This is a genomic window from Photobacterium proteolyticum, from assembly GCF_001939735.1.
GTDB lineage: Bacteria > Pseudomonadota > Gammaproteobacteria > Enterobacterales > Vibrionaceae > Photobacterium > Photobacterium proteolyticum.
The window spans coordinates 1-115343 of the sequence record NZ_MJIL01000088.1; the positions used below are offsets into that span (position 1 = coordinate 1).

The 115343-nt window shown below is 48.2% G+C and carries 90 protein-coding genes, 2 tRNA genes and 2 pseudogenes (1 of these 94 running past the window's edge); 39 read left to right on the top strand and 55 right to left on the bottom strand.

The features are described 5' to 3' along the window. The 12 genes and pseudogenes from BIT28_RS19325 to BIT28_RS19380 all read right to left on the bottom strand — a co-directional run. Nucleotides 1-433, bottom strand: a pseudogene (locus BIT28_RS19325) (hypothetical protein); the annotation flags it as partial. A gap of 437 nt (nt 434-870) precedes the next feature. Next, nucleotides 871-2160, bottom strand: coding sequence for a tyrosine-type recombinase/integrase (locus BIT28_RS19330; RefSeq protein WP_075766589.1), 1290 nt, complete (start codon nt 2158-2160; stop codon nt 871-873). Between the two features lie 88 nt (nt 2161-2248). Beyond that, nucleotides 2249-2339, bottom strand: a tRNA-Ser gene (locus BIT28_RS19335). A gap of 180 nt (nt 2340-2519) precedes the next feature. Further along, a complete protein-coding gene (locus BIT28_RS19340; protein ID WP_075766590.1) occupies nt 2520-3992 on the bottom strand; it encodes a C69 family dipeptidase in 1473 nt (490 codons plus the stop codon). 367 nt (nt 3993-4359) lie between these two features. After that, nucleotides 4360-5712, bottom strand: coding sequence for a PhzF family phenazine biosynthesis isomerase (locus tag BIT28_RS30290; protein WP_075766591.1), 1353 nt, complete (start codon nt 5710-5712; stop codon nt 4360-4362). A gap of 468 nt (nt 5713-6180) precedes the next feature. Further along, on the bottom strand, nt 6181-7569 hold the full coding sequence (gene dbpA, locus BIT28_RS19350; RefSeq protein ID WP_075766592.1) for an ATP-dependent RNA helicase DbpA: 1389 nt from the start codon (nt 7567-7569) through the stop codon (nt 6181-6183). A gap of 211 nt (nt 7570-7780) precedes the next feature. Next, nucleotides 7781-9082 (bottom strand): glycoside hydrolase family 18 protein, encoded by a 1302-nt coding sequence (locus tag BIT28_RS19355; RefSeq protein ID WP_075766593.1) that lies wholly within the window; start codon nt 9080-9082, stop codon nt 7781-7783. 341 nt (nt 9083-9423) lie between these two features. Then, a complete protein-coding gene (locus BIT28_RS19360) occupies nt 9424-10359 on the bottom strand; it encodes an alpha/beta hydrolase (protein ID WP_075766594.1) in 936 nt (311 codons plus the stop codon). Nucleotides 10360-10369: 10 nt separating this feature from the next. Beyond that, nucleotides 10370-11572 (bottom strand): MFS transporter, encoded by a 1203-nt coding sequence (locus BIT28_RS19365; protein WP_075766595.1) that lies wholly within the window; start codon nt 11570-11572, stop codon nt 10370-10372. A 208-nt stretch (nt 11573-11780) separates the two neighbouring features. Beyond that, a complete protein-coding gene (gene fabV / locus BIT28_RS19370; RefSeq protein ID WP_075766596.1) occupies nt 11781-12983 on the bottom strand; it encodes an enoyl-ACP reductase FabV in 1203 nt (400 codons plus the stop codon). 97 nt (nt 12984-13080) lie between these two features. Beyond that, complete coding sequence (locus BIT28_RS19375) at nt 13081-14673, bottom strand: acyl CoA:acetate/3-ketoacid CoA transferase (RefSeq protein ID WP_075766597.1); 1593 nt, start codon at nt 14671-14673, stop codon at nt 13081-13083. A 223-nt stretch (nt 14674-14896) separates the two neighbouring features. After that, nucleotides 14897-15808 carry a LysR family transcriptional regulator gene (locus BIT28_RS19380; protein ID WP_075766598.1) on the bottom strand — a complete coding sequence of 304 codons (912 nt, stop codon included), beginning with the start codon at nt 15806-15808 and terminating at the stop codon, nt 14897-14899. A gap of 444 nt (nt 15809-16252) precedes the next feature. Between BIT28_RS19380 and BIT28_RS19385 the strand changes: the two genes are divergently transcribed. The 3 genes from BIT28_RS19385 (at nt 16253) to BIT28_RS19395 (ending at nt 18932) form a co-directional block, all read left to right on the top strand. Continuing rightward, complete coding sequence (locus BIT28_RS19385; RefSeq protein WP_075766599.1) at nt 16253-17635, top strand: GntP family permease; 1383 nt, start codon at nt 16253-16255, stop codon at nt 17633-17635. A 162-nt stretch (nt 17636-17797) separates the two neighbouring features. Beyond that, entirely contained in the window at nt 17798-18214 is a 417-nt protein-coding gene (locus BIT28_RS19390) for a universal stress protein (RefSeq protein WP_075766600.1), read from the top strand. Between the two features lie 73 nt (nt 18215-18287). Continuing rightward, complete coding sequence (locus BIT28_RS19395) at nt 18288-18932, top strand: hypothetical protein (protein WP_075766601.1); 645 nt, start codon at nt 18288-18290, stop codon at nt 18930-18932. Nucleotides 18933-19044: 112 nt separating this feature from the next. Here the strand turns inward: BIT28_RS19395 and BIT28_RS19400 are convergent, their stop codons facing one another. Both BIT28_RS19400 and BIT28_RS19405 read right to left on the bottom strand, forming a co-directional pair. Next, nucleotides 19045-19320, bottom strand: a complete 276-nt coding sequence (locus BIT28_RS19400; protein WP_075766602.1) for a nitrogenase-stabilizing/protective protein NifW — start codon at nt 19318-19320, stop codon at nt 19045-19047. Nucleotides 19321-19506: 186 nt separating this feature from the next. Further along, nucleotides 19507-20715: a dicarboxylate/amino acid:cation symporter gene (locus BIT28_RS19405; RefSeq protein WP_075766603.1), complete on the bottom strand. Its 1209-nt coding sequence runs from the start codon at nt 20713-20715 to the stop codon at nt 19507-19509. 305 nt (nt 20716-21020) lie between these two features. Between BIT28_RS19405 and BIT28_RS19410 the strand changes: the two genes are divergently transcribed. Then, nucleotides 21021-21431 (top strand): NUDIX hydrolase, encoded by a 411-nt coding sequence (locus BIT28_RS19410; RefSeq protein ID WP_075766604.1) that lies wholly within the window; start codon nt 21021-21023, stop codon nt 21429-21431. Here the strand turns inward: BIT28_RS19410 and BIT28_RS19415 are convergent. Then, a complete protein-coding gene (locus BIT28_RS19415) occupies nt 21417-22328 on the bottom strand; it encodes a LysR substrate-binding domain-containing protein (protein WP_075766605.1) in 912 nt (303 codons plus the stop codon). The two genes, BIT28_RS19410 and BIT28_RS19415, sit on opposite strands and share 15 nt — an antisense overlap. A gap of 213 nt (nt 22329-22541) precedes the next feature. Between BIT28_RS19415 and iadA the strand changes: the two genes are divergently transcribed. Next, a complete protein-coding gene (gene iadA, locus BIT28_RS19420) occupies nt 22542-23678 on the top strand; it encodes a beta-aspartyl-peptidase (RefSeq protein ID WP_075766606.1) in 1137 nt (378 codons plus the stop codon). A 10-nt stretch (nt 23679-23688) separates the two neighbouring features. Continuing rightward, entirely contained in the window at nt 23689-25158 is a 1470-nt protein-coding gene (gene dcuC / locus BIT28_RS19425) for a C4-dicarboxylate transporter DcuC (protein ID WP_075766607.1), read from the top strand. Nucleotides 25159-25222: 64 nt separating this feature from the next. On the opposite strand, the gene BIT28_RS19430 is transcribed toward dcuC, so the two are convergent. Both BIT28_RS19430 and BIT28_RS19435 read right to left on the bottom strand, forming a co-directional pair. After that, nucleotides 25223-26596, bottom strand: a complete 1374-nt coding sequence (locus BIT28_RS19430) for an SLC13 family permease (RefSeq protein WP_075766608.1) — start codon at nt 26594-26596, stop codon at nt 25223-25225. 22 nt (nt 26597-26618) lie between these two features. Then, entirely contained in the window at nt 26619-27263 is a 645-nt protein-coding gene (locus BIT28_RS19435; RefSeq protein WP_075766609.1) for a TetR/AcrR family transcriptional regulator, read from the bottom strand. Between the two features lie 419 nt (nt 27264-27682). Between BIT28_RS19435 and BIT28_RS19440 the strand changes: the two genes are divergently transcribed. Next, nucleotides 27683-29071, top strand: a complete 1389-nt coding sequence (locus tag BIT28_RS19440) for an NCS2 family permease (RefSeq protein WP_075766610.1) — start codon at nt 27683-27685, stop codon at nt 29069-29071. 14 nt (nt 29072-29085) lie between these two features. Further along, the gene (gene adeD / locus BIT28_RS19445; RefSeq protein ID WP_075766611.1) at nt 29086-30870 is read left to right on the top strand and encodes an adenine deaminase; all 1785 of its coding nucleotides are present in this window, start codon (nt 29086-29088) and stop codon (nt 30868-30870) included. 127 nt (nt 30871-30997) lie between these two features. Here adeD and BIT28_RS19450 read toward each other — a convergent pair whose 3' ends face one another. The 3 genes from BIT28_RS19450 to BIT28_RS19460 all read right to left on the bottom strand — a co-directional run bounded on the left by BIT28_RS19450 (nt 30998) and on the right by BIT28_RS19460 (nt 34772). Further along, nucleotides 30998-32557 (bottom strand): alanine/glycine:cation symporter family protein, encoded by a 1560-nt coding sequence (locus BIT28_RS19450; RefSeq protein WP_075766690.1) that lies wholly within the window; start codon nt 32555-32557, stop codon nt 30998-31000. Between the two features lie 386 nt (nt 32558-32943). Then, nucleotides 32944-33399 (bottom strand): methylated-DNA--[protein]-cysteine S-methyltransferase, encoded by a 456-nt coding sequence (locus BIT28_RS19455; RefSeq protein WP_075766612.1) that lies wholly within the window; start codon nt 33397-33399, stop codon nt 32944-32946. Further along, nucleotides 33396-34772: an AlkA N-terminal domain-containing protein gene (locus tag BIT28_RS19460; RefSeq protein WP_075766613.1), complete on the bottom strand. Its 1377-nt coding sequence runs from the start codon at nt 34770-34772 to the stop codon at nt 33396-33398. Before BIT28_RS19460 ends, BIT28_RS19455 begins: the two co-directional genes overlap by 4 nt. Before the next feature lie 147 nt (nt 34773-34919). On the opposite strand from BIT28_RS19460, the gene BIT28_RS29650 reads away from it, so the two are divergent. Next, a tRNA-Met gene (locus BIT28_RS29650) sits at nt 34920-35056 on the top strand. An 866-nt stretch (nt 35057-35922) separates the two neighbouring features. Here BIT28_RS29650 and BIT28_RS19465 read toward each other — a convergent pair. The 4 genes and pseudogenes from BIT28_RS19465 to BIT28_RS19480 form a co-directional block, all read right to left on the bottom strand. Continuing rightward, entirely contained in the window at nt 35923-36423 is a 501-nt protein-coding gene (locus tag BIT28_RS19465) for a hypothetical protein (RefSeq protein ID WP_075766614.1), read from the bottom strand. A gap of 82 nt (nt 36424-36505) precedes the next feature. Continuing rightward, nucleotides 36506-36823 carry a hypothetical protein gene (locus tag BIT28_RS19470; protein WP_075766615.1) on the bottom strand — a complete coding sequence of 106 codons (318 nt, stop codon included), beginning with the start codon at nt 36821-36823 and terminating at the stop codon, nt 36506-36508. A gap of 98 nt (nt 36824-36921) precedes the next feature. Next, a pseudogene (locus BIT28_RS19475) lies at nt 36922-38112 on the bottom strand (tyrosine-type recombinase/integrase). Nucleotides 38113-38122: 10 nt separating this feature from the next. Beyond that, entirely contained in the window at nt 38123-38482 is a 360-nt protein-coding gene (locus BIT28_RS19480) for a hypothetical protein (protein WP_075766616.1), read from the bottom strand. 178 nt (nt 38483-38660) lie between these two features. Here BIT28_RS19480 and BIT28_RS19485 point away from each other — a divergent pair, with 178 nt between their 5' ends. Further along, a complete protein-coding gene (locus tag BIT28_RS19485) occupies nt 38661-39293 on the top strand; it encodes a hypothetical protein (protein ID WP_075766617.1) in 633 nt (210 codons plus the stop codon). Nucleotides 39294-39432: 139 nt separating this feature from the next. On the opposite strand, the gene BIT28_RS19490 is transcribed toward BIT28_RS19485, so the two are convergent. The 5 genes from BIT28_RS19490 to BIT28_RS19510 form a co-directional block, all read right to left on the bottom strand. Next, complete coding sequence (locus tag BIT28_RS19490; RefSeq protein ID WP_075766618.1) at nt 39433-40608, bottom strand: DUF262 domain-containing protein; 1176 nt, start codon at nt 40606-40608, stop codon at nt 39433-39435. Beyond that, nucleotides 40608-41351, bottom strand: a complete 744-nt coding sequence (locus tag BIT28_RS19495; RefSeq protein WP_245823787.1) for an FRG domain-containing protein — start codon at nt 41349-41351, stop codon at nt 40608-40610. Before BIT28_RS19495 ends, BIT28_RS19490 begins: the two co-directional genes overlap by 1 nt. 1090 nt (nt 41352-42441) lie before the next feature. Beyond that, nucleotides 42442-42756, bottom strand: a complete 315-nt coding sequence (locus BIT28_RS19500; protein WP_075766619.1) for a heavy metal-binding domain-containing protein — start codon at nt 42754-42756, stop codon at nt 42442-42444. 69 nt (nt 42757-42825) lie between these two features. After that, on the bottom strand, nt 42826-43809 hold the full coding sequence (locus tag BIT28_RS19505) for a Gfo/Idh/MocA family protein (RefSeq protein WP_075766620.1): 984 nt from the start codon (nt 43807-43809) through the stop codon (nt 42826-42828). 48 nt (nt 43810-43857) lie between these two features. Next, nucleotides 43858-44598 (bottom strand): dienelactone hydrolase family protein, encoded by a 741-nt coding sequence (locus BIT28_RS19510; protein ID WP_075766621.1) that lies wholly within the window; start codon nt 44596-44598, stop codon nt 43858-43860. A gap of 598 nt (nt 44599-45196) precedes the next feature. Here BIT28_RS19510 and BIT28_RS19515 point away from each other — a divergent pair. The 4 genes from BIT28_RS19515 to BIT28_RS19530 all read left to right on the top strand — a co-directional run bounded on the left by BIT28_RS19515 (nt 45197) and on the right by BIT28_RS19530 (nt 49289). Further along, nucleotides 45197-46168, top strand: coding sequence for a glycosyl transferase family protein (locus BIT28_RS19515; protein ID WP_075766622.1), 972 nt, complete (start codon nt 45197-45199; stop codon nt 46166-46168). Between the two features lie 186 nt (nt 46169-46354). Continuing rightward, nucleotides 46355-47083 (top strand): beta-ketoacyl synthase chain length factor, encoded by a 729-nt coding sequence (locus BIT28_RS19520; RefSeq protein WP_075766623.1) that lies wholly within the window; start codon nt 46355-46357, stop codon nt 47081-47083. A 149-nt stretch (nt 47084-47232) separates the two neighbouring features. Then, nucleotides 47233-47493: a phosphopantetheine-binding protein gene (locus BIT28_RS19525; protein WP_075766624.1), complete on the top strand. Its 261-nt coding sequence runs from the start codon at nt 47233-47235 to the stop codon at nt 47491-47493. 248 nt (nt 47494-47741) lie between these two features. Continuing rightward, entirely contained in the window at nt 47742-49289 is a 1548-nt protein-coding gene (locus tag BIT28_RS19530; protein WP_075766625.1) for an HAL/PAL/TAL family ammonia-lyase, read from the top strand. A gap of 124 nt (nt 49290-49413) precedes the next feature. On the opposite strand, the gene BIT28_RS19535 is transcribed toward BIT28_RS19530, so the two are convergent. After that, on the bottom strand, nt 49414-51435 hold the full coding sequence (locus BIT28_RS19535; RefSeq protein ID WP_075766626.1) for a methyl-accepting chemotaxis protein: 2022 nt from the start codon (nt 51433-51435) through the stop codon (nt 49414-49416). 554 nt (nt 51436-51989) lie between these two features. Further along, nucleotides 51990-52748 (bottom strand): TIGR01458 family HAD-type hydrolase, encoded by a 759-nt coding sequence (locus BIT28_RS19540; RefSeq protein WP_075766627.1) that lies wholly within the window; start codon nt 52746-52748, stop codon nt 51990-51992. Between the two features lie 119 nt (nt 52749-52867). Between BIT28_RS19540 and BIT28_RS19545 the strand changes: the two genes are divergently transcribed. The 3 genes from BIT28_RS19545 (at nt 52868) to BIT28_RS19555 (ending at nt 58663) form a co-directional block, all read left to right on the top strand. Beyond that, a complete protein-coding gene (locus tag BIT28_RS19545) occupies nt 52868-54199 on the top strand; it encodes a tetratricopeptide repeat protein (protein ID WP_075766628.1) in 1332 nt (443 codons plus the stop codon). A 205-nt stretch (nt 54200-54404) separates the two neighbouring features. Beyond that, entirely contained in the window at nt 54405-55850 is a 1446-nt protein-coding gene (locus BIT28_RS19550) for a helix-turn-helix transcriptional regulator (RefSeq protein ID WP_175577567.1), read from the top strand. A gap of 134 nt (nt 55851-55984) precedes the next feature. Then, on the top strand, nt 55985-58663 hold the full coding sequence (locus BIT28_RS19555) for an alpha-amylase family glycosyl hydrolase (RefSeq protein WP_075766630.1): 2679 nt from the start codon (nt 55985-55987) through the stop codon (nt 58661-58663). Between the two features lie 90 nt (nt 58664-58753). Here BIT28_RS19555 and BIT28_RS19560 read toward each other — a convergent pair whose 3' ends face one another. The 3 genes from BIT28_RS19560 to BIT28_RS19570 all read right to left on the bottom strand — a co-directional run bounded on the left by BIT28_RS19560 (nt 58754) and on the right by BIT28_RS19570 (nt 63075). Further along, on the bottom strand, nt 58754-61081 hold the full coding sequence (locus tag BIT28_RS19560) for an immune inhibitor A domain-containing protein (RefSeq protein WP_083651965.1): 2328 nt from the start codon (nt 61079-61081) through the stop codon (nt 58754-58756). A gap of 494 nt (nt 61082-61575) precedes the next feature. After that, the gene (locus BIT28_RS19565) at nt 61576-62115 is read right to left on the bottom strand and encodes a P-loop NTPase family protein (protein ID WP_075766631.1); all 540 of its coding nucleotides are present in this window, start codon (nt 62113-62115) and stop codon (nt 61576-61578) included. 60 nt (nt 62116-62175) lie between these two features. Continuing rightward, entirely contained in the window at nt 62176-63075 is a 900-nt protein-coding gene (locus tag BIT28_RS19570; protein ID WP_075766693.1) for a LysR family transcriptional regulator, read from the bottom strand. A gap of 106 nt (nt 63076-63181) precedes the next feature. Here BIT28_RS19570 and BIT28_RS19575 point away from each other — a divergent pair, with 106 nt between their 5' ends. Then, on the top strand, nt 63182-63646 hold the full coding sequence (locus BIT28_RS19575) for a DMT family transporter (protein WP_075766632.1): 465 nt from the start codon (nt 63182-63184) through the stop codon (nt 63644-63646). Nucleotides 63647-63648: 2 nt separating this feature from the next. Next, complete coding sequence (locus tag BIT28_RS19580) at nt 63649-64092, top strand: DMT family transporter (protein WP_075766633.1); 444 nt, start codon at nt 63649-63651, stop codon at nt 64090-64092. A 196-nt stretch (nt 64093-64288) separates the two neighbouring features. On the opposite strand, the gene BIT28_RS29655 is transcribed toward BIT28_RS19580, so the two are convergent. After that, on the bottom strand, nt 64289-64465 hold the full coding sequence (locus BIT28_RS29655; protein ID WP_160652993.1) for a hypothetical protein: 177 nt from the start codon (nt 64463-64465) through the stop codon (nt 64289-64291). A gap of 152 nt (nt 64466-64617) precedes the next feature. Here BIT28_RS29655 and BIT28_RS19590 point away from each other — a divergent pair, with 152 nt between their 5' ends. Continuing rightward, on the top strand, nt 64618-65493 hold the full coding sequence (locus BIT28_RS19590; protein ID WP_075766635.1) for a LysR family transcriptional regulator: 876 nt from the start codon (nt 64618-64620) through the stop codon (nt 65491-65493). 195 nt (nt 65494-65688) lie between these two features. On the opposite strand, the gene BIT28_RS19595 is transcribed toward BIT28_RS19590, so the two are convergent. The 5 genes from BIT28_RS19595 to BIT28_RS19615 are packed head-to-tail and all read right to left on the bottom strand — an operon-like array spanning nt 65689 to nt 72803. Then, complete coding sequence (locus BIT28_RS19595) at nt 65689-66993, bottom strand: sensor histidine kinase (protein WP_075766636.1); 1305 nt, start codon at nt 66991-66993, stop codon at nt 65689-65691. Then, the gene (locus BIT28_RS19600) at nt 66994-68373 is read right to left on the bottom strand and encodes a sigma-54-dependent transcriptional regulator (RefSeq protein ID WP_075766637.1); all 1380 of its coding nucleotides are present in this window, start codon (nt 68371-68373) and stop codon (nt 66994-66996) included. A gap of 29 nt (nt 68374-68402) precedes the next feature. Beyond that, nucleotides 68403-70811, bottom strand: coding sequence for an ABC transporter permease (locus tag BIT28_RS19605; protein WP_075766638.1), 2409 nt, complete (start codon nt 70809-70811; stop codon nt 68403-68405). Between the two features lie 12 nt (nt 70812-70823). Further along, nucleotides 70824-71537 carry an ABC transporter ATP-binding protein gene (locus tag BIT28_RS19610; RefSeq protein ID WP_075766639.1) on the bottom strand — a complete coding sequence of 238 codons (714 nt, stop codon included), beginning with the start codon at nt 71535-71537 and terminating at the stop codon, nt 70824-70826. Between the two features lie 9 nt (nt 71538-71546). Continuing rightward, nucleotides 71547-72803, bottom strand: coding sequence for an efflux RND transporter periplasmic adaptor subunit (locus BIT28_RS19615; RefSeq protein WP_075766640.1), 1257 nt, complete (start codon nt 72801-72803; stop codon nt 71547-71549). Between the two features lie 715 nt (nt 72804-73518). Here BIT28_RS19615 and BIT28_RS19620 point away from each other — a divergent pair. Beyond that, entirely contained in the window at nt 73519-74481 is a 963-nt protein-coding gene (locus tag BIT28_RS19620; protein ID WP_075766641.1) for a TDT family transporter, read from the top strand. 35 nt (nt 74482-74516) lie between these two features. Here the strand turns inward: BIT28_RS19620 and BIT28_RS19625 are convergent, their stop codons facing one another. Further along, a complete protein-coding gene (locus BIT28_RS19625; RefSeq protein WP_075766642.1) occupies nt 74517-75674 on the bottom strand; it encodes an alpha/beta hydrolase in 1158 nt (385 codons plus the stop codon). 139 nt (nt 75675-75813) lie between these two features. Here BIT28_RS19625 and BIT28_RS19630 point away from each other — a divergent pair, with 139 nt between their 5' ends. The 4 genes from BIT28_RS19630 (at nt 75814) to BIT28_RS19645 (ending at nt 79579) form a co-directional block, all read left to right on the top strand. Then, nucleotides 75814-76413 carry a TetR/AcrR family transcriptional regulator gene (locus BIT28_RS19630; protein WP_075766643.1) on the top strand — a complete coding sequence of 200 codons (600 nt, stop codon included), beginning with the start codon at nt 75814-75816 and terminating at the stop codon, nt 76411-76413. A gap of 125 nt (nt 76414-76538) precedes the next feature. Next, nucleotides 76539-77576 (top strand): NADP-dependent oxidoreductase, encoded by a 1038-nt coding sequence (locus BIT28_RS19635; RefSeq protein WP_075766644.1) that lies wholly within the window; start codon nt 76539-76541, stop codon nt 77574-77576. Nucleotides 77577-77596: 20 nt separating this feature from the next. Continuing rightward, on the top strand, nt 77597-78211 hold the full coding sequence (locus tag BIT28_RS19640) for a glutathione S-transferase family protein (RefSeq protein ID WP_075766645.1): 615 nt from the start codon (nt 77597-77599) through the stop codon (nt 78209-78211). A gap of 246 nt (nt 78212-78457) precedes the next feature. Beyond that, nucleotides 78458-79579, top strand: coding sequence for an extracellular catalytic domain type 2 short-chain-length polyhydroxyalkanoate depolymerase (locus BIT28_RS19645; protein WP_083651970.1), 1122 nt, complete (start codon nt 78458-78460; stop codon nt 79577-79579). 137 nt (nt 79580-79716) lie between these two features. Here BIT28_RS19645 and pdxY read toward each other — a convergent pair whose 3' ends face one another. From pdxY to tnaC, 4 genes are all read right to left on the bottom strand, one after another. Further along, complete coding sequence (gene pdxY / locus BIT28_RS19650; protein WP_075766646.1) at nt 79717-80592, bottom strand: pyridoxal kinase PdxY; 876 nt, start codon at nt 80590-80592, stop codon at nt 79717-79719. 422 nt (nt 80593-81014) lie between these two features. Continuing rightward, nucleotides 81015-82268: an aromatic amino acid transporter gene (locus BIT28_RS19655; RefSeq protein ID WP_075766647.1), complete on the bottom strand. Its 1254-nt coding sequence runs from the start codon at nt 82266-82268 to the stop codon at nt 81015-81017. A 108-nt stretch (nt 82269-82376) separates the two neighbouring features. After that, on the bottom strand, nt 82377-83846 hold the full coding sequence (tnaA, locus tag BIT28_RS19660; RefSeq protein WP_075766695.1) for a tryptophanase: 1470 nt from the start codon (nt 83844-83846) through the stop codon (nt 82377-82379). Nucleotides 83847-84294: 448 nt separating this feature from the next. Then, on the bottom strand, nt 84295-84393 hold the full coding sequence (gene tnaC, locus BIT28_RS30405; RefSeq protein ID WP_075766648.1) for a tryptophanase leader peptide: 99 nt from the start codon (nt 84391-84393) through the stop codon (nt 84295-84297). A gap of 252 nt (nt 84394-84645) precedes the next feature. Between tnaC and BIT28_RS19670 the strand changes: the two genes are divergently transcribed. Both BIT28_RS19670 and BIT28_RS19675 read left to right on the top strand, forming a co-directional pair. Continuing rightward, a complete protein-coding gene (locus BIT28_RS19670; protein WP_075766649.1) occupies nt 84646-86223 on the top strand; it encodes an alkaline phosphatase in 1578 nt (525 codons plus the stop codon). Nucleotides 86224-86469: 246 nt separating this feature from the next. After that, the gene (locus tag BIT28_RS19675) at nt 86470-87831 is read left to right on the top strand and encodes an Lcl C-terminal domain-containing protein (RefSeq protein ID WP_217696645.1); all 1362 of its coding nucleotides are present in this window, start codon (nt 86470-86472) and stop codon (nt 87829-87831) included. 175 nt (nt 87832-88006) lie between these two features. On the opposite strand, the gene BIT28_RS19680 is transcribed toward BIT28_RS19675, so the two are convergent. Together BIT28_RS19680 and BIT28_RS19685 are read right to left on the bottom strand one after the other, a co-directional pair. Beyond that, nucleotides 88007-89200, bottom strand: coding sequence for an acetate/propionate family kinase (locus BIT28_RS19680; protein WP_075766650.1), 1194 nt, complete (start codon nt 89198-89200; stop codon nt 88007-88009). Nucleotides 89201-89544: 344 nt separating this feature from the next. Beyond that, nucleotides 89545-90483: a LysR family transcriptional regulator gene (locus BIT28_RS19685; RefSeq protein ID WP_075766651.1), complete on the bottom strand. Its 939-nt coding sequence runs from the start codon at nt 90481-90483 to the stop codon at nt 89545-89547. 102 nt (nt 90484-90585) lie between these two features. On the opposite strand from BIT28_RS19685, the gene BIT28_RS30040 reads away from it, so the two are divergent. Beyond that, nucleotides 90586-90987 (top strand): NAD-dependent epimerase/dehydratase family protein, encoded by a 402-nt coding sequence (locus tag BIT28_RS30040; RefSeq protein WP_245823789.1) that lies wholly within the window; start codon nt 90586-90588, stop codon nt 90985-90987. Between the two features lie 98 nt (nt 90988-91085). Then, a complete protein-coding gene (locus tag BIT28_RS30045; protein WP_245823791.1) occupies nt 91086-91520 on the top strand; it encodes a Rossmann-fold NAD(P)-binding domain-containing protein in 435 nt (144 codons plus the stop codon). 110 nt (nt 91521-91630) lie between these two features. Here the strand turns inward: BIT28_RS30045 and BIT28_RS19695 are convergent, their stop codons facing one another. Continuing rightward, on the bottom strand, nt 91631-92293 hold the full coding sequence (locus tag BIT28_RS19695) for a CatB-related O-acetyltransferase (protein WP_075766652.1): 663 nt from the start codon (nt 92291-92293) through the stop codon (nt 91631-91633). A gap of 98 nt (nt 92294-92391) precedes the next feature. On the opposite strand from BIT28_RS19695, the gene BIT28_RS19700 reads away from it, so the two are divergent. Both BIT28_RS19700 and yieH read left to right on the top strand, forming a co-directional pair. Next, on the top strand, nt 92392-92865 hold the full coding sequence (locus BIT28_RS19700) for a hypothetical protein (RefSeq protein WP_075766653.1): 474 nt from the start codon (nt 92392-92394) through the stop codon (nt 92863-92865). A gap of 193 nt (nt 92866-93058) precedes the next feature. Next, complete coding sequence (gene yieH, locus BIT28_RS19705) at nt 93059-93763, top strand: 6-phosphogluconate phosphatase (RefSeq protein ID WP_075766654.1); 705 nt, start codon at nt 93059-93061, stop codon at nt 93761-93763. Here the strand turns inward: yieH and BIT28_RS19710 are convergent. Continuing rightward, nucleotides 93758-95068: a tetratricopeptide repeat protein gene (locus BIT28_RS19710; RefSeq protein ID WP_075766655.1), complete on the bottom strand. Its 1311-nt coding sequence runs from the start codon at nt 95066-95068 to the stop codon at nt 93758-93760. The two genes, yieH and BIT28_RS19710, sit on opposite strands and share 6 nt — an antisense overlap. Before the next feature lie 201 nt (nt 95069-95269). On the opposite strand from BIT28_RS19710, the gene BIT28_RS30295 reads away from it, so the two are divergent. Together BIT28_RS30295 and BIT28_RS19720 are read left to right on the top strand one after the other, a co-directional pair. Then, a complete protein-coding gene (locus tag BIT28_RS30295; protein ID WP_083651971.1) occupies nt 95270-95665 on the top strand; it encodes a DUF3302 domain-containing protein in 396 nt (131 codons plus the stop codon). Between the two features lie 80 nt (nt 95666-95745). Next, on the top strand, nt 95746-97116 hold the full coding sequence (locus BIT28_RS19720) for an L-serine ammonia-lyase (protein ID WP_075766656.1): 1371 nt from the start codon (nt 95746-95748) through the stop codon (nt 97114-97116). Between the two features lie 83 nt (nt 97117-97199). Here the strand turns inward: BIT28_RS19720 and putP are convergent, their stop codons facing one another. The 4 genes from putP to BIT28_RS19740 all read right to left on the bottom strand — a co-directional run bounded on the left by putP (nt 97200) and on the right by BIT28_RS19740 (nt 103850). Next, nucleotides 97200-98696, bottom strand: a complete 1497-nt coding sequence (gene putP / locus BIT28_RS19725) for a sodium/proline symporter PutP (RefSeq protein WP_075766657.1) — start codon at nt 98694-98696, stop codon at nt 97200-97202. Between the two features lie 96 nt (nt 98697-98792). Then, nucleotides 98793-99491 carry an aldehyde dehydrogenase family protein gene (locus BIT28_RS19730; protein WP_075766658.1) on the bottom strand — a complete coding sequence of 233 codons (699 nt, stop codon included), beginning with the start codon at nt 99489-99491 and terminating at the stop codon, nt 98793-98795. Nucleotides 99492-99519: 28 nt separating this feature from the next. Next, on the bottom strand, nt 99520-102648 hold the full coding sequence (gene putA / locus BIT28_RS19735; RefSeq protein WP_075766659.1) for a bifunctional proline dehydrogenase/L-glutamate gamma-semialdehyde dehydrogenase PutA: 3129 nt from the start codon (nt 102646-102648) through the stop codon (nt 99520-99522). Nucleotides 102649-103064: 416 nt separating this feature from the next. Next, a complete protein-coding gene (locus tag BIT28_RS19740) occupies nt 103065-103850 on the bottom strand; it encodes an AraC family transcriptional regulator (RefSeq protein WP_075766660.1) in 786 nt (261 codons plus the stop codon). A gap of 838 nt (nt 103851-104688) precedes the next feature. Between BIT28_RS19740 and BIT28_RS19745 the strand changes: the two genes are divergently transcribed. The 3 genes from BIT28_RS19745 (at nt 104689) to BIT28_RS19760 (ending at nt 107443) form a co-directional block, all read left to right on the top strand. Then, a complete protein-coding gene (locus BIT28_RS19745) occupies nt 104689-105876 on the top strand; it encodes a putative manganese transporter (protein WP_075766661.1) in 1188 nt (395 codons plus the stop codon). A 504-nt stretch (nt 105877-106380) separates the two neighbouring features. Continuing rightward, a complete protein-coding gene (locus BIT28_RS19755; RefSeq protein WP_075766663.1) occupies nt 106381-107091 on the top strand; it encodes a helix-turn-helix transcriptional regulator in 711 nt (236 codons plus the stop codon). 187 nt (nt 107092-107278) lie between these two features. Continuing rightward, nucleotides 107279-107443, top strand: a complete 165-nt coding sequence (locus BIT28_RS19760) for an addiction module component (RefSeq protein WP_075766664.1) — start codon at nt 107279-107281, stop codon at nt 107441-107443. A 72-nt stretch (nt 107444-107515) separates the two neighbouring features. Here BIT28_RS19760 and pdxH read toward each other — a convergent pair whose 3' ends face one another. Continuing rightward, nucleotides 107516-108151: a pyridoxamine 5'-phosphate oxidase gene (gene pdxH / locus BIT28_RS19765; RefSeq protein ID WP_075766665.1), complete on the bottom strand. Its 636-nt coding sequence runs from the start codon at nt 108149-108151 to the stop codon at nt 107516-107518. 199 nt (nt 108152-108350) lie between these two features. Between pdxH and BIT28_RS19770 the strand changes: the two genes are divergently transcribed. The 3 genes from BIT28_RS19770 to BIT28_RS19780 all read left to right on the top strand — a co-directional run bounded on the left by BIT28_RS19770 (nt 108351) and on the right by BIT28_RS19780 (nt 113757). Further along, entirely contained in the window at nt 108351-110165 is a 1815-nt protein-coding gene (locus BIT28_RS19770; RefSeq protein ID WP_075766666.1) for a sensor histidine kinase, read from the top strand. Next, a complete protein-coding gene (locus BIT28_RS19775) occupies nt 110162-111514 on the top strand; it encodes a sigma-54-dependent transcriptional regulator (protein ID WP_075766667.1) in 1353 nt (450 codons plus the stop codon). Before BIT28_RS19770 ends, BIT28_RS19775 begins: the two co-directional genes overlap by 4 nt. A 287-nt stretch (nt 111515-111801) precedes the next feature. Beyond that, a complete protein-coding gene (locus BIT28_RS19780) occupies nt 111802-113757 on the top strand; it encodes a bifunctional diguanylate cyclase/phosphodiesterase (protein WP_075766668.1) in 1956 nt (651 codons plus the stop codon). A 139-nt stretch (nt 113758-113896) separates the two neighbouring features. On the opposite strand, the gene BIT28_RS19785 is transcribed toward BIT28_RS19780, so the two are convergent. Next, nucleotides 113897-115343, bottom strand: partial view of a flagellar assembly protein A gene (locus BIT28_RS19785; protein ID WP_075766669.1) — the 3' portion only. The gene runs 221 nt beyond the window's last position; the window shows 1447 of its 1668 coding nt (coding positions 222-1668); its start codon lies off the right edge, out of view; its stop codon occupies nt 113897-113899.

Sequence of the window (115343 nt, forward strand, 5' to 3'; positions counted from 1 at the left end):
CGGAATCGGTGATCGGTTTAAACCGGAATGAGCGATCGGATAATCCCGGAATCAGGGGTCGCAATACTCCGGAATATGCAACTACTTTCATGCTTTCAATGCCATCCATGGGATTAAGCGTTATTAAGCCGTCGCGTTGAGCTCGACTGAACACTGCTCGAAGAATGGTCAGGAACTCATTGATGGTTTTGTTCTTATAGCGTTTATGCAGCTTACCAATGGCATCATGGATGTCACTGTGGTTGATGTCTTGAATCGCGCGTCGACGAAAGAGTTTCTTCAGCTTAGACGCTTTGCTTTTCTCTGCAATGTGAGTAGAAGGAGCACAGATAGATTTACGTTGCTCTTCATATTTTTCAATGAATAGATTAAGGGTGTCCTGATTGTTTAATTTCAACTGTTTTCGCTTAGGCAGCTTACTGCTGCTCTTCATTTTGCATACAGCTTACAAGCAGAAAAAGCAGAAGTCACACCTGAAAGTACTAATAATATCAGCTAGTTATTATAATTTTTTCAGCATTTCCCTAGTTATCAACCAGTTATTAATTTTGAGCTTTCGATAGTAGCCTACGGGTAATGAAAAGCGATAACTTGCATAACTTGAAGTAATGTAACCACTTTTTTGTCAATTGAAAAACTACACTTTTTGCCATGAATAAGTGACAGCCTCACACACTTTTTCCTATGAAAAAGTGTGTATTTATAACTCAAATAAAGATTAAGTGACTGTTATTAAATAGATTTTCATCACTTCTTATTTATAGCAAACTTTTTCGATTAACCAACCAAAATCGACATTAGAAAAAGTAATTCATTTATCTCTGTGAAGGCGAGCAACGCCCCTTGGAGTTACTCGCTTTGTGCGAGCTACTATTTCCAGTGTAAGGGCATATAGTCTATTTGGTTTACTACCTCGGCTAACGTTTCAATTGGTAGCCGTTTACCATAACGACCATAAGTCATGCTGTGGTTGGCATGCCCAACGATTTGGGCTGTTACGTGCTCAGGAACATTTTGCTGTTTAAGCTCATCAATAAAGGTATGGCGAAAACCATACGCCGTCGGCCTTTGACCCGCTTTCATGCCTATAGCAGTTTGATACTTGCCAATTTTGCTACAGTAAGACTTTGACCAATCATCAAATTGATTTTGTGGCTTGTAACTGAATAACTGTTTGCGCCCCATAGCTCTAACTTTCTCGACATAATCAAGAAAGCCTTTGTCTATCAATACATGATGAATTGGAACCTCACGGATACTGTTGGCATTTTTCACATACTTGCCTTCTTCATCGACTGAAATCGAAAAGTAATCAATACCATTCTTTTGTCTGATATCTGTAATTTGAAGCTGACAAGCCTCCGCAGGACGCAGTCCCGATAAGGGTAAGATTTTCGAAATCCACTGAAACTCTTCATCTTTTTCCACGAAATGGGGTGATTGAAAAAAACGCTTCATGTCGGTTAGTGACCATCTGGCTCTTTGTTCATCAATACGTTTATTTGCTTTCTTTTGAATTTTTACGTCTTCGAAGGGATTGATTTGCGTGTAATTCATCAACTTTAAGTATTTAAAGAACTGCGAGCATGCCGCGAGGTACTCTTTATTTGTTTTTACGCTTCGCCCAGCTTTCAGAAGTTCATCACGATAAGTCAAAGCGTGTGCTGTAGTGACTTCAGCAGCACCATTAATGGGAGTACTTTCAATGAAACATTTAATACGAGCTTCTAGCTGTTGGATGGTTAACGGTCTTACTTCTTGCAACTGTTTAGACTCAACAAAAGATGCCAGAGCATCTTTTAATGGGACGATAGGGCATCGCTTAGACACTGTGGGCTCAGGTGAGCATTCTGAACTTGTAGGGCGGACTGGTGTCACGATAGTAGATGTAACATCAAGCCCTTCGATAAACGTGCTTCTGAGAGTATTGATAAGCTCATTGGCCGCTATTTTGAAGTCTGCGGGATGTGTTTGTGGGGTAATGCTCTCGATAAGCTGTTTGAGCTCAATGGCAACAGTAAGATTACGGAAAGAAGCAAGTTGGCGATTTTTGGTGAGTAAGGAAATTTTCAGATCAAATGGGAAACCAAGATCTCGAAATTTTTTTGGTAAGCAGATACGTGTGTAGTAGTTATGATTAGCGGTCTTGAATAGGTACATTGTCTCAGTCAACCCTGTGGTTTGACTTTGCACCCTTCAGATATGAAAAAAGCCGTTGATAATCAACGGCTTTTTTCATTTTTGAAAGTGGCGGAGAGATAGGGATTTGAACCCTAGATACGCTACAAACGTATGCCGGTTTTCAAGACCGGTGCTTTCAACCACTCAGCCATCTCTCCGTAAGTGCGGCGAATGATACGGTAGCTTTTGGGTTGTGTAAACCCTTCAATCAACCAACCGCACACCTTTTGATCAACCATTCCTTTGCGTGCACAAAACTCACTCTGCCACAGTAAAAAAGACAGAAAAAAGCCCTCAGTGAATACCTCACTGAGGGCCTTGTAATAGCCAGATCTTTATTACAAACTCATGATCTTTTTGAATTCTTCTTCTGAGTATTTCTTCTCGGTACTCTTGGTCAGATCTGTCATCATCTTGTAGCGAATTTCTGTCGCCATCGTCAAGGTACGCTGCAACTGGCCGTAAGAATAGTCAGACGCCATATTCAGTGCTGCTTGCTTATCTGATTGGTACAAAGATTTCAGCGTCATATCCAAACTGCTCACCTGCTGGTACAGCTTCGTTTCTTCCTTGTCCCAGGTAGCTTTGAGCATCGGTAGGTACTTATCTGGTGCCGCAGAGGCTAACGCTGTCAGGCTACGGAACTGCCAGTAAGCCGACTGATCCGAGTAGGTATCACTTCCTGTCTGATACGGTGTCGGGTAATCCTGCAGGCTGGAATACAACGGAACAAGTACCGACTCAGGTAATACCCCAAAACTCTGCCAAATCAAGCCTTGTAGCTCCTTCGGCATGTCTTGGCGTAGCTGGATAATATGCGATTCCAGCTGGCGCTCGACGCGCATCGGACGCTCGCCATTCGCTTCTAGTTGAGTGCCTTTGTAGGTAGCACCAAGCACATTCGCCACATCCTGAACAGAGATCTTCTGATCCGGCTTCATAAACAACGGATACTGATCCTGGCGGGTTGGCTGCTCATTTGATGCCGATAGCATATTTTGTCCCAGCCACTCACGGTCGATGTTATACACATCCCCGGTTACCCCAAAGGCCTTGGCAAAGTTAAAGGATGCCGTGTCAGCCTGTTCAAGCAGTTGATGCTCTTCGACGAACTCGACAAGACCGGCAGAATGCAGCACATCCTCGCTGGCAAGATCAACACCATGGATACGTAAGCCGTTGGCAATCATCGCGTAGCTGTCATCCGGTACTTTGACCGCAATCCAGTGGTGCCCTGAGCCAACCTCAACCAGCCATGCCTCGTCAACATCAGCGATATACAGGCTGTTGCCTTCACCGGCACCATACTGTTCGATGTATTTTCCTAACAGCTCAACCCCTTCCTTCGCCGTTTTCACCTGCGGCAGGATAAGCGTCGGTATAATGGCTTCGATGATACCTTTTTCAACTAAAGGATCGGCCGCTTGCGCCTTGTCGTTCACCTCGGCACTTGTCGTTGCTGAAATCGCAACGTTATATTCGTTTATCCCGCGCTCTTCATAAAACTTTCCGTCACCATCGACCGTGTTGGCGTCCCAATCAGGAATGGCAGAGTAGCCATAGAATTTCGCAGGCATTGGCACAGTCAGACCATTTCCTAACGTCCAGTCACCGGCTTCATTGTCCTGTGCCGGGCGATAAGCTAAATATTTATTCCAGTTGTTGATACCAAAATCTTCGTTACGGGCAATCATGATGCTGCCATCAACAGATGCCCCCTTGCCCACGATAAGGCCAGTACACGCGCTGGCACTAAAGCTGAGCGCAGATAAAACGGCAGCGGATAACAGAGTCACAGACATTTTTTTCATCGTACATCTCCATGTAGGAACGAGTCTCAAGATGAATATATATTCACTTATGGAATGATATTTATCCCTTTTATGCTAATTATGTCAATAAATACCACCAAAGCAGTGTATATCTCTGGCCTTTTGTTTATTGTTTAGCCGATCACGCTATTAAAAATATAAAGATCGGAATAATAAAAGTGAGAGCAGACGAAACCTCGACACGCAACTCTTATGCATTAAGGCCAGTATAAACACGATAGACATAGCGCCCAACCGGAAGAATAAAGGGCATTATCGAAAAAGAAGAGAGTTATAACGGAAGTTCATCTGGCGGTTTAAGAGAGTAATAAACCGCCAGTTTACAGTGTAAAGCTTACCTGGTTGCTCAGGCTGCCAGAGGAAGATACATGATATGCTGAGGCCCTGCCGGCCCGCCCAGATACAGTGATTCAGAATCCAGAAAACCGCAAGAAAGATAGAGTGCCCGAGCTGGCGTATTGCGTTGATTCACAGTCAGAACTAGATTTGAAACCGAAGGGTAATGAGCGGCCACATAATCCCCCATCAGCTGGCATGACTGACGCCCAAAGCCTTTCCCCTGATGACGGACATCAATGAAATATGCCCGCAAGCCCAACTCACCAAATTGGCTAAACTCAGGGTGGTTTGCAAAAGAGTGATCAAGAATAAAGAAGCCGAGGATAGTGCTATCAGCCTCGTTATCGCCAAGACATATAACATGAAAATCTTCATTTGGCGCCTTGTTCTTAAGCGTATCCGAAATCGGCAAAACAAAGTCAGACTGATGATCGGAAACCGCCAGTTCACACAAAAGACGGCGATCATTCTCTTCCATCTTTCTAAGTGTTAGTCCACTGGCAAGGCTTACACGTTGAGTCCCTTTATGCTTGGCATACCCACCCACTTTAACAGCCTGAATAGTGCCACCTTTTTGCTGGATCGATGCCGATATTAACGAGGTGCGCTTCATCTTGCGACCTTGCTCGAATTCATACTGATACCCCAGGAACGGACGGTGCTGGGCAAGATAACAGGCCAATGCGCCACTGGCGCTGCCTGTTGCAGATTCTTCGGGGATCCCGAACAGCGGAGCAAAGTTTCGACACCGGGCAGTAAAATCAGACCAGGAGCTTAATTCGAAAAGATGAACACCCACCAGCTGTTTATCACGGCAGTAATCTGCCAGCATGTCATTATCAGGGGCAATATCATTCAGCGTTCCCGGCATCACAGGAATAATCGCATCAGCCAGCCCGGTGGAAATCACTTCAACCGGCAGCCCGGTGTTGGTGATCACTTCAGCAGGAACGCCCAATGCTTCAGCAACCTCAAACACATCCAGTTCACCGCCAAATACAGGTAGTTGCTGTTCCATTTCGATATGGCCGTCTTGAGAAACAACAACATCCAATATGCCAGCTTTGGTCCGCTGACTATACTGCCCCGCCTCAATCTTGCCTTGGCCGAACAGTTCCGAAAACGTGGCCAGCGTTGCATGACCGCAATAGTCAACTTCCGAGGTCGGAGTAAAAAAGCGCACATGAAAGTCACACTCAGGATCTGGCAAGACAAACGCTGTTTCCGAATAGCCAACCTGCGCCGCTATTCGCTGCATCTGTAACTCGGTCAACCCTTCCGTGTCGAATACTACACCCGCCGGATTTCCGCCCTTTCCGTTGAAAGTAAACGAGTCAACAAGATATACATCTCTTTCCAAATCTTTACCCTCTACCTTACATGGCTGTAGTTTTTCTAGTTATACCCAAGCTACCTCTAAGCCCTGCATCGTAAGGGAGCTTGGGTATATCCACTTATCCTGCCTCAGCTGCAGCAAAAATAAAACCACTTTGGCGTGCTACTTCATCAGGGACTCAATAGCACCCATACCAATTCTTCCACTCAATGATCACACAAACTGTTATTGAACTGTCACAATCTCCCCTCAGCATACTGCGCAAACTGATTAATTAATCAGAAATTAATAACTTTCTCGACCAACATCATAATACGTTGCTGTTCAAACAACGCTACACTATCTGACTCTCGGATATCCACCAGGGATTTTGTGACAGCAAAACCAGAAAGCAACGTTAAACGCTCCAAAGTAATATCGTCCGTAAAAAAAAGCCCGCCCAGGATAGCCAAGGCGGGCTTTCTACGTGTTGTCTAGCGCTACTTCTTAGCGTTAGGCGCGGATCTGGCGTACCCGGAATGAACGGCCTTTCATTTTGCCGTTTTCCAGTTTTTTCAATGCGACGCGAGCCACTTCGCGATTCACGGCAACATAGGCACACATATCAAATACATTGATTTTGCCCACTTGGTTACCGGCAATGCCATTGTCACCGGTCAGCGCACCCAGAATATCACCCGGACGGACTTTCTGCTTCTTGCCGCCGCCAATTTGCAGGGTAACCATTGCCGGACGGTGAGTGGGTTGATCGAGCAGGTGCAGCGGAGGCAACTCCTCACCTTCAATCGTCTTGTCCAGATAATCTTCCAGCAAGGCAATCTTGTAATGCTCTTTGTCGCTAAAGAACGAGCAGGCAATTCCCTTGCTGCCAGCACGGCCCGTACGGCCAATACGGTGTACGTGCACTTCGGTATCACGGGCAACATGGTAGTTGATCACGGCATCCAGCGCGTCGATATCCAGTCCACGGGCTGCCACGTCTGTTGCCACCAGCACGGAGGCACTCTTGTTGGCAAAACGCACCAGAGTCTGATCGCGCTCGCGCTGCTCAAGATCCCCATGCAGGGCAATAGCACTAAAGCCATAATGTTCCAGGTCATCAGCCACTTCCTGCGCTTCACGCTTGGTATTACAGAACACTACCGCCGACTCCGGACGGTGCTGAGACAGCAGTAGACGAAGACCTGTCATTCTGTCTTCGTTGCTGTCTACCTTATAGAAGTGCTGCTGGATACTGCTGTTATCATGGGTTGATTCCACCTTTGCCATCACCGGCTTATACATAATGCGCTTGGCAATCGACTCGATCTGCTTTGGATACGTTGCACTGAACAACAATGTTTGACGACGCTCTGGTGCAGCATCGATAATCTCATCGAGGGCATCCTGGAAGCCCATTTCTAGCATGCGGTCGGCTTCATCAAGGATCAGCATGTTCAGATCATCAAGATTCAGGTTACCTTTACGAACATGCTCTTCCACTCGTCCAGGTGTGCCGACAATAATGTGCGCGCCGTGCTCCAGCGAACCAATTTGCGGGCCAAACGGCATACCGCCACACAGGGTCAGCACCTTGATATTATGAATCGCACGGGCCAATTTGCGGATCTCTTTGGCTACCTGATCTGCCAGCTCCCGTGTCGGGCACAGTACCAGTGACTGAACACGAAAGCGTTTTACATTCAAATGGTCAAGCAGTCCCAAGCCAAACGCTGCCGTTTTGCCCGAGCCAGTTTTTCCCTGCGCAATCACATCCTTACCCGCAAGAATATACGGCAGACTCTGCGCCTGAATTGGCGTCATCGCTTCATAGCCAAGCGAAGACAGGTTTGAAAGTAATTCTGGTTTCAGATTCAGGGTTGAAAAAGCAGTCTGGCTCAAGGGATATATCCTATGTGATGCTGGAACGTCTGGCAGCAGTAAACCGTTAGCGTACAAGACGCCGTTTTAAGGGCTGCGACACTACCAGCCTTTGGCGGCAAAAGAAACAATTTACTGGGATAAAGAAAACACCAAGGCAAGAAGACATTGTAATGTCATATCTGAACCTTGGTGTTTGGTCATGCTGCTAATACGCGACGTATTGTAGTTGTTAGTCGTTAAGAGTCTGGTACATCACTTCCGTCATTTCACCATCGACATCACCTGACAATTCCCAGGTAAACATACCGGCCAGCCCTTTTTCCTTGGCCCACTCGGTTTTGGCTTTCACCGAACGCTTATCCTCAAACGAGATATAAACCTGCTTCTTCGGATTCCACAGGAATGGCGCTTCAGAGGCTTCATCATAACCGTACTGATAGCCTTGCTCGGCGGTATAGTTACGTTTCAGATCCCAGTACATAAAGTAGCCCGGCTCCTCGATATCGGTACCGAAGGATGCTCCTTTCTCTGACACCAGGTTGCTGGTCGGCAGCTTACCGTCAAAGCCTTCCGTTCCTTCCCAACCTCGCCCGTAATACGCTGCGCCCAGCACCAGTTTCTCAGCCGGTACACCAAGCTCAATCATCTGCTCGATAAAAACATCCGCACCTTGTCCCCACCAGCTACGTTTGGTTGCATGAAGGTTGGTCAGGTGACCAGTTTGCGCCCCCCAGCCACCAAGGAAGTCGTAGGTCATCGCAAACATGTTATCCATGTAAGGAGCGGCTGATTTCCAGTCGATCTGGGCAGCCTTGTTACCAACACCAATGGCGGACGACAACTCATAATAACGATCAGTTTTGGCCGCCAGTTTGTTCAGCTCTATACGCAGCGTTTTGACCAGGTAAGAGAAGGCCTCGCGCTCAGCAGCCTGCTCCTCGGCACTCAGCTTGGTATCAGGATTCCATGGCGAGGTTGTCAGGCCACCGCCCCCCGGATACTCCCAATCAAGATCTATCCCATCAAAGAAATCATACTTGGCAATCAGCTCCACCGCTGTTTTGGCAAAGTGATCAATGTGGGCGGTATCTTTCGCCATCGCATGAAAGGCTTCTGACATTGTCCAGCCACCGAACGATGGCAGAATTTTCAAATCCGGGTACTGCTTTTTCAGTTCAGTGAGCTGAGCAAAATGTCCTTTGTAAGGGACACCGGTACTTACCTCGCCAAAATCAATCTCCAGTGCCGCTTTCTGATCGACCACAACCGCCGTAAAGGGAGCCTGCCCCTGGCAAGCTCCGGCAACCTGTTTCTGTACTTTTTCACTCGCCCCATCATGCGGACCGCACATACTCAAAAAAGCGTAAATCACATGGGTTAACTTATCCGCAGGGATATCATCCACCGTGTACGGATTAGCCTCGTTATCGTACTGCCAGTCAGCAAAATAACCCGCTACCACAGGTTGTTCGGCAGCGGCAGGAACAGCCCAGAGACTACAGGCCAGCAGCCCGCATAGTGTCCTTTTCATAAACACTCCTTATTCACGTCAATAAAGGGAAAAAACGTAAAAACATTACAAGGTGCGGGCATTGCTAAGACCACCCGGCCACTTGGTTTTTATCAAATTCACCCTCTATCATTTGCGAAAAATATTAACTAATCAGAAAGTTATTAAAACTGATTGGCTGATTTTCGAGTCACTTCATGAATACCTTGTTGTTCGCTGTATCACGCTGCGAAAAAGTCATACGGCCTCCACGAACACAAACTTGGCGATGCTGCTCTTTAAATGAAAAAGCCTCCATTCTTGTTAGCCGTAGCTAATCAAAAATAGAGGCTTGTAGATACCAACCGGTTTAGGAAATACCGTTACTCGTTCAAGAATCTGGCTATCTGCTGATACACCTGCTCACACTCTTCTTTGACCAGATCTTCCATATTCAAAAACGTATGAATCATGTCATCGAAGTGAACATGCTCTACCTTCCCCCCTTCGGCACTGACTTTCTCGCAGTAACTTATTCCTTCATCACGTAACGGACAAAACTCAGCCGTAAACAGTAAGGTCTCTGGCAGCTTCAACGTAAAGCGTCCGTATAGGGGGGAAGTCTCCCGTCGGTCTTCACCATGTTGAAAATAGCTGTCGAAGTACCAGGCGATTTTGCCTTTTTGCAGTAAATACCCCGTTGCATTTTGCTCCATCGAGCCTGAATCCATGGTGTAGTCCAGGCTGGGATAAATCATCACCTGTTTGCGGATCACGACATCATCATCATACTGTGCCTGCCCGCTAACCGTCGCGACCAGGGCACCACCTGCCGAGTCACCGGCAACCGACAAATCACGCCGGTAGTTAAGTGCACGCTCATCCAGCGTTGCCCAAAGATTTTTAACGACACCATAGGCATCGTTGACACCGGCCGGATAAGGGCACTCGGGAGCCAAACGGTAATCAACCGAAACAACAATATGCCCGGTAGCGTTGGCCAGCTTACGACAAATCGGATCATATACCGTGACACTCCCCCCCATATGGCCGCCACCATGATAATAAACCAGTACCGGCAACGCCTGCTCGGGAGCAGGATGATAGATTCGAACAGGAACTGAATAGTGCTCACTCAATACCAAATCATCTTGTATCCAGGAAACATTGGGGATGTCGGTAATCAGGGCGCGGGTTAAGTTCGCTAACCCCTCTCTGGCATTCGTTGCTGTCGGTTTGAATCCATTCTCAATTAATACAGCTACCTGCTGGTTAAAGTTATCAAGCCACGGTTGTAGTTTCGGGCTAACTTGGCGCATAGCGTGCTCCTTATGCTTTGCTGATTGCGTGATGAGTGAGCGAGGGTTTCTTGCCAGTTTCAGGCAAGAAGAAGCTGGCCAGGAAGAAGGTCGACGAACAGGCCACGGCAAACGTGGCTGAGAGGGCAATATTACCCGATACATCGGCAATCACGCCCGCAAGGTACATCAGCACAGTTTCAATCATGTAAGAAATTGACCAGAACATCCCGAAAATCACCGTGATCCGGGCAGGGTTCATATCCGGCAGCTCCTGAGGCAGGGTAATAAGCGCCGTCATCGGCATAAACATAAAGAACCCGGCCATAAAGGCTGCGCCATAGGCCACCGGTGCACTAACTGTGCTGATCATCAGGGCCGCGAACAGCGTCATGGCAAGACCACAATAACGGATCACGGGAACACGCAGCGGATAGCGTTTGGTGATCATGATTCCCGCCACTGTACCCACCATACCGGCACCGATCATGATCGACGACAGGTATTTGGCTTCGGCAGCAAAACTCGGCACCAGCGGGAACAGGGCAAACACCGCGATATAACAAAACAGCAGGCCAGAATAGGCAATCGGTAACCAGAAGTTAACGGGCTCCTTAAAACCATCTTTCAGGGTATAAGTTTGCTGCTCGTTCTTGTTGTCTGTGCCGCCAACCAGCGAGAAATCATCACTGATGAACCACCATACAACCAGAACAGCCAGGCTGGCCAGGGAAATCAACACAATCACATTTTGCCAACTCTGAAATGTCGACAGCAACGAGCCTGTCAGCAATAGCGCCAGCAGGTTGCCAGTATTAAATGCCGCAGCATTAATGCCATTAATCATTGGCCGCTCTTCGGCCGAGAAGTAATTAATCACAATAGGATTAAAATAAACGATAGCAAATGCGCCACCGAACCCCATCACCAGGCGAGAAAAAACGTACAGCGGATAGTTGGAGGCAAACGCACCAACCACGCCGGCAACTATCAGTACAGAGGCAAATGCAAACGCCTTTTTCGGCCCCATTTTTACCAACAGCCAGGCTGCCGACAGGTTACCTATAATTTTAGCGATGGTGATCGCGTTGGTCATCCAGGTCGCTGCCGCCATACCTTCAATGTTGTAGTAGGCCATGATGTCTTTTGTCATCATCGAACCCGCTACCCATGACATTGCAAACAGTGCATAGGTCATGAATATCACAAATTCAATCAATTGTTTTTTGTTCATATCCGGCGCCTTCCAAGGTCATTAAATATTATTCTTTTCAGGACTTATACTACCGAATTTATAAAGCTGGATTATCCCTATTCCGCAATAATGAATTGTGTGATCTTGTACGGCATGTAAACTATATAATTGTTTTTTATATTATATTTCGACCCAATACAAAAAGCCCTGCACAAAGGCAGGGCTGTCATAACATGCTTTTTTGAAATTATGGCGTCAACGCTTTTAGCGCCTCCAGATTAACTCTTTCCTGATAATCAACGCCATCAAGCCAGAAACCATTCAACTGCATAAAATCCGTTTTGTATCTTTGGTAGTCACCCACCGTCGTAAAGTTCTCCGGGGTGATCTGTGCCATTAACTGGCTTACCTGACGCTGTACATCGTCGTCCAGCTCCCAATCATCAATACGGATCAAACGCTTCTCATCAACAGGAACATGCTGATGTGGCCCATAGAGTCGTTGTGAATACAGACGCTGCATTTGTTCAATACATCCCTCATGCACCCCCTTATCCTGCATCACCTTAAACAGTGCCAGAATATAGGGTGAAAACGCCGGGATGAAGACGCTGGCCTTAGTCACCAATGCCTTACAAACCGAGACATACGCCTCTCCGCCAATCCGGGCCAGTTTGTCATTCAGTAAATCACCAGTGGCATGAAGGTGAGTTTTTGCTCTACCTAGCGTCCCTTTATGATATATCGGATAAGTTGCTTCAGGCCCAATATAAGAATAGGCAACGGTTTTACAGCCGTCGGCCAGTACGCCGGCTTCCGACAGGATATCTATCCAGCTTTCCCAGTCCTCACCGCCCATGACCTTTTTCGTAGCTTCAATCTCTTCTTCTGTGGCGGTATCTATGATCATCGGCTCCATGGTGTCGGTTTCGATATTAATCGTCGGGCCGGTAACCGATTCGCCGATCGTCTTGATCGACGAACGCCACATTTCGCCCGTCTCGGGATCAGGTCTCACTCCCGTTGCCAGGCTATAGACAACCAAATCAAGCTTGCCGCCAAACTCCACCTTGATATAATCAATCACCTGTTGCCTCATCGACGTCGAAAAGGCATCGCCGACAAAGTTCTTGCCAACAAGACCTTGTTTCTCAGCCTCTTCACGAAAAAAGATATTATTATACCAACCAGCCGTTCCGACCCCCTTCTCGCTTGGCCCACGTTCAAATGAAACCCCGATAGTGTCAGCATTCGAGCCGCCGAACGCCAGTGCGATACGCGAGGCCAACCCAAACCCGGACGAGGCACCGAGAACCAGCACTTTCTTGGGACCGCCAACAATCGGCTCTGCCGAGCTGACGTAATTAATCTGGTTTCTGATCGCCTGCTGACAGCCATACGGGTGCGCAGAGCGTGCAACGACCCCTTTCACAACAGGTTCAATAATCATGGGTTACTCCTAACTATACAAATTCGGTTTTCGGGGGCATTACTGTGGTTACACCTTGCCACAAGGTCACTCGTTATGTCACCTGCTCAAATTTTAACTAGGCCGCAAAGCCTGCTTTTATCGCATTAAAACGCAGTGTTTCTATACTGAGCCCCATCGGTGGCTCGCAAAAGATACGCTCATCCATTAACCTCAACTCAGGGCTGATAACCGGGCTAAACGCCATCTGGGCCAGAATATCCCGTTCCAAATCGATTCCGGGAGCAATCTCGACAAGCTCAAGGCCCTGCTCGACCAGTCTGAAAACGGCCCGCTCGGTAATATACACTACTTCTTTGCTATTCTTCCGGGCCACATCAGCGGCAAACGTAACCTGCTGCACCTGTCGAATAAATTTTTGAATATGCCCTTCTTGCACTATCTGCAACCGACCATTTCCTGTTTTGACATTCAACTTTCCGGCAGTAAAAGTCCCGCAAAAAAACACCTGCTTGGCGTTCTGGGTAATATTGATAAATCCACCGCAACCCGCAATTTTCGGCCCGAAGCGGGAAACATTGAGGTCCCCGTTTCGGTCGCACTCGGCCAGCCCCAGAAACGCCTGGTCGATCCCACCGCCATCATAAAAATCAAACATCTGATCCTGAGTGATCACAGCCTCCGGGAAAGCTGCCGCCCCGAAGCTTAATCCGCCAGCAGGTGTGCCACCGATCGCCCCGGGCTCTACCGTTGCAATCATTTGATCGGTGATCCCCTCCTCATCGGTCACGGCAGCAATCACTTCCGGCACACCGATACCGTAATTAAGGATGGCCCCCTGACTCAGCTCCATCGCAGCCCGGCGGGCAATGATTTTTTTTACGTCAAGCGGACGAGGCCGGGACACCCGACTTACAACTTCACCACGACCGCAATAGGCCGGGTTCATTGGCTCGGCAAATGTCTGCATGTGACTATCGTCATCGGCAACAACAACGGCATTCACAAAAATACCGGGGATACGTACCTGCTGCGGATCCAGCTCTCCAACTTTGACGAGTTTCTTAACCTGGACAATCACCGTGCCTCCCATGTTGGTAACCAACTGGGCCGCAGCCAGATTTTCCAGAAACAGACACTCATCTTCCATGGTGATATTGCCGTTCTCGTCTGCCGTGGTCCCTCTGAGCAGCGCGACATTGGCATCAATGCGCTTATAAAAAAGATAATCCTGTCCATCAATATCGATCAACGATACCCGATCATCGCCTGTCACTTCATTGATCTTGCCGCCGCCTCCGCGAGGATCAATATAGGTTCCCAACCCGACATGGGATAACGTTCCCGGCTTACCGGCAGCCGAGTCACGAAGCAGTTGGGCAATCACGCCCTGCGGGAAGTTATAGCCGGCAATTAGGTTCTCGTTGGCCAGTTTCTGCAAGCGGGGGATCAAGCCCCAATGCCCGCCACACGCCATGCTAACCATCCCGGGATATGACAAATGATTGACCGCCCGGTCAATGCCATCCCCTTGTCCGGCGGTAAAATACAGCTCCAGGCTACGGGGATGTCCACTAGACAGAAAGCGCTCCCCAACCGCCTTCTCAATGGCTTCCGGCACTACCGCGCCAATAAACCCACCTAAAATCACTTTATCTCCATCATTGATCAAAGATGCCGCTTGCTGGGCCGATAACACTTTTGCCTTCATCGCATTTTCCTTCAGAGACAGAATCTAGGGAGCAATATCGACTCTTAGCAAGGCGACATTGATATAATGGATAAAGTGTATGGTCTCAAAATTAATGAAAAAATAGGCAATACGCGGAAAGATAATTGCAATATCGGGCTAATTGATGCGTCGAATATGAACTAAATAACAAACTTTTCTGGCTGGCCGAAATAATAGTGATGCAATTTACAGAGCGGAGAGGTTACATCGGCTCTTCGCTAATTTCTCGCACGCGCTTAATCAGATAATCTTTAAAGTTTGCACAACGGACGGGCATCTGCTTGCGCGGACGAAAATACAAGCTGAACTCAAAATCACTATTAATATAATCATCAAGGACAGGCACCAACCTTCCATCCTCAAGCTCTTCCTTGATCAAGGTAACTGGAAGATAGGCAATACCGCCCCCCGTTAAGGCTACCGTTTTTAAAAACTGACTATCTTCAACTTCGACCGTCTGAGCAATATCAACAGTAGTAAATTCGCCGTCTCGCTCAAAGACCCATTTGTTGCCTCCCACCAACGTCGAGGCGTACAGGCAATTATGCCGCTTCAAGTCTTCAGGCACTTCAGGCTTAGAAAACATTTCTATATAACTGGGCGCACAACACGCAGTGAGCGGGTAGCGCAGCAAAGAACGCTTGACCAGCAGACTGTCTTTTTCCTGAAACCCCTGATAAACAGCAATGGCGCGAATGGCAAAATCAATTTCATCAATATGATCCATATCGAATGCGGTTTCAATTACCCGAAAAGTAACATGAGGATGATCGAGCAGATATTCACCGACAATTTGACTCAGAAAGTTCTTCGCAAACAGCGGTGTGCTCGCAATACGTATCACTCCGCGATCATCATTTCCCAGATTTTGGATTTCAGTAAAAATATCTTCAATTTCACTATTTACGTTATCAAAGCGCTCAAATAGACGCAGTCCGGCCTGAGTAGGCACAACCTTGCGGGTAGAGCGCTTAAGCAGACTGACACCCATATTATCTTCCAGCTCTATAATCCAGCGACTGCCAGCTGATGCCGAAATGCCATACTGGCGAGCAGCTACACTGAACGAGCCAGTACGAACAACATAGAGAAAATAGACAATCTTATCTAACATAGAGGCACCGTGATTATTGCGCAAACAGGATAGACTATTTTATATACGGATTAATTTTAAATTTCGACAAAGAGTTATCAAAACTCATACTTCTGATCGCATAAAATGAAAACTAAAGAAATATACACATCACTATAAAGAAACTAATCACTAATTATCTTTTGTTTGCTCAATAATATTCACCGAACGACTCATTTTAATTACCGCTTTCTAAGCAATATAGTTTTTCGAGATTTACGATAAACACTTCTATATATTCCCTAAATTTAAATACCCAGCAGAAAGGACACCGGTTTATCCCAAATCCTCATAATTGAAATGCGTAAATGAAGGTAAAACATCCCCTTCCTATCGCTTAGCATAACGTTTTGAACACATTTGATTAACAAGCAATCTATCAAGAAAAGGACTTCTTTTCTTGCCGTGAACATGTCGAGGGAAATAATGACATTAAGTATTTTGGGTATATTTGCATCATTAATTATATTGATGGTGCTGGCCTATCGCGGTGTGTCTGTGATAGTTCTCGCTCCGCTAACGGCAATGCTAGCCACCATTTTTTCCGGTGACTTTCCAGCCATTGTCGCCTATACAGAAATATTAATGAAAGCGATGGCTGGTTTTATCGCGCTATATTTTCCGGTCTTTCTAGTTGGTGCAATATTCGGTCATGTGATGGGCGTATCCGGCGCTTCAACCGCTATTGCCAACTTCATCTCAGCCACATTCGGTAATGACAGGGCAATACTGGCCGTTGTCTGCGCGACGGCTCTGTTGGTATACGGCGGAGTATCCCTATTTGTTGTCGTCTTCGCGATTTACCCCATTGGCGTTTCCATCTACAAAAAAGCAGACGTGCCCAAGCGCTTGCTGCCTGCCTCGATTGCTCTCGGTGCCTTTACTTTCACAATGACAGCCTTACCCGGCTCGCCGCAATATATCAATACAATGCCAATCCCCTACTTCGGGACAACAATTTATGCGGCCCCGCTCCTTGGCATTATCAGCTCTGTGATCATGATGACACTAGGCATAGTATGGCTAACCCGACGGGCCCGAAAACTTAATGCAGCCGGTGAAGGTTATGGGGTTCACGACGCCGATAAAGAGATCCAATATAACGACAATACCAAACTACCGGGCTTTGTATTAGCCATTGTCCCTATTTTGCTCATCTTTATCCTTAACTTCGCGCTCACCAATTGGTATTTCATCGAATTTGCCGCCAACTACCTTCCAGCCATGAAAGCATTAGGGAAAAGCCAGATCAACGGAATATGGCCGGTAGTGATTTCACTGGCTGTTGCTATCGTAGCCAGCTTTATTTTGTTTCGGGCCTATATCCCCAGCCCCAAAAAACAACTGGAAAAAGGTGCACTAGGTTCCTTACTGCCAATTATGAATACCGCTTCCGAAGTCGGTTATGGCGGCGTTATCAAGGCACTGGCTGCATTTTCTGTTTTGCAGGCTGGCATTGTATCAATGGACATCTCGCCGATTATCAAGGTAGCTATCTCCACCACCTTACTGGCCGGTGTAGTCGGCTCTTCTTCAGGCGGAACAGCTCTGGCACTGGAAGCACTCGGGGAGTCGTTTAAGACCATGGCACTAGAGCACGGGATCAGCCTCGAAGCCTTCCACCGCATCGCCATTATGGCCGCAGGTGGACTCGACACATTACCCCACAGCGGGGCGGTTATCACCTTGCTGGCAGTAACGGGCCTTTCACACCGACAGTCTTACAAAGATATCGCTATGTGCACAATCGCCATCCCCCTCTTTGCCGTTGCTATAGCCATAGCCCTTGCCATGTCCGGGATCACCTAACTGGCCCTTACGGCAACAACTGTTCAGGCTCAGATCACCAACAAAAAATGCCAGTCGAAACGACTGGCATCATTGCTCAGAAAATTCGCGCATTCCATCGTATACATTACACTTTGCAAGAGGCTTATCGATGTTGATCCAATATCAGCCAAAGAGGTGGTTATGTTTAGCAAGATTATGGTTCCTGTCGACTTAAGGCATGAAGAACAGCTTACTAAATCACTGGATGTGGTTGCCAAACTGGCAAAAGTTTATGGCTCCAAGGTTGTTTTTGTCGGTGTTTCACTGGCCGCTCCGACGGAGATATCTCGCAACCCCGAGGAATACAAAGCCAAGCTCGCACTTTTCACTCAGGAACAATCTGATCTCCACAACATTGATGCCGAGAGCCACCCGATCTTCAGCGTCGACCCTACTGCCGACCTCAACAAGAAGCTCCTTGACGCCATTGATGAAATTGGCGCAGACCTTATTCTCATGGCCACACATATCCCCAATGTCAGCGACTATATTTTTGCCAACCACGGAAACTACATCTCAGACCACGCGGATATCTCAGTGTTTCTGGTTCGTGGTTAATGCTAATAAGTTAAAAAAACAGACTAATATTAATATCGCCACAACAGGAAAGATCATTCACAAGGATTGTAATATGCAACTAACTGAGATTATGAAGTTTAAAATCGTGCTCGCACCAATGTGGGTTAATGGTTTTATTTTTATCCCTTCGACTTTGTTTGTCTGTTTTCTATATTACCTTGGAGAACCCTACATCTATGAGATCATGTCAGATCCAATCACATATTTCGACGGAGAAGTTTGGACTGGTTTTGGTAGTAATATCGGCATTTTCATATGGGCCAGCTCTTCTGCAATAGCGATTTTTTGTGGTATCGCTACACTTCACGCCCGCGAAGACAACACTAAACCTAAATTTTTGATATTATTAGGCTTACTAACATTACTACTAAGTTTGGATGATCTATTTCTCATTCACGATATCATACTGCCTCACTTTGGTATCAGTGAATACATTATATATACTTTTTACGCTTTTTCTGGATTGTATATTGTCTTTAAATACTTAAACATCATTTCTAAAACAGAAAATTTCCTATTTTTCATCGGCGGAATTATGTTCTGCATGAGTATATTCATCGATGTTATCCCAAGTTCACCGCTACTGGGTTTCCTTGAAGATGCAGTTAAACTTATTGGCATTTTTGCCTGGTCCGGATATTTAATACGAACATCACTTCTCTTTCTTAATGACTGTATTTCCCCTGCTTCAACGTAACTTTAACCGCCCCATCAAATCATATAGCAACCTGTTGCTATTCATACAAAAAGCTCAGAGCAGTCAATCACTGCTCCGAGCTATTCTATTTCTCAACACGATACCATAACTCTTAACGACGCTGACACGACGTACAGCCTCGGCAGGCTGATCGGGTATGAGGATCCAGGCGGCTTCGCTGTACCTTACAATAGGCATTTTTAAGTGCACGGCGGGCTGAAAACCAATCGTCAGGCTTTGAAATTAACAGGTACCCGTTAAAACGCTTCACCAGCTGCGTACGGTATTCATTGATAAAACGGCTATCAAAATCAATTTCAAAATACTCAAGTGCCTGTTCTATAGAGGTAAAACTGGCGATCTTTTGTAGGATATCGGTCTGGCTCATACTCTAAACGGGTGAAATAGTTTCCGCCAGTTTAGAAGAGCAGCCAGGTTCAATCATTGATGTAACACGTATTTTGCTCAAAAATCTATATTCTACCAAAGGCACTGTTAGTATTTACACTCTCAAAGACTACGCTCATAAACAGCGACCGTGTGTCGAACGGCCGCTTATTTATTATTGTATCGATTAAGTATTATGAACCGGTGCGGTATCTGCCAATTCACCATTTTTATTAAACAGGCCTTCGAGCATTAACGTGATAGCACCGTCACCTGTCACGTTACACGCCGTACCAAAGCTGTCCTGCAATGCAAATATCGCGATAAGCAATGCGACACCGGCGGGGTCAAAGCCGAGAACGCCAACAACAATTCCCATAGAGGCCATAACCGTTCCTCCCGGTACACCTGGTGCGCCAATAGCGAAGATCCCGAACAACAAAATAAAGACAACCATGGTGCCAACTGAAGGGAGTGCACCGTATAACATCAGCGATATTACCATCACGAACAGAGTTTCTGTCAGCACGGATCCACATAGGTGAATCGTCCCACCCAAGGGCACCATAAAATCCACCGTTTCTTTGCTAAGCACCTTAGATTTCCTTGCGCAGCTCAAAGAAACCGGAAGCGTTGCCGCACTAGACATAGTCCCCACCGCGGTAAGATACGCCGGGCCATAGTGTTTAATGACTTCCCATGGATTTTTACCAGAAATTATACCTGCTATCATGTACAGCACCGTCAGCCAAATGAGATGACCCACCAGCGCCAGAACAACAACCTTCAAAAAGACCGGCAACTGCTGGGTCAAAGTGCCCTCATAGGCCAATCCGGCAAAGGTAGCAGCAACGAAAAAAGGCAGAATCGGGATAACGACAGACTTAATAGCCATCATCATCATTCTCTCAAATTCATTCAGCGCCTTTTCCATAATCTCAGCTTTTGTGCCCAATGCCGTGATCCCCAAAAGGATTGCCAGCACCAATGCTGACATCACTGACATCACCGGCGGTATCGATAACTTAAAACCGGCATCCGGTAATTCATGCAAGCTATCAATAACATTAGGCACTGAGAGGTGAGGTATAATGACCAACCCGGCAAAATAAGCAAAACAAGCCGCTCCTACCGCAGACAAATAGGCAATCCCAATCCCGGCTCCTAACATCTTATTCGCGTTGTATTTAAGCTTGGTAATCGCTGGAGCAATAAATGCAATAATAACCAGTGGCACGGTAAAAAATATAAACTGTCCTAGTACATACTTTGCCGACACAATGATAGACATCATGTCTTCACTGGCAAATAACCCAATAAGTGAACCAACACTAATACCTAGGAGTAGTTTGATTATCAGAGACCACTCGCTTTTTTTACTTTGTTCAGACTTCATAACTTATTAATTCTCAAAGATAACAACTTAAAAAACTATCAAATGAGTAGATGCTCTACTTTTCTGACCTATTTTATATACTCCAATCATTAATAAATGGAGAGGTGTCACCATTTAAATAAATAATTACGAGAGATTCATCCTTTAATAACCCTCATTATCTTCCGACATGATTAGTACTATCACTATCAATAAGATAGTATTAACAAATCTGTTATTAAATTCTTCTCTCCTTTTATATTTTGATCCTTTAAACTAAGTTGAAAACACGTAAAGCTCAATACAAGGCACAAAGGAAAAAAATAGTGAAAGTAAGTGAATGCGTATCTTTCTTACTGGTTGACAGCAATAAAGTATTGCTGGAGAAGCGGGCAATGAGCAAGGCCACGGATCCGGGGCTGATCACCATTCCCGGAGGCCATGTTGAAGGCAACGAAACGAGAGAGCAAGCGCTTGTACGAGAGCTGCAGGAAGAACTGGGCTTATCTCCTATTAAGTATACATTTCTGTGCACTTTGTACCACCCGACTGCGGAGCTCCAGCTCATTCATTACTACATCGTTGATGAGTGGGAAGGTGACATTCAGACCCTGGAAGCTGAGCAAGTCATGTGGTGCAATCTAAATAGCAAACTTCCTCTCGGCATTGACGCTGACAAAATAGCACTGAACGAATATACACGGCTATTCAAGCAGATAAACTCACTCTCGACCTGACTGAGCGACAACCTCGTTGATCCCTTGCCAGAACTGCTCTACTGCAGGGCGATTCGCCCCTTTTGAGCGGTAGCAGACAATATCCAGCGAGATAGCCAGCTCAGGTCTTTCCGCGAAGGCTTGGACCAACAGGCCTTGCTCCAACTCTTCCTCAATCGCATGTAACGGCGCCCACGCGATCCCCATACCACTGACAGCCATTTTAATCAGCGACTCGCTCAAGGTCGTTTCAAATACTGGCTCAAGCGGCAGCCCTACCCTCTCGGTTAGGGGAGCGACGACGTTAAACAAGAAAGTATGCTCGGAATAAGCCAGATAAGGATAGCGGCTATCTTTGGGATGATTTTCCAGCAGCTCAGGAGAGATCACCGGAATGATCTTTTCCTTAAACACCAGGCACCGTTCAACTTTGTCTTCAAGCAAAAAGGAAGGACGCATGCCCTTGGTGTTATAGGCAAATAAAATATCGTTAGAATTATCTAGCAGCGCCTGAAAGTGGTTATCAATTCCCTGCACCGAGGGATTGAGCGCGAGATTGAGCCCTTCCAATAACGTACCGGCCTGGCGAAACAATCGCGGCATCAAGTTCACCGCGAAGGAATGCAGGCAAACTATGCGCACCGTATTGTCAGTTTTGAGGGATTCGCGGGAGAAATCTTCCTTGGTGACTTTAACCATTTCGAGCAGATTTTCAACGTAGGGAACAAACTTCTTACCTTGTTCGGTCAGCGTGATCGGGTAGGAAGTGCGGTCAAATAACGGTACTCCAACCCACAATTCCAATGCCTGGATCCGACGGCTAAACGCCGATTGGGTAACATGCCTTGCTTTTGCAGCAGCAGAGAAGTTACCCAATTCCATTAGGCTCATAAAGTCATCTAACCACTTGAATTCCATGGAAATACCCTCAAACGCCCCTATCTATGATCTGAGCGAATACTATCATTCAAAATCAGCAATGGAAATCAAAATACTTATAGAAAAAGTAGGGGTATGCTCATTTTTGTTGATTGACGCAATGTTAGGCAATGCTGTTTTACGACGTATTTCGACACCTTTTCAATGCGTATTACCAGTAACGATTATCCAATAAAATACCAAGAGGAAATCATGTTTACCCTACTGAAAAATACCGATCTCTATAACCCGCACCATATTGGCAAAGCTGATATGTTAATTGGACAAGGAAAAATCCTCGCCATTGAGCCTGAGCTGAATCTTAGCGGTTTAAATGATGTCACGATAATTGACTGCCAGGGAAAAATCGTAGCACCGGGACTGATAGACCAACACATCCACCTGACCGGCGGCGGTGGCGAAGCCGGGTTTGCCAGCCGGACACCACAAGTTACGCTGAAAAAGCTGATCCAGGCCGGAACAACCACAGTTGTCGGTGTATTAGGTACTGACGGGATCTCCCGCTCGCCCAAAGATCTCTATGCCAAAGCCGCGGCACTGACCGAAGAAGGCATCAGCGCATTTATGCACACGGGATCCTATGAGGTGCCGACCAAAACCATTACCGGGTCGATCCGCGATGATCTTGCTTTCATTCCTGCCGTGCTCGGAGTGAAAATCGCATTGGCCGATCACCGTTGTTCATTCCCGACCCTCGAAGAACTGGCACGGATCGTCTCTGATATTCGTATCGCCAGCATGCTATCAGGCAAACGGGGATTGCTGCATGTTCATATGGGCGGGCTTCCTCAGCCATTTAGTCTAGTGAACGAGTTACTCGATATGGGGCTGCCGATCCACCACTTCTCCCCGACCCATGTCGCCCGGACAGAAGCCCTGTTTGACGAAGCCATTGGTTTTGGCCTGCGTGGCGGGTGTATCGACATCACCTCCGGCGGCAGCCGATTTACGCCACCAGAGCAGGCAGCCAAGCTGGCGCTCGAATCAGGGGTTGCAGCCAATCTAATCACCATCAGCTCCGACGGTAACGGTAGTTTGCCTAAGTTCAACTCACACGGGGAACTTACAGGCCTAACGGCAGCTAATGTTGACAGCAACCTGTTGTTGCTACCCAAACTGATCGATCAAGGAATAGCCCCGGAGCTGGCAATCGCCATGATGACAGCCAATGTTGCCGATTCTCTCGGGATCAACAAAGGACGCATCCAGCCTGGGAAAGATGCCGATATCTGTATCTTCAACGACGATTTCAGCCTGCACGGCGTGATTGCCAAGGGGCAGACACTACAGCTAAACAACGAACTTCTGGTCACCGGTAACTTCGAATAAAGGATTAATTATGAGTTTACTAATCGCCTTGATCGGGCTGGTATTTGCCGGTCGCCTGATCCTCAAAAACTATAACCCCCAGGCAGTGCTGTTTCTGACCGGTATTGCCATGATGGCCATCGCCATCTTTACCAACAACGCGGTCTTTGTTGAAAAATCAACTGGCTGGGTCGGCTTTGATATCTTCGAATATATCCGCAATACCTTCAGCAACCGTGCCGGTGGGCTTGGTCTCAAAATCATGCTAATCGGTGGCTTTGCCATGTTCATGTCGGCCATCGGTGCCAGTCAGGTCATGGTTAAAGTCGCCGCCAAACCTTTAATGAAACTGAACTCACCCTACCTGATGCTGGCCATGGCTTTCATCCTTGGACAGGCACTGTCACTGTTTATCTCCAGTGCTACCGGACTGGGGCTACTGCTGATGGCTACGCTTTATCCGGTACTGATCCGTCTCGGTTGCAGCAAAGCTGCCGTTGCCGCCGTGCTCGCCAGCACATGTGCCATTGAATTCGGGCCGGGCTCCGGTAACTCGATTCTTGCTGCACAAACAGCCGGAATTGATATTACCGAGTTCTTCATCAATGAACAGCTGCCGGTGATCAGCATCCTGATTGTTGCAGTTGCCGCCATCCATGCGCTGGTACAGCGTTACTTCGACCGCAGACAAAATCATGCCGAGCAATCGGCTCCTCTTCAAAATGAAGAACAAGAGACCGAGACCAAAGATGAGGCACCGCTTTACTACCTGCTGCTACCTATGCTGCCGCTGTTCTTTATGCTGACATTCAGCAAAATGGGCGTGGGTACCATCAAGGTGGGCATGGCTACAGCCATTTTATTGAGTATCTTTATCGGCCTCGTTTGTGAGTACGCTCGCCATAAGCAAGCCAAACCGGTATTCGAAAAGCTGCAAGGGATCTTCAATGATATGGGCAAAGTGTTCGCTACTGTTGTTACCCTGATCATCGCCGGTCAAACCTTCGCTATGGGACTGAAATCCATCGGTGCTATCGACGCCCTGCTACACATGGCCAGCAGCGCCGGCTTTACCGCCAGTGTAATCGTGCTATTCATGGCAGTACTGACCTTTTCCATCTCGGCCCTAATGGGTTCGGGCAATGCTGCCTTCTTCTCCTTTGCGCCTATGGTGCCGCAGATAGCAGAGAAAATTGGCACCAATGTGGCTGACATGATCCTCCCTATCCAGCTATCAGCAGGCTTTGGCCGTACGATTTCCCCGATTGCCGGGGTGATCATCGCCGTGGCGGGTATCTCGGGCTTGTCACCTTTTGACATTGTTCGCCGAACCCTTATCCCAATGCTAAGTGGCTGGCTCATCATGCTGGTTATCACCTTTACTCGCAGCGGTCAGATCATGCAGCTGTTACCGTTCCTTGCCGGGATCATCGCGCTAATCGCCGTAATCACTGTTCTCATTAAAAAGAGAGCACAGCAGCAAATTGCTCGCGAGGCATAAACACAAGCAGTAACATTCAGTAAGCCAACTATCAATGAGTTGGCTTACTGTCTATTGACGCCAACTACTGCCAAAAAAGCCAGGCGAAAATGGCCAGGGCAATGATACAGGCGATATTGACGATCACCCCCACCCGCATCATCTCACGCTGCTTGATGTAACCCGAGCCGAATACGATCGCATTGGGAGGGGTAGCCACCGGCAACATGAAAGCACAGGAAGCGGCAACACCAATCAATGCCGCCAAAATCACCGGAGGTATTCCCAATACCTCAGCGATAGAGGCAAATATCGGTACCAGCAGGGCAGCACTGGCTGTATTGCTGGCAAATTCTGTCAGGAATACGACAAAAGCAACCACGATAAGAAAGACGAAAAACAACCCTGCCTGTTCAAGCAGCCCACTCAGGCTATGAGCCAGAAAGACACTGGTCCCGGTCTCTTTAAGAATATTACTCAAACAGATCCCGCCCCCGAACAGCAGCAATACGCCCCAATCAGTGGTTTTATCGATATCTTTCCATTCGACAACCCGGGCAACTCCCAGCATTACAATCGCCGACATCGCCACCAAACTATCAAACTTGCTGAAGCCACCCAAAAAAGCATTAAGCGGCTTGCTGAAAATCCACAAGGAAACGGTAATTGCGAAGATAACTAAAGTAGTCAGCTTGGCATTATCCCACTTGACCGGCTCATGGGTGATCTCAAACGTGTACTTCAGGTTTGGCTTTAGCATCAGATAGAGCAGCGCCACCACCATCGGCAACAGAACCAGTGTGATTGGCAACCCCAGCGCCATCCACTCGGTAAAGCTCAATCCGACCTCGGTCGCGGCAATCGCATTGGGCGGGCTGCCGACAATCGTCGCGATACCGCCGATACTCGCGCAGTAGGCGATCCCGAGCAGAATAAACACATAGGTATTATGCTCTCGCTTGGCATCCACCTTGTTCAGTATTCCCAGCACCAGAGGCAGCATCATGGCCGTCGTTGCCGTGTTGCTGATCCACATCGAGAGTACGGCCGTGACCCCGAATAACATCAGGGCGGCAATGGCCATATGTCCGTTGGCCAGCAACAAGACTTTATCGGCAATCGCTTTGTCCAGCTCTTGCCGATGCATGGCGGCCGCGAGCGCAAAGCCACCGAGGAAAAGAAAGATGATCGGATTGGCGAAATTGCTAAGAGCTTGCGGGGTCTCGAAAATCCCCAGCCCGACAGCCATCAGAGGGACCAATAGGGCTGTAATGCTGATATGAATGGCTTCTGTCAGCCACAAAATAGCAATGAAAATTAATAAGCTGAGCCCAAGTACGACATCAGGCTCAAACGGCAGGGTATTTAGCATCAGCACCAACAAAGCCACATCGGCAAGAAAAATGATGCTGTTACGGTCAAACAACCATTTTTTAATGGCGAGGCTTAAGGTTGTCATACGCCTTCCTTACTGGTAGTCCTTAATCCACGGCGCAACCATAAAGAAACAACCGGATATTTTGCCGGTACAGACTTTCCAAATACCCAATAGTCTCTTCTTCCGATTGGCCTTCCCTTTTTAGCGGATAGAAGAAAAAAGGCATCATCACCAGCGCATTGAAGCTGTCTTTTAACAAGGAGACATCCAGGCTGGGATCAATAAAGCCTTTTTCCTGCAAAGTCGTAAATATCTTGATATGAAAAGCATCGGTATAGGACAGGATAGATTCATCAATATAGCTCCGGCGCGGTCCTTCATTAAGCACCAGCGTTTTATAGATGATACCCAGCAGCTCCGGATACTCGATATCCAGATAAAAGATTGTCATAAACAGCTCTTCAATCGTATTCCGGTTTGAAGAGGCTTTCTTGAGCTGGTCCAGTTTTTCAAAAAACGGGGCGTAGATATCGTCAAACACCGCTTTGTACAGTCCGGCCTTATTCTCAAAATAATAGCTGATTAAGGCGACATCTACCCCAGCTTCCTCTGCGATTCTCCGCGTAGTGACCTTGTTATAGGAATGCTTCATAAACAAACGCCTGGCTACATCAAGAATAACCTGCTGGCTACTGGGCAGCTCGGTTTCTTGCTTCGGACGACCACGGGATTTGGTTAAGGCATTCATGTTGTTACGTTTCCACTCAAATTTCAGGCACTACTATAATTAGACCTTAACTAACAATCCTAAAACTAAGGGGCTGTTCAAACTTCCAGTATTAAGTACCCAATTCTTCTAGAGAATTTGACACACATCAATGTTGCTATTTTCGTATTCATCAAAAGCCAGCCTTTGCGGAATAATTTACCCGGCCTAATGAGACCTGCATCAACCTCATATCCCCTCTTGTTTCCTTAGAATGAAACTGAGCAAAAAACATACAACCCAAAAATCATAAGTCGTCAGCGCCTTGGAATCAGTCCCTTAGGGCTGTGAACTCCCTACAGAACAAAAGAAAGGCAGCACAATCGATTAGCAACACCTCGGGACAAGATGGTTACAACAGGCGCTCATCTACTGGATGGAAGACGGAAAAGGAATCATTTATGACTACACCGAGCAATGAAAACAGTGCCCCCATCAGCGATCTCCCCAAAGACTCGCTGACTCAATCTCAGCCCGAGCCCCAGCAGGGTTTCCTCGAGCGTTATTTTAAACTTGCCGCCCATAACACAACGGCGTCAACCGAGGTTATTGCAGGTATCACTACCTTTATGACCATGGTGTACATTGTGTTTGTTAACCCGCAGATACTGTCTGCCGCTGGAATGGATCCCAGCGGGGTCTTTGTCGTGACCTGCATGATCAGTGCCATTGGCTGTATTGCCATGGGCCTGATTGCCAACCTCCCCATTGCCCTGGCTCCCGCCATGGGGCTCAATGCCTTCTTCGCCTTCTCGGTCGTCGTCGGCATGGGCATCAGCTGGCAGGTCGGGATGGGAACCATCTTCTGGGGCGCGGTCTGCTTCACCCTGATGTCTGCACTTGGTATCCGCTCCTGGATCCTCAGCAACATTCCCACCTGCCTGCGCATAGGGATCCCGAGCGGTATCGGCCTGCTGATAGCACTCGTCGGCCTGAGCAATGCCGGTATTGTCGTTGCCAGCCCGGCTACCATGATCACTGTCGGCGATCTGAGCTCAATGCAGTGCGTGCTGGGCGCCCTCGGCTTCTTTATCATTGTGATCCTATCTTCACGTAACATTCATGCCGCAGTACTGATCTCTATTGTGGTCGTCACCTCCATTGCCGCCCTGATGGGAGATGTCGAATACACAGGTATCATCTCTATGCCGCCAAGCATTGAGAGCACCTTCGGCCAGCTCGATCTGGCAGGCTCGTTTGATATCGCCCTGGCCGGCGTGATTTTCTCCTTCGCTCTAGTCAGCCTGTTCGACAGCTCGGGCACCATGATTGGCGTTACCGAAAAGTGCGGTATTACCGACGAACGTGGCCGTTTCCCGCGCATGAAACAAGCCCTGATGACAGATTCCATCACCTCTGTCACCGGCGCTTATATGGGCACCTCCACCGTGACAGCCTATATCGAAAGCTCTGCCGGGGTTGCCGTTGGTGGCCGCACCGGACTGACGGCCATTGTGGCCGGACTGCTCTTCATTGTGGTGATCTTCTTCTCCCCGCTCGCGGCAATGGTGCCGGGATACGCCGTGGCCGGCGCACTCATCTATGTCGGGATCCTGATGTCCTCCGGACTGGCCAAAATTAACTGGACTGATATGACCGAAGCCGCCCCGGCCTTTATCACCACCGTCATGATGCCGTTTAGTTTTTCGATCACAGAAGGGATCGCGACCGGCTTTATCACCTACTGCGTTATGAAAGCAGGTACCAACCGCTGGCGTGAAATCCACCCCGGCGTCGCTATTGTCGCCCTGCTATTCATCATCAAATTTGTCTTTGTCGACGGTCATTAATCAGGAATAAAAGGATGTCAAACCTCCAACACAAACATACCCAGCAACTTGACCGGGAACAGCTTGTTCACCTGCTGGCCGTATTACGCAAAGAGCAAACCGCCGATCTCAAGCTGACCAATATCTCGGTACTTGATCTCGTCAACGGTGAAGTATCTCCCGGCCCCATTGTGATCGATCAAGGCTATATTGCCGCTATCGGTCCTGAGGCTGAGGAACTAACGGCCACACGGACCGTCGACTGCAAGGGTCAAATTGCCGTACCGGGATTTATCGACGGCCACATGCATGTCGAAACCTCTACCATGACGCCGTTCGAGTTCGAGCGCACCACCTTGCCACTCGGCACCACCAGCATCGTCTGTGATCCCCATGAACTTGTTAACGTAATGGGCAAACCGGGCATCGAGTGGTTCCTTCGCTGCAGCGAGATGATGCGACAGAACATGTTCGTTCAGGTGAGCTCCTGTGTACCGGCCGTTGCCGGATTGGATATCAACGGCAGCGACTTCACGCTGGATGAAATGCGCGCCTACCTCGACCATCCGCATGTATTGGGGCTGGCCGAAGTCATGGATTACCCGGCGGTTCTTAATGGTAGTCCTACCATGTTGGATAAGCTTGAAGCATTTAACTCGTTGAATATCGACGGGCATTGTCCTTTGCTCAGCGGCCGGGAACTGTCGGCCTATGTCGCCAGCGGGATCCAGAACTGCCATGAAACCACCAACTACCAGGAGGGAAAAGAAAAGCTGGCCAAAGGCATGGCAGTGATCATGCGCGAAGGATCGGTAGCCAAGAACCTTGATGCGCTGGCACCGCTGATCACCGAGTTCAGCTCGCCATTGTGCCTGCTCTGTACCGATGATCGTAACCCCCACGAAATTGCCAAGGAAGGTCATATCGACTACATGGTTAGGCGGCTGATCCAGCATCATAAGATCAAGCCTCACCTAGCCTACCGGGTCGCATCCTGGTCAGCTGCTCGGCACTTTGGTTTACAACGATTGGGACTGCTGGCTCCGGGTTATAAAGCTGATATCAATCTGGTCAAAAATCTCGATCAGGTTGATATCCAGCGGGTTGTGATTGGCGGGCAATTTGTCGACGAGCTGCACCTGGCCGATTCAGTAGCGGCCAAGCTAGATGCTTCTGTTCCCCCTTTGCAACCCACCCTGAAACATAAAGCGGTAACAGAAGACGAACTGGCAATTCCCCTGACAGCCGGTGACTACCATGTGATTGAAATCATCAAGGACGAGCTGCTGACCAATCACCTCGTCTGTCACTTTGACGGTAAGCAGTTTGATCGTGAAGGCATTAACAAGCTGGCTGTTGTCGAGCGCTATGGCCACCAACTGCCGCCCGCCAAGGGATTGGTATCAGGGTTCAGCCTCAATCAAGGAGCGATTGCAACCAGCGTCGGCCATGACTCACACAATATCGTCGCTATTGGTGCCGATGAGCACAGCATGGCGATTGCTATCAATCACTTGATCGCAATCGATGGAGGCTACTGTGTGGTGCAAGACGGGAAAATCTCTGCCGATCTCAAGCTTCCGCTGGGCGGGATCATGAGCCTCGACAGCTCAGAGGCAATAACCACGCAAATAGTTGCCCTCAAGCAAGCCGCACAAGCAATAGGCGTAGAGGTTGCCGAGCCGTTTGTTCAAATGAGTTTCCTCGCCCTTCCCGTGATCCCGTCGCTGAAGATGACGGTAAAAGGCCTGGTGGATGTCGATAAGTTCGAGCTCATTGAGCTTCGGCAGGAAACACCGCATAGCGCTGCCACTCACTAGAAACATCAATCAGTGACAGGCACTAGCGACATTCATAGGAAATAAACGTACAGGAAAGCGTAAAAGAAAACAGGCCAGCCAATATCTTTGGCTGGCCTGTTCTATACAGACGTATTACTAAGTGAGTTTAGTTTGTCTCAGTTTCCTTGGAGAATGCCAAGCCCTTCTCGCCTTCTTTGCTGAAATCCTTGATTTCACCCGACTGTACACGGGCGATGAATGACTGTAGCTCTTTCTTCACAACCGGCATCAGGAAGTACAGACCGATGATATTGAAGATAGACATAGCGAAGATAGCCGCATCCGAGAAGTCGATTACCGCACCGAAGCTAACGCTGGCACCGATAACCACAAAGCAACAGAACATGACTTTGTAGGCCAGCTCAGTACCTTTGCCTTCACCGAACAGGTAAGTCCAGGCTTTCAGACCATAGTAAGACCAGGAAATCATGGTTGAGAAGGCAAACATCACGACCGCCACAGCCAGAACATACTGGAAGATATCAGCCGTTTGGGTAAATGCCGCTGCCGTCAGGGTAACACCACTCAGCTCACCGTTATTCATACCCGAAATAGTGATAACCAGTGCAGTCATTGTACAAATCACAACCGTATCAATGAATGGTTCCAGTACCGATACCAGACCTTCAGTTACAGGCTCCTTGGTTTTAACCGCCGCGTGCGCAATTGCTGCCGAACCCACACCCGCTTCGTTAGAGAACGTTGCACGTTTCATACCCTGGATAAGCGCACCGATGAAACCACCTGCTACACCTGCTCCTGTAAACGCACCTTCAATAATTTGACCGAAAGCATCGCCAATCAGTGAAGCATTGGCCACAAGAACAATCAGCGACATACCAACATAAATCAGGGCCATCGCTGGAACCAGCTTACCGGTTACACGAGCAATCGACGGCATACCACCAATGATTACTGATGCCACCATACCCGCCATAATCAGACCTGTTACCCAGCCATAACCTTCCGGCACACCAAGCGTCTGGACAATCATGGCATTGGCCTGGTTACCCTGGAACATGTTACCGCCGCCCAGTGCGCCCAGAATGGTCATAATCGCAAAGCCAACGGCCAGGCCTTTACCCAAACCGCCGAAACCACGCTCTTTCAGACCTCGGCTCAGGTAGTACATTGGACCACCCGACACATCGCCATTTGGCAGTTCGTTACGGTATTTAACACCCAGGGTACACTCACAGAACTTCGAGGCCATACCCAACAGACCACACAAGATCATCCAGAAAGTCGCACCCGGACCACCAATCGCCAGCGCCGCACCTACACCGGCAATGTTACCCAGACCGACCGTACCAGACAGTGCTGTTGCCAGCGCCTGGAAATGCGAAACCTGACCCGGCTCCTTGTTGTTCGGATCAGTAAAGTCTCCTTTGACGATTTTCACCGCCAAGCCAAAACGCTTGAACTGCACAAAACCGAAATACAGCGTGAAGATAATCGCAGCTACGAATAACCAGCCAACGATGACCGGAAAGTTAGCCCCATTAACAGGCACCGATGTAAAAATAGTGTTCGCGAACCAACCGAGGTATTCGCTAAAAAAGTGATCGATTGCCTTATCAATTCCAACTTGCTCCCCCGCTGCGTACGCCGAAGAAGTAAACATGGTTAACGCTACAGCAAGATAACAACTAATTTTTGATATCATATTCCGTTCCACCTGTGTATTTATATTTTGTTGGCGGAACACAGCAGAATTTTTCACCATTCAGCACTGTGTTTACCTAATCACCAACATTTCCCTGTGGCGAAAAAAATTAGCAATAAGGAAACACGAACTCAACATACAACGCACTTAGGAAACAGTGTTTCCTGTTGCAATACCGGCGAGCGTTAAGATATATGACTGGTTTAAAGGCATCAGCCAGCCCACATTGTTATCTTTTTATCTACACGCAGTGATTACCGATCTAATTACAAGGCATTAACAATTCGTTAACCCAGTCACCTTTTGATACAATTATCACTACTTCAACGTCGATGTAGTCAGTCACAAACACCAAAATATCCCTACTTTTTGGCAGACTTTTGTCCTCAGTCACCGCACTTTTCATGCTCCAGTAACCAGACCTTCAAATCCAGCCCGCCGGCATAACCGGTCAGCTTACCGGAACTACCTATAACCCTGTGACAGGGAACAATAATCGGGATCGGATTTTTACCGTTGGCAGCTCCGACCGCCCTCACCGCCTTGGGATTACCGATACGGTTGGCGATATCGCCATATGAACACGTTTCGCCATATGGGATGTGGTTGAGCGCCTGCCAAACCTGGCGCTGAAAATCAGTGCCATTCATTTTCAGCGGCACGTCGAAATCTTGTATTTCACCGTTAAAATACGCCACCAACTGCTCGCAACATTGGCGGGAAACAGCATTGGGTGTTTCGCTGCTATCCGGATTGGCATCAAACTCAATGGCCACCACCGCCGACTCATCGGCAACGATATTCAGCCAGCCGATTGGCGTCTGCAACAGTTGGTTGTTCATGACAAAGTGCTCCATAAATACAAAGTTAAATAACTGCGCCACGGGGCGGCGAGTGAATCATCAATTGGGTTGGATAATGCGGCCAGTGCTTTCTTTATGCCCAAATCACTGACCAGATAGATATCAGGCTCGCTGAGTCCCCGCATCCTCATATAATCCACCGTCCACGGTCCGATACCCGGCAAGGCCAGCAAGCTTTTGGCGTCATCCAGCGGATTGTTTTCGGCAAAGGCCGAGAAATTCCTCAACGTATCCCGCCTGCGTTGTGGCATACCAAGCTGTTCCAAATCAAACTGGCTCACCTGGGCCGGTTCGGGAAAATAACGATAATCGCCATCATTGCGAGGATTAAAGTCCACGAACCGACTCACCAGATTACGTGCCGCCTTGACTGACACCTGCTGGCCGAGTATCGCCCGGATCCCTGCCTCAAACGGACTCCAGATCCCCGGCAGGCGAACCCCAGTCATCTCAAGCTGTTCGCAATCCAGAGCCTGTAGCAACTGCTGCTCTATCAACAACGAGTCCGCATCCAAATCGAGGCAGCGGCGAATCGTCTTGATCACCCGGGGAAGGTATTTCAAATCGCAGAGGTGTATCTCAACATGAAATACCGATTTCCCTTCATCATGCGTTGCGGTGAAGCGACCGGTACAGTCATCGTATTGAAAGGTCCGGCCGTAGCTTTTCTCATCCAGCCACTCCAGACCGGGGATCAGACGTGATGCGTAAAACTGCTGCAGATAGTCCCAGTTATACGGCGGGCGGTAGGCAAGCGACAGACAGATCCCTTTCCCCTCCTCAAGCGTCGGCTTTTGTTGCTTGCGGATCTGGGACGGAGTCAGGGAAAACTGCTGCTTGAAGCAATCATTGAATCGACGAATGCTGTTAAAACCGCACGCCATTGCCACATCCGTTACCGGCATACGGGTATCATGCAACAGTTTTTTTGCCAGCAGGCATTGCTGATACAAACTGTAGGACTTAGGCGACAGGCCAACTTGCTCCACAAACAACTGGCGGAGATAGCGTTCGGTGATCCCCAACCTGTCTGCAAGGTGAGTCAGCGGTTGCTCCGCCAGCGCCCCTTCATCTATCAGACGTAGTGCCCGGTTTAAGGTCGCATTCTTGCCCAGCCAGGCCGGCGAGCCCGGCGCACTGTCAGGACGACAGCGCAAACACGGCCGGTAACCTGCATTCGCTGCGGCAACCGCTGTCGGAAAATATTCGACATTCTTTTCTTTCGGTGCAGGAGCCGGGCAAATCGAACGGCAATAGATACCGGTGGTTTTCACGGCAGTAAAAAACAAACCATCATAACGGGTATCTCTTGCTAATCTGGCCTGCTGACATTGAAGTGGGGTCATATCCATGACTGAACTCTCGACGACTTATCTACTGCTAAGTCTAAAGACTTTCGAGAGCAAGACTAGCCAGAATCGGAACTGAACCATGATTTAGTGCGTGCAGTAAAACATCAGCAGAAACTAGCAAACACGTTTTTGGAAAAGTGAGTCAACGGCTTAGCTAATTTTGAGAGTTATTAGTTAACTGAAGCATGGGAAATAAAGTTGAAAGCTCGGTCTGTTCAGTAATCCAGTCCAGCTAGCGACTCATAATCACTTGGTCCCCAGTTCAAGTCTGGGAGGGGCCACCAGATTCTTGATAAGGCTTATGGAGAAATCCGTAAGCCTTTTCTGTTTATGGCCGTTCCATATCCTGTCTCCGGGTTAGTCTAACCAAGCTCATTTCCATCTAGTTCGCTGAAATACACTAGAAAATTACCATTACACTGTATTTCCCACTGCAAGCCGATAGCGCATATCACAAGCCATATTTGTCTGTGTTCCCGACTCTCTCACCAACTACATACCACACAAGATCAGAGCAAAACCGGCACAAAAATCCCGCACCGTAACCAACAAAAATATAACCAACATTCCGTTCCATTAGGTTCAGTTATTAATATGAATATGGTTTAGTAGCCTAAATGATAAAGGCTGAGACTAAGGCCAGGAGATACTCAGCCAGAAAAACAGAACAGTATGGATGTTTAATGATGATGACCAATAACCCCAGATGGTAATTGGTCTGTTATCTCTCAATGCAATCAACCTCTCCCCTAACCTCAGCCACTCACACGGCCAGATTCAGCAGGTAACTCGGAGACTGATATTCATGCTCAGATCAGCAAAACTCTAACGACAGACTGATACAGAGCGGATCACATAGGGTTCTGGTGGTAGTGTCAGGTGAGTTGAATTACTGGGCCAAATTAATCTCAGACAGACAACTAATCTACCGTCGTCGCCGTCGAGAAAATCTACATAATCAGCCTAAAATCGCAGCCAAAGACCGGCAGAGGACAGGCACGACGACAACGACGAAGAAATCACGAAAAGAAAAAATCAGGGAAGTCAGGTAGCACAAGGGCTAGAGAGGGATTACTGGGCCAGTCTGGTGTGACCGACCCAGCGACTTAGGATTTTAGAGTGTGGGGGGGGGATATGGTGCCTAATAATGTTAATTTTTGCGCCAAGTTTGTTTGATATGCGCTAATTCACCTAAAAAAGCTGACCAGTCAATGTTCCCTGAGTGATCAAACAAATCACCACCTTCCGCTAACCGAAATACTCTGGAGTGAATTTTGGTTTTTACACCAGAATATAGTTTGACCTCTATTGATGCATCACTACCGTACGTTTCTTTTATATAGGTATTCATGTAGTGAACTAACATAGATGCGTGAACTCGTCTAACGTCGCCTTGTTCATCAGCAGGAGGAAAATAAGGCTGCTGTTCAAGCTTCATATCATCAAGAATCGGGATTAACCCTTCCAGTTGGAAGCCAATTCGAATGCTTATTGTTTCTTTTTTGCCCGGAGCGATCAAAACAGGTTCATTATCTTGAGGCAGAAAAGACAATGCAGCTCCTCGCTGCCCTTCACGTTTTAGCTTTCCATTGGTATCAACCAATGATACCTCTGCTGATGTGATTAAAATAGATTCATTTGACAGGTTCATAACATCCACAGATAAGAATGCTAAAGGTTTGTTAGTAAAGAACAGTTGCCAAGGCTGCAAGTATGATTTTGTTATGATTAACTCATGATTTTTTTTTTTGCAAATGGGAGTTTACGCAAGTGTGGTACATTTTTATAAGTTCTAATTTTTCCTGACCAGTCATGTTAGATTGGTCAACAACTAGACCTTTGCTTGTACTGTTGGTACCAGCTGAGATTCTTGCTTTTTCCTCCAAGTATTGCCCTTCTAAAAAAACTTTTTGCTCATCAGAAAATTGGCTTGAACATATTGCTATCGCATTTTTTGTCTCAGGAGTTAGCTCTGAAACACTTTTCTCTATATTGGCGGCCTGATTAGTACACCCAAGCATGAACACAGCTAGCAATGCGAAATACTTCATTGTTATTCTTAGTTTTCCATAATTTTAAGTGGCTGAATAATAAAACAAATAGAGCATAAATGGTACCTATATAACATGTAGGTACCAAAACTGTTGAGTTAGTTGACGCTCAAGTCACCAACCAACTCTGCCACATTCGCACTGACCTCCCTTAACCTCGAACTGGAAAGGTGGGCGTAACGAGTCGAAGTTTGAGGACTTTGATGCCCCAATAAATGCTGAACATCATATAGAGTCGCATTTCCACTGTTGATCAGGATCGAGGCAAAGCTATGCCTGAAGTCATGAATTCTGAAGTTGTCAGTAATCCCCGCTGCTTTCTTGATTCGGGCAAATGCCTTCTTTGGATGAGCGATAGGTCTACCGGGAGCATCTCCGGCAAAGATATAGGGGTTCTTCGGTTGTTGAAATCGTCGTTGATCATAAATGACTTCCTTGGCTAGATGGTTGAGTAGGACAGTCCTCGATAGTCCGGACTTAGTGTGTGGCAGAAATAGGCTCCAATTGCCGTCGTCGTCGACGATAAGACAGTCCCATTTCGAGTTGGTAATTTCCCCGATACGCATTCCCGTTAGCAGAGCGAATTTCAATGCATTGGCTTAAGTGCGATTAGGCTCTTCGTTACAAGCTTTGATGAAGGATGATACCTCTGCGCGAGAGAGAAATCTTTGGCGTACATTGTTTTCCTTGAGCTTCCTTATGTACTGACCGGGATTCTTGTCCACGAATCCCCACTCCATTGCTAATCTGAACATACGGAGGACGAGGGAACGTAGACGGTTTATCGTGGCTGGCTTCCTACCTTCGAGTAATCCATCCAACAACTTCTGAATGTCCTGCTGACCGATATCAGTAATGCTTTTCTTGCCCCATTTCGGATAGAAATGCAGCTTGAGGTTACCCTCATCACTTTGGGCTGTAAGCTTATTGACCTTGGCATAAATTAAGTAATGCTGTTCTGCGAATTCCTGAAAGGTAAGAACATTACGTTTTTCATCTCTAATTGCCTTGGGATCATTACCGAGAGCTATTTCCCGTTTATGGTTATTGGCAATCTGTCTGGCCGTAGCAATATCAAGCCCAGGAAATTCACCTAGCTGGATCGATTTCTTTACCCCAAAATAGGTATATCGAAATAAGAAGCGTTTACGGTTTTGCCTATTAATAATTAGCTTGAGACCTGAGCATAGTTCGTCCGTGTACTCAGTCTCTCGACTTCGACTCGTCGACGGCGTCGGCGGTAATGAGTCAATTTGCCGCTTGTTGAATTTGAATTTTCGGGATTGCATAACGACCCCCTTACTCATTCGAGATTGAGAAATGTTGGCGTAATTCGGTTAGCAATGTCTTTAGCATCAGAAGGTAGATTCCCTTGCCACTGTCCTCGACGATGCTCAAGGAAAGTACTGCTCCGTAATCTAGGTCGTCTTCGAATTCGGTGTAAGTCAGTGCACGCTCAAGTAGCTCTACGTCGACGACGTCAGCAAATGCATCAGAAAGTGAGGTTAGGAACCAGAGTTCACATTGCAGCTCATCCCATACTTGTTGGGTTTCTGCTGCATCGTGAAATGGTGCTGTGAGTATGGATTTGACTTGTTCTTGTAACGTGGTGGTGATTGGCAGGGTTGAGATTTGTTGAAGATTGGTTAGCTTAATCATAATTTACTCCATGATAATCAATATCACAGATTTAGTATGTATTTGATTTTATTGGTGTTTCGTATTATTCGCAATTCCCTCCGCTTCCCGTGGCACAAAATACAATTTGAACCACGATGGCTTTATTGTTAGCATCGTGACACAAAATGAAAAACGTGGCCTTTGAAAGGAGAGGGAAATGGCTAAAGAAAATATTGTTAGAGTTAGAATTGATGATGTTCTTGATAATAAACTGAAGTCTCTTTGTACAATGGATGGTGAATCACCTAGCTCTGTTGTTAGAAAATTAATTAGGCTTTACGTTGATAATCATCCAATGACAGATAAATTATGGGACGTCAGTTTTGAGGTAACTAACCTCCCCGAAACTAATGAGCACGCTTGGTATAGTTATATTTTAAGAGTTGAGTTAAATGGCGATCTTAGCCTACTTGAAAGCGATGAACTAACTTTTTTACTACCAGAGTTTTTTGAAGATAATGGATATGAACCATATAGAGTAGATTCGGCGTATTACCATCGAAAAGCATTTCCCAACTGTACTGGAAAAAAAGGGCGTTTTCTGGGGGCAAAATTAACTAAGGGAAAATGGAAAGGGGCGATATTCATTTATCGTGATAGCTTGTTAGACACACCAGATATTTGTTTTGAAGAAATAAAGAAAAATATGAAAGCAAACATTTTGTCTGGTTTATCTAAACACCTTATAAGTATTACGCAAGGCAAACTTGATGATTCTATTCTAGGTGATATCTTAGCCAACAAGTTAGTGCGTGATGTGAGCTTTATTGATGATCAAGATGAGAGTTGAAACACTATCAGGCCTTGTAAATAATTCTGCTTAAATGCTACTGGTTGCTGGTGAGAAATTTAACCAATTGAAAATAAAGTAATTATAAATATAAACAAGGCTCATTGGTAATAATCAATGAGCCAATATCAAATCTAAATTAGAAATCCAAAATGTCCACGATCTCTTTTGTTAGATCTTTTATTTTATCAGGATTTGTTGTAGATGCATTGTAATTAGGATCTTCTAGATATGAGTTTGCTAAACTTTCACTAACTTTAGAGTGAAAATTCGCAAAAACCTCATCTTTCATTAAGTACTCAATATCCACTTTTCCTTCTATAGCATTAAAAACAGAAGCTAATATCATAGATATAGAGACTTGGAACTTATTTCCTCTGCTTGATATCCCGTATATTTCTTTGGAAAATGGGTTTTTTGTTGAGTTTCCTAATTTATCAATGATCTTATTAAACTTATTGAATTTGTTTTTAGTTATACTTAGAGCGTTATTTATATATCCATCATCTTTGCCTTTTTCTAAGGAACTCTTTTCCTTCATATAACTTTCAGCATATTCAGGGGATTTTTTAGAATCTTGCTCTATTCCATTCTCAAGAATGCTTAGAATGACAAAGATACTCTCTTGAACTTTTTTCTTTTGATATCTTTCTTTAGAAACAGCATAAGCCGACTTCAGCTTTAATAAAAACTCATCTTCTTTTTCATTGAGAAGGTTTTTGCAAAACTCGTTAACCATGTCGTTAACTTTAGAAGAATATACAGCATGGCGTATTTCTTGAGGAGTTAATGGCTTAGTTCCTCTATTATAACGACTAAATATTTCTAGTTCAAAATTCTCTCCAGGAAAGTCCCGAAATGTGATTGTTGAGATGTCACTACTTTGGATAATATTCATCTCTTCAACTTCTAAGTCAGAAAAGTACTTCCCTTCATAGCCATCCTCTAAAATCCCGAGATCTTTGAGTTTAAACTCATTTGTCAGATATCGATAAAATGCCCTCAAGCGATGTTGACCATCAACTACATTCAATACAGGCACCCCTTTTATTCTTTGGCTGGCTAAGAAAATAGGGGGAATGGGGATTCCTAATAAGATTGATTCAATCAGGGAGCTTTCATCTGCAGCTGATGATCGATATTCTCTCTGGTAATCTGGAGCAATAATAATTGCATCATTATATTTTAATTGTTCTTCCTTATTCAGAGTGTCTTTTTCAAACTCTTGTAACTCATATCCTTTGTCTATTCTATCTTTGATTACCTGCAAAGACATGTTTGTATTTTTTGGGTTAATTCTAAACTGATCTAACATTATCTTTCCTCTCTTTGGTAATCCAAGATATCTTGTTGAGTAACAATATCTTTTGCTACAGAAGATAACTCTGGATAGATATGAGTAAAGTTTATTCCCATGCTATAAAGGGAGGATAAAATTTCTCGTTTTTCCGAACCGTCGATTATTAATTTCTTCAGAATGTTGTCGGTTACAGTATCCTCAAGAGGACAATCATCATCTTGGAATAGAACAAATAACCCTTTTTGTGCGTTTACTCTAGGATTTATTTTTCTAGCTTGAATAACAAAAGGGCCTTCATGATCGTCGTTATTAAAGCTAAGACTATCATCAATAGTGATTATTTTGCTTTGTTGTTTATTCTTATTATTTAATTCATTTGGATTTAAAAAATAGACAACTGCATCGCTTTCATCATTACTAGAAAATGCTTTTTCTACTGCAAAAAGCAAAGATGTCACATGGGATGTAGTAAAGTCCATTAACTTTGTTGGAACACCATAATGTTGAGCATATAGCATCCACTCTATGTCATTTTTGACATCCCATGGGTTAGACATATATTGGTATGAATTAATTTTAAAGTTATTCAGAAAATTGTTAATTGCCCGCTTGGTGTATTTTCTCTTTCCATCTTCAAGACGTAGTGCAGATGGGAGCAAGGGATAGTTTTTTGATTGTCCGCGAGACAAAGAGAAATCTGGAGATAAGTTTTCGACGAACTCCATATACTGACTCAATTTGGTTATTTTTTCGCTCACACCATTCCCCTGTAATTTCTATATGTATCAGTACATTACACCTTTCCGCATGCATTGCAACATTAACAACAAATAACTTCAACCACCTAAATCCTAAGTCGCTGGGTCGGTCACACTAGACTGGCCCTGCAACCATCGCTCAGCCCTTACACCACCTGGATCTCACAGCATAGTTTTCTAGTGATTTCGTTGACGTTGTCGTCGGTCCGGTCTTCCTCCGGTCTTTGGCTGCGATTTTAAGTCTATTACCGTCGTCGTCGACGACAGAATCACATCAGAAAATCTCCCGCTAACCCCATCACTATCTACTCAGCAGAATCTCACCCCAGACTCATAGCTGATTGCCCTCAGAATCACCCCTGACGAACAGAACACGGATCTGAGTATTAATATCAGTCTAAAGATTAATGCCTGTTTCTGGCGGTGTGAGTGGTTCCTAACAGGTAAGGGACTGAATGATTTGAGAGATAACAGACCAATTACCATCCGGGGTAATTGGTCATCATCATTCAACATCCATACTGTTCTGCTTTTCTGGCTGAGTCTCCTGTCCTTAGTCTCAGTCCATGTCATTTAGGTTACTAAATCATCTATATATTAATAACTTGAACCTAAGGGAACGGATGTTGGTTAATAAAATTGTTGGTAACCACTCACTGTTTTTCTGCCCACTGTGAATCGGTTAGGTGTTGTATGGAGTTGGTAAGGGAATCAGATACACAGACGAATATGGCTTATGATATGCGCTATCGGGTTGCAGCTGGAAATGCAGGCTGATGGAAACTCGCTGATAGATTTCGCTGGTGCTAATGGAAAGGAGCTTACCGGAAGTCACTGCGGACCGGATATGGAAAGGACCAAAACGAAAAAAGGCTTACGGATTTCTCCATAAGCCTTATCGGAATCTGGTGGCCCCTCGCAGACTTGAACTGCGGACCAAGCGATTATGAGTGAAAGTTTGCCTTTACAATAAAAAACCAAGCCCCCGATTAATGGAGGCTTTGAAACGTACGTCTTTGCGTTATAACCGTGCGTAATCATTTCTTACTGCCTGTCCGGCAGGACTTATTTCAGATATTTTGAGAATAAACTACTTCAACTTCACCGCAGTACCATAAACCAATATTTCGGATGCGCCCTGCATAATCGCACTGGTTGTGAAACGCATATTCACGATGGCATCGGCGCCCATGGCTTCGGCTTCCCCGATTGCCCGGCTCAATGCCTGTTCGCGCGCTTCGGTAAGCATCTCGGTGTAGCCGCGGATCTCGCCGCCGAAGATGGTCTTGAAACCCGCCATGATGTCACGACCAACATGCTTGGACTGGACCACGTTTCCAGTGACGGTACCTAAAACTTCCTTAATCTCTCGATGGGCGACATCCGGTGTAGTAACACACAGCATAAATCCATTCCTTTTAATAAAAACAGTGTTTAAATTTTTTGACTAGCCGCAAACAGAAAGGTTCAGCCCTTATCGGCCCAGGATCTGTTCCATCACCCAGCTAGTATGGGTTGCGGTCTTGCCTGTTGACGGGTGGCGATCCTGCTCTCGCAAATCCCTGTCGATAGCTGCCACATGGTATTGCTGAATATGTTTAGGGTTGTCGATAAACCGGCTCTGTTCACCTTCATGGTTGGCAAGACATACTGGGGCTTCGTCAAAGACAGAAAACATAATTTTGCCCTGGCTGCCAATGATCTCTACCCGATCTTCTCGCTTCGCCGAGCCAAAGTTCCAGCTTCCCGAACCCGTTATGCCATTTTGATGCACCCAGCACCCCGTTACGGCATCACTGGCGGAATATAGCCCCTGCTGATTAACGGCAAATCCGGAGGCGTGTTGTACCTCTCCCAGCAGATAGATCAGGAGATCAAGCCCATGGCTGGCCAGATCATCGAAATAGCCGCCGGCAGCAATAGCGGCATCGGTGCGCCAGTTATAGTCTCCGGACAAATCGAGCGGGTTGGCCGGCTTGCTCAGGTGCCAGCTGACATGGCGGATATCCCCGATTTTCCCGGCCTCTAACCATGACTTCACTTGCTGAAAGCGCGGCAGGGAACGACGATAATAAGCCACAAACAAGGGAAGCTGTTGCTGTTCAAAGGCGGCAACAATGGCCTGACAATCCTCGTAGCTCGGTGCCAGCGGCTTTTCGATACAGCACGGCTTACCTGCCGCAGCAACCTTCTGGGCATAGTACCGATGGCTGTCAGGCGGGGTGGCAATATACACCGCATCGACCTCGTCATCGGCGATCAGCTGCTCGGCGTCTGTGTAGTATTTTTTTACACCATGGCGCGCGGCGTAGTCCCGGGCCTTCGCTTCATCGCGACGCATTACAGCAACCAGCTCGAACCCTTCGGCTTGCTGATAGGCCGGGCCACTTTTTACCTCGGTCACGTTACCGCAGCCAATGATCCCCCAACGTATCGTTTTGTCTTGGTACTTGTTCATCTTACGCTCCTTCTATGGCATACAGCATGCAGAACAAGTACCTATAAATCAATCAATTACTGCACCAAGATAGGTCAGAAAACGCTGCCACGACTTATAGTCGGCCTTCTCGCGGTAATTATCCGAGCCGTAGACGGTGAACGCATGGGGTGCGCCGCTATAGACAATCATCTCGTTATCAAGCGACGTCTTTTCCAGCTCCTGGGACAAGGCGGCAAAATCACTCATCGGAATGGCCTGATCGGCTCCGCCATGCATGATCAGCAGGCTGCCTTTGGTGTTCGAGTAATCCTGTCCCTTGGGCGTTTTCAATCCACCGTGAAAGGTAACGAACCCTTTCATCTCGGCACCAGAGCGGGCCATTTCCAGCACGGCAGCCCCGCCGAAACAGTAGCCCATGGCGACGGCATTATCAGTATTGCCCCCGAGCGAGTCGGCCATTGTCATGGCACCAATGAGTAATTCCCGCATTTTATTCCTGTCTTTATACAGTTCACCGGTATGTTGACGCTTATCCTCAACCTTGGTCGGCCTCACCCCGGCACCAAACAAATCGGCGGCAAATACCGCATAGCCTTCCTCGGCCAGCATTTGAGCCCGCTTGACCTCGTAATCGGTCAGGCCGTCCCAGTCATGTATCAGCAGTACCAGAGGGGCCTTGGCATCAGGTGAAATATAATATCCTTCGTAATCCTCACCATTGACCTTGTAGCTAACAGCACGCCCTTCCGCCCAGGCAGGAAGAGAAAACAGCAAGGTCATTACTATTGTCACGAGTTTGAGATTCATCGGCCCACCTTCTGTCAGTCCTAAATTCAGCACAGTTCTTTCAGTGTAGATGATTGGCAGCAGACGAAATGAAGTTGCCGAAGCGGCTATCCCTCACTTCCACCTTAGACAGAACTTACTGATATCACTTTCAAAACCTGCACCCTGGCGGTGTTTGGGTATATACCCAAACTACCTCAAGATGCAGGATTCAGAGTGAGACCAGTGAACTCAGTTCAAGGAAAATGACGGTAGGAATGGCTATTCCCTTTCAACGTTATTTGACACAGAAATGGGTTCGCTGGCTCACTCCCAAAGGGCGAGTTCCAGTTCTTTTAAGTAGATAGGGGCTTCTATGCGTTGTTACCGATTATTAATTTAGAACCACTAGATTTTCTAATCGGTGCCTAGCCTGCGCGGCCCGGCCACAACCCAAGTAATTCTCGCTGAAACGAGCATCTTGAGGTTGCTTGGGTATACTATTATNACCACTAGATTTTCTAATCGGTGCCTAGCCTGCGCGGCCCGGCCACAACCCAAGTAATTCTCGCTGAAACGAGCATCTTGAGGTTGCTTGGGTATACTATTATTCGAATAAATCAAAAAATCAGGGATTGAAATGCCAGCCTTTTCAGAATTTATCAAACATGTCGGTCGCGGTGAGAAGGGCCGTCGGCCGCTCACCCAGGAAGAAGCGCGCGAAGCGCTGTCTATGTACATTGACGGGAAAGCAGATCTGTTGCAGCTGGCCGTTCTGCTGATGCTGCAACGTGTTCGTTGTGAAACTGGCGAAGAAGCCGCCGGCTATATTCAGGCGCTACGAGACCATATCGATGACGACTGGCAAGATCTCGATATCGATCTCGACTGGCCGTGTTTTGCCGGTAAACGACGCCAGCCGCCATGGCTACTGCTGGCAGCCAAACTACTGGCTCAAAACGGCGTCCGGGTGTTGTTGCACGGTCACGCCGCAGTCGACGCGATTAAGTACCAGATAGAATCTGCCTGCCCGGCATTAGGGATCAGACAAGCCAATACCCCCGAAGAAGCCAAAGTCATCCTAGCTCACGATGATATCTGCTATGTCCCGTTGTCGGCCTATTGTGAGCCACTGGTCGATCTTCTGGCGCTACGGAGCAAAGTTGGCCTGCGAACCCCGCTCAATACGGTGGCTCGCGCCCTGAACCCATCATCAGCAACCTTTGCTATCCACGGTATTTTCCATCAGGGTTATGAAAAGCTCCATGCCCAGGCAGCAGCATTGGTCGGCGATCCCAATATGGTGGCCTTCAAAGGCGAGGGGGGTGAGAGTGAACGCAGCCCACGTACTGCCTGCCGGATAGCAGGTGTCTCAAGCGGGCAGATTTATGAGGAAGAATGGCCGACATTTCTTGAAGGTTCCTCGGGCAAACACGGAGAAATCAGCGGCGAGTACCTGCAGAAAGTCTGGAGTGGCGAGGTGGAAAACAACTACGGAACCCATGCCGTCGTATCGACCATGGCCATTGTCCTAAAAATGATGCAGGTCTGCCCTAATCAGCAATCGGCCCTCATTCAGGCACAGCAATGGTGGGATACCCGCCACCAATAATAACCCTCTCAATTGCCCGCCCTACCTGCAAGAAGAATAGGGCGGGTTCACTTTATTCCCCGTAAAATGCCAAACAAATCAACAAACAAACAGTGAGGTGACTCATAATATAACCAGCATCACTGGGAACGTCCCTACATCATATGCAACCATAGCCATAATTTTATAACCAACGGCTATATTGTCATGAACACCATCTCTTTTAAGCTAATTGACTGGGAAGCGCTATCGCCCGGTCTGACCGATCTCGATAAATGGAAAACCTGGGCCGAACTCGATATGACCTGGCCTGAAGATCCGCCTGCCGCCCCGGCCAATCTGATCCCGCCGATGATGCGGCGCCGCACCAGCAGCCTGAGCAAACTGGCGCTGCAAACGGCTCTCAGCCTTACCCAGGACAAGGACATCGACTACATCATTTTCGCCAGCCGCCACGGAGAACTAACACGCTCAATTCCGTTGATTGAGGAAACGTTGCAGGGAGAAAGCCCGTCACCGACCATTTTTTCCCAGTCAGTACATAACACAGCCTCCGGATTATTCACCATTGCGGCCAAACGTCCGGTTCCGGCCGTCTCACTGGCATCCGGTGCGAACACGCTGCATAGTGCCCTGATTGAAGCGGCTGCCTACCTGGCTGAATTTCCGAGCCATACCGTACTGGTCGTTGATTTTGACGAGCCGCTCCCCGAGCCCTTCCGCGATTTTGACCATGGCAAGTACCATGGCTATGCCTTAGGGCTACTGTTGACTGGCGGTAACGACTACCAGCTAAGCTGGGAGCCCCAGAAAGCGCCCATGTCCCCTATTCATCCGCAAACACTCACGGTGATCAGCCAACTGGTCGGTAATGAATCTGCCTGGACGATAGCGACCGGATCACAGCTGTGGCACTGGCAGCGATCCATTACGTAAATCACGATATACAGCAATGACTATCAACATTGTTAATTGACTCGAATTTATTGCCTCTAGCGGTTTTGAATTTAAGTCGTTATGGCACAATTTGAATGCGAAACACATTAAATCAACAACTTAAATAAATAATCAGGAATCAGCTGGCTATGGAACAACTACATACCGAACTTAAGAAACTCATCATCAACTCACTCAACCTTGAAGATATTACCGTCGATGATATCGGCACCAACGACCCTCTGTTTAATGACGGCCTGGGGCTGGATTCAATTGATGCGCTGGAACTCGGGCTGGCTATCAAGAAGCGCTACGGCATTGCCATCAATGCCGATGATAATGATGCGCGACAGCATTTTGCCTCGGTCGCCACTCTGGCAGAATTTATCTCTGCAGCCAAGGTCGCTTAATAAGCTTTGCAGCAGGAATGCCGTTAGGTAGTCACTCTCCCTGGCGGTATTCCTCATCGTTATTCTTTTTTTTCCAGAACTTCCCCCAAAACATCCTGTTGATTACTTAAACAACCAAACTTCTCCGTGACAAGACTCGAAAAACACTCCCCAACCAATACGCAACCCGGCGCATAACATATACGATGTTCTAACCGTTAATATCGCTATAAGCGCTTAATATTCTTACACTTAGGTGGAAAATCAACATGACTGTACATACTCAAGACTCTATCCTCTTTGGTGCCGATCGTCTGACTATCGAAGATGTTATCGACATTGCCAACGGGGCACCGGCAGCATTAAACAGCTCGCCAGAATTTACGAGCAAAATTGACCGGGGAGCGGCTTTTCTTGAGCGCCTACTAAAAGAAGAAGGAGTGATCTACGGTGTCACGACAGGTTACGGAGACTCCTGTACCGTCGCGATCCCGCCCGAGCTGGTCGACGAACTGCCACTCCACTTAACACGTTTCCATGGCTGCGGTCTGGGTGAACACCTCGACCACCAGCAGGCCCGCGCCGTACTGGCAACCCGTCTATGCTCACTCTCACAAGGCGTTTCGGGCGTCAGCCGTGATCTGCTGAATCAGATCGTGGCCTTGGTCAATCATGACATCTCACCCCGTATTCCGCAGGAAGGCTCGGTCGGTGCCAGCGGCGATCTGACTCCGCTGTCCTACCTTGCCGCCGCCCTTATCGGCGAGCGTGAAGTACTCTATAAAGACGAAGTCCGCCCGACGGCAGAAGTCTATGCCGAACTCGGTTTAAGCCCAATCAAGCTCAAACCCAAAGAAGGGCTGGCATTAATGAACGGCACCTCGGTCATGACTGCCCTGGCCTGCCTGGCTTACAAGCGTGCCGAGTATTTGGCCCAGCTAGCCACCCGTATCACCTCTATGGTTACAGTTGGTATCCAGGGGAATGATTTCCACTTTGACGAAGCATTATTTGACGTCAAACCTCACCCTGGACAGCAGCAGATTGCCAGCTGGTTACGTGCTGATTTGCAAGCAGCCAAGCCACCGCGCAACAGCGACCGCCTGCAGGATCGCTACTCGCTGCGCTGTGCGCCTCATGTCATCGGTGCCCTGCAAGACAGCCTGCCGTGGATCCGCCAGCTGATTGAAAATGAACTCAACAGTGCGAACGACAACCCGATCATCGACGGCGATAACGAGCGCGTCCTTCACGGCGGCCATTTCTATGGCGGCCACATCGCGATGGCCATGGACACACTCAAAACAGCTATCGCTAATATTGCCGATCTGCTCGATCGCCAGATGGCTCAACTGATGGACTACAAGTTCAACAATGGTCTGCCGTTCAACCTGACGGGTGCCACCGGCAGCCGCAAGCCAATCAACCATGGTTTCAAAGCCGTACAAATCGGCATCTCGGCATGGACGGCCGAAGCGCTTAAGCACACCATGCCTGCCAGCGTATTCTCGCGCTCGACAGAGTGCCACAACCAGGACAAGGTCAGTATGGGCACAATTGCCTCTCGCGACTGCCTGCGGGTGCTTGAACTTACCGAGCAAGTCGCATCGGCCTCTCTGCTAGCCGCTACCCAGGCATTGGAGATCCGCAAGCAACAGGGTGAGCTGGATGACAGTCATCTAAGCCCTGCCCTACAGGCAATGCAGAGTTCTATTCTGAAGGACTTCGAGGTGGTTAACGAAGACCGTCCGCTAGAAGGCGATCTACGCTTGTTCATCAGCAAGATCCAGCAGCAGTCATGGAAAATGTTTGACTAAGTAACTACCCACTAACTTCATGGTCATTGTCTATCCTACCTGTTAGGCCACCAGACAAAAAAACACCGGGCAAGTGCCCGGTGTTGGTTTACTCAAAATATGCTCTGTTCAAGCAAGTAACAAGTTACCTTCTAATCTCGACACTCGGATCGTCGATGGTAAATTTGTTCACCTCATCCACCAGCTCGGTCATTCGCAATTTCACCAGCTCCATCTCCTGTTGAATATCAACAATCGTCTTCTTGGTGTTATCGGCCATTTCCAGTAGATCATCGACATCGGTATCGACACTTTTCGCCGTCTGCGATTGCTCGTTGGAAGCGGTGGCAATGCTGGCATTGAATTCCGCTATCTCGTTCACCGTCACTATCAGGTTTTCAACCAGTGACTTGGTATCAGAAACGACTTCCTGAGTCTCGTAGCTGGCTTCACGGCTCTGCTGCATATTATCAAAAGAGTCTTTGGCATTTTGCCCGATGCCGCTCAGCAACTGGCGAATATCTTCTGTCGACTGCTTACTGCGCTGGGCAAGCGTACGTACCTCGTCAGCCACAACCGCAAAGCCACGACCCTGCTCACCCGCACGTGCCGCCTCAATGGCCGCATTCAATGCCAGCAAGTTGGTCTGCTCGGAGATAGCATTTATGGTATCGAGAATTTCCGACACATTGCCCATCTGTTTCTCCAGCGTCTCGATACAATCGAAGGTCTGGTTGACACTCTCAAGCAATGTGGTCGTCGACGTAAATGACTGCTCACTATGCTTATGGCATGCCTCGGCATTGTCTTTCACCGAATCCGTTCCGCGCTGGGCATCGACGGTGATCTCCGCAACCTGCTCGCTGGTCTGGGCCATTTCTGTCATTGCGGTTGCAATGTTATCGCAGCGCATGTGAGTCTGCTCGCTGGCATTGTGGGCCTGATTGACCAGAGCCACCATCGCCACCATTTCTTTCTCAGTCTGACTAGCCACCTGATGTGCCTTGTTCAGCGTTTCACCCAGGCTCACTGCCAGATGGTCGAAATGCTGGGCAATTTCACCAAATTCATCCCGGTTTCCATCCGACAGACGAATAGTCAAATCTTTGTTGGAAGCCATCTTGTCTAGCTGTGCCGTAAAGCTCTCGACCCGACGGCGCACATTGTTCACCACCCGAATCGTCAGCAGGATCAGTGGCAGTACAATCAGCAGCGTCACGGCGATATATACCATCCGCATCATGCTGGCATCGGCGCTGTCCTGAATCGCTTTGTCATTGATGGCAGCCGCTAAACTGTCACGTACCTTTTTCACCATTCCGATGCGCTCTGTTGCCAGCGCAAACCAGGCTGATGCCTCCGGGCCATTAATCGCCGACAGGTTATTTTTCTGAGCCAGGTACTGCTGCTGGATATCCATAACCTGTTGCCAGGTTGAGTTACGGGTAGTTTCCTGCAGCTGCTTAAGATGCTCACCGGTCAGCAACATCTCCGCCTGTCTTAGCGCATAGCTTTCCGCTTTAATGTAGGTTGAGATCTGCGCATATCTGTCTAGTGTTGATTTTTTCCCTGCGAAAGTGCCATTTAGCGCACCTCGCGCCATACCGGCCTGCTCTTTGATAACCAGCAAGGACAGCAAACCTTGTAGCTCTTGCTTGAGCTCACGGTTACTCACCAGCGACATCACAATCGCTAGATTATCCAGCGACAAGCGGTTCACGTTCGAGTAATACGCAAAAGGAGAATCAACCAAGTTAAGGCTGTCTACCTGAGAGCGAATATTCTGTCGTTTGTCCAACTGCGCCTTGACCTCACTCAGCAAGGTCGATACCACGGCAGGATCCAGAGTTTCAGGACGAAATGCCAGCAAACTATTATAGGCATCATCTGCGGCACCACGCTGTTTTTGCAGAGCGTCACGCTGCTTGCCTTGCCCTTTCGCCGCAATCACACCGGCAGTAAGCCCACGCTCAACCGCAAACTGGTGCGCGACATTATCGTAGAGGTTGAATAGCTCTACCGTTTCCTGGGAAAGCTCGGCATTGACTAGCTGTTCATTGGCATTTTTAATTTGTATCCCAATAAAAATGAGTAGCAAAAGAGTAGGAATAACGAAGACAGTTATCAGCGTCGTACGAATATTCAAAGCACGGGTAGGGTTAAACATAGTGCAACCTTAACGTTATAATTTTTTTCATTTCTTATACAAAATAGCAAAGGCAACAACTATGCCAAAATGCTTTTGGCGCATACTATAAGGATTTATGATCCAGCTCAAACCATACTCCCCCACATCAGCAATCCTTTTCAGCAACACTCTGTAAACCACTTATAAAACAGATTATTAGATGCAATATATATGCATATTTAAGCTTATGTGGCACATAGTTTATCAACTGTGATGAGTATGCAATGTAAGTCAGTGCCCTGAGTCTATGATTTGCATGTTAACACCGAGATAAATCAGTGTTAAAACACCATAGGTAAAAGCCATATAAATCATCAATGGTATGAGCACCCGCCAATACTGCGCTACCTGCAACAAGCGAGCTATAGGTTGCCTTTGTTTTAAACGCTCAATAAACCATCAACACGCTGTGACATTTACCATAAAGTTACCCACTGTTTTTGTGGATAAACTTATTTATCATATAAAAAACATGAGCTTATCAATTGCAATGTTAATAATGGGATTTTTTTATCTCGTGTCATGGAATGAAATCATGCCACTCGCAGTGCACAATCAACCGCTTCGACTACTGAGTCGACGCACAGGAACGGCTCCTTGACCAACAGCTCGTCACTGGGCTGATACTTGCCTGTTTTTACCAAACACGCCTTCAGCCCGGCATTTAGCGCCCCTTCAACATCACCGAAGACGTCGTCACCAACCATCAGTACCTTGTCGGCCGGTGCCGCTACCGACCTTACCACCTGGGCAAAGAAGTCAGCCGATGGCTTGCCAACAATTATCGCCTCAGTGGCAGCGGCAAATTCTATCGCCCGAATAAACGGCCCGGCATCAAGGTGTAGCTTTCCGTCTGACTTGAAATAGCGGTTCAGACCGATACCGATGAGCGGCGCCCCCGCATGGCATAGCTGAAATGCCTTATCCAGAGCTTCGTAACAGAACCCTGATTCTGCATCACTGATAAATACGGCATTGGGATCGGGCAGGTCAAGCTCGGCAAATTCAGATCGAATATTGTCATGAACCAGACAGTAAGGGCGCCAGTGATGCTGCTTGAGCAATGCCTTGGCAGCCACAGGGGCGGTAAAGATCTGCGCCGGTTCTAACGAAAAGCCAAAGCCGAGCAGGTCATGATATATTTGAGTACAGGTTTTGCGGGAAGTATTGGTGACAAAGCGCACCTCAAGAGCACTGGCCTGTGCTCGGGCGATGGCTTCTACAGCGCCGGGAATCACCAGCTCCCCGTCATACAGAACGCCACTGATATCAAAAAACAGTGCCTGATACATCCGTCGATCCCTTATCTTTAGGGTAAGTATAGCCACGGCCGCGATTCGACTACACTTAAGCAATCCCAACCTGTGGAATAGCACCGACGAGTAGAAACATCACTCAGGAGGGTTCAGCTATGCTATCCGATCAACAAGGTAATCATTTATCAGGTGCCACACCGGAAACGGTTGAGCTCTACAATCAGGCTGTCACCACCTTCAACCTTTATCGAGGCGACCCTTTCACCCTGCTGGACAATGCCACCGAACAGGCCCCGGGATTCGGGATGGCTTATGTTCTCAATGCGTATCTTTATGCTATGGCGACAGAGCCAGCCGCTAATGCTGCGGCTCAACAATACCTTGAAAAAGCAAAAGTGCTCTCTCTCAACAAAAGAGAGTACTCCCATATTGCTACCCTGAACCAATTACTCAGCGGTAACTGGACCGCGGCGGCCATTGCTCTGGATCACCATAATGCCGCTTACCCGCAGGATCTTGTTGGCTTACAGGTTGGCCATTTAATCGACTTCTACCGGGCAAATGCCAGGAACCTGCGCGATCGTATGGCCCGGGTATTAAAGCACTGGTCGCCAGAAACTCCTGGCTACTCTATCGTTCTCGGCATGTATTCGTTTGGCCTGGAAGAGTGCGGCCATTATGCCAAGGCAGAAGAAACCGGACGACAGGCTATTGCGCTGGAGCCCCTCGACTGCTGGGCACACCATGCCGTTACCCACGTGATGGAGATGCAGGGGCGGGTTCAGGACGGTATTGGCTGGATGACAACCCGAGAGCCCTACTGGTCCGGTGATGATAACTTTTTCAAAGTTCACAATTGGTGGCATCTGGCACTCTATCATCTGGATCTGGGACAGCCCGAAACCGCACTGGCACTTTATGACGGACAGGTTCGCAAGGATCGCAGCAGTGTCGCCTTGGATATGGTTGATGCCTCGGCACTGCTATGGCGACTGGAATTATCAGGCTGTGAAGTTGCAGACCGCTGGCAGGAACTGGCGAAGGTGTGGGATCAACATGCCGATGGCAAACTCTACCCCTTTAACGACTGGCATGCCGTGATGGCCTATCTGGGCGCAGGACGACATGACGAAGTCGAACGGCTCCTGACAACCTTCCTGCAAGAAAACACCCCACGAAACGAAGTGGAACTATGGGCACGACAAACCGGATTGCCGCTGATTGAGGGCTTCAAGGCATTCTGGCATGGCGATTATAAAACCGCAGCAGATCACCTCTACAAAGCTCGCTACATTGCCAATAGCTTCGGGGGTAGCCATGCTCAACGCGATATCATCGACTGGACGCTGACCGAGGCCGCCCTGCGAGGTAATCTGACGGATCTGGCTCAAGCGCTTGCCAACGAGCGTTTGGCACTAAAGCCCCATAGCATAATGAACCTAAGCTTTCTTTCCAGAGCATCATCTGCCGGGAGCACTAGTCGATAGAAAGTTAGAAAAATTTTGATTGAGAGAAATACAATGCCGCCCTCTAATGGACGGTATTTGATTCGGCTCAGCCCTAAATTCATCCCCCCTTTGACACAGGACAAATTGAAACAAAGTCATGCTTCAGTGTTATGGTTTCGCTAAAATGCACGCATGTAATCCTGACAAGGGAAAAGCCGTGAGTTCCAATAAGTCTTTCTCAGTAATGTTTTCTCAAGCCGTTGGCAGTTCCTATTTTCGCATTGGCCATGATCATTGGCACATTGAGGAATTACTTTCCCTGCAACACCTCTTGCTGTTAACGGCCCCAACAATCAAAGAAGGATTACTTTGGTGGAGCAAGTCGGTATCATTGTACGATCGTTCAATCTATGTTGAACCAACCTCCCGATTCGACGGCCTATCGCTACATTTTAAATCACGAACAAACACTGAATTACCTTTGTGGGTTCACTACCTGACCCAAGATTTACTCGAGCACATCTCCACATTTACTAACTTAACGCATACTTGGCAGCAAACCCCCAGCAAACGCAACTCTTTAATTCGCGGCGAATACGGTGAGTCGCTGCTATTGCATTTTGACCATCAAGAAATTCAGGTTAATGCGACCCCCGATCCCAAATTATTTTCTCTCGCCAAACAGTTTTTTTTGCTGCTACAGCACGTCCGTATTGAGAAAGAAGATCTGGTCTGCCGATTGAAAAAACATATCCATGATGACATCAGTTCACCTTTACGTTTATCCGACTTAGCCGTTCATCTCGGCTTATCACCCAGAACACTGCAACGGCGCCTACACGAAAAACAGATCAACTTCACCACACTGGTTGATAACGAGAAAAAATCCATCGCTTTACGCCTGCTTGCCGATACACAAATTAGCGTTTCCAGTATCGCAAACCAACTCGGTTATGATGACCCTTCGAACTTCCACCGCGCATTTCGAAAATGGTATCCATTTTCGCCCCAAGTGTACCGTGAGCAATGCCGAACCAATCGAGTCATCCAACAAAAGAACCCCATCAGGTTGCACTATGCGACAGCCGTGGTCGAATCGAGTACAGGCAAACAAGGCCAAAGTGGTCGAGTCTGGATTGAAGTTGATAACATCGCGTTTGAAAAAAAAGTAGCGGTAGAATGTGAAGACAGAGATGGTGTCTGGCGCCGATACCCGGCCTTTTTTGATTACTTTCTGGCTGATGGCATAGAACTTTGGTCAACGGCAAATCTACCTGTCGCCCACCCATTGCGTTTTCGCTTATGTTACGAAGTCGACGGCAATCAATTCATCGATGATAACCTTCAACGCAACTTTCTTGTCGACGAGCCTATGTTGTTAGGTCATCCTATTATTGTCGTTCCAGTCCTTGTCGTGGTTCCCGAAATGAACGGTTTTCGTGTTGTTATACAGCTAGCATGCCGCCTGCCAGATATTGAGACCATCCATTGCCATATTGATACTCAAGAAAACAACCACTGGGCAATGACAAAATCGGCCCAAAACCATCACTTTTCATCGTGGTCTCTATCTACATTTCTGACCGCCCCCCCTCAGAAATGTCATTTTGAATTCATTTCACAGCAAGGCGAACATCTACGCTGTGATAATTATCAACAAGGCTACCTATTCAACTCACCGTTGTCATAGCCACATTAATGATAACAAGCTCAAAATTATCGTCAGATGACACGCCACTACCAAAAAATTGGCGCAAAGTGACACTCTCATCGTATTAAATTTCCATTACTGTTTACGCAGATTTGTAGACGGGAATTTTAAACGTGAAAAACAAAAAACATAATTCATTGAATAGTATTAAGTTTTTGTCATTATCGATAGCACTTGCTCTTACCGGTTGTCACTCAGACAGTAAGGCTATCGAAAAAGACAATAACGCTGTGGCGCCAGTTGATAATCAGATTGCATCACCTGACTGGCAAGACCAGATCATCTACTTCTTGATGATCGATCGATTTAACGATGGTAATAGCCAGAATAATGACCAAGGCAAGAATGAATATGATCCGACATCAGACAAGAAGTTCAGCGGTGGTGATCTGCAAGGCGTAACCGAGCAACTTAGCTACATCCAGGACTTAGGGGCAACCTCTATCTGGATCACTCCCCCGGTGGCGAATCAATGGTGGGATTCTGAACAAAACTACGGCGGTTATCATGGCTACTGGGCGCGTGATTTTCAGAAAGTGGATGAGCATTTCGGGGACCTAGAAGACTACCAAGCGCTTTCTCGTGAAATACACAGCCGAAATATGTTCCTTATTCAAGACATTGTAACCAATCATGTTGGTAACTTTTTTACCTACGATAACCCGTACAATTATGATGCTTCAAACCCTTGTACCGGTTTCCGTCTCATTGAAAGTGCATTGCCTGCGAACCAACCCCTACCATACCCATTGAACCAGAATCAGTGCAAAGACGACGGTACAGGTAGTTATCATTGGACACCAAGCATTACCGATCACAATAATCCGATACAAGAAAAAACATGGCAACTCTCTGACTTGGATGATCTCAATACCTCGGATCCAGAAGTCAGAAAATACCTAAAAGAAAGCTACCGCAAATGGATCAAAGACGTTGGTGTAGATGCATATCGAGTAGATACCGCAAAGTTTGTCGATCACGATTTCTGGAATGACTTTTTCCACAGTGAAGACGGCGTCTTATCGCAAGCCAAAGAAACAGGCCGTGATAATTTCCTAACCTTTGGTGAAGTATTTGAAGCCTCGACACCGTACCAGACAGAAGGTGAAGAAAAAATGCTCACCTATATTGGTGAGAGTGGCTCTCCGGCTCAGTTAACGTCTGTTTTAAACTTCCCTCTGCAGACCACCATGACCCGTGTTTTTGCCTCAGGCCAACCAACGGATTATTTACGCTTTCGTCTAGAGCGCATGATGGAAATGTTCCCTAACCCTTACATCATGCCTAACTTCATCGACAACCATGATATGCCGCGCTTCTTGTCCCAGGCTAGCCCGGAAGATATGCAGCAGGCTTTGATTACCATGATGACAGTACCCGGTATTCCGGTTATCTATCAGGGTACTGAGCAAGCCATCGTCAACAGCCGAGACAGTATGTTTAACGGCGGCTACCGTACAGATGGTCAACTTGCCGATTCTTTCGATTCAGACAATAAAATGTACCAATTTATACAATCATTGGCTCAGCTTCGGACTGAGAACAAAGTCTTAACACGAGGTGAATTGAAAGTCATCGCCAGTGATAAAGCCGGAGCCGGAATATTCAGTTTCACTCGCCGTCTAAATGATGATGAAGCGTTCGTGGTCATGAACACCTCTTCATCCCCTATGTTGTTAAACCAGCTAGATCTAGACCAAGGTGCTGGAGCGGTTTTTGAACGGAAAATTCAATCTAACTGGCAAACCGCACCAGAAACACTCACAACCAATAGTCATGGTGAAGTCAGCCTTGAACTTGCACCAAAATCTGCAGCGATTTATTTCAAAACAGCCAGAGCAGGTAATGCCGAAACCCCGAAGGCAACCGTCGAGCTAAATGACGACTGGAAAGATACGGTAATAACACAAAACACCGAAATTACCGGGACAGCCACACCCAATGCGATGTTGAAACTGGTCGTCGATGGTAACTTGGCCGTGGCAAAAGACATACCTGTTGATGCTAACGGGGATTGGAAAACGACTATTTCAATCCGTCATTTTGCTATCGGAGAACAACAGCACCGCTTTGCGATTTACTACCCAGAAGCGAAAACTGGAACAAAAGATATTGCGTTTACTTCTGATCTGTCATGGGCAGACACACCCGAGAAAATCATTGATGATGCAGGCGATGCCCAAGATGGAAATGGCGGACCATACGGTTCATATTCTCTACCCACAGACCCCTCTTTCAATAAAGACAAGAACCAACTCTCGATTGAAAAGGCAGAGGTTTATACCGTTGGCAGCAACGTTCGCTTAAAAATGACCATGGATAACGTCACCAACAGCTGGTTACCGCCCAATGGCTTTGATCATGTCGGCTTTTCTGTTTTTCTTGGCTTGCCCGATGAAAGTGAAAAGGGCTTAACCACTCTGCCTAAGCTTAATGCCGAAATGCCCACTGGCACTTGGAACCGAAACGCCGTGATATTTGGCTGGCAAAGCTCAATTTATAATTCAACCGGAGCAGACTCACAAACATGGGGAGAAGCAGTCTCACCCGCCCCTGTTGTCACGGTCGATAAGGCTAACAGAGCCATTTATCTCGATTTTGCCAGTGATGCGCTTGGCCGCCCCGATTCGCTAGACGGTATCAGCATCTATGTCACAACATGGGATATCGACGGATTATCGGCCGTCTACCGCCCGCTAGATACCCAAAAAGGACCGTGGAATTTCACTGGTAACGATAGTGCAGAACCCAAGATTTGGGATGACCTCCCTATCATCACTTTAAGTGAGTAAAAAACTAGAACCTTTGCTATCACGTAAGAAATGCCGCCCCTGACCGGGCGGCATTTGATTGTACTTCTTTGGCAATAGAAGCTTGGTTGTTTACCAGATCTTAGAGACGTTAATCGTCACCGTATCACCGTTTTCAGACTGATCGGCCACCTGGAACAGAATGCCGTAGTGCGGCGTCAAGCGCCCAGTCGCAGGGCGAAGCGGGTTCGAGTAATCTTCCCAGTCAACAAACATCGGATTCGCCACAACGTATGGATCGGTCAGTATTCTGCCTTCCCTGTCGACAAGATTGATTTGCTGCCCCGGCTTGCTGTTAAAGGCTGCATCACGCACCTGATAGCGCGACGTTGCAGGTGTGCCGTCACTCCAGATCTGCGGATTACGGTCAGCATCAACCACGCCTAACCAGCCTTCGCCCGGATGCGAGGCAACACCGTTGTCAGTGTGTGACGTATCGACATACCAAACCATCATACCGGCATCAAACGTCATGATGTGATTATTACGGTTGATCCGGCTCAGCCCTAAATCGACACCTTTGTGCTGGCGCCACTCGACAAGATAGTAGTGCTCGTAGTCAAAGTTACCGTCATTGACCTCGACACCGGCATAGGTCACTTCCGGATGCACGCTTTCAGCATCAAGAAGCAGTGTATTCTGGCCGTCAGCGGCGACAGTGATGTTATCAACCCAGAAACCGTTTTTGATCAGGCCGCCATCCGTCATGTACTGAACGCTGATCTCAATCTGCTGTCCGGCAAAGGCGCTCAAATCGAAGGTTGCATCAGTCCAGCCATCGGACTTACCGGTAAAACCAATTCCGAATCCGATTTCATTCGGATCATTGGTGGTAGTGATCGAGCCGGCTATAGGCTGGCCATTAACCAGGATCCGGCCATAATCGAAATCACCTTCGATATCGTAGTGGATCTTGAACGACAACGCCGCCTCTGCCGCTGCACTCAAATCAACAGCAAAAGACATCACATTGTTCAGGTTATTACCTCGGCCCGAGTAGAACGAATTAGTGCCGATCGGCGCTATCAGGTTAATGCGCTTCGGTGGCAGATTGACCCGCAAATAATCATTATTGGGCCCTTTCATTGCAGCCTGATCAAGCACATATGGTTTCGGTGTTGCCGCCAGATCCGCAAACTCAATGGTAGCACCGTGCAGCCAGTTACCCCCTAAGGAATTTTGCAGGAACTGACGCGCCCACGGACTAAATCCAGTCGGCTCCGTACCCGGGATCAAACCAGCCCATGAACCGGATGACATAATAGACCAGTAGGAAACCGGCTCTCCTGGCGGCGTGCCATACTCATCCTTGCCATAGACAGTGTCATATTCATCAGGCAGCCCCAGATCATGGCCATACTCATGTGCAGCGACTCCCGCCGCGGCATCGATTGGCTGAATGGTGTAATCGTAAGCTGCCATTAACCCACCCCAGTTCGGTACGCTGGCCTGGGTACCTTCAATGGCAAACACGCCCCCCAGATTCCAACGATGCGACCAGATAGCATCAGAGCCCAGGTTACCGCCACCGGCTTCCTGCCCGACACCAGAATGGAAGATCATGATGTGATCCACCAGGCCATCCGCTTCGCGATAGTTGCCGTCTCCGTCGAGGTCATAACGGTCTTCAAGGTCATAGTCAGCCAGGTTAACCGTTGGATCAGCAGCAGCAACCAGTGCCTCACGTACCAGTGCCCGGGCATTAACATCATTATTGGAACCCTGCTGCGCACCATAGAATGCCGCCGGATGCTGTGCCTTGTACCAGCCAGCCACATCTCCAATCTGGGTATAGGAACCACCACTTTGCTGGTTATAGAACTGCACCATGGAAATCAGGTTCTTGCCGTTGCTGCCGGTATAACCATCCGGGCCAAACAACATGTTCTGATAATGGCTTGGGGTATAGTCTTGGTAATAATTCGACGTTTCTTCCGGCGTCACCTTATTCGCCGGGTAATCAGGAAACTCAATCAAGATAGCTAAGATTTTGTCCTGAACCACAGGGCCGTTCCAGGCGTTATCCGGGCTAACCGCAGACTCTTCGGACATTTGTGTCTGGCCCGATACCTGCTGATGCCCGCTGGTCATTAGCTGGAGCAAACGGTCTTTGCGCATTTGTTCAAACTGAGCCAACTCTCCCGGCTCACCGCTATGGGTATGGTTTGCTTCAAGATACAGGTGAAGGGCTTTTACTGCCTCCGTTTCATTGGCATCCGCCGGAATTTTCCCACCTGCTTTGAGCATACTGATGAGCTTATCCTGATTGACAATACCAAGGTCAACAGAGTGACTATGCTTATGTGGCGCGCCGATAGCAGTGGCAGAAACACCTGCCAGCAGTACACCAAGCGCGACTTTATTTAGCGCACTGCGAAAAACGCTGAATTGTGTGATCATTATCTAGTCCTTTATGTAATGAAGGCAATCGTAAGCAGCTTCTTGCCAACCAAGCTGGAATACGCTGACTGCGAACGAGAGCTTTTTCGAAAGTACTTGATATTGATCTTTTTTTTCAAAGCCTTACACAGAGTTTGCGATGAGTCAGAGAGTTTTAATGAACTAGAATGTATCTTTAAATCAAGGTGTTAACAAAACAATACATTATTGTAAGATAATCCTGCAAAATAGAATATCAACAATTCAGCCAATCAATAAAATTAATCACAAACAAAGATGCGGATTATTAGTTATTGGTTCTGAATAATTATTACAACAGAGAATCTCACACATAAGCCGATACATAACAAGACATTGATTTACAACAGTAAAACACTATCTCTGCTTCAATAGGTCACAACAGCTCGTTATTAACAAAGAGATTTATTATCTTCAGGAAGCATCAGGTTGCTTCAGTCCATTATGCTAATTTTTTTTACATTGTTGGCCAAATATCAATGGGCCGGTTTTTCGAGGCACTCGACATTTTTCTTAAGGCTACAGACAAAGTCATTAACCTCATCGCGGGTAGACAAATAGATTTTATTCCCCGTAAACTCTGCGAACAGGTGACTATGATATTGATGTGAACTCTTAGATGTTCGCAAACCGTATTCCGACGCCCACTTTAGTAACTCCTGGAAGTTCTTTTCAGCCAATTCACTATCCAATTGCTTTGAACTCTCCGAGCCTCTCAATAACAACGATTGCTCGCACACAACCCATTCAATATCCAAAAAGATTAGTGTATCGGCTATAGGGACTAATTGTTCAGCTAATGCGCCAAATACGCCTTCGACAACCCAGCTCGATTGCGTGGAGATCTTATCTAGCTCAAAGTCTATTGATTCTTGAGAACGTTTTTGGTTATACCCTCCCGGCTCCCAGACAACGCTATCGAGATTGACTTCTTTGATTTGCAATAATGACGACAAACGGGACGATAACCAACTCTTCCCCGAGCCAGAGTTACCAATAATTAATACTCTTTTCATGCTTATTCACTCCACCAAACAGACAGCTCAACTACCGTCTGCTTAACCCTATTATTGTGATTACCAGCTTTGGTTTTTCATGTTCAATTTTTGCTCCAGAAAATCAAGAAAGACCTTCAGCTTGGCCGGCATAAATGCCTTTTGCGGGTAAACCGCATAAATACCGTGCTCAGGCAGATGGTACTGCTCCAGAATAGGTACCAGCTCACCGCAGGCTAATTCAGATTCAACCAGAAAAAGCGGCATTTGGCCGATCCCCACATCATCGAGCATCAGCTGCTTGAGCACCTCGCTGTTATTAACCTGGATATTGCCCTCTGGCTTGATACGCTCTAGGCCATTTGGTCCATCAAAGACCCACTCCATACCAGCCCTGAAGTAGGAGTAATATAAACAGTTATGCTGTTTGAGCTCGGCCAGGGTTTCGGGCGTACCATTTATTTCCAGGTATCCCGGTGACGCGCAGACTACACTGCGGCACGGCGACAGCTTGCGGGCTATCAGGGTCGAATCCGACAATGCTCCAATCCGCAGCACCATGTCCACCCCTTCTTCCACCAAATCAACCAGCCTGTCATCCAGTGACAAGCTCAGTTTGATATCTGAGTATCGGCGCAAGAACTCACCGAGCAGGGGCGTTATATGACGCTGGCCGAATACCATGGGAATGCTGACCTTCAAATGCCCTTTCGGCGAGCCCTGAAGGCTGCTGATCGCATCCTCGCCTTCATTGACCAGCACCTTGGCCTTCTGGATATAGCTGTAGTATTGCTCTCCGGCTTCAGTCAGGTTGAGCTTGCGCGTTGTACGCTGAATAAGTTTGACGCCAAGGTGGGCCTCCAGCGCACTAATTCGCTTGCTCACTGCCGACTTGGTGATCCCTAGCTTATGGCTTGCTTGTGAAAAACTGCCCAATTCAACCACTGCCGTAAAGACCGGTATCGTAGAAAAAGTATCCATCACCACTGTCAACCTGAGAGAAACAAAGAGTTCAAAATATAACGGGTTATCAACAACAGGGAAACTAAATATATTACTCGCCAACAGAAACTCGTTGGTAAATAGCATGAAAGCTCATCCACTTAACTTATCTCTGGCGCTTGCAGGCGGGGTAACACTCGCCAGCATGATAGCTATCAACAGTGAACTTGCGGCGTACAGCTCCCCAGTGCTGGCCTCATGGTTTGCGCATGGCATAGGCGCGATAACGTCCTTGCTCGTATTAATAACAGCCTCTCTATTAGCTGGAAAAAAGCTAACTATATTGCCAAAAGTCGGGACGCCTTTCTGGGCCTATCTGGGCGGCATACCGGGTGCGTTTACTGTGGTTCTGGCAGCAATCACAGTCAACAGTCCGCTCGGGCTATCAGGCTCACTGGCACTCATTATGGCGGGTCAGGTGTTGTTCGGTCTTGTCTGTGACGGCTTTGGCCTGTTTGGTTTAACCAAGCGTCCGTTAACACTCACTGACGGCATAACACTTGGGCTCATGGCGACTGGCTGCCTTTTGACGTTATTCGGTAGGGGATAATAATGACAACAATAATTTTTCTCGCACTATTAAACGGCTATTGCATCAGCTTCTGCAGGATCCTGAATGGAAGGCTCAGCCAAGGCTCCAGTGCCTTTACCGCCTCGCTATGGAACCATGCGGTGGGCTTTACTTTTCTCAGCGTTGTGGTTTATTTCACCGCCTCCGTACCGGTTGGGTCGTTAGCCAATGCACCGGCAGCCACCTGGCTTGGCGGTGTGATCGGCGCTTTGTTTGTCGCACTCAACAGCTATGTATTAACAAGGGTAGGAGCCACACTGACCGCGCTGCTGGTCATCGGTGGACAATTGATCACAGGTGTTATCTGGGAGGCAGTCAGCCATGGTGCCGATCTCACACAGGTGGCCGGCGTCATGTTTATATTGGCCGGTGTTGTCGTTGCCAAGTTCGAAAAGATACCAAACTTCAAAAGCAAGCATATTTAAACTACTTCTAGGCGAGAGTTAATACTGAGGTTGCCTGCTAAAGCGACTGAGTTTGCAAGGAGGGTAATACACCCGGGTACTTACAGGCGCTGGCCGATGATCGCCTCAGCCCCGGACTGGGGATCGCAATGAATTCAACATGGAGCATTCATTGATTACTTCGCCGACTATTTTGGCAATCCAACCTATTGCTGCCTTAGTTTTGCTCAAATGTACCAGTGCTTTTAATCATAACGGATAGCACCTCTTGTGAATCACTTTTAGTGTTATGACTGGATGATAAAATCGCTTTCGTTCTTTCTAACCTTGCTAACAGACTTTCCGTTTCACTTTCAACTTGCTTAGACATCTCGGGAGTTGTTTCTTTTTTCATAGCTTCTTTCCAAAAGAGTTTCTGAACTATTGTGAAGTCATAAACAAAGAGGCAGGTTATACGTATATTGCCCATACCCCCTTACCTGATTTGATGCTCATAGTATCTTTAATTATTATTGAACAAAGTTATTAACTATAAGATTTTCTGATATGTATAATTTGGAACACCTTAGAATGTTGGTCTGGTCCACTGAAGAAGGATCGTTTTCTGCCTGTGCAAGAAAACTTGGAAAAGCCCAATCAGCCGTCAGCCAAGGCATTTCAAATCTGGAAATAGATATCGGGATTCAGCTGTTTGACAGAACAACAAGAAAACCAACCTTAACGGAAGACGGCAAGCGAATTTATGCCTACGCCAAATCGGTTCTTGCGCTGACCGGTGAGCTTGATAGCGTGGTTAAGGCAATTCAAAATGAAGAAGAACCGAACCTACGTTTGGCATTCGATAACGCATTGTTTACCCATAAACTCTCCAGCATTCTGGGTGCGTTTTCCCGACAGTTTCCCAAGACACAAATTGAACTTCTATCTGTACCATGTTCCGACATCGCCGAACTAGTTGTAAATAGACAAGCCGAAATTGGCATCATGTTTACAACACCCCCTCTTATTCAAGAGCTGGAGTATTGCTATATTGGCAGTCAGCCATTTTGTGCTGTATGCCACCCGGAATCTGCTCTTCTTCTCAATGAGAAGGTATCCATCAGCCAGCTAGTCAATCACAGGCAGCTTTACCTTCGCGGTATTTCAGGTGAAGGCCTGATGCATTTACCAAAAATCTCCCCTGATATCTGGTACTGCAACGGCTTTGATACAACAGTCAAGCTGGTTGAAGAAAATTTAGGCTGGGCTTTTTTACCGCTTCATATGGCAAATAAGGCCATTACTAACGGCAATCTTGCGACGTTCAATTTTGAACTCGACGATAAGCCCTGGATGATGCCCGTCGATCTTGTCACCCACAAAGGCATAAAAAAGGGCGTCGCTTTTCAGTGGCTATTTGATAGGCTAAAAAGCCTTGTTTGAGAATTTTCGAGAGGATCCTCATCAAGCAGGTAAGGAAATTCGGTAAGCCTTCATATAGACAGGATTCAAGCAAGCCATTGCCAACTGAGATATAGATTAGCAGTACTTGTTTATGTGAATAATCAAGGGCAATAAAGAAACAGTTTAAAGGTTCTATATATAATTAGATGTTCAATGACCTAACCAAGCAAATAGCTAACTGACAGATTCAGCAAAAAGAATACGTACCGTCACGCCTAGTTCATCAGTGTTATTCTGCAGGCTCAAGCAAGCATGGTGGGCTTCCAGTACCTGCCTGCATAAAAGCAACCCGATGCCGGAACCTTGCTTTTTCGTTGAATAAAAAGGAACAAATAGGTTATCGGGATTACTGATCCCACAACCATTATCGACAATCAACAGTTCCGTACCGTTTGTCACCTTGTTCCACGATACAGTAACCACGCCCTGCTGCTTGCAGACCGCTTCGAGGGCATTCTTGAGCAAATTGATAATAACCTGCTCAATCTGCACTCTATCTAGCATCAAGGCAACCGAAGGAGATGTGACTAGCCGAATTCGCTTATCTGCCAGCAGTGCCATACATCCAGATACCAAGCTTTCTAACTGAACATCAGCCTTATTAGGGGCTGGCAAGTGAGTTACATGACGATAACTCTTGATAAAGGCTTCCAGACCTTTTGCCCGTTGGGAGATCAATGTCAGCCCCTCTTGCAAGTCCTCATCTCCCAACGGCGCCGTTTCGGTTCGCAAAAAGTCGCTGATGGTCGCAATAGGTGTCAGGCTGTTATTAATTTCATGGCTCAGCACCCTGAGTAAATTCTTCCACGCCTTAAGCTCCTCCTCCCGCAGCAACAGGCTGACATCGGTAATAAAGAAAAGCTGCTGGCGTTTTCCCTGATCGTAATAGTACTCATCAACCAGCTGCCAGCGACCTCTTTTGGCCGGAAAGGCATAATCAACCGGCGAACGGCGATTCTGCTTAAACAGGGTATCCAGCCCAAGCTGCACACTGGACTCACCCACCAGCCCTTCTGGCAGGGAAAACAAGAGTTCAGCCTGCGGGTTCGCCCAGGTAATTTGCTGCTTGCCATCAACAGCAATGATTGCCACATTGATATTTTTCACCACCTTTCGCAGCAATAAAGGCGTGGATTGCTCGACCATTTGCTGATGGTGAATACGGTCGGCCAGCTCATTAATGGCCTCTGCAAAATTCCCCATTTCATCGTCATACTGATATCGGGCTCTGTGGGTACAGTCTCCTCTGGCTATCGAGTACATAAGATTGCTGTACGAGTTCAGCCTTTTGCTCAGCGTCTGATAGACAGAGCGGCTCAGTAACAAGGCAATCCCAACACCGAGCAGCGTCGCAATAACGATGAGCGGCGCGGGGATTGCGTAGCTCCACAACAACCAGGGCAGCATGATCAGCCCGGGAGCAGCCAGAAGGGTTTGCACCAAGAAAAACTGAGAGAAAAAGCTTTTATTTTCTTTCACTTACAGACCAAACTTATCCAAACGACGATAGAATGCGCTGCGACTCAATCCCAACGAGCGACAGGCCGCCATCACATTGCCCTTGTTGGACTTCAAGCGCTGGGCAATCACATCTTTTTCGATCTCACTCAGTGTCATCTCTTCAAAACCCGGGGAACCGCTATCGGCCTCAGGGGCAATATCCCCCATCAGCATCAGGTGCTCTGGCTCAATCACACTACCGGCAATCAGCACGGCCCTTTCGATGGTATGGCTAAGCTCCCGCACATTGCCGGGCCATGAATAATCCAGCAATGCCCGCAAGGCCTGAGGACTGAGTTCAGCATTGGGCTTTTTGTACTTTGTCGCCGTTTGGGCAATAAACTGGCGACAAAGCTCAGGGATATCTTCCACTCGTTCTCTGAGACTTGGCAGCCTCAAAATAAGCGTATTGATCCGATACAGCAAATCTTGCCTGAAGGTACCATTGACAACCATGCCATTGAGATCGGCATTTGACGCGCAGATCAGTCTGAAATCAGCTTGCTGCGTCTTGCTCGCCCCAAGCTTTTCAAACTGCCGTTCCTCTAACACGCGTAATAATTTCGCCTGCTGCGAGAGCGGTACATTAGCGATTTCATCTAAAAACAGCGTCCCTTTGTCTGCGAGTTCAAAACGACCAATTCTCTCTTCCCTGGCATCGGTAAAAGCACCTTTTTTATGGCCGAACATTTCGCTTTCGAACAGACCCTCATTGATGGCGCCCATATTAACGGATACAAGCAAGCCGTTCCGGCGTGACGACAGCTGGTGAATATAATTAACCAGCAGACTTTTTCCGGTGCCGTTTTCGCCCAACAGCAATATACTGGCATCCGTCGCTGACAATTGATGGATCTGAGAGAGCAATGCCTGCATCGCGGCAGAATGGGCCACAGGCTGCGTCGGGTGATTGAGCCCCAGCTCTTGCTTTAGCAGCTCATTCTCTTCGGCAAGGGTACGCGACTTACGCTTTTGATCCATCAGCTGGCACTGATGCTGCAGTACTGACACCAAGCGCTCATTGTTCCAAGGCTTTTCTATAAAGTCGCCAGCCCCTTTTTGCAAGGCGGCAACGGCCAGTTCAATACTGGCCCACCCTGTCATCACCACGATGGCGAGGTTCTCATCAACGGACTTTAGCCTGGGAATTAGGCTCAGCCCCTCCTCACCCGACGTGGTGTCTTTATCGTAATTCAGATCCATTAAAATAAGATCGAATTGCTCTGTTTTCACGAAATATTCAATTTCCTGAATATTATTTGCAAATGTTAACTGATAATCCTGATGCTTTAACAGCATACGTAAGCCAGCAAGTATTCCGGCATCATCATCAGCTATTAATAACTTTTTTTTAGTCATAGCTTTTCCTCGGAAAAATACTTCCAATCTTATTCTTCACGTAATGCAATTGCTGGCTCTAGCCTTAATGCTCGTTTAACCGGAATTAATGTTGCTGTCATAATCACAACTGCAATCAGGCAGGGTATAAGAATAAAAATCAGTGACATCGTCGTCGTAGAACCGACAAATAAATACAGCACTTGATAACAAATAAACAGGGCCAAGCCTAATCCTAACGTGACACCTATCAGTAGTTGAATAAAGCTTTTTCGAATAAAGAACAAAATTACCTGCCCTTCACTCGCCCCCAATGCACGCCGAATACCTATTTCCCTGACCCGCTGAGAAATGCTATTTGCCATCACACCATAGATACCCGTAGCAGCCAATAACAAAGCAACAGCACCTAATATCACAAATAACCTGGCACCAAAAACCATTCCGGCAATTTGCTTATCAAGCAAGCGTTCATATTGCATGACCATTGCCAGGGAAACATTCGCATCAAGCTCACGCATTATTGTATCAATGCTATTAAGCAGCTCTCGGCTGCTCCCATCATAGTCAATCACTGCATAATTAAATAGGGTAGAAAATTGCGAATTAGGTACGTAAATAGAACCGAGCTGTGAACTTGGCAAATACGGTGACCCATAGTCGACATGCGAAATCACGCCTATTACTGTGGCAACATGGTCATCTGAAATGTCTACAAGATGAATTTGTTTACCGAGAGGAGATTGGTTTGGCCACAGCTGTTTTGCCAATGAATCACTGATCACCGTAACACGCTGGCTCTCTTGAGTGTCCCGATGATCAAATAACCGCCCGTATAATGGCCGAATGCCAAATGACTCAAAGAAGTTGTTATTGGTGCTCACGGTATTTGCCAGCACTTTTTCCAGCTCATGCCGGGTATCCATTGCTTTGATAGTGCTCGCCCACGAGAAAATACCGGGCGCCGACGAGCCCAACGCAATATTTCTCACTTGCGGCAACGCCATTATCTCTCGTTCGACACTGCTTAGGAAACGGTATCGCTTACCAGGATCTACGTAACCTTCCCACGGCATATAAATGTTAAAGCTCAACATCTTATCTTGATCGAAGCGCGCGCTGGTTTCAGCCGCATTCTTGCTGTAACTGATCAACATAGAGGCAACAATCAATATAAACACCGACAGGATAACTTCGATACTCACCAGTATCCGGCTAAATCGCCCGGTATAATGATTGGTCGCCCCCCGGGAGCCATCACGCAGAATTTGATTGAAATCACGGCTGGTTGCTTTCCATGCTGGCAAGAAGCCGGAGATAAAAATGGTCAAGAGCACGACCACCACAGTAGCAACGATGGTGTCATTATCGAGTTTGAAATCCCACCAGTAGACGGGTTTGGTAAAGCTGGCATTCGCCAAGATTGAGGTAGTCAGATCCAACGCCCAGGCAGCAATAAAGAGCGCGAAAACAGCACTGATCACACAGATGATAATGCTCTCCCACAACATCTGGCCGATTAACCTGAACCGTGGTGCCCCCAATGCCATTCGGGTCGCAATTTCTTTGGCTCTTTCTGCCGATTTCGACAGCAGCATACTACCAACATTGATGCTCGCAAGGAGCAAGACCAATACGCTGACCCCGAGCAAGGCCCATACCGTCGGCATCATCTGCGGCGTAATGGCCTGCACCTGAAAAGTATCGACATAAGCACTGGTGCCATGGTTAGTTTCCGGGTATTTTATCGCCAGTGACGCCATGATACGTTGCACATCCTGATTGGCAGCCTCTATCGACACACCGTCTTTCAGACGGGCAACCCCGGCTAACGTAAAGCCGCTATCACGCTTGATATATTTGACACTAACAGGCAACCATAGATCGGCCGTCCCCGGAAATTCATACCCTTCAGGCATCACACCGACGACTTTCTTTCGATGGCCGTCGACATACAATACTTCCCCGATGGCATCTGCCCGTCTGGCAAAACGTTCCTGCCACATGGTATAGCTGATGACAGCAACCTGCTCTGCTCCCTGCGCCATATCCTGAGTGTTGAACACCCGCCCGAGCACCGGCTTAACCGCGGTGAACGAAAAACTATCCGCCTCAATCGCGATAACATGATTTCGCCGGGCCTTGGCGTTCACATCCACATTCGCCAGGTAGTAGGCATACAGGACAAAGTCCTCGAACGCATTATTTCGTTGCTTGATTTCCAAGGCATCGGCTTCCGGGATCCGCCCACCTATATGCCGCATCCCGTTTTGTAGCTGATCTATCACCACGACCTGGTCACTATCTGGAAAAGGTAGTGCCTTCAAGGCCAATGTGTTGATAAAGGAATACATATATATGCTAAGTGCCAGCCCGGCGGTCATGACCAGTAAAGTAAACAGCGAAAACGCCGGCGCTTTCATCAACAACCGCAGCGCATACTTAAAATCAGTCCACATCTTCTATGGCTCCTACGCTACTTTTTCTGATTGTTGGTATTTGATATCAACCAATTTGCCATCGAACAGTTCAATCACACGATCAGTTAACTGCGCACTGGCCGGATCATGGGTCACCATACAAATCGTCGAGCCATCACGGTGAAGTGCCTTGAGCAGCTCCATCACAATGGCAGCATTTTTCGAATCCAGGTTACCGGTTGGCTCATCGGCAAACACAATCGATGGCGAGGCGACGATGGCACGGGCAACAGCCACCCGCTGCTGTTGGCCACCGGAAAGCTGACCGGGAAAATGCTGCGAGCGATGGGCCATATCAACCTTAAGCAGGGCATCGTCTACTTTTTTCTTAATCTCTCCACGCTTAATGTCACGACGATAGGTAAGCGGCAAGGCAACATTTTCCTCAACGGTTAAATCGCTGATCAGGTTGAATGACTGAAATATAAATCCCATCTCCTGATTTCGAATAACGGCTCGCTGGGAAGGTAGTACTTGGGATATATCTTTTTCTTTTAATAAATATTGCCCCTCCGTATTACTGTCAAGCAAGCCGAGAATAGAGAGCAATGTCGATTTGCCACAACCAGAAGGCCCGGTAATTGCCACGAATTCCCCGACATTAATACTGAGGCTAATATCGGATAATGCATGGGTTTCTAGCTCCTCGGTATAAAACACCTTGGTCACGTTATTAAGTTCAATAAGAACATTATTTACCTTCATTTCTGTTCCTTAATAAATATTAATTTCCGCATAGCTTTGCCAAGGTGTGGAGTCAGACAAAATAACCTGATCACCGGGGTTTAACCCTTCTTTAATTTGAATTTGTGAGAGGGAGCCGGTTCCGAAATAGACATCATGACGAAATGCGCTTTTTCCGTCCTCACTGAGCTTATAGACATTGTTCAATTGATCTGCCTTGGCATAAGTCGGGCGTCTTACAAATAGCGCCTGATCAATTTGTTCGATGGCAATCTTTGCATCGACAGACAAATCGGGCCTGGCATCGGCAGGAAGAGGCTGGGTGAACATAATGTCGACTTTGACGATACCGTCATTCACTGACGGGGCAATCCGGCTAACCTTTCCCTTGATTAAATTGTTGCGGGTATCGACGGTAACGGCCTGATCCAAGCTAACTTGCCTGACTTGTGTTTCTGCAATATTCACTTGCGCGTAGAGCTGATCTTGCTGACCAATCAACGCCAGATTAGTACCGACACTGACTCGCTGCCCCAGTTCCACAGGAATATCTTGCACCACACCGTCAATGGACGCCGTAATCGTCAATGCCTCGACATCTTCGACAGCCCGGCGATGCTGCTGATGCAGACGCTGATAATTAGCCTTGGCGGCATGTACCTGCGCCTCGAAATTCTGCCGCATCTTCTCAAGTCGCCGGACTTCTATCTGCCACGCCTGCTGTTGCTGGGCAACATCAAGCTTAGATTGCAGGTAATCGATACGGGAAACGGTGCTGTTGCCAATAGTCACCAGCTCGGTTTCGGCATCCAGCTTAAGGGCATTTTTGTCGTAGCGCATCTTGGCTGCCAGAATCACGGTCTCCTGATCCAATAGCTTAGATTCCAGCAGCACCCTATCTGCCAGATGTTTTGCCTCCATGGCTTTCAGCTCCCAGCTCAATTCTTCAACCTGCTGCGTCAACTGTGGATTGACCATGACAACAATCGTCTCGCCTTGCTTCACAAACGTACCCGGTTTGACGTTTAACTGCTCAACACGCCCTGCCACACGGGACGCCACCCAACGCTCATGAAGCGGTAACAGCACACCAGGTCCGCGCACGCTGACATTGAATGAGCCATATTGGACCTCACCGATGATCAGGCTATCGCGATCAACATTAAAGCCTGCGTATTGTTTGTTTATCTGCCGATAGCCCCAGAGCGCCATCGCACAAAGCAAACCCACAACCGGCAGTAGCATCCAACGTTTAAACCGGCTTCGCTTCTTTCTTACTTTGTCCATCACCATCCCTCCTATGCGCTATAGAGCACAAAGCAGGCCAACTTATAAGTGGTTGTATTTAATTGATTTTTTTGTTTTTAGCAGCGATAGGAAGAAAATAAGCGTCCCGCTAATGGAACGAGGGTTTCCCGGTATTGGGACGATTTGCTGTAGGTGGCTGTGGCGAGAAAAATAAAAAGCCGCACCATTGCAGTGCGGCTTGGATTATATTTCTTTTCACCTTAGTCTACCTACTCAGCACACATAAGGTGTTACGATGGTCATGTTGCCATCATGAGGCTTCGCCACTCATTACGTTGAGTATGCCGTGTCCGATGCAGTCACTTCTTTAAATCGGACATCTTTGTCATTTGGCGAAGAAGTATAAATATCTTTTTTGTCACTTAACCAAATTGTAAGTCACTAAGCAATAAAGCACTTAGCTTTTCGCTTTTCCAATGTTGATTCACATCAACACCGACACGAAACTTGCACCCTTGAGCCATATGAATACAGCTTAATCCTCCAGAAGCTAAGCAAGAAACAGCTCATCACAAGCTTCATATTAAATATGGTATGAAAATCTGCTTTTCGCAAATTCAATTTCCAGGAAAAGCTGTTTAAAACGTGACCTGCAGCACTTATTGACTGATTTCAAAATGGCGCTTTTTATCGCCAATCTGGTGTAAGATCCATCGTTACATCACAATCTCTTGAAAGAAGGAATAGAGGCTTAATGGTCGCAATAGGGAATGCGCTGAGACATGTGCCGACAGCACAGGCCGCACTGGCACTGGCAACAACAGGAACAGGCCTTGCGTGGTCTCTGTTTTTACCGGGCAGCGGAGAGGTGATCCGCGGTTTCTGTGCGTTTATCGGGGCATGCCTGCTGATGCCCGTACTCCTGAAATACCTGTTAAGCCCGCAGCGATTTATCCAGGATCTTCGTCATCCTCTCTATGGTAGCCTGATGGCGCCGATGACCATGACCATGCTGGTACTGGCTGATTATCTGTCATCTATTCATATCGAAAGTGCCCGTTTGCTCTGGTATCCGGCCTTAATGCTCCATTTTGCCATGCTGAGCTACTTTTTCAGTTTCCAGATCCGCCGGTTCCGCCTGACCAATCTGTACCCGAGCTGGTTCCTGTACCCAGTCGGAGCCATCAGCGGCACCCTTGCCGGCCCGCAGCTTGGACATACCGAGTTTGCGATCACCATGACCAATACCTGTGTCGGGATCTACTTTGTCATGTTGCCTCTGGTACTATACCGGCTCTGTTTTGCCGGGCGTCTGCCCCGCCCGGCCAGACCGACGTTGGCGATTATGGCAGCGCCTGTTAACCTGTCCCTTACCGCCTATCTGCTTAACGTCGAACAGCCGGATCCGGTGCTGACCGGTGCATTAGCCGGTGTCGGCATTACCATGACCATTTTGGTCTACCTGTGCTATTTCAATTTGCTCAAGCAACGCTTTCAGCCTTCGCTGGCTGCGGTCACCTTCCCGTCAGTCATTAGTGCGGTGGCTATCGAGCGCCTGACCCAGTGGCTGGTCATCGATTTTCCTCACTGGGCCTGGCTTGGCAGACTGGGATTGTTTGAGCTAACCGTCGCGACCGGACTGGTCATGTGGGTGGGATGGAGCTATATCGGGTACTACTGGCCGAAGGCAAGGTTCTCCAAGCAGCCTTCGACCTAGTGCTTTGCTCTTGCAGGAGTCTAACTACACCCGCATCAGCCCTGGTTCATGACCTGATGCATCATCTTGATGCTGGTCTGGTAATAAGGGTTCCACGTCAGACGGGCATGGTTCTTACCCGCTTCAGTATATCCCCAGCCAGAAAACCAGGTTTTAGCCCCCTGCAGACAGTCTTGGGTTTGCTCTTCTGTCTGGCCGTTATTACAAACCCTTAGGCTACCCTCAGTACCGTAAAGCACATTATCGGGCGAGAACAACAATCCCATATGGGAACCGGTACTGATCCGCTGCTGAGGCAGGTTCATAGTAAAGCTTGCTACCCGCTCACCGGTTGGTGGATTATCGCCATACCACACGAGTTGGCTGTTGGGATGAGTAAAGTTTTGGCTGAAGATAGCCGACACTTTATCGGTATCAATCACACTATCGCCTTCGCTAACAGCCATAAAGACCGGCTTGGTATATTGCTTATTCTGCAATGCCTCTCTGACAACTTCTGAGGTTTGGTAATAGACGGCTGCGCCATTCATCGGCAACGAATCATAGCGCGTCATGTTTGTCTCTTCATCGATATCAGCCCAATCGACGAACCAGGAGGCAATCGATGCAAAACGAACTGTGTCACTCCTGGGTTTAAAGGCAGGCGAGAACAACAATAGCCCGGCAACATCGTCATTGCCAAGCGCTTCATGGGTTACCAAATTGGCACCGGTTGAATAGCCGCCGAGCCAGACCTCTCCCACTTCATCCGCGAGCAACTGCGTATGATGACTGACAATCGACTGCCAGTCTTCGTAATCCGGCAGCATTAAGTCGGCTGGTTTACTGCCATGGCCGGGCAACAAGACAGTACGAACCAGATAGCCTTGAGCAACCAAATCGTTGGCAATATCGACATAAGAAAACGGTGAGTCTCCCAAACCGTGGACCAGCAGCACTCCGCCTTTCGGAGGGGTATCCGGCTTGAGCTCAAACGGCATAACCAGCTCCAGCTCCTGCTGATGCTGCTCGGTAATAAAAACCCGGTTACGCTCTAGCCAGTTGCGAGTTTGATCCAGGTACTCCTGGAAAGAGCCCTGCTTATAGTCGGCAAGCGCTGCCGAGGGGTTCAGCATCGGATCAGCCGTCTGACCAATACAACCCGTTAGGGTGAGCAATACAAAGCTGGTTGCTGCAAGTTTTCTTACTGCCATGATGGAAATACCTGACACTGAATGAGATTAATGACAATCATATTCATTACAAGATGAATGCAATGTGAATATACCTCAAGTCAATAAAGACGAAAAATGAGACTAGACGACTGGTCTAGTTTGCTTTACTCTTACCGCCATGAACGCACAAACGAATGAAACTCGACAACATATTCTGGACACCGGCTACGCACTTATCGTCACCAAAGGGTTTTCGAATGTTGGTCTGTCACAGCTGTTAAAACACGCCGAAGTACCAAAAGGCTCGTTTTATCACTACTTCAAATCCAAAGAGCAGTTTGGTGAGGCCTTGATCCAGGACTATTTTGCCAACTACCTTAAACGGCTTGATACCTTGCTGTTCAGTAGCCATAACGGCACAGCTTATGATCGCCTTGTCGGCTATTGGCAGCGCTGGGTAGATGTTGAAGAAGGTGTATGCGGTGCGCAGAAATGCCTGGTAGTCAAACTAACAGCCGAAGTCTCTGATCTGTCCGAGCCCATGCGTCTGGCGCTATTAGAAGGTGCCACGAGTATTATCTCGGCTATCCGCCAGTGTATTGATGACGGTGTGCAAGACGGCTCCATCACCGTCAGCGATAGCCAGGAGACCGCCCAGCTACTCTATAACCTATGGATTGGTGCTAGCTTGATGAGAAAGCTCACACAAGATCAAGCAGGCCTGGAGCTGGCGATGAAAACCACCAAGAACCTATTGACCGGTGAAGCCGCCCGCTAGGTGACTAATGAACTCAAAACCCCGTCAGTATGATGACGGGGATTTTTTTAAACCATCACTAGACGACCGGTCTAATTAGAAGCTATAGACAGGTCATATAAATTGAAATTCAAAAGGAATGTACGATGACAGATGCGCAAAAGACCAACTCACGTATTGTGTTAGCCTCCCGACCAGTCGGTGCCCCTACTCCGGAAAACTTCCGTTTGGAAGACATTGAAAGACCCGTTCCGGCAGAGGGCGAAGTATTGCTACGCAGTGTATACCTCTCGCTGGATCCCTACATGCGCGGGCGTATGAACGATGCCAAATCCTATGCCGATCCTGTTGCCGTTGATGATGTCATGGTCGGTGCAACGGTGTGTCAGGTTGTCGAGTCAAACAACCCTGAGTTTGAAATCGGCGAGTGGGTGCTTGCCTACACCGGTTGGCAGAGTTACGGCATTTCTGATGGCGAAGGTCTGCTTAAACTAGGGAAACAACCGACCGCCCCATCCTACGCATTAGGCGTATTAGGTATGCCTGGCTTTACAGCCTATATGGGCTTGCTTGATATCGGCCAGCCAAAGCCAGGTGACACACTGGTAGTCGCTGCGGCAACCGGCCCGGTAGGTGCTACAGTTGGCCAGATCGGCAAAATTAAAGGTTGTCGGGTGATCGGGGTAGCCGGTGGCGAAGAGAAATGCCGCTATGCCAAAGAGGTGTTGGGCTTCGACGAGTGTATCGATCACAAGGCGGCGGATTTCGAACAACAGCTGCAGGCAACCTGTGACAAAGGCATCGATGTCTATTTCGAAAATGTCGGCGGCAAGGTCTTTGACGCGGTGCTGCCATTGCTCAACACTGGTGCCCGCGTGCCGGTCTGTGGCTTGATCTCCCAGTACAACGCAACTTCGCTGCCAGATGGTCCGGACCGTCTCTCGATGCTGATGGGCACACTGCTGATCAAGCGGATCAAGATGCAAGGATTCATCATTTTTGATGACTACGCACACCGCTACAACGAGTTCGCTCAGGACATGACCCAGTGGCTTGCCGAAGGCAAAATCCAGTACCGGGAGCATTTGGTAGAAGGGCTTGATAAGGCACCGGAAGCCTTTATCGGCCTTCTGGAAGGCAAGAACTTCGGCAAACTGGTGATCCAGGTTAACCAGCCACTATAAGCACGAAAAGGAAGCCAACCATGATTACACTGCATCACCTTAATAAATCGCGCTCTAAGCGTATTATCTGGCTGCTGGAAGAGCTAGGGCTTGACTACAAAGTTGTGCCATACCAGCGCGATAGCGTGACGTTTCTGGCACCGCCGGAGCTGAAAGCGATTCACCCTCTGGGCAAATCGCCGGTCATTGAAGATGACGGTATGGTGATTGCCGAATCCGGGGCTATCACTGAATACCTCATCGACAAGCATGCTGCCGGACTATTGTCACCACAGAAAGGAACGAAGGAATATATCGAGTACTCGCAATGGATGCACTTTGCCGAGAGCTCTGCCATTCTCCCTTTATTGCTGAAACTGTTCGTCGACAAAGATGGTTGTGAAACCAACTTCCTCGCCGGTTATGCCGATGCCGAAATCGCCAAGGTCATCAGCTATATTGACCAGTCACTCGAGGGAAAACGCTACCTGGTGGCCGACAAACTCACCGGGGCAGACATTATGATGTCCTTTATTGTCGAGATATTGGCGAACAACAACACACTGGATAGCTTCCCCAACATTGCCGCTTACGCCAAGCAGCTCAGTACTCATGCCGCTTTTCGCAAAGCGGATGACATAGAGGCCAGTCACTAACAACAGAGCGGCCCCGAGTCATTCCGGGGCCGCTATTTATTTGAGCTAGTTTAACGTTCCTTGCAAACCCCCGGCACCTATCACTCCACAATCCTGTCTCACTCGCAAATCCTCCTTTTTAAGGCATAAGCCGAAACGTAAATATTCTTATGTCTGCATATTCTTTCTTCAGCTTATAGCCCAGCATTCTATAGACAAATCAATCACTAACCTTTTGTTAATATTCTAATTTATCAGGAGACAAACATGATAAAGGAACTTAAGCTCACCCTTGCTCTGTTGTCTGTTTTATTCAGTGCTTTATTCAGTACTATCTACAGTCACTATGCCCTTGCGGCGAAAACAGAACTGCCGGCCCTGAACGCCCACCCCGACGCGACCTCTATCTCCGGACTGTCTTCCGGTGCCTTCATGGCAGCCCAGTTTCACGTCGCCTATTCCGAAGAATTGGTCGGGGCCGGAATTGTTGCCGGGGGGCCGTGGAACTGTGCCGGCAACAATCCCTTTAGCAACCCGTTCATCACCCCGATCCTGACCGCTACCACGACCTGTATGAATCCCTGCAAAGGCAGTATTGTCGGTTGTCCGTCCATGATGTATCCGAACAGTGGTTTTCTGGTCGATCTTGCCAAGCAAACCGCCCGTATCGGCAAAATCGATCCTGTCGACAACCTGAAAGATGACAAAGTTTATATCTTCTCGGGCGCCAGTGACGAAACCGTCGTCACCGGTGTGGTCGATACCACGGCGGAGTTTTACCAGAAACTCGGCGTCGGTGATGACCAGATCCTCTACAACAACCGCGTGGATGCAGGCCATGCCTTTATCACCACAGATCAAAATGATACCCCGTGTAGCAAAACGCAATCACCGTATATCAACGACTGCGACATTCCACAGGCCCAGCGTATTCTCAAGCATATCTATGGCGCTCAGAAACCTGCGGCCAAAACGTTAACCGGCGAGCTGATTGAGTTTGATCAGAGTGCCTTCTTTAACGATCCGCTGACGAGCATGAACGAGACAGCCTTTGTCTATGTGCCGGAAAACTGCCAGACAGAGCAATGTAAAGTTCACGTTGCCGTGCATGGTTGTGAGCAGGGAGTGTCAGTGATCGGGACCACCTATGTAAAAGAAACCGGGTATCTGGAAGCGGCCGATACCAACAGTACGATTGTGCTCTTCCCACAGGTAAAACAATCATCGCTAAATCCCATGAACCCGAAAGGGTGCTGGGATTTCTGGGGCTACAGTACCAATAACTTGCCACCGTATAACTACTACAGCAAAGAAGCACCACAGATGGTTGCCATCAATAAAATGATTGCCCGCCTGACCAGTCAGCCGGTGAAACTGACTCAGAACTAACCGCCTTCACCAAGCCTTGAAACCATGCCCAAACAGTGTCGAGGATCCGGACGGGACATGCCGATAAAAAAGCTCTGAGCCAATACTCAGAGCCTTATTGATATCGTGAGCGCTAGATAAATGTTACCGGCGCAGGATTAAGCCGATGTCAACTGTACATCGAGCATCTCAACAGGGAATGTTTCGCTTGGTTCGACAAGTTCGTTCTGCGCCAGAACGGTTTGCAGCTCCCATTCATTCTGTTGCTGCGTGCGTTTAAGCACCCCGTAGCAGGCATCATGGCAATGCTGGAAGGCCTCGCTTGGCGATTTGCCTTTCAGCAAACCGGCGGTAAAGACGGCAGAAATCAGATCGCCCACACCGACAGGTTGCAGCTCAAACGGCAGATGGGGACGCTGGGCAAGAAAACAGCCTTCGCGGGTAGCCAGCATCATGCTGAATTTATTGTCAGAAATGCAATACAGGTGCTTAACAAGCACAGCCTTAGGCCCTTTTCCCAATGCAATATAGCAAGCTGCTACAGCATCAGAAAGGGTGTTGATTTCCATCTGCGCGAACTGGCTGAGCTCGAACTGATTTGGCACGATGACATCGGCGATAGGCATAAGGTCATTGACCAGATGCTCCGCAATACCGGGAGCCACAATACATCCTTTATCCGGCGCGCCCATCACTGGATCGCAAACATAAATCGCAGACGGGTTTTGAGCCTTCACTTTTTCGACAGTTCGGATCACCGCCTCGCACTGTTCAGCACTCCCTTGATAACCGGTAAGAATCGCCTCACAACGCGATAGTGCATCAATATTATCGAGGCCTTGAACCAGCTCATCGAGAGCTGATGCCGAAAAGGCACGTCCAGTCCAACCTTGTTTATATTGAGTATGGTTGGAAAACTGAACAGTATGAATTGGCCATACTTCAAATCCCATTCTTTGCATCGGAAATACCGCCGAGCTATTGCCTGCATGCCCGTATGCCACATGAGATTGAATAGATAAAATGCCGCGCATAATGTTTTCCTTTCTAAATACCGAAGTGCCTCAAGAAACTCGTCGCGGCGAGCGTGGAGATAGCTCAGGTATTACTTATTTTAGAAACAATCCAAACTGTGTTTCCCAGGAAAAGAGAATGAACAACACAATTTGGCAGTATTTTATTTTTGTTAATGGCAGTTAAAGGTAATTGTCATTAGTTTTCAGCTCGCAATTCATATCGAAATTACATATTGAATAGCGCTGATACGGCCTAGAATTTATCATACATTTAAACATCATGATAGCGGCCAGAAAGAGTGGTTTGTGGGTATAAACGATAGGTTTAAACTATAAGTGAATAGTGAATATTTCCGATAAAGATTGGCTATCTTTCTCTGCACAGGCAACATCCAAATAAGATAACCAATCCCAAGAGGGTAATAACGACTACTGTTTTCTTAGCCAATAAACGCCGGAAGAATACCCAACATCGCCATAAAGTGGAATACCGCAGTTAATACCCCGAAGCCTATCACCAAGGCAATCATTACCTGGCCACCCGGAGCCCTAAATCCTTTGCGACCATTTGCCAATGTTCTCGACTTTCTGACCAGCAGAGCCGGAATAATACAGGTCCACACCGTTGCGGCAGCGCCGGCATAACCGATGGCTATCACAAAACCAAACGGGAACAGCAGTGACATAACCAATGGTGGCAGAAAGGTCACCGCCCAGGTTTTTGCACGACCTTGTCTGGTGTCTTCGAACTTGAACAGATCAGCCAGATAGTCAAACACCCCGAGCCCAACCCCGATAAATGAAGACAGAATGGCCGCCATCGAGAAAGCATTGATCGCATTCGCTACTTTTTCGGACTCAATCACAGAGCCCAGCGCGGTCAGCAAGGCATCGACATTACCGCCCTGCTCAATCACCGGGCCAAACTGGTTTCTTGGCAAGTTGCCAAAAATGCTGAACAGCCACAGGAAGTACAGGCCAAGTGCAATCGTGGTGCCGCCCAGAATCGCTTTTTTGGCTTTGCTCTCATCCCCATAATAGGCACGCATTGAAGAAACCGAGTGGTGATAACCAAAGGATGTCAGCGCAACAGGCAGCATAGCCATTGCGTAAGGTGCATAGTTTGCTTTTTCATTGATGGAATCAAACAGTACGGACATATCAACCTTAACAGCCAACCCTGACACACCGAACGCGAAGCTTAAGACCATAAAGATAATTAATAAAACAGAGATGCGGTCTACTGCCCGTGTTGAATGCCACACAAAAGCCGAAAACACCAGAACAAACAATACTGAACTGATTTTACTGTCGATGCCCAACACATCCTGAAGGATAAGGCCGGAAGAGGTGATATAGGCATAAAGCAATATCCCACCGACAAAATACACCATCAGGTTATTGAACATGTTGGCCTTATCGCCAAGCATGTCTTTCGTTACCGTGTTGAACGACACCTTTAAGTCGTAATGTTTAAAGGCCTCCAGCAACATCCATCCCGACACCGTCATGACGACCATTGTCAATGTGATCGCCAGCACGGACCAGATTGTCCATGCCCCTGCGCCGGCACTGGGCAAACCGAGCATTCCGGCCCCGACGCAAACACTGGCGATAATGCATGCCCCGCCAATTAACGACGGATGCTTTTCCTTCACTGTATCATTTACCACTAACGACGGACTTTTATCCATAATTCAGTCACTCTTCTAATTTCACGTTATTGGAACCATGAACCTAAACTGTTTTTTTGAGTATGTGTTTAGGAAAAGAGCGCCCGTCGGGGCGCTCTTTTAAGGTTGTTATGCTTCTTCAAGTACCTTGACTTCCGGCGTCTTCACTGCCGGCTTCACAGGCTCAACTTCCTTAAGCCGAGCCGTAAAGTGGCGAAGTACCGGAGGCTCGTAGGTAAACTCCAGTCCTTTCACGTTCGCCGCGTTCTTCTTCACTTCTTCAAAGGCCTCAATGATGAAATCCATGTGCGTCTGGGTGTAAGTCGCACGGGGGATAGTCAGACGAAGCAACTCAGCCGGACACGGGTGTTGCTTCCCTGTCGCAGGATCACGACCCAGCAGTAATGAGCCGATTTCAACCGCTCGGATCCCCGCCACTTTATAAAGCTCGCAAGCCAGCGCATGTGCCGGGAACTGCTCGGCAGGAATATGTGGCAACAGCTTGCCCGCATCGACAAACGCAGCGTGACCGCCAGCTTGCTGACAAACAATACCCAATGCCTCCAGGCCGTCGACAAGATACTGAACCTGACCGATACGGTAGGCCAACCACTCCTGACGCATACCGTCATAGAGGCCAACAGCAAGGCGTTCCATCGCACCACCTTCCAGGCCGCCGTAGGTTGGGAACCCTTCCTGCACCACACATAGCGTCCGGCATTCGGTGTACACGTCCATCATGGATTCATCTTTAAAGCAAAGCAGGCCGCCCATCTGGACCATGGCATCTTTCTTGGCCGACATCGCAAGGCCGTCAGCATATTTATAACTCTCGTGGGTGATCTCTTCGATCGTCCAGTCCTGGTAACCCGGCTCACGCTGCTGAATAAAGTAAGCATTCTCCGCATAACGGGCAGAATCCATGATCACCGGAATGTCATACTTACGGGCAATGCCATACACGGCTTTCAGGTTCGCGATAGAAACCGGCTGACCACCTGCTGAGTTACAGGTGATGGTGCTAACGATATAAGGCACGTTGGCCGGACCCGCCTCGAGGATCGCCTCTTCTAGCTTGACCAGATCAAAATTGCCCTTGAAGTCTGCGTTGACTGCAGTATCAAACGCTTCTTCCGTGTAGACATTCTTCGCCACACAGCAGTTCACCTGGGTGTGCCCCTGGGTGGTATCAAAGAAGTAGTTTGACAAGGCAACCATCTTGCTGCGATCAAGCCCTTTCTCGGCCTCACGTTTTTTGATCAGAACCGGAATATAGATTTGCTCGGCACCACGGCCCTGGTGGGTCGGGATCGTTAGCTCATAGCCAAAGATATCTTTCACCGCATCTGCCAGTGCATGGTAGCTGCGACTACCGCTGTAAGCTTCGTCACCTCGCAACATGGCCGCCTGCATATCTTGGGTAATGGCACCGGTTCCGCTGTCGGTCAACAGGTCAATAAACACATCTTCACTATCTAGCAAGAACGGGTTCATACCCGCTTTTAATACGGCCTCTTCACGATAGGCACGGGTTGTACGTTTGACAGGCTCAATAACACGAATGCGAAATGGTTCAGGTAGGTGTTTAAAGTTTTCCATAATAATGCCTTTAATCATGTCGGGTGCTTAATCGCACCTTTTAGAAATGGTGTATATATAGTCAGATGCTTTGAAACCCATCTAACGTGCTAATCTCAAAACGAACGAAGATACGTTAAATAAATAACGAACATCAGAATAATGATTTAGTTTTAAATAATAGAAACGGCAGCGCTCTATTATTTACGATATAGATATTGACTGTATCGGGAAGAAGTCAGAAAGCTTACAGTCTTCAACATACCATGGCGTCAGCAATGGCTGTGATGATACTTTCAATTTAGGGCACACATTCATATTATGCTCTCACATGAAAATACAATTTAATTATCAGACAAATAAATTAAATGCATTAACACTATTAATTCAAATCACCCTTACTCACCATAAAGTGACATGGGTAAAAAATATTAAGTGCTAATGTTCGGCGTAATAACACCGGAAGGACTTACTCAGAAGAAAGACGGAAAGAGAGCTTATGATCTACGTTATACCAGGCCGATAATATCGGCTGAGAGGAGGATTGCAATTTGAGGTACACGTCCATCTTATGTTCCTATCTGAAAAAGCAATATTCAAAATTGATGCTGTCATCATCCTATAGTTAATTTGATAAATATATATTGACGATCAATAAGTGTGATCGGAGCAAATAAAAATTCACCCATTTTATTCACAACACAGATGCACGATGAATAAGATAATTGCACCATAATTCATATCAAATACTTATAACTGCAATAAAACCGTCATAAGTCATTGATTTACTATCGCCGTATTTAAAAATCAGGACTTTAAAATGAAACACATAGTTAAACCACTCATTTTTGCAGCGGCAACCTCTACGTTCTCCTTTTCGGCATCGTCGGCAGAAATCAAAAACGTCATCCTAATGATTGGTGATGGTATGGGGCCACAACAAGTCGGCTTATTGGAAACCTACGCCAACAATGCACCTCACTCTATCTACAAGGGGGAAACTACAGCCCTCTATAAACTTGCCCAAGAGGGTGTAATCGGCTCGTCACTGACCCATCCGGAAGACGCGATCGTGGTCGACTCTGCATGTTCGGCAACGATGCTGGCCACCGGCATCTACACAGGATCGGAAGTGATAGGCATCGATGCCAACGGCAACTATGTCGAAACCGTGCTTGAAAAAGCCAAGCGCGCCGGCAAGGCCACGGGACTCATTTCCGACACCCGTCTGACGCATGCAACCCCCGCCGCCTTTGCCGCCCACCAGCCACACCGTTCGCTGGAAAATGACATCGCTTCTGACATGCTTGAAACTGGCGTCGATGTCATGTTATCTGGCGGTTTGCGCCACTGGATTCCTAAATCGACGAATGACAAAGGTACCGTCTATAAAGAGCTGGAAACCCTTACCCAGGGAGACGTCAAGCTGAAATCCAAACGCAAAGACGACCGAAACCTGCTTACCGAAGCCAAAAATGACGGTTACAGCCTCGCCTTCAACAAGGAGATGCTCGAAGCCGCCCAGGGCGACAAACTACTGGGGCTCTTCGCCTACTCAGGTATGAATGACGGCGTTGCCTACACCAACTCGAAAAATGATCCAGACCGTACCCAGCCAACCCTGAAAGAGATGACGGAAAAGGCCCTTGCCTTGCTATCCAAAGACAAGGACGGTTTCTTCCTCATGGTTGAAGGCGGGCAGATAGACTGGGCTGGCCACAGCAACGATGCCGGCACCATGCTGCATGAAATGATCAAGTTTGACGAGGCTGTGGGCTCCGCATACGAGTGGGCCAAAGATCGTGACGATACACTTATCATCGTCACCGCCGATCATGAAACCGGATCATTCGGCTTTAGCTACTCATCAAACGAGCTCCCGGCACCAGAGAAACGTTCGGGCGAAGCCTTCCAGAAACGCGATTACGCCCCTAATTTCAACTTCGGTCAATTTGAAATTCTGGATGGCCTTTATGATCAGAAGCTCAGCTACGCCGCTATGCTGGGCGAGTTTGACAAACTAGAACCATCGCAGCAAACGGCAGAGAAACTGGCTAATATCGTCAACACCAACAGCAGCTTCCCGATCACCACGGCACAGGCTGCTAACGTCCTGGCCACCAAGCCAAACCCGTACTTCAAAGACAATCACAAGTACCTCAAGCTGAAGGACGTCCCGGCTATCAAAGACTTTGATGCTTTCTTCCCGTACAACGACCGTGGCAACTTGCTGGCTCGCGAACAGGCAACCGCCCAAAATACCGTTTGGGGCACAGGTACCCATACCCACACGCCAGTCAACGTTTTTGCCTGGGGACCGCTGAAAGAGATAGTTCCGGTGTCTAAAATCATGCATCACTCGGAGCTGGGCGAGTACATTAAAGGCCTGGTGAATTAAACGCACCGAAACATCCTACCCGCTTTGTACAAACAGCCTTGGCCAACTGCCGAGGCTATTTTCTATTCAGCGCCAGCGTACTTCAGATCAGAGATTCACTCCCAACCAACGAGTTGTAAATCAAAGCAACATCACCTTCTTCCATAATTTTTGCATATTTCCTGCACATTGCTCTCATAGACTACCCACCAGGTAAAGACGTTCAACATGGATATCATGCCACCTCACTCACATAGAGAAGCCATTATGATCTTTCACTCTGCAACTCAGCAGCCTGCCATTGCCCCTGCTATGACACCTTCCATAGCCCCTTTCATAACCAGACAGTTCGTCGCCTGCGTGGCAGTAAGCTCAATGCTTGCCTTACCCGGTTGTGACAGCTCCTCATCCGAAAGCGCTTCAACAGCAGCCAACTCGGCTGACAGCACTGCCAGCGGCTATAAAATCGTAGATACAAACCAAACGGATTGCTACAGCTCATCAACCGGCCTCGTCACCCCCTGCAGTGGCCAGGGACATGACGGCGATTACGACGGCAATCAGCCAAGTTACACAGTCAGTTCAGACGAACTGACTGTCACAGACAACGTCACAGGCCTTATCTGGCAACAAAGCTCCGATTTAAACAGTGACGGGGCGGTGAACTATGCCGATAAGCTCACGCAGAGTGATGCTGTTACTTACTGTGACGACCTTAGCCTTGCGGGGCAACAAGACTGGCGCCTGCCTAGCATCAAAGAAGCCTATTCCCTGCTCTTGTTCAGTGGAAAGGATCCCAGTTCATATACGGGCTCTGACACCTCGAGCCTTATTCCTTTCATCGACAGTACCTTCGACTGGGCTTTCGGTGACACCACCACAGCCGATGGGATTAACGCCGGAGACCGGATTATCGATGCTCAGTATGCCTCTTCCACTCTCTACCTGAGTACGACAATGAACGGCGATCCGACCATGTTCGGGGTTAACTATGTTGACGGCCGTATCAAAGGTTACCCAACGCATATCAAGAAATTTTATGTACGCTGCGTAACAGGCAACACCGAGTACGGGGTAAATGCATTTGTCGACAACGGTGACGAAACCGTGAGTGACAACGCGACGGGCTTAATGTGGCAACAAAATGACAGCGAAGCTACCGACTGGGACGATGCAATCTTTCAGTGCGAGACGGCAACAACCGCCTCTCATTCAGATTGGCGCTTACCCAATGCCAAAGAGCTACAGAGTATCCTGGACTACACGCGTACACCGGATACCGACGGTGAGGCAGCGATAGATCCAATATTCAACGCTTCTTCATTCGTGAATGAAGAAAACATCACCGACTGGGGATATTACTGGAGCTCAACCACACATGTAGACAACGATGAAAATGGCAGCAATGCCGCTTATGTCTCTTTTGGGCGGGCTCTCGGTTACATAAGCAGCAACATTCTTGATGTGCATGGCGCGGGGGCTCAGCGCAGCAACGACAAGCTCGACGTATCTACCGAGCCCGGCGCACAATCGGCAACCGGTTCAAATGGCACCTTTTATTACAAAGGACCGCAGGGTGATATTTTAAGAGCGAGCAACAAGGTAAGGTGCGTTCGAAATCTTTCCTAACGCCATCGCAACAAGGGCAACCAGGGCTGAACGAAGTCAATAAACGCCGAGATCCGCCGGTCACCAACAAAAACGGCCCCGAGCACTTGCTCGGGGCCGTTTTTGTTCCGTCTTTCCCTGTGTTCCAAGCAGGGAGCCAACCAAGCCCTTGGGAAACTTGGCTGGCTATAGTCTATTAAGCGTGCAGTAACGCCATAGATTCTTTCGCGATAACCCACTCTTCGTTAGTCGGGATTACCATTGCAACTGGTGTATTTGGCTGAGTAATAATGCCACTGTTACCGAAGCGAGCAGCTGCGTTTGCTTCTTCGTCTTCGCGGTAACCGAAGATCTTCAGGTTCTCTAGGATCTTGCTACGGATTGGCTGAGAGTTCTCACCAATACCGGCGGTGAAGATGATGCCGTCCAGCTCATCCAGTGCCACCATGTAAGAACCGATGTACTTAGCCACACGGTAAGTGAAGATTTCAAATGCCAGGGTTGCGCCCTCGTGGCCATTTTCCATCGCCTCGATAATACCGCGGCAATCGCTTGTCAGGCCAGATACACCTAGCAGGCCTGATTTTGAGTTCAGCTCTTTGAAAACATCTTCCTGAGCCCAGCCTTTCTTCAGCAGGAACTCAATGATACTTGGGTCAAGGTCACCACAGCGTGTACCCATCATCAGGCCGGCCAGCGGAGTAAAGCCCATGCTGGTATCGACACTCTTACCGTCTTTGATTGCACAAACCGATGCACCGTTACCCAGGTGAACAGAGATAAAGTTGCTCTCTTCGATTGGCTTGTTGATCATCTTGGCGGCTTCACGGCTGACGAAGTAGTGACTCGTACCGTGGAAACCGTAGCGGCGGATGCCGTATTCCTTGTATAACTTCTGAGAGATAGCACCTGTGTACGCGCGGGCTGGCATTGTCTGGTGGAATGCCGTATCAAATACCGCGTACTGAGCCAGTGCCGGGAAAGCCTTCATTGCAGCTCGCATACCGATAACATGAGCAGGGTTATGAAGTGGTGCCAGATCGCTTAGCTTCTCGATCTCTTCCAGAACGCTATCGTCAACTTTTACTGTCTTGGTAAACTTCTCACCGCCATGGACAACTCGGTGACCAACAGCAACGATATCCTGCTTAATACCTTGCTCTTCAAGCAGGGTTACGATGCGATCGACAGCCTGCTGGTGGTGGTTACCTGAATCGTTCAGTTTGTATTCGTGCTTCTCACCGTTGATCTTCCAGCTAACGTTGGCTTCAGGCAGGCCGAAGCACTCACCCAAGCCACTCAGGGTTGCTTCACCGCTAACGGTATCGATTAGGGCAAATTTTAGCGAAGAACTACCGGAGTTGATTACAAGAACTAGAGAATTGCTCATGGTTATCTCATCAGAATAATTAGGGCCTAAGGACAAGTTGTTGTCCCGTCACACGTCTTTTTCTAGACTGCAGAGGAAAATGTGTGGAGCAGCATTTTCTCAGCATTATATGTTTTAATAACATTATTCAATTTTTTTTGAATAACTCAACTTTTGTTTTCAAAAAAATCAAAAAAAGTTAAAAATCGCTGGTCCAGATCAAGTTTATAGCAACGAAAACGTTTAACCTTGGGCAAAAATCACCCAGCAGCTAAATTTTTGTTGAATATTTCCCGAATATTTTTCAACCCTGAATAGCGCCCCTCAGTCAAAATTGATATGCATTGTGATGAATCCCGTTCAACTTAGATCGCAGCAAGGCGTTTCGGCCTTCCCTCAGCGGGTTTCCACTGCCGCCATTTATTCTGCTGAAACCACTGACTCAGAAACGTCATCAGATTATGGATACGCGGATTGACATTCACGTCTCGATGGCAGATCAGCCACCAGTTGAACGGTTGTAATGCAACTTCCGGAAACAGCCGCACCAAATCCGGGTATTTTTCAGCTATCGCCAACAAGGTAACGGCAACGCCAGCTCTGGCGTTGAGCAGCTCAACCTGCATTCTCTGACTGTCGGTACGGAAGCTGAAGTGTGATTTACTCAAAGTTCGACCAATCCGGTCGGCTTCGCGGAGATAAAAGTTATTGCAATCATCGCCAATGATTTGATGGGTACCGGCATGTAACTCCTGGAGCGAACCTGGCTTGCCATACTCTTTCAGGTAATCGCGATGAGCAAAAAAGCCCAGCCTCCCTTCAAAGAGATGACTTACCACAAGATCCGGTTGCTCGGGCTTTTCTACAGATACCAATAAATCAGCATCACGCTTATTAAGGTTCACCCCTTGATCAGAAATCAGTATCTCGACTTCGATAGACGGAAACTGACGGTTAAATGCTCTAATCGCATCGGGCAAAAAATAGTATGCCACCACCTCGCTCACAGCCAGCCGGACATGACCATCAATATGTTCGGAGGTTGCATTGACCTGCCTGGCAAAACTCTCGGCTCCCCTGGCGGTCGCCTTGGCAGAGTCGAGCAAGCCGGCTCCGACCTCGGTGACTTTAAGCCCGCTGCAGGAGCGATCAAAGAGATTGACGCCGACCTTCTCTTCCAGCGCCAAAATATAGCGACTCACTGTTGGCTGAGACACCCCGAGCACCTGCGCCGCCGCCGACATGCTTCCCTCTTCGACAACAGCCAAAAATATCCGAATACTGTCCCACTCCATGCTATTCATATTCGTATACCTACTATTCCTATCTGTGTATTTACTATAGCCACAATAAGAACCAAACCGCATAACAGTATATTGATATGAATCGCATGATTGAGGTTAACTATGAGAAAAGCCTTAGTTTTCGGAGCCTGTCAGGAGATGGGCAATAACCTCTGCCGAACGCTGATCAACAATGACTGGGACGTCATCGGTATTATTCGTGACGACTCTGCCCACGTACCGATACTCAGCCAGCTGACTTTGGCCGAGATGAATAGCGATGATCTTGACTTCCTGTATCAGATAGCAAAAGACGTTGATACCGTCTTTGTTCACCTGCCTGAATCAGCGGCTGCCAGAAAAGAACTCATATTCTCGATAGAACAAATTATCGCGCTCTCAGAGCAGCTTCACCTCCGGTTAGTGATCACCACCAATAAATATGACGTCCAACAGCCCTTGTTTCCTTCCCTTGCCTTCTGGAAAAAAACAAACCCATTACTGTCCGCCTGCCCAAACGACTGAAAAACCGCTTACGGCAAGCGAGCTTTAACGGAGCCAAAGTTCTGGTGATCTGCTGCGGACACAGCCTGAGCTGCGCACTGCATCATGGCTATCTGGGGATGCTGATAAAAGAAACGCAGCAAAAAGTGATCATCCAATCCCCCAGCAATCAAAGACTCTGTCACTATTGGACATTCTTACCCGATCTTGCAGACAATATTGCCCACCTCCTCTCTCACGAGCAGTGTGAGCAACCGGATTTGAATATTGTCTACTACCCCGGGCACAAAGCCAGTATCAATGATATTGCCCGCTGCCTGGCGCTCAGCAGCGGTAAACCGGTATCGATCATCCAACTATCCTGGACCATCCTTGAATTCATAGCCTTTTTCTCACCGCTATTTCGCCGGTTCCTCAAAACCCGGGAGCTTTGGCAACACGGCGGCAAGCCACCAGCCTACTCAATGCCGCTCCATACACCATCAAGCTTTATCCATACGCCACTGGAGCTGGCTCTGCAAAGAAGTTGGCGAAGCGTCTCTAACTATGCCTAGTTTCTAACTGTCTTCGCCTAATATTCTTCAATTAAGTATCTATAAACTAACAGGGGCCCTCACGGGGCCCCACTTAGAATTGATATTCAAACAAGAGGAGTAATGAACACTTACCGTTCAAACTGGCGGTAACGGTCGAACAAACCTTCAATATCATTGCTGCACATCAAATCCATATTCTGTTTCAGAAGATCCAATGGCCAGTCCCACCATTTCATCTCCCGCAGCATGATAATCTGTTCCTCGTTAAAGCGCTTCTTAACAACCTGGCCGGGATTGCCTACCACCACGGCATAGGGTTCAATGTCTTTGGTTACCACAGCCCGGGCACCAATAACCGCCCCGTCGCCGATATTGACACCTGGCATAATGACGCATTCGGATCCAATCCATACATCATTGCCTATCACCGTATCCCCGGATCGCTCGAAGCCTGACTTGACCTTGTCACCAAACTGGCTGACATCAAAGGGAAACGAAGACACCCAGTCATGGCGGTGCCCCTGATTACCGGCCAGCATAAAGGTCGCCCCCGAGGCTATCGAGCAGTATTTGCCAATAATGAGCCGGTCTACCTCACCGAAAATACCGGATTCCCATACGGCCCGGCTGGAATGATCCCCCAACAGGTAGCGTACGCACTGATCCTCAAAATGTTTGTCATGATAATAACCAGAATAATAGGTATGCGCCCCGACAGAAATATTCGGATTATCGATATGTTCTCGCACCTCATAGCCGCCAAGCCATGAAGGAAATATGGATGATGACATAGCCACCCCTTTTTATTATGTATAGCCGTCTAATCACACTACGAAAAATGGCGTAAAATGTTGTCCTTCTTTTATCAACCATTTTCGAGCCCTGCAAAATGCTAACAGAACAACTTTTTTCAGCTTACCTCGGTGAACTGTACGGCATTGCCTTTTTTACTGCTTTCGCTGAAAAGTATAGCGATGATAAGCATATCAACAAATGGCAAAAGCTGATCCTTGTCGAACAGGTCACTGCCCGCCACCTTAAAACCGGGCTGGAAAAACTCGGCATCAGCTGCCCCGACAACAGCCCGGAAATGGAACAAAAAGGTGCCCATGACGCTCAAAAATGGCTATCACTGGAATGGCCCGCTCTAGTCGATACCATGGCATCCTGGGTCGAACCCTATGCGCTGAAGTATCGTCATCAGGCCCAACAGGCACGACAGCATTCTGAACTATTTCAACTAGTACAAGAACATGAAGATGCCATCTTGGCATTTCTACAAGGTGAGCAAAGTGAAAAAACGAACAGTCAGGCCGCGCTGGATAGCTTCCTTTCCCGCTACCACCACCACGACAATCAATAGCGAGTTTCTGCCTGCTGCAGCCAATGGATAGGTATATCTGCATTTCTAGGCAGAATAAGGGACAAATCTCATAACTTACAAAAAAACGTCATTAACCGCGATTGAGATAGCAAAACATTAATATGCGCATTGTAGAACTACAGACGGTGTATTAACAATGAGATGTCAGCTGCATAAGAGTGGAGTGCGTTTTATGGATAAAACCAGCAACACGGCAACAAGAAGAGCAACTGGTATACGCTGCGTCATTTTTGATTGCGATGGCACCCTGGTAGACAGCGAGATACTCTGCAATCAGGCCTTGGTGAATATATTCAACCGACTGGGTGCCAATCTCAGTATCGAAGAGTGCCTACGCCATTTCCAAGGCGGTAAAATGGTCGATATTCTCACCGATACAAGGGAGCGTGCCGGTATCAAGACCCGTATCGATGATCTCGAACCCATGTACAGGAAAGAGTGCCGACGGCTTTTCGAACAGGGACTTACGCCAATCCAAGGCGTGCCTGAGCTGCTCGACACCTTATCGAGCATGGGATTCGATATGTGTATTGCCTCAAATGCGCCTATCAGCAAGATCGAACACACTTTAAGCCTGACCGGGCTACTACCCTATTTCGAAGGTAAGTTATTTAGCGGCTTTCAGGCTAACAGCTGGAAGCCTGAGCCGGATATTCTCCACTTCGCCGCCATGCACATGGGCGTGATGCTAAAAGAGTGCGTATTCGTTGATGATACCCCGAAGGGTGTGCAGGCCGGGATCAACGCCGGTATCCGTACCTTTCATTTTGCCGCGACACCCCACTCGGTCAAGATTAAACACCCGAGAGTGACCACCATCACGGCGATGCCGCAGCTGCTTGATTACCTTGAGGAAGATTTGTCACCAGTATCATGATGACGACTTCTTCGACTCCGCCGTAAAACTGTCCCAGGAGGTGGCCCAGTTTTGCTGTTGGTACTCCTTGGTCGCTGTTTCATTATTAGTCTCAGGTATCAAGCCGCTGTCGTCTGCTCCTTCGCTTTTCTCTGCGTCTGTGCTAACGCCGTTTTCAATGTCGCGAAATTCGCTGTCCCGCCCCGGTGAGGCGACCGAAGACAAATCCATCTCCACCTCGCCATCCCTGCTGGCAATCGCCTCAGCCTGTGCCGTATCTCCAGCCAGCTCCCCGCTGGCCAGCGATGCCAGAACATCCTCGTCAGGCCGGTAGCTACTTCGAGCGTATACCCGGTCCATCAGATCAATTACCCGGTGGCGTGCAACTGGCTGGCGTTTAAGCAACCGATAGACAGAATTGGCAACGCTCTGGGCCGCCAGGATAGACTCTATTCCAACATACTGCGCCGCTTCATCACGTTCGGTCTTGGCCGTTTTATGGCCAAAGGCGTTGGCAATCGAAAACCACACATAAGCGATAGCCGCATCATTGGCATCTGAGCCCAAGTGCATCTTCGCGGCCAAAAACTGTGCTTCACTGCTGCCCATTTCGGCCGCTCTTTCCAACCAGTAAATGGCCCGATCGCGATCCTTGACCACCCCGACTCCACTCTGATAACAAAATGCGGTCTTGATGCAGCCCTTAACCTCATCGGTCAGCGCCGCCCGCACCCGCCAGCCGAATGCAACCAGAGGATCTTTGTGCTGGTTTATTTCAGCCACATACCAGTCACCGAGAAAAAGCTGCGCCTCCACATGCCCCTGCTCAGCCGCCGCGGTGATTTTGTCAACCCCCGACTCTGTATCAATCTCGGTGCCATAGCCGGATACCAGATAATACCCCAGTTGGTACAGAGCTTCTGGTTCTTTGCGTTTGGCCAGCACGACTTGCTGCCAGTATTTCGACTTCGCCTCGCCATCAGAGTCGGACCGATCTAACCGACATAGGCGGGCCAGTGCATTCTGGGCAATATCATTGTCTAAGGCCGCAGCCTTCTGGTACCAGAATATCGCCTGACTGATACTGGTGAGCTCAAACTCCTTTGCCAGCGACAGCTGGCTTGAAACGTGCCCGGTCTGCGCCTTGAAGACTTTGTCCTCGTGCTCTGCCACTTTGGCCTTTTCCAGGACCCGCTGATATTTTTGATCTTTGAGCACTTTCTCCTGCACTCTAACGCGCTGCGATTTCACCGCGGAAAAATAGCGGACAATCACCCAAACCAGCACCACGCCGATCAAACTCAGACCGATTACCAGGTTTGACATAACCCCTCATACAACAGTTTTCTACACTCTATATAACGGCAGAATGCCGCATAACTAGAGCTATTATGCCAGAGTAATTAACCACACAAAAAACACTGTTTAAAAATAGAGAGATAAAGAAGAACTTCAAACTCAGATAGTGCCTTTATTCGATGCTACTTTGTACTTATACCATCGCCATTAACACATTAAGGATCATGGATGTTTCTCGATTACTTTGCACTGGGGATCTTGGTGTTTGTCGCCGTGTTTTTATTCTACGGCGTGATCGCAATCCATGATATCCCCTATGAAATTTCGAAAGAACGCAATCACCCTCACCAGGATGCCATTCATTATGCCGGTTGGGTCAGCTTGTTTACCCTCCACACCATCTGGCCGTTTCTGTGGCTCTGGGCCACGCTTTGGCGGGAAGATCGTGGCTGCGGACTCACAAAAATCCAGAACGAACAACTCTATATCGGTGCTTTTCGTCTCCCGCAGGGAACCAATGTCGAGATTGCCGTCTATTCTGACAGTTTCGAGCATGTATACGTCATGCGAAAAGTGCTGATCCGCATGAAGAGCTGGCAGAACTATCTCTTCCTTGATCATTGATCCGAGATTTGGACAACCATCACGGAATAGTTTTGTGTGATCAGGTTGTCTAACAGATATACAGCACGAGGGAAGCGACCATGTTATCTATTTTTGATATCTACAAAGTCGGGGTTGGTCCATCCAGCTCCCACACCAACGGTCCGATGCTGGCAGGGTTCGACTTTTGTCAGAAGATAGACACATTAATCAACACGATTGAACGTGTCCAGATCGACCTCTACGGTTCATTGTCACTGACCGGGAAAGGGCACCATACCGACCGCGCAACCATTCTCGGCCTGATGAACAATACCCCGGACAATATTGATATCGAACAAGCCAACGCAGCAATGGCAGAGGGCATCCAGGCCAACACACTCAACCTGGCCGGCAAGAAAACGCTCGGATTTAACCCCGAGACCGACATGCTGTTTCACGATAACAATCTACCGCTGCATGAAAACGGGATGACCATCAGTGCGTTTAATAATGCCGGCAAACAGCTCTTTATCGAAACCTACTATTCGATCGGCGGCGGCTTTATTGCCACGGCCGATGAGCTGCAAAACGGTAAAACCTCCGACACAGTCTCTGTGCCCTACCGTTTTCACTCTGCCGAAGATATTCTCAATACTGCAGAAAACGAAGGTCTGTGTATCGGTGCGATGATCCTCCGCAACGAGCTGGCCTTTCGCTCCCAGAAAGAGCTTGATGCCAAGGCCAAGCAAATCTGGACGGTCATGTCGGCCTGCATGCAACGAGGCTTCAAAACCGAGGGAGTACTGGAAGGTGGCCTTCATGTGGTGCGCCGCGCCCCGGCTTTGCTGAAAAAGCTCGAGGCCAACAAAGACATCGACAATGATCCGATGACCATCCTCGACTGGGTGAACCTGTTTGCCTTCGCCGTCAGTGAAGAAAATGCCGCTGGCGGTCAGGTGGTCACTTCACCGACCAACGGCGCAGCCGGGGTGATCCCGTCGGTGCTGATGTACTACAACAAATTCATCTGCCCGCTCGACACTCCGCAAATCAAAGACTTTCTCGCTGTCTCGGCCGCTATCGGCATGCTATACAAAATGAATGCATCCATTTCCGGTGCAGAGGTCGGTTGTCAGGGGGAAATCGGTGTCTCCTCGTCGATGGCAGCGGCTGGTCTGACGGCAATTCGCGGAGGCAGCAACGAGCAAATCTGCATGGCGGCAGAAATCGCCATGGAACATTCGCTGGGAATGACCTGCGATCCGATTGGCGGCCTGGTTCAAATCCCGTGTATCGAACGCAATGCGATGGGAGCGATCAAAGCCATCAATGCCTCGCGGATGGCCTTAAAGCGCAACAGCAAGTCGCTGGTCTCTCTCGATAAGGTTATCGAGACCATGTACCAGACGGGTAAAGACATGAACAAGAAGTACCGGGAGACCTCACTCGGCGGCCTGGCGATGATCCATCTCGCCCCACCCTGCGAGTAATTCAAGTAAATCGAATAATTAGAAAAGAAAAAGCCAGCCGCTTGATGGCGGCTGGCTTTGATGTTCGAAACTTGGTTTATCCGTTAGTCAAACTCAACCAGGTTCTTCTCGTAGTTCTCGTACTGCGCTTCCACTTCCTTCGATGCGCCGCCCGTCATAGAGCTGACCACAATGATAGAAATAGTCGCAAAGATAAATCCAGGTACGATTTCGTACATATCGAACAGGCCACCTGATAGCTGCTTCCAGATCACCACTGTAAGCGCACCTACAACAATACCTGCAAGCGCACCGTTGCGGTTCATGCCTTTCCAGAACAGGCTCAGTAGCAAGGCCGGACCGAATGCCGCACCAAAGCCAGCCCAGGCGTAAGACACCAGACCCAGTACCGTGCTGTCAGGGTTCATCGCCAGTACCAGCGCAACGATAGACAGTGCGATAACCGCCACGCGACCGACCATTACAATCTCTTCTGTCGATGCCTGCGGACGGAATACCTGCTTGTAGAAATCTTCTGCCAGTGCCGATGAAGACACCAGTAGCTGTGAGTCAGCCGTACTCATGATTGCCGCCAGGATCGCCGCCAGCAAGATACCGGCAATCACAGGGTGGAAGATAGAGTTAACCAGCAGCATGAAGATTTTCTCGCCATCGGCCAGTTCACCACCTAGCTGGTTATCGACAAACAGGATACCGACCAGACCAACCAGGATAGCACCCGTCATCGACAGGGCTGTCCATGCTACGGCGATACGGCGTGCCGTACCGATATCTTTATTAGAACGGGTTGCCTTGAAACGTGCCAGGATATGCGGCTGACCAAAGTAACCTAGCCCCCACGCGGCCAATGAGATAATGGCAATCGCCGATAGCGGCTCACCTTTCACATCGTTAAACAGCGTCATCAGCTCAGGGTTTTTCGCTTCCAGCGCCGTTGTCAGATCGCCAACACCACCACTCATTGCCGCAATCGGCACAATAAGCAAAGCCGCCGACATCAGCAGGCCCTGAACCAGGTCAGTCCATGACACAGCAAGGAAACCACCGAACAATGTATACGAAACGACACACACCGTACCGATAACTACAGCAACGGTATAGTCAAGGCCGAATACAGTTTCAAACAGCTTACCACCGGCAACCAAACCTGAACTGGTATAGAAAAGGAAGAACAGCAAGATAAAGAATGCTGAAATGGTTTGGATCAGTTTAGATTTATCGTCAAAACGGCGAGCCAGGAACTCGGGCAGAGTCAACGCATTATCAGTGGTAATACTGTAGGTACGCAGGCGCTTGGCACAAATCAGCCAGTTTAGCCAAGTACCGATAAGCAGGCCGCCAGCCAGCCATAGTGATTCCATCCCTGCGGCATAGGCATATCCCGGCAGACCCAGTAGCAACCAGCCACTCATATCAGATGCTCCGGCAGACAGTGCTGCAGGCCAAGGTCCCAGCGTACGGCCGCCAAGGAAATAGTCGGCGGAGTTAGCTGTTCGCTTGTAGGCAATGTAACCAATTGCCAGCATACCGATCAGATAAACGATAAACGTTCCTGTAATAGCAAAGCTATTTTCTATCATTGTTGAGTTCCCTCACTTAGAGCCCCTGTCCATAGCAGGGGCTTTTTGTTTATTGTGCTGAAAGATTTTCAGCTGAGCTGTTTAGAACAACTCGCGTTAGTGTTCTTCACCACTCCCCAATTCAAGCAACGTCGCGTTTCCGCCAACTGCTGTGATATTGATGGTCCGTGTCCTTTCGGTCACGAAACGCAGTGAGTACGTAGGGCTACCGATAACAGGCAGTGACTCGCAATCAGTCTCGCTGATCAGTTGAGCCAGCAGCCCGTCACGGGCAGCCAATTGGCGCGCCAGCGCCTGTGATGTTGATAGCTTTCCGGCGTACGCCACACCAGCAATTGCCGGGTGACTAACCAGATCAGCAAGCTGACCGCTATCAATTGCGGTGACAACACCGCGAGCACAGCCGCTTTTCTCCAGCTGTGCAGCCAGTTCACCCGCCGACAGCGCATAGTCAGACGGTAGGCAAACAAAAACCGTATTTCCGGTAACCAGTGCCGCCGCAATTTGGCCGACAACGGCAACCAGTGATGTCTCGACATCGGCAGTCACAATAAAGCTACCGCGACCGGCGCAATAAAGCTCGTTGGTCTCCCCCGTCGGCCCGGGCATCAGCAGTGTCTCTGCCACATGCTCGCTGGCATTTCGACACTGAAACGCCACCATCGCCCGTACGTCGGGGGCCAGCTCTTCTGCCCAGCGACCCAGGATCTGTGAGCGTGCCTCATAGCCCAAGCCGTTCCACCCTTCCCAGGCTGCTGAGCTGTTATCTACCATTGCTTGAATACTTGTCGTCATAGCTATTTCCCTCTCAACTCAGCGGCCATTAAGCGTTAAACACATCTTGGGTGAAACGATACAGGTAGTGCGGACCACCGGCTTTCGGACCGGTTCCCGACAATCCCTGCCCGCCAAACGGCTGTACACCGACCACGGCACCAACCTGATCACGGTTGATATAGCAGTTACCGACACGAGCACGACGTTCAATATGGCAGTACGTACGCTCGTTTCGACTATGAACCCCCATCGTCAGACCAAAGCCGGTGTTGTTGATTTGGTCAATCACCTGCTCCAGCTCGCTGGCCTTGAAGCGAACGATATGAAGGATCGGACCGAAGTTTTCATTCTTCAGCACATCAATGCTGCCGATCTCAAACGCCGTCGGGGCAACAAAATCACCGTGCTGACACTCCTCACCCAGTGTCGCCTGCGCCACCACCTTGGCCTGATTTTTCAGAGACTCAATATGGGTCAGCAACTTTTCACGGGCGCCGGTATCAATCACCGGGCCGACATCGGTACTGTGCAGCTCAGGTCTGCCCACCGACAGCTCATCCATCGCTCCCTTGATAAGGGAAGTAATGCGATCGGCAATATCTTCCTGGACAAACAGCACCCGAAGGGCCGAACAACGCTGGCCGGCAGACGCAAAGGCCGAACGAACCACATCACGAACAACCTGCTCGGGCAGGGCCGTACTGTCGACAATCATCGCGTTCTGGCCACCGGTTTCGGCGATAAACGTCGCCGGTTCACAATCGCGTGCCGCCAGCGAACGGTTAATACGCTGCGCGGTCTCGGTCGAGCCCGTAAAGGCCACCCCGGCAATGCGCGGATCCGATGTGAGCGGTGCTCCCACCTGTGCTCCCGTGCCCGGCAGGAACTGGATTGCCCCCGCTGGCACGCCCGCTTCCAGCATCAGCTCAATCGCCCTAAAGGCAATCAGTGATGTCTGCTCGGCAGGTTTTGCGACTACCGTGTTCCCTGCCACCAGGGCAGCTGACACCTGGCCGAGGAAAATCGCCAGTGGGAAGTTCCACGGGCTGATACAGGCAAACACCCCGCGTCCCTGGTAGCTCAGCAACTTGGCCGTGCCATCAAAACCGGTTATTTGCTTCGGCTCGGCAAAGTCCGTTGCCGCCTGATCGGCATAGAAGCGACAGAAATCAACCGCCTCGCGAATTTCATCAATACTGTCCTGAATCGTCTTGCCCGCTTCGCGGTGGCAAAGCGCCACCAACTCACCGGTATGCGCTTCCAGCAAATCTGCAAGACGGACCAGGCTTTGAGCTCGCTCGCCAGCCGGCCGCTGTGACCAGCTCGGATAGGCCTCGGCAGCAACGGAAATAGCGGCTTCTACCTGCTCGGCACTGGCAAATGCAATACTGCCAACAACTTCACGACGGTCATACGGCGCTGTAACGGCCTGTATCTCACCAGACTGTTTTTCGCCATTGATAATAGGACCGGCTTGCCACTGCTGCTGGGCAAATGCCTTGACCGAGTCCGAGAACGGACGCCATTCCGACTCGATATCAATATTAATCCCCGACGAGTTCTTACGCTGTTCACCGAAGATTTGCGGTGGCAGCGGGATCAGGGCGTTATGCAATGTCGGCCGGGACAATAGCTCGTCAACCGGATGCTGGGTCAGAGACTCAACCGGACAGTTGGCATCGACCAGTCGGTGTACAAACGAGCTGTTGGCACCATTTTCCAGCAGACGACGAACCAGGTACGGCAGCAAATCTTTATGACTGCCAACCGGTGCGTAGATACGCACGTTCACATTATGCATGTCCATCACATGGTTATAGAGCGCATCGCCCATACCATGCAGGCGCTGGAATTCGTAATCCTTATTTGAGCTTGCCATGGCAACAATCGCCGACACCGTGTGGGCGTTATGACTGGCAAACTGCGGATAAATCAAACCACGCAGGTGCTCGGATAGCAGGAATCGGGCACAGGCCAGATAAGAGCTGTCAGTCGCTTCCTTACGGGTGAACACTGGGTAACCAGAAAAACCACTCTGTTGGGACAGCTTCAGCTCACTGTCCCAATACGCCCCTTTCACCAGACGCAGTGGGATCACGTCACCCTGTTGCTTGCTCAATGCAGCCAGCCATGCCAATACCGGCAGAGCGCGTTTTGAGTAAGCCTGCACAACCAGGCCAAAACGGCCCCAGCCACATACCACGTCTGAGCGGTAAAGCTTCTCGAACAGCTTCAGCGACAGTTCCAGACGATCTGCTTCTTCGGCATCAATCGTGATCCCGACATTCAGCTCCCGAGCACGCTTGAGCAGTGACAGCACCGACTCATACATCTCGTCCAGTACACGCGTCTCATTGGCCACATCGTAACGAGGATGCAGCGCCGACAGCTTGATAGACACTGTCGGGTCCGGCGATTTCGCATTGCTGCCCTTCTGGCTCGAATAGGCATCACGTCCGACCGCTTCGATGGCCATGATGTAATCTTTAAAGTACTTCTGGGCATCTTGTGCTGTCAGTGCGGCTTCACCCAACATATCAAATGAATAGGTGAACCCTTGGTCTCGCTTGTCTTTTCCGTTTTTCATTGCTTCGGCAATGGTGCGGCCAAGGACAAACTGGTGGCCCATGATTTTCATCGCCTGGTTCATTGCCTGGCGGATCACCGGCTCAGACATTTTGTTCACCAGGCGATTGATCACGTGGCTAGGTGTTCCATCTTCCCTGGCATCCATGGTGACCACCTTACCGGTCAGCATCAGGCCCCAGGTCGAGGCGTTCACAAACAACGAGTCTGAATTTTTCAGGTGTGACTTCCAGTCAGCTACACTCAGCTTGTCGCGGATCAACGCATCTGCCGTTGCTGCATCAGGAATACGCATCAGGGCCTCGGCAAGGCACATCAGCAAGATGCCTTCCTTGGTGTCCAGGCTATATTCCAGCAACAACGCATCAATCATCTGAATCGCGTTCTGATCGGCACGAACACGCTCGATCAACGTCGCGGCCTGTTCCGTGGTGTGTTTACGTTCTTGCTCTGAAGGCTCAGCCAAAGGTATCAACTGTTTAAGCCACTGAGACTCATCAACAGAATAGAGCGGTGAAATCAATGTCCAGATTTCTTCCAATGGTCGCTCAATAAATGATGGCTGAAGTACATCTGCCGCATTGAACATAATCAATCCCTCAATAGTGAACCTGATTGAATACCAGTATCTATATCTACTAGGCGATCTCGCTCAGGTTAAATGTTACACCAGTGTTAGCATTGAGAGGATTCTATTTTCCACCACGCCGAGAGTCTTGCTATATTCTCCGATAATTTTTAGGAAAAGTCCGTTTTTTAACAAAAATAGACACAAAACTACATCAAAAACTTTAGTTTCATATAGCGAAACGCTAATTACAGCTACGTCAATAGTGTTATCAACTAGTCGATCAACAGTGGTTGTCTGGAACGATGATCAAGAGAAGAAGATACACTGCAGCGCGTCGTCGTACTTCGAAGAACAGCGGTAGGGTGTGGCATCAATGGCTAACTGGAATTATTCAGCAAACCATTGATTAAAAATGTTTTTATATACAACTAACGTTAGCTGTGAATTTTTCGGTAACGGGCTGGTGGCATACCGTAGAGGCGAGAAAATGCCTGGGTAAAGCTGCTTTGGCTGGCGAATCCCGAACTTTGCGCCACCTGGGCCAGGCTCAAGTGAGACTCTTCAATAAGCTGTTTCGCCATCTCCAGACGCTTTTTCAGGACATACTGATGCGGTGTCACGCCTGTCTGTTCTTTGAACAAATAATGAAACTGGCTTTCACCGAGGAAAACCAGCCCGGCCAGCTGTGTTACAGAAATTTTACGGGTAAGATGCTGAAGTATGTACTGATCGATAATATCCATATTCAGCCGGTAGCTCTGGCGATCGTCGTTTAACGGCTTGAAATGGCGCTGCAGCACACACAACAAAGTATCAGTACAGGCCTTACTGAGCAGCAGGTCATCGGGATGGGCGGTCATCTCTGCCGTCAGTGCCTGAATCAGGTTTTGCGCCTGACTGTCGAGGTGAAAATAACTCGACTGATCAAATAACCGATCCATTCTTTCCTGCGTATAAGAAGGAAGCAGCTGATCGACAGGCACATTCAATACCAGGATCTCATTTTTACCGATCCCGGAAAACGCGTGCTCTGAATCTGCCGTCACCAGACAACCCTGACCGGAGCATACAAGGTTACCGTAGCCTTCGATATCAAACTCTGTCTGGCCGGACAGTCCGATCACGACTTGATTATAGCCATGATTGTGGTGATCCATTTGCTGTGGCAGAGCGACAATTTCGGAAGGTCTGAAACTCGAGTGTTTGGGCTTAATTTCCATATGTCATTAAAAACATAAATGTATCTGTCTATTAGCAGGCAGAATACCATATCCGCCTGTAGAACCAGATAGATATCTGATGATACAGCGTCTTATCGCCAGGCAATCATTATTGACACCTCTAAGTATAGATGACGGTGATCCCCCTCCATTAGACGAACTGCTTATCGGAAAAATGATCAAGAACAACTTTTTTACGGCTGTTGTCATTTCAATTTAACGCGACGGCTCCAATCCCAAAAAACAATCACCCAATGCACCCCATAACCAGGGTTTCCTCGCCCGGTTACATGGATACGGTAAACAGATTTTATCGTTGTGATTCAATTAATTAACGTCAAAGCTTCTATAGTGCACACTTACAACAGGCCTACAGTTCACCACTGCCCCGCCCCTTCATGCACTGAAGCATGATCATCAGCCTTGATCATTTTTCCATAGCGACAAGGATCAAAACAATGATCATGCTTGATCATCGTTCCAATCGAAATGACACTCCCCGTTAATTAGCCTTTCTTGATCATTTTTCCGAGGATCTATACCACAGCACTTGCTGTATACCAGTGCGAGACTGGAGCAATATCAGCAGAGACCAACTTCATCAGGAGCAATAATTCAGTCAGCGGCTTCTTGATCATAGGTCCAGGAATGATCACTGCCGGGCTAGCCATCAAGTTTTCGCGATAACGGACTGGCCACACTCAGCTATAGCATCAGGACTGCTACGAGGATCAAGAGATTGGTATCGGATCATCAAAACCACTTGATAATCATTCTCATTTGCATTTAAATACGTCTAGTTCTTACAAACATGTATGATTATCTTCAGGAGTCCATTATGGCATCACTGCAAAAAGCCTTTATCCAGCACCTGCAAGGCCAGAGATGGCACCTGGCTAACAAACGCCTTATTTTACCCGTTATTTTATTTGCACTACTGGCAACACCCGGCACCAAAGAACTCACCGTCTCCGTCTTGTCTGATGCTTTCTGGCAAGTGGCCAGCTATGTCGCCGCAACCTTGGCGCTCTATCATGTTATTTCTGCCAAGCTAGCCAAGCGTGGAAAGCTGACGTCTGTCCTGGAGGCCAACTCCCGCTATCAAGTCCTGTTCGCTTCTTTTATGGGTGCACTGCCAGGCTGTGGCGGAGCCATTGTTGTCATCACCCAGTATGTCAGTGGACGCCTTAGCTTTGGAGCCGTTGTTGCTGTACTGACAGCAACCATGGGGGATGCCGCATTCCTTTTGCTGGCCGCCAAGCCGACAACTGGGCTGGCCATGATTGCCGTCGGTTTTGCCGTCGGTCTTGTCTCGGGCTGGATAGTTGATGCACTTCACGGCAAAGACTTTATGCGCCCCGATGTTTCCCGCCTTCAAAAGCTGCCAGCTCAGACAGAAGCCACTGACAAGAAGCCGGTTCTCAGGCTACAGGGGGCTTTCTGGAAATGGGCACTCATCCCGTCAACAATCATTGCGGTAATGGGCTCATTGCAGATCGATATTGATCAAACCTTCCACATTCCCGCCGGCACCATCGGTTACATTGGTGCGGGAGCTGCACTTATTGCAATGTTTCTCTGGGCTACAAGCCGTGATGTAACAGATTATCAATCGGCAGTCGCTGAAGATCCCAAAACGACGAGCAGCAACCTATTCCAGCGTGTTGCTCAGGATACTAATTTTGTTACCAGCTGGGTGATTGGTGCGTTCCTTCTGTTCGAACTGACAATTTTCTGGACAGGCCTCGATCCGGCAGCCGTATTCTCCAACTGGGCAATTATGCTTCCGCTAATGGGGGTTCTGATCGGATTGCTTCCAGGCTGCGGGCCGCAGATTCTCGTTACAAGCCTGTATATCAGCGGCGCAGTGCCATTGTCTGCACAACTAGGCAATGCAATCAGCAATGACGGTGACGCGCTGTTTCCTGCCATCGCCCTGGCACCAAAAGCCGCTATCATGGCTACCGTTTATTCAACAGTCCCAGCGCTTATTACGGCCTATAGCTATTTCATCTTTTTTGAGTAGCCATTCACTACCTACACATAAAAAGAGGGAAGCAATTCCCTCTTTATTGAGTTCATAACCCACCATTCAACATGCTTACATCAACAGCGTACATCTAAAAATTGGCAACCGATGTTCAAATGCACATTATCCCCTCTACGTCAATAGGTGATTTCCCCCCTTATATACAATACGCCTGTAAGCTATAGTTCGTTCCGTAGACAGGGAACATACTTCACTGTTCAGTGTCTGCAGTATCCAGCATTGGATACATGCCAATGAAGTTCCTTTGATATACACCCTCATATTAAAGAGTTGAACTTAATTGGATACCTCTTCTACACGTCGTACAGGATTGTGCTCTTCGGAGTCAAACTCTTGTCTTTGCCGGTCTTTATGACCGGCTTTTTTTTCAAAAATACAGAAATATGCCCAATATTCCGTCATCTGGTTATTGTAAGATTTCTTCTTTCTATTAAACTCTGTACAGTCAATTAACCAAGCCAATTTCATTAGGCAAAAAGAGTGAAAGATAAAGTCGACCCTTCTCTACTACATATTTTTAATCAGCTTCCTGGGTGCTGGGGGTGTAAAGATAAAGACTCGGTTTTTATTTATGCCAATGAAGAATATGGGAAAATTATTGGTGTCGACCATCACCTAGATTGTATCGGCCGAACTGATTTCGATATGCCGAGCCCGACAGTCGAATGCGCCGATTCATTTAGAGAGCAGGATAACCTTGTTATTTCCACGGGGAACCGAATGCGTGTCCTCGATATTCATCCCTATTCAGACGGAAGCTGGCGTGCACACTTATTCACTAAAACGCCATGGAAAGATGAGCAGAATGAAGTCGTAGGAACAATTTTTTCAGGCGTAGAGTTAAAAGATACCGCCATCCTTGAAGTCGGACATTGGATTTGCCGGGCGGCGGGCTTAAGCAATAAGGAGCAGACATCTTTCAGCCTTGATCTGCATAACCAGGCCGTGAGCTTAAATACCCGTGAATCGGAAGTTCTCTTTTTGCTTCTTTATGGTAAAAAGCCGCAATATATCGCCAAGGTACTGAATGTTTCGGTGAAAACCGTTGAGAACTATGTTGTTCGCCTGCGCGAAAAGTTCAATGCGAACTCTAAAGGCGAGCTGCTGGACCTTGCCCTTGATCTCGGCTTTGGCTCCCATATTCCGGAAAGTATGCTCAAGCGCCAGCTGTCTGTCATCCTAAAAGAATAACCGGCAGCAACAAATACTCTCGTTTCATGCACTCTTAGTTTGAAATTTTGCCAATATAACTCTGTTTCCAGATCAAATATTGCAGGTCAAACACAACCTACAATATCTGCAGAATTAATTAGCCCGAGTAATTAACTAGCCTTAATAGACTCCGTGGCTCGATATTATTATTTAACTGGAAACAAGTATGAAACAATTTACTATTACCTACGTTGTACATCCACATTTTAATATTCCGTGTAAATACGAAATAGCAGCAGAAAGCGAAATCGCCTCGATTCAATCTGCCGAGAAGGCATTAAGAATACGCCACCCTGAAGGGGTGAGTATTGTTACAAGCAATCAACAGTAACCGGTTAATTCAGGATATATATAAAAAAAGTGTAGCGGCTAGGCTACACTTTTTTATTTCTTCCATGACCAATTAAGGGGCAAGACGATCAATTTCCCAATTGTCAGCTTCATGTCGATACAAGAAGCGATCATGAAGGCGGTTTTCCCCTCCCTGCCAGAACTCTATCGAGCTGACTTTTACCCGATAGCCCCCCCAAAAAGTTGGTAACGGCACTTCACCGTTCGAGAACTTCTGTTTAAGCTCCATAAACTTACTTTCGAGTGCCTGACGTGCAGAAATTCGGCTGCTTTGCTTACTGGCCCAAGCCGCAATCTGGCTTTCTTTAGGACGCGACGTAAAATATTTCATCACTTCCATTTTAGACAGCTTCTCGGCCTCGCCCGTGATATGTACCTGACGCTCAATAGCGTGCCACGGGAAATGCAGGCTAATTTTGGCATTATGCTCCAAGTGCATCGCCTTTCGACTACCTAGGTTGGTATAGAAAACAAAGCCTTCTTTATCATAGTGTTTTAGTAACACAATACGCTGATAAGGCTGACCGTTTTCATCCACGGTAGCCACCGTCATTGCTGTCGGATCGCTCAAATCTGCCTCAACGGCCTGCTTCAGCCACTTATCGAATAAACTCAGCGGCTCATCTGGTAAATCATGACGACGTAAACCACCTCGCGTGTATTCGCGACGAATATCAGACAATTCCATTGTTAACTCCGCTTCTTAGTCATTCTGGGGAAATTGTGCGCTTTGCCTCTAGGAAAAACAAGTTCCTTCATTGATCTGAATGATTTTAAAACTATTTATCGATTAGCAGACCACTTCATTTCATCTCTGCTAGCTGGCTCGTGTTTTCATCGGGTAAAGTTTGCTATACAAGCCCATAAAAATGCCACGGAAACGTCAAGTGCAGAAAAGTAAATGTCTCATCCTTATTGTAGTTGTCGGTCTGATACTCAACGTCCTTATCGCCCAGTTAACCTACCAGCAGGTCAAACAGCATCTGGCCGACAAAGTCTCCCTTGATGTCGACCTACTGGGCCAAAAGCTGGATGCGCAACTTATGCGCTATAGCAAGCTACCCGAGCTGCTGGCTAATGATCCGCGGCTCTTGCAACCTTTGCTGGCCGATCAGACATCACCGTCAAAGACCAATCAATATCATCAAACCAGCCAGTTGCTCCAGCAGTGGGCAGCGACACTAAGCGCCGACACGATTTACCTGATTAACCTACAAGGAGAAACCTTGGCTGCCAGCAACTGGCAACAGCCTGACAGTTTTGTCGGACAAAACTATGCCTACCGCCCCTACTTCCGCGAGGCAATTACAGGCACCCCCGGTCAGTACTTCGCACTGGGTGCCAGCTCCGATAAACGCGGCTACTACTTTTCTGCACCTGTCTACCATCAGCAGTCTGTTATCGGTGTTATGACCATCAAGGTTGATCTGTCGCTGATTGAAGATATCTGGCAGTACGAGGACATCGAATACGTCATTGCCGATTCGCAGGGCGTGGTATTCTACAGCTCAGAGAACAACTGGCTGTACCGGTCACTGATCCCGCTTGACGAAGCCCAAAGGCAGCGGATCCTGGCATCGAGGCAATATGGTAATGCCAGACTCGACCCACTCACCGGCTATGCCGGACTTGATAAACTCAGACATAATGAAGCCATCAATATCCGACAACCAGCAGATGAGAAAAGCGCAGCTTATGTTGTCGCCAACCATGATATGGCCCAGGCCGGATGGGCAATTTTCGGCTTCAGCCCGATCAGTGCCGCCTATCAGTATGTGGCCCAGGCCGTACTCATGTTCAGCGTATTTTACTTTCTTCTTAGTCTGGCCGTAACCTCGTGGTGGCAGACGCTCAAGGCGCAGAAGGCACTGGCACGGCTCAATGACAAACTCGAACAACTGGTGGTGAAACGGACCAATACCCTGCTTGAAAGTAACCAGCAGCTGAAAGATACACTAAGGCAATACGAGCGTAGCCAGGCAGAGCTGAAGCAAACCCAAAGTGAACTGGTACAGGCAGCCAAACTGGCCATGCTGGGTGAACTCTCGGCAAGCATCAACCATGAAATTAACCAGCCGCTCGCCGCCATGCGCACCTATGCCGAAAACTCGCGCAAACTCCTCAACAAAGAACGCTATGATTCGGTCGCCAACAACATCGACGAAATCATCAAGCTGAACCAGATGGTCGCGGATATTATCGCGCGCTTCAAGGTCTTCGCTCGCAAAGGCAGCGAACATAACAACCGCACCGTCGCGGCAGATTCAATTCGCTCGGCAACCAGTCTGTTGCGTAATAAACTGATAAAGGAAGGAGTGATACTACGTGTCGGCGACTTGCCGGCGGATATACTGATCAATGCTGATGCGGTGCAGGTTGAGCAAGTTATCATCAACTTGCTCCATAATGCTATCCAGGCACTGTCCTCGGCTCACCAGCCGCAGATTGGCATTCAATTGGCAGCCCTCGACACCCTGGTTGAAATACGTATCTGGGACAACGGGCCGGGCCTTGATGATGATCAGAAAAAGCGGATCTTCACGCCCTTCTTTACCACAAAAAGCGATGGGCTCGGGCTTGGATTAACGATTTCCCGCCGGATCATCGACGCCTTCTCCGGCACGCTAACGGTTACCGACCACCCCGGCGGTGGTGCCGAATTTGTGATCACCCTTCCCCGTAGCACTGAGGACACTCAATGAACCAACAAGTAATTTTTATTGATGACGAAAAATCCATCCGCGATGCGCTGGGGCAGACACTGGAGCTAGAAGACTACGACGTCACCTTGTTTGCAAGTGCCAAACCTGCACTAGAAATGCTAGACAGCCAATACCCCGGGGTGATTATTTCTGATATCAACATGCCGGGTATCGATGGTATAGACTTTCTCAGGCAGGCACTGGCGATTGATCCCGAGCTAAGTATCATTCTGCTTACCGGCCATGGTGATATTTCCATGGCCGTCGACGCGATGCGGCTCGGTGCCTATGACTTTCTCGAAAAACCGTTTTCGACAGACAACCTGCTTGATGTTGTCAGGCGAGCGGCGGACAAGCGGGAGCTAGTGCTGGAAAACCGAGACCTACGCCGCGAACTAGAAGCGCAAAGCGGCCCCGGTCCGAGGATCCTGGGCAACACACCACAGATGAAGCAGCTACGCCGTATCCTTTCCCACATCAAAGATACCCCGGCAGACGTCATGATTCATGGCGAAACGGGTACAGGAAAAGAGCTGGTCGCACGCTTCCTGCATGACCATAGCGTTCGCCAAAACTCCCCCTTTGTCGCGATTAACTGCGGGGCAATCCCCGAAACCATGATCGAAAGTGAACTATTCGGCTATGAACCAGGCGCCTTCACTGGCGCACAAAAGAAGCGCGTCGGCAAAATTGCCCATGCCAACGGCGGAACATTGTTCCTTGATGAGATAGAGTCAATGCCGATGTCGCTGCAAATCAAACTGCTACGAGTGCTCGAAGAAAGAGCCGTGGAGCCGCTTGGCAGCAACAAGACGGTTCCGCTAGATATTCGCATTATTGCCGCTACCAAAGACGATTTAAAGCAGATGAGTGATCGCGGACTATTCAGGCACGACCTCTATTACCGCCTGAACGTAGTCAGCGTTGATATCCCGCCGCTTCGCGAGCGCAAGGATGATATTCCAATGTTGTTTCAGAACTTTACCCGTTCGGCTTCTACTCGCTATGGCGTCGAGCCGCCCTCTATTAACCTTGAGCAACAGCAAAAACTACTCGAACATGACTGGCCAGGCAACGTGCGGGAGCTACGGAACCTGGCCGAGCGCCTGATTCTAATGGGAGATACGACGACACTCAGTGACAGCAGCCAGTTTAGCGATGCGCCTTTGATCCATACACTGGCAGAGCGGATGAACCAGTTCGAGTATACCTTGCTCAGCGATGCCTTGAAGCGCCATAACGGGCGATTGAAGGAAGTACAGGCAGAGCTTGGGCTCGCGCGAAAGACGCTGTATGACAAGATGAAAAAGCACCATATCGACAAGGATGACTACAAGGCAACAAGCTAAACACACAAGACTTGATGCGGCACGGATACCAGTTCCGTGCTTCATCGCCCTCTCGGCATGCCCTCTCCCCCGGCACACTGTAACATTCTCGCTGTTTCAGAATTACTTCGAAGTACCTTCAAAATCTGTTAGCGGAGAATAAATCTGCACAGTGGCAGACAGGAACTTTTGATAAATTAGGTGCATAGGCACAAAATTTGTCTGCGTCGCAAACTACAAAACCTCATAGCCCCAATATCGCTCGGCGCATGCCTGAACTATACACCGCTATCGCTAGAGTATGTCATATGTCTTTATACAAACAGTTAATCTCGTGGATTCTGGTAATCCTCTTCCTATTTACACTAACTGTTACGGCCAGCCATTTTTTTTCACAGCGGGACCAAATTGCAGCTCAAGCCTATACACGACTGAACTATGAGTTACTCAGCGTCGAAATCACCCTGACTCCCTTTATTGGCGAGCAGGACTCACAGCAAATCGCAGACCTGGTCGATCAGTTTTTTACCAGCCAAGACTGGCAGCATCTCCGTCTGAATCTGTTCGTTACCAAAGAACGCATTGAAAAACAACGACCACCCAGCTTACAAGGCGTGCCGAGTTGGTTTATCAGCCTGAACCTGTTTGAGCCGCTCACAAAATCGAACACCATTAACAACGGCTGGGAGCGATTGGCTTCATTATCCATCACGGCCGATCAGATACCACTTTACCGCCAGCTATGGCAATCGACGATCCAGTCGCTTACCGTAACCCTGGTGTGCCTGATTACCGGCCTCATGCTTCTTCTCTTGGTGCTCAAACAAAAACTCAAACCGTTAGACAGCATCGTCAACAGGGCAAAAGATCTGTCTTCGAATCAATTTGGGGCACCCATTCCGCTGCCAGAAACATACGAACTCGGTATCATCGTCAAAACTATCAATCACCTCTCCACCCAGCTTGAATCTAATTTCAAGGCCCAGGCCAGCGAGGCAGCAAAACTAAGAGAACAAGTTTACCGAGATGGCGTATCGGGCATGGGAAACCGTAATTTCTTTATCAGCCAGCTAAACTCCTGGCTGACCAAATCAGCCAAAGGCGGTCTGGCGCTGGTTAAAACATCGCTGATTGATGACTGTTACCGTAATCAAGGGTTCGAGAAAGGTGACCAGCTTGTCAAAAATATCGCCATCGGCCTAAACGAAGGGATCATCTATAGTGACATTACCCTTTCACGCTTATCCTACGACGAATTTGCCTTGCTTGCGCCTGGTATCAGTGCGGAGAAGCTCAAAATAATCGGTGAAACGATGCTGACAGTTATTGATGAGCTACAACCGGAACACGCAAAAGCCACACCACACGCTGCGCATGTCGGCCTGCTACTTAATAGTCAGTCGTCAAGTTCCAGCACCTTGCTTTCCCAGCTCGACAATGCCCTGAGCAAAGCAGCCCTCACGCCACAACTTCCTATTGCTTTTATTGATGAAGCTTCAACCCAGATTGCACTGGGCAAGCAGCAATGGAAATCATTGCTGCTCAAGGCCATTGACAATGATCTTTTCTCTTACCATTTCCAGCCCGTCGCCAATGACAAAAATGGGATTTATCATCATGAAGTGTTCAGCGCGATAAAAACAAGAGGTGATGTCTATACGGCCAGCCAGTTTCTCGGTGCCATTGAGGATCTCGCCATTGGCAGCTTGTTTGACCGCCACATCGTTGCACAGCTTATCAATCGTCTCAATGCAGATCATCAACTTGGTCCTCTAGCGATAAACATCACCAACAGCAGCATCAGCGATCCCGCTTTCATTCGCTGGCTTAGTCAAATTTTGGAAAAAAACCAGAGCTTATCCTCGCGCCTGTTTTTCGAGTTACCCGAGGCAAGCTTTGTACGCCACCCCGATGCAACCAGTTTGCTCTGCTCAGCGATCCGGTTCTATAAGTTCAGGTTTGGTGTCGACAACTATGGCCGTCACTTCAAATCCCTGGACTATCTAAAGGAATTCCGCCCTGACTATGTAAAGATTGACTTTGCCTATACTCACCAGTTAAACGATCAGAATAAATCCGCTCTGTTGTCGTCAATTTCCAGAACCGCTCACAGCCTCAATATTATGACCATCGCGACTCGCGTCGAAACTGAAACACAACTCGAGCGGCTCTCCGAACTATTCGTCAGCGGGTTTCAAGGTTTCATTATTGAACGATTCAATACCAGAGCAAGAGTCGATACTCATAGCGGGGATGTGAACTAATGCTGTCCCGTACGTAGTGAGGTTTGATAAACCGTTGGTCGCTGCAAATTTACAGTGTAAATAACACTGATTAACAGCTCAACGAAACAAGAATTGACATGATAATAGCGGATAGTTTTTGATTTACAGTGTAAATAGCCTACGAATTATAGGGAAGCCGTTGGAGAGTTCTATCTCGATAGGCAACCACAGAGGGGCCATGCTCTTGCAATATGTTGAGTTTTTCCTTCTCAATCTGGCACATCACCCCCGAGAACAACCGCCCAATCGCAGTAACTGTTGCCTTGCTAAGTTGCTCGTCATAATCCTGGCGTAAATTTTGGTAGGACATAGAAAGCTCGGCCATGCGCTGTTTATGAAGCTGTATCGAGGACTTCACTTTCTCAACCAATTCTGGCGGGCGCTTCGAAGACGGGATCTTAAGAAGCTTATGTTGTGCCTCCTTGATTTTATGTACTTTCGCTTTTTCGTCCTCAATCACCTGATATGCAGTATTTAGTGTATCTCGTAGGGAAGTGTATTGGGTAAAAGCAACAATTTCAGTCGGTACCCCGGCCAGAGCACCTATATTCAGCGCTTCGACGCCCAAGCCTGCTTCAATATAGCCGCCACTCAGGGTGCCATGACGCTTTATTTGGTCAATAACGCTCAATGCTCCCTTAGTACGGATTATACAGTGGAGGGCATGAAGGGAAAAAGAGACATCCTGGCCGGCATCAATTTCAACAAACTGAGCAAACTTGCTGGTTACCTTGCCATCAGCATGCAAGTAACACGGTAGATGTTTGCCGTCCTGCTGGCGACCAATCACTCCCTTTACTACAGCAATGTCACCACCGGCCCTTAATTCGCCCAGCTCGACGAACCCACTAACGACGATATTGCCGGTCGCGCTTACCTTCATGCCCGGTGTAACGTCACCTGTGATCAAGATGGTGCCGTCGAAATCAATATGGCCAGTAGTCACATTGACGCCTTTCAAGGTCAGGGCATCATCAACCTGCATACCACAAGGCTTTCTTAACGGGACACCCGATTTAGTCGCAACAAGAACATGCTCGTCATCTTCGCAAATTGCCGTACCGTCACCGGCTTCAAACGCCAGCTCATTACCAGGGGTTGCGGCGATCTCTTTGCCAAGCACATTGAAACCGTTGCAACCAGTCGTTGCTGGGATCAGCTTCATAATTGGCTGACCAGCCTTAACCGTGATTAACTCTCCCAGATCAAGCATATCGACCTTGCCGTCATCCGTTGATTGCGGGCGCAGAATACGTTGGCTAGCATCATTGACCAGAGGCTCGAAAGCAGTATCAGTACCGTGTACGGGAAAACGGCCGAAAGCGACAGGCATCGTCAGCTTTTCTCCGGGAGCAAGCTGTTTTGATTTCATCAGCAGCTCCTGCAACTGGGCCTTGCGGATACCCTTTACGATATGGTTCTCTTTTAAGGCATCAATCAACATATTTCCGGAGATCTGGGTACCACCATACGCCCCAATCACAGTGACTGAGGTTTTCATGAGATCAGGATCTGTCTTGATTAGCAATCCGGCATCGCGTCGCTCTGCTATTACAAATTGCTGA

Excerpts from the sequence above, each read along its gene's own strand:
- BIT28_RS19570 (WP_075766693.1), bottom strand. The coding sequence starts at position 63,075 with ATGGATACTTTTTCTACGATACCGGTCTTTACGGCAGTGGTTGAATTG.
- BIT28_RS19695 (WP_075766652.1), bottom strand. The coding sequence starts at position 92,293 with ATGTCATCATCCATATTTCCTTCATGGCTTGGCGGCTATGAGGTGCGA.
- BIT28_RS19355 (WP_075766593.1), bottom strand. The coding sequence starts at position 9,082 with ATGAAAAGGACACTATGCGGGCTGCTGGCCTGTAGTCTCTGGGCTGTT.
- BIT28_RS19375 (WP_075766597.1), bottom strand. The coding sequence starts at position 14,673 with ATGAAGGCAAAAGTGTTATCGGCCCAGCAAGCGGCATCTTTGATCAAT.
- BIT28_RS19645 (WP_083651970.1), top strand. The coding sequence starts at position 78,458 with ATGATAAAGGAACTTAAGCTCACCCTTGCTCTGTTGTCTGTTTTATTC.
- BIT28_RS19685 (WP_075766651.1), bottom strand. The coding sequence starts at position 90,483 with ATGAATAGCATGGAGTGGGACAGTATTCGGATATTTTTGGCTGTTGTC.
- BIT28_RS29655 (WP_160652993.1), bottom strand. The coding sequence starts at position 64,465 with ATGAAAAAAGAAACAACTCCCGAGATGTCTAAGCAAGTTGAAAGTGAA.
- BIT28_RS19745 (WP_075766661.1), top strand. The coding sequence starts at position 104,689 with ATGGCATCACTGCAAAAAGCCTTTATCCAGCACCTGCAAGGCCAGAGA.
- BIT28_RS19535 (WP_075766626.1), bottom strand. The coding sequence starts at position 51,435 with ATGTTTAACCCTACCCGTGCTTTGAATATTCGTACGACGCTGATAACT.
- BIT28_RS19380 (WP_075766598.1), bottom strand. The coding sequence starts at position 15,808 with ATGTTAGATAAGATTGTCTATTTTCTCTATGTTGTTCGTACTGGCTCG.
- BIT28_RS19710 (WP_075766655.1), bottom strand. The coding sequence starts at position 95,068 with ATGTCAAACCTGGTAATCGGTCTGAGTTTGATCGGCGTGGTGCTGGTT.
- tnaA (WP_075766695.1), bottom strand. The coding sequence starts at position 83,846 with ATGGAAAACTTTAAACACCTACCTGAACCATTTCGCATTCGTGTTATT.
- BIT28_RS19490 (WP_075766618.1), bottom strand. The coding sequence starts at position 40,608 with ATGTTAGATCAGTTTAGAATTAACCCAAAAAATACAAACATGTCTTTG.
- tnaC (WP_075766648.1), bottom strand. The coding sequence starts at position 84,393 with ATGGACGTGTACCTCAAATTGCAATCCTCCTCTCAGCCGATATTATCG.
- BIT28_RS19510 (WP_075766621.1), bottom strand. The coding sequence starts at position 44,598 with ATGAATCTCAAACTCGTGACAATAGTAATGACCTTGCTGTTTTCTCTT.
- BIT28_RS19450 (WP_075766690.1), bottom strand. The coding sequence starts at position 32,557 with ATGATATCAAAAATTAGTTGTTATCTTGCTGTAGCGTTAACCATGTTT.
- BIT28_RS19465 (WP_075766614.1), bottom strand. The coding sequence starts at position 36,423 with ATGAACCTGTCAAATGAATCTATTTTAATCACATCAGCAGAGGTATCA.
- BIT28_RS19390 (WP_075766600.1), top strand. The coding sequence starts at position 17,798 with ATGTTTAGCAAGATTATGGTTCCTGTCGACTTAAGGCATGAAGAACAG.
- BIT28_RS19340 (WP_075766590.1), bottom strand. The coding sequence starts at position 3,992 with ATGAAAAAAATGTCTGTGACTCTGTTATCCGCTGCCGTTTTATCTGCG.
- BIT28_RS19780 (WP_075766668.1), top strand. The coding sequence starts at position 111,802 with ATGTCTTTATACAAACAGTTAATCTCGTGGATTCTGGTAATCCTCTTC.
- BIT28_RS19500 (WP_075766619.1), bottom strand. The coding sequence starts at position 42,756 with ATGCTGTGTGTTACTACACCGGATGTCGCCCATCGAGAGATTAAGGAA.
- BIT28_RS19505 (WP_075766620.1), bottom strand. The coding sequence starts at position 43,809 with ATGAACAAGTACCAAGACAAAACGATACGTTGGGGGATCATTGGCTGC.
- BIT28_RS19470 (WP_075766615.1), bottom strand. The coding sequence starts at position 36,823 with ATGAAGTATTTCGCATTGCTAGCTGTGTTCATGCTTGGGTGTACTAAT.
- BIT28_RS19675 (WP_217696645.1), top strand. The coding sequence starts at position 86,470 with ATGATCTTTCACTCTGCAACTCAGCAGCCTGCCATTGCCCCTGCTATG.
- BIT28_RS19330 (WP_075766589.1), bottom strand. The coding sequence starts at position 2,160 with ATGTACCTATTCAAGACCGCTAATCATAACTACTACACACGTATCTGC.
- BIT28_RS19515 (WP_075766622.1), top strand. The coding sequence starts at position 45,197 with ATGCCAGCCTTTTCAGAATTTATCAAACATGTCGGTCGCGGTGAGAAG.
- BIT28_RS19360 (WP_075766594.1), bottom strand. The coding sequence starts at position 10,359 with ATGCGCCAAGTTAGCCCGAAACTACAACCGTGGCTTGATAACTTTAAC.
- BIT28_RS19480 (WP_075766616.1), bottom strand. The coding sequence starts at position 38,482 with ATGATTAAGCTAACCAATCTTCAACAAATCTCAACCCTGCCAATCACC.
- fabV (WP_075766596.1), bottom strand. The coding sequence starts at position 12,983 with ATGATTATTGAACCTGTTGTGAAAGGGGTCGTTGCACGCTCTGCGCAC.
- BIT28_RS19520 (WP_075766623.1), top strand. The coding sequence starts at position 46,355 with ATGAACACCATCTCTTTTAAGCTAATTGACTGGGAAGCGCTATCGCCC.
- BIT28_RS19775 (WP_075766667.1), top strand. The coding sequence starts at position 110,162 with ATGAACCAACAAGTAATTTTTATTGATGACGAAAAATCCATCCGCGAT.
- adeD (WP_075766611.1), top strand. The coding sequence starts at position 29,086 with ATGTCAAACCTCCAACACAAACATACCCAGCAACTTGACCGGGAACAG.
- BIT28_RS19610 (WP_075766639.1), bottom strand. The coding sequence starts at position 71,537 with ATGAAGGTAAATAATGTTCTTATTGAACTTAATAACGTGACCAAGGTG.
- BIT28_RS19395 (WP_075766601.1), top strand. The coding sequence starts at position 18,288 with ATGCAACTAACTGAGATTATGAAGTTTAAAATCGTGCTCGCACCAATG.
- BIT28_RS19730 (WP_075766658.1), bottom strand. The coding sequence starts at position 99,491 with ATGACGACAAGTATTCAAGCAATGGTAGATAACAGCTCAGCAGCCTGG.
- BIT28_RS19545 (WP_075766628.1), top strand. The coding sequence starts at position 52,868 with ATGCTATCCGATCAACAAGGTAATCATTTATCAGGTGCCACACCGGAA.
- BIT28_RS19700 (WP_075766653.1), top strand. The coding sequence starts at position 92,392 with ATGCTAACAGAACAACTTTTTTCAGCTTACCTCGGTGAACTGTACGGC.
- BIT28_RS19440 (WP_075766610.1), top strand. The coding sequence starts at position 27,683 with ATGACTACACCGAGCAATGAAAACAGTGCCCCCATCAGCGATCTCCCC.
- BIT28_RS19760 (WP_075766664.1), top strand. The coding sequence starts at position 107,279 with ATGAAACAATTTACTATTACCTACGTTGTACATCCACATTTTAATATT.
- BIT28_RS19720 (WP_075766656.1), top strand. The coding sequence starts at position 95,746 with ATGTTATCTATTTTTGATATCTACAAAGTCGGGGTTGGTCCATCCAGC.
- BIT28_RS30045 (WP_245823791.1), top strand. The coding sequence starts at position 91,086 with ATGCTGATAAAAGAAACGCAGCAAAAAGTGATCATCCAATCCCCCAGC.
- iadA (WP_075766606.1), top strand. The coding sequence starts at position 22,542 with ATGTTTACCCTACTGAAAAATACCGATCTCTATAACCCGCACCATATT.
- BIT28_RS19430 (WP_075766608.1), bottom strand. The coding sequence starts at position 26,596 with ATGACAACCTTAAGCCTCGCCATTAAAAAATGGTTGTTTGACCGTAAC.
- BIT28_RS19525 (WP_075766624.1), top strand. The coding sequence starts at position 47,233 with ATGGAACAACTACATACCGAACTTAAGAAACTCATCATCAACTCACTC.
- pdxH (WP_075766665.1), bottom strand. The coding sequence starts at position 108,151 with ATGGAATTGTCTGATATTCGTCGCGAATACACGCGAGGTGGTTTACGT.
- BIT28_RS19580 (WP_075766633.1), top strand. The coding sequence starts at position 63,649 with ATGACAACAATAATTTTTCTCGCACTATTAAACGGCTATTGCATCAGC.
- yieH (WP_075766654.1), top strand. The coding sequence starts at position 93,059 with ATGGATAAAACCAGCAACACGGCAACAAGAAGAGCAACTGGTATACGC.
- BIT28_RS19620 (WP_075766641.1), top strand. The coding sequence starts at position 73,519 with ATGGTCGCAATAGGGAATGCGCTGAGACATGTGCCGACAGCACAGGCC.
- BIT28_RS19560 (WP_083651965.1), bottom strand. The coding sequence starts at position 61,081 with ATGATCACACAATTCAGCGTTTTTCGCAGTGCGCTAAATAAAGTCGCG.
- BIT28_RS19565 (WP_075766631.1), bottom strand. The coding sequence starts at position 62,115 with ATGAAAAGAGTATTAATTATTGGTAACTCTGGCTCGGGGAAGAGTTGG.
- BIT28_RS19550 (WP_175577567.1), top strand. The coding sequence starts at position 54,405 with ATGTTTTCTCAAGCCGTTGGCAGTTCCTATTTTCGCATTGGCCATGAT.
- BIT28_RS30040 (WP_245823789.1), top strand. The coding sequence starts at position 90,586 with ATGAGAAAAGCCTTAGTTTTCGGAGCCTGTCAGGAGATGGGCAATAAC.
- BIT28_RS19635 (WP_075766644.1), top strand. The coding sequence starts at position 76,539 with ATGACAGATGCGCAAAAGACCAACTCACGTATTGTGTTAGCCTCCCGA.
- BIT28_RS19540 (WP_075766627.1), bottom strand. The coding sequence starts at position 52,748 with ATGTATCAGGCACTGTTTTTTGATATCAGTGGCGTTCTGTATGACGGG.
- BIT28_RS19590 (WP_075766635.1), top strand. The coding sequence starts at position 64,618 with ATGTATAATTTGGAACACCTTAGAATGTTGGTCTGGTCCACTGAAGAA.
- BIT28_RS19740 (WP_075766660.1), bottom strand. The coding sequence starts at position 103,850 with ATGGAAATTAAGCCCAAACACTCGAGTTTCAGACCTTCCGAAATTGTC.
- BIT28_RS19605 (WP_075766638.1), bottom strand. The coding sequence starts at position 70,811 with ATGTGGACTGATTTTAAGTATGCGCTGCGGTTGTTGATGAAAGCGCCG.
- pdxY (WP_075766646.1), bottom strand. The coding sequence starts at position 80,592 with ATGCGCGGCATTTTATCTATTCAATCTCATGTGGCATACGGGCATGCA.
- BIT28_RS19575 (WP_075766632.1), top strand. The coding sequence starts at position 63,182 with ATGAAAGCTCATCCACTTAACTTATCTCTGGCGCTTGCAGGCGGGGTA.
- BIT28_RS19600 (WP_075766637.1), bottom strand. The coding sequence starts at position 68,373 with ATGACTAAAAAAAAGTTATTAATAGCTGATGATGATGCCGGAATACTT.
- BIT28_RS30295 (WP_083651971.1), top strand. The coding sequence starts at position 95,270 with ATGTTTCTCGATTACTTTGCACTGGGGATCTTGGTGTTTGTCGCCGTG.
- BIT28_RS19435 (WP_075766609.1), bottom strand. The coding sequence starts at position 27,263 with ATGAATGCCTTAACCAAATCCCGTGGTCGTCCGAAGCAAGAAACCGAG.
- BIT28_RS19485 (WP_075766617.1), top strand. The coding sequence starts at position 38,661 with ATGGCTAAAGAAAATATTGTTAGAGTTAGAATTGATGATGTTCTTGAT.
- putP (WP_075766657.1), bottom strand. The coding sequence starts at position 98,696 with ATGATAGAAAATAGCTTTGCTATTACAGGAACGTTTATCGTTTATCTG.
- BIT28_RS19630 (WP_075766643.1), top strand. The coding sequence starts at position 75,814 with ATGAACGCACAAACGAATGAAACTCGACAACATATTCTGGACACCGGC.
- BIT28_RS19365 (WP_075766595.1), bottom strand. The coding sequence starts at position 11,572 with ATGAACAAAAAACAATTGATTGAATTTGTGATATTCATGACCTATGCA.
- BIT28_RS19455 (WP_075766612.1), bottom strand. The coding sequence starts at position 33,399 with ATGAACAACCAACTGTTGCAGACGCCAATCGGCTGGCTGAATATCGTT.
- BIT28_RS19655 (WP_075766647.1), bottom strand. The coding sequence starts at position 82,268 with ATGGATAAAAGTCCGTCGTTAGTGGTAAATGATACAGTGAAGGAAAAG.
- BIT28_RS19615 (WP_075766640.1), bottom strand. The coding sequence starts at position 72,803 with ATGGACAAAGTAAGAAAGAAGCGAAGCCGGTTTAAACGTTGGATGCTA.
- putA (WP_075766659.1), bottom strand. The coding sequence starts at position 102,648 with ATGTTCAATGCGGCAGATGTACTTCAGCCATCATTTATTGAGCGACCA.
- BIT28_RS19530 (WP_075766625.1), top strand. The coding sequence starts at position 47,742 with ATGACTGTACATACTCAAGACTCTATCCTCTTTGGTGCCGATCGTCTG.
- BIT28_RS19640 (WP_075766645.1), top strand. The coding sequence starts at position 77,597 with ATGATTACACTGCATCACCTTAATAAATCGCGCTCTAAGCGTATTATC.
- dcuC (WP_075766607.1), top strand. The coding sequence starts at position 23,689 with ATGAGTTTACTAATCGCCTTGATCGGGCTGGTATTTGCCGGTCGCCTG.
- BIT28_RS19625 (WP_075766642.1), bottom strand. The coding sequence starts at position 75,674 with ATGGCAGTAAGAAAACTTGCAGCAACCAGCTTTGTATTGCTCACCCTA.
- BIT28_RS19405 (WP_075766603.1), bottom strand. The coding sequence starts at position 20,715 with ATGAAGTCTGAACAAAGTAAAAAAAGCGAGTGGTCTCTGATAATCAAA.
- BIT28_RS19460 (WP_075766613.1), bottom strand. The coding sequence starts at position 34,772 with ATGGATATGACCCCACTTCAATGTCAGCAGGCCAGATTAGCAAGAGAT.
- BIT28_RS19670 (WP_075766649.1), top strand. The coding sequence starts at position 84,646 with ATGAAACACATAGTTAAACCACTCATTTTTGCAGCGGCAACCTCTACG.
- BIT28_RS19385 (WP_075766599.1), top strand. The coding sequence starts at position 16,253 with ATGACATTAAGTATTTTGGGTATATTTGCATCATTAATTATATTGATG.
- BIT28_RS19680 (WP_075766650.1), bottom strand. The coding sequence starts at position 89,200 with ATGAGCAATTCTCTAGTTCTTGTAATCAACTCCGGTAGTTCTTCGCTA.
- BIT28_RS19415 (WP_075766605.1), bottom strand. The coding sequence starts at position 22,328 with ATGGAATTCAAGTGGTTAGATGACTTTATGAGCCTAATGGAATTGGGT.
- BIT28_RS19400 (WP_075766602.1), bottom strand. The coding sequence starts at position 19,320 with ATGAGCCAGACCGATATCCTACAAAAGATCGCCAGTTTTACCTCTATA.